This is a genomic window from Methylobacterium isbiliense (assembly GCF_022179325.1).
Lineage (GTDB): Bacteria > Pseudomonadota > Alphaproteobacteria > Rhizobiales > Beijerinckiaceae > Methylobacterium > Methylobacterium isbiliense.
Genome location: NZ_BPQQ01000067.1, coordinates 54,220 through 141,787 on the forward strand (window position 1 = coordinate 54,220; position 87,568 = coordinate 141,787).

General features: G+C 71.5%; 72 protein-coding genes. 38 read left to right on the forward strand and 34 right to left on the reverse strand.

Features of this window, described 5'->3' with window-relative positions:
- Positions 1-13: 13 nt before the first annotated feature.
- From MFF61_RS25265 to MFF61_RS25285, 5 genes are all read left to right on the forward strand, one after another.
- A complete protein-coding gene (locus MFF61_RS25265) occupies positions 14-250 on the forward strand; it encodes a DUF6894 family protein (RefSeq protein WP_238240408.1) in 237 nt (78 codons plus the stop codon).
- A gap of 219 nt (positions 251-469) precedes the next feature.
- Positions 470-1,891 carry an adenylate/guanylate cyclase domain-containing protein gene (locus tag MFF61_RS25270; RefSeq protein ID WP_238240409.1) on the forward strand — a complete coding sequence of 474 codons (1,422 nt, stop codon included), beginning with the start codon at positions 470-472 and terminating at the stop codon, positions 1,889-1,891.
- A gap of 436 nt (positions 1,892-2,327) precedes the next feature.
- Entirely contained in the window at positions 2,328-3,614 is a 1,287-nt protein-coding gene (oxlT, locus tag MFF61_RS25275) for an oxalate/formate MFS antiporter (RefSeq protein WP_283206036.1), read from the forward strand.
- 137 nt (positions 3,615-3,751) lie between these two features.
- Positions 3,752-5,518 (forward strand): oxalyl-CoA decarboxylase, encoded by a 1,767-nt coding sequence (gene oxc / locus MFF61_RS25280; protein WP_238240410.1) that lies wholly within the window; start codon positions 3,752-3,754, stop codon positions 5,516-5,518.
- Between the two features lie 227 nt (positions 5,519-5,745).
- Positions 5,746-6,459, forward strand: a complete 714-nt coding sequence (locus MFF61_RS25285) for an alpha/beta hydrolase (RefSeq protein WP_238240505.1) — start codon at positions 5,746-5,748, stop codon at positions 6,457-6,459.
- A gap of 330 nt (positions 6,460-6,789) precedes the next feature.
- On the opposite strand, the gene frc is transcribed toward MFF61_RS25285, so the two are convergent.
- On the reverse strand, positions 6,790-8,040 hold the full coding sequence (gene frc / locus MFF61_RS25290; RefSeq protein WP_238240411.1) for a formyl-CoA transferase: 1,251 nt from the start codon (positions 8,038-8,040) through the stop codon (positions 6,790-6,792).
- Positions 8,041-8,142: 102 nt separating this feature from the next.
- The gene (locus MFF61_RS25295; protein WP_238240506.1) at positions 8,143-8,577 is read right to left on the reverse strand and encodes a PAS domain-containing protein; all 435 of its coding nucleotides are present in this window, start codon (positions 8,575-8,577) and stop codon (positions 8,143-8,145) included.
- A 419-nt stretch (positions 8,578-8,996) separates the two neighbouring features.
- Here MFF61_RS25295 and MFF61_RS25300 point away from each other — a divergent pair, with 419 nt between their 5' ends.
- Positions 8,997-9,683 carry a GntR family transcriptional regulator gene (locus MFF61_RS25300; protein ID WP_238240413.1) on the forward strand — a complete coding sequence of 229 codons (687 nt, stop codon included), beginning with the start codon at positions 8,997-8,999 and terminating at the stop codon, positions 9,681-9,683.
- A 16-nt stretch (positions 9,684-9,699) separates the two neighbouring features.
- Here MFF61_RS25300 and MFF61_RS25305 read toward each other — a convergent pair whose 3' ends face one another.
- The 4 genes from MFF61_RS25305 to MFF61_RS25320 form a co-directional block, all read right to left on the reverse strand.
- Positions 9,700-10,182 (reverse strand): hypothetical protein, encoded by a 483-nt coding sequence (locus tag MFF61_RS25305; protein WP_238240416.1) that lies wholly within the window; start codon positions 10,180-10,182, stop codon positions 9,700-9,702.
- A gap of 202 nt (positions 10,183-10,384) precedes the next feature.
- Positions 10,385-13,942 carry a hypothetical protein gene (locus MFF61_RS25310; protein ID WP_238240419.1) on the reverse strand — a complete coding sequence of 1,186 codons (3,558 nt, stop codon included), beginning with the start codon at positions 13,940-13,942 and terminating at the stop codon, positions 10,385-10,387.
- A gap of 204 nt (positions 13,943-14,146) precedes the next feature.
- Positions 14,147-14,764, reverse strand: coding sequence for a TetR/AcrR family transcriptional regulator (locus MFF61_RS25315; protein WP_238240420.1), 618 nt, complete (start codon positions 14,762-14,764; stop codon positions 14,147-14,149).
- A 122-nt stretch (positions 14,765-14,886) separates the two neighbouring features.
- The gene (locus tag MFF61_RS25320; RefSeq protein ID WP_238240421.1) at positions 14,887-15,084 is read right to left on the reverse strand and encodes a hypothetical protein; all 198 of its coding nucleotides are present in this window, start codon (positions 15,082-15,084) and stop codon (positions 14,887-14,889) included.
- Between the two features lie 240 nt (positions 15,085-15,324).
- Between MFF61_RS25320 and MFF61_RS25325 the strand changes: the two genes are divergently transcribed.
- On the forward strand, positions 15,325-15,897 hold the full coding sequence (locus MFF61_RS25325) for a glutathione peroxidase (protein WP_238240422.1): 573 nt from the start codon (positions 15,325-15,327) through the stop codon (positions 15,895-15,897).
- A gap of 9 nt (positions 15,898-15,906) precedes the next feature.
- Here MFF61_RS25325 and MFF61_RS25330 read toward each other — a convergent pair whose 3' ends face one another.
- From MFF61_RS25330 to MFF61_RS25350, 5 genes are all read right to left on the reverse strand, one after another.
- Positions 15,907-16,542: a TetR/AcrR family transcriptional regulator gene (locus MFF61_RS25330; protein WP_238240423.1), complete on the reverse strand. Its 636-nt coding sequence runs from the start codon at positions 16,540-16,542 to the stop codon at positions 15,907-15,909.
- Positions 16,543-16,637: 95 nt separating this feature from the next.
- On the reverse strand, positions 16,638-18,020 hold the full coding sequence (locus MFF61_RS25335) for a cytochrome P450 (protein WP_238240425.1): 1,383 nt from the start codon (positions 18,018-18,020) through the stop codon (positions 16,638-16,640).
- Between the two features lie 19 nt (positions 18,021-18,039).
- On the reverse strand, positions 18,040-19,260 hold the full coding sequence (locus MFF61_RS25340) for a phosphopentomutase (RefSeq protein ID WP_238240426.1): 1,221 nt from the start codon (positions 19,258-19,260) through the stop codon (positions 18,040-18,042).
- Positions 19,257-20,882: an ABC transporter ATP-binding protein gene (locus MFF61_RS25345; protein WP_238240507.1), complete on the reverse strand. Its 1,626-nt coding sequence runs from the start codon at positions 20,880-20,882 to the stop codon at positions 19,257-19,259. The genes MFF61_RS25340 and MFF61_RS25345 overlap by 4 nt, the downstream gene beginning before the upstream one ends.
- Before the next feature lie 117 nt (positions 20,883-20,999).
- Entirely contained in the window at positions 21,000-21,464 is a 465-nt protein-coding gene (locus MFF61_RS25350) for a MarR family winged helix-turn-helix transcriptional regulator (RefSeq protein ID WP_238240427.1), read from the reverse strand.
- A 227-nt stretch (positions 21,465-21,691) separates the two neighbouring features.
- On the opposite strand from MFF61_RS25350, the gene MFF61_RS25355 reads away from it, so the two are divergent.
- Both MFF61_RS25355 and MFF61_RS25360 read left to right on the forward strand, forming a co-directional pair.
- A complete protein-coding gene (locus MFF61_RS25355; protein ID WP_238240428.1) occupies positions 21,692-21,976 on the forward strand; it encodes a hypothetical protein in 285 nt (94 codons plus the stop codon).
- A gap of 64 nt (positions 21,977-22,040) precedes the next feature.
- Entirely contained in the window at positions 22,041-22,553 is a 513-nt protein-coding gene (locus MFF61_RS25360; RefSeq protein ID WP_238240429.1) for a ComEA family DNA-binding protein, read from the forward strand.
- An 83-nt stretch (positions 22,554-22,636) separates the two neighbouring features.
- Here MFF61_RS25360 and MFF61_RS25365 read toward each other — a convergent pair whose 3' ends face one another.
- Complete coding sequence (locus tag MFF61_RS25365; protein ID WP_238240430.1) at positions 22,637-23,452, reverse strand: universal stress protein; 816 nt, start codon at positions 23,450-23,452, stop codon at positions 22,637-22,639.
- Positions 23,453-23,611: 159 nt separating this feature from the next.
- Between MFF61_RS25365 and MFF61_RS25370 the strand changes: the two genes are divergently transcribed.
- The 3 genes from MFF61_RS25370 to MFF61_RS25380 are packed head-to-tail and all read left to right on the forward strand — an operon-like array spanning position 23,612 to position 28,084.
- A complete protein-coding gene (locus tag MFF61_RS25370) occupies positions 23,612-25,900 on the forward strand; it encodes an ATP-binding protein (RefSeq protein ID WP_238240432.1) in 2,289 nt (762 codons plus the stop codon).
- 1 nt (position 25,901) lies between these two features.
- Positions 25,902-26,363 (forward strand): response regulator, encoded by a 462-nt coding sequence (locus tag MFF61_RS25375; RefSeq protein ID WP_238240434.1) that lies wholly within the window; start codon positions 25,902-25,904, stop codon positions 26,361-26,363.
- On the forward strand, positions 26,345-28,084 hold the full coding sequence (locus tag MFF61_RS25380) for a hybrid sensor histidine kinase/response regulator (protein WP_238240509.1): 1,740 nt from the start codon (positions 26,345-26,347) through the stop codon (positions 28,082-28,084). The genes MFF61_RS25375 and MFF61_RS25380 overlap by 19 nt, the downstream gene beginning before the upstream one ends.
- A gap of 66 nt (positions 28,085-28,150) precedes the next feature.
- Here the strand turns inward: MFF61_RS25380 and MFF61_RS25385 are convergent, their stop codons facing one another.
- Positions 28,151-29,392, reverse strand: a complete 1,242-nt coding sequence (locus MFF61_RS25385; RefSeq protein ID WP_238240436.1) for an FAD-dependent monooxygenase — start codon at positions 29,390-29,392, stop codon at positions 28,151-28,153.
- 592 nt (positions 29,393-29,984) lie between these two features.
- Between MFF61_RS25385 and MFF61_RS25390 the strand changes: the two genes are divergently transcribed.
- Positions 29,985-31,313 (forward strand): GNAT family N-acetyltransferase, encoded by a 1,329-nt coding sequence (locus MFF61_RS25390; protein WP_238240437.1) that lies wholly within the window; start codon positions 29,985-29,987, stop codon positions 31,311-31,313.
- The gene (locus MFF61_RS25395; protein WP_238240438.1) at positions 31,252-32,493 is read left to right on the forward strand and encodes an ATP-grasp domain-containing protein; all 1,242 of its coding nucleotides are present in this window, start codon (positions 31,252-31,254) and stop codon (positions 32,491-32,493) included. Before MFF61_RS25390 ends, MFF61_RS25395 begins: the two co-directional genes overlap by 62 nt.
- A 32-nt stretch (positions 32,494-32,525) precedes the next feature.
- Here MFF61_RS25395 and MFF61_RS25400 read toward each other — a convergent pair whose 3' ends face one another.
- A complete protein-coding gene (locus MFF61_RS25400) occupies positions 32,526-33,956 on the reverse strand; it encodes an aminotransferase-like domain-containing protein (protein ID WP_238240439.1) in 1,431 nt (476 codons plus the stop codon).
- 351 nt (positions 33,957-34,307) lie between these two features.
- Here MFF61_RS25400 and MFF61_RS25405 point away from each other — a divergent pair, with 351 nt between their 5' ends.
- The 11 genes from MFF61_RS25405 (at position 34,308) to paoC (ending at position 45,529) form a co-directional block, all read left to right on the forward strand.
- Positions 34,308-34,790: an MSMEG_0572/Sll0783 family nitrogen starvation response protein gene (locus tag MFF61_RS25405; protein ID WP_238240440.1), complete on the forward strand. Its 483-nt coding sequence runs from the start codon at positions 34,308-34,310 to the stop codon at positions 34,788-34,790.
- A 195-nt stretch (positions 34,791-34,985) separates the two neighbouring features.
- Positions 34,986-36,062, forward strand: a complete 1,077-nt coding sequence (locus tag MFF61_RS25410) for a Nit6803 family nitrilase (protein ID WP_238240441.1) — start codon at positions 34,986-34,988, stop codon at positions 36,060-36,062.
- Complete coding sequence (locus MFF61_RS25415) at positions 36,016-37,119, forward strand: MSMEG_0568 family radical SAM protein (RefSeq protein WP_238240512.1); 1,104 nt, start codon at positions 36,016-36,018, stop codon at positions 37,117-37,119. The genes MFF61_RS25410 and MFF61_RS25415 overlap by 47 nt, the downstream gene beginning before the upstream one ends.
- On the forward strand, positions 37,116-37,661 hold the full coding sequence (locus tag MFF61_RS25420; protein ID WP_238240442.1) for an MSMEG_0567/Sll0786 family nitrogen starvation N-acetyltransferase: 546 nt from the start codon (positions 37,116-37,118) through the stop codon (positions 37,659-37,661). The genes MFF61_RS25415 and MFF61_RS25420 overlap by 4 nt, the downstream gene beginning before the upstream one ends.
- A complete protein-coding gene (locus MFF61_RS25425) occupies positions 37,661-38,653 on the forward strand; it encodes a sll0787 family AIR synthase-like protein (protein WP_238240445.1) in 993 nt (330 codons plus the stop codon). Before MFF61_RS25420 ends, MFF61_RS25425 begins: the two co-directional genes overlap by 1 nt.
- Positions 38,650-39,825, forward strand: coding sequence for an MSMEG_0565 family glycosyltransferase (locus tag MFF61_RS25430; protein ID WP_238240447.1), 1,176 nt, complete (start codon positions 38,650-38,652; stop codon positions 39,823-39,825). The genes MFF61_RS25425 and MFF61_RS25430 overlap by 4 nt, the downstream gene beginning before the upstream one ends.
- Entirely contained in the window at positions 39,818-40,099 is a 282-nt protein-coding gene (locus tag MFF61_RS25435) for an MSMEG_0570 family nitrogen starvation response protein (protein WP_238240448.1), read from the forward strand. The genes MFF61_RS25430 and MFF61_RS25435 overlap by 8 nt, the downstream gene beginning before the upstream one ends.
- 31 nt (positions 40,100-40,130) lie before the next feature.
- The gene (locus MFF61_RS25440; protein WP_238240449.1) at positions 40,131-41,399 is read left to right on the forward strand and encodes an MSMEG_0569 family flavin-dependent oxidoreductase; all 1,269 of its coding nucleotides are present in this window, start codon (positions 40,131-40,133) and stop codon (positions 41,397-41,399) included.
- Positions 41,400-41,763: 364 nt separating this feature from the next.
- A complete protein-coding gene (paoA, locus tag MFF61_RS25445) occupies positions 41,764-42,357 on the forward strand; it encodes an aldehyde dehydrogenase iron-sulfur subunit PaoA (RefSeq protein WP_238240450.1) in 594 nt (197 codons plus the stop codon).
- Positions 42,354-43,304 carry an FAD binding domain-containing protein gene (locus tag MFF61_RS25450; protein ID WP_238240451.1) on the forward strand — a complete coding sequence of 317 codons (951 nt, stop codon included), beginning with the start codon at positions 42,354-42,356 and terminating at the stop codon, positions 43,302-43,304. The genes paoA and MFF61_RS25450 overlap by 4 nt, the downstream gene beginning before the upstream one ends.
- A gap of 5 nt (positions 43,305-43,309) precedes the next feature.
- Positions 43,310-45,529, forward strand: a complete 2,220-nt coding sequence (paoC, locus tag MFF61_RS25455; RefSeq protein ID WP_238240514.1) for an aldehyde oxidoreductase molybdenum-binding subunit PaoC — start codon at positions 43,310-43,312, stop codon at positions 45,527-45,529.
- A gap of 124 nt (positions 45,530-45,653) precedes the next feature.
- On the opposite strand, the gene MFF61_RS25460 is transcribed toward paoC, so the two are convergent.
- The 3 genes from MFF61_RS25460 to MFF61_RS25470 are packed head-to-tail and all read right to left on the reverse strand — an operon-like array spanning position 45,654 to position 48,719.
- On the reverse strand, positions 45,654-45,962 hold the full coding sequence (locus tag MFF61_RS25460) for an AtuA-related protein (RefSeq protein WP_238240517.1): 309 nt from the start codon (positions 45,960-45,962) through the stop codon (positions 45,654-45,656).
- Between the two features lie 8 nt (positions 45,963-45,970).
- Positions 45,971-47,311 carry an acyclic terpene utilization AtuA family protein gene (locus MFF61_RS25465; protein WP_238240452.1) on the reverse strand — a complete coding sequence of 447 codons (1,341 nt, stop codon included), beginning with the start codon at positions 47,309-47,311 and terminating at the stop codon, positions 45,971-45,973.
- Positions 47,312-47,357: 46 nt separating this feature from the next.
- Positions 47,358-48,719, reverse strand: coding sequence for a CitMHS family transporter (locus MFF61_RS25470; protein ID WP_238240453.1), 1,362 nt, complete (start codon positions 48,717-48,719; stop codon positions 47,358-47,360).
- Positions 48,720-48,816: 97 nt separating this feature from the next.
- Here MFF61_RS25470 and MFF61_RS25475 point away from each other — a divergent pair, with 97 nt between their 5' ends.
- From MFF61_RS25475 to MFF61_RS25495, 5 genes are all read left to right on the forward strand, one after another.
- Positions 48,817-49,728, forward strand: a complete 912-nt coding sequence (locus MFF61_RS25475; protein WP_238240520.1) for a LysR family transcriptional regulator — start codon at positions 48,817-48,819, stop codon at positions 49,726-49,728.
- A 121-nt stretch (positions 49,729-49,849) separates the two neighbouring features.
- Positions 49,850-49,990, forward strand: a complete 141-nt coding sequence (locus MFF61_RS25480; RefSeq protein ID WP_238240455.1) for a hypothetical protein — start codon at positions 49,850-49,852, stop codon at positions 49,988-49,990.
- 157 nt (positions 49,991-50,147) lie between these two features.
- The gene (locus MFF61_RS25485; protein ID WP_238240457.1) at positions 50,148-51,455 is read left to right on the forward strand and encodes a tetratricopeptide repeat protein; all 1,308 of its coding nucleotides are present in this window, start codon (positions 50,148-50,150) and stop codon (positions 51,453-51,455) included.
- A gap of 296 nt (positions 51,456-51,751) precedes the next feature.
- Positions 51,752-54,694, forward strand: a complete 2,943-nt coding sequence (locus MFF61_RS25490) for a 5'-nucleotidase C-terminal domain-containing protein (RefSeq protein ID WP_238240458.1) — start codon at positions 51,752-51,754, stop codon at positions 54,692-54,694.
- A gap of 98 nt (positions 54,695-54,792) precedes the next feature.
- Positions 54,793-59,724 carry a choice-of-anchor I family protein gene (locus MFF61_RS25495; RefSeq protein ID WP_238240459.1) on the forward strand — a complete coding sequence of 1,644 codons (4,932 nt, stop codon included), beginning with the start codon at positions 54,793-54,795 and terminating at the stop codon, positions 59,722-59,724.
- Positions 59,725-59,866: 142 nt separating this feature from the next.
- Here the strand turns inward: MFF61_RS25495 and MFF61_RS25500 are convergent, their stop codons facing one another.
- Both MFF61_RS25500 and MFF61_RS25505 read right to left on the reverse strand, forming a co-directional pair.
- Positions 59,867-60,193 (reverse strand): hypothetical protein, encoded by a 327-nt coding sequence (locus MFF61_RS25500; protein WP_238240460.1) that lies wholly within the window; start codon positions 60,191-60,193, stop codon positions 59,867-59,869.
- Positions 60,194-60,320: 127 nt separating this feature from the next.
- On the reverse strand, positions 60,321-60,569 hold the full coding sequence (locus tag MFF61_RS25505; protein WP_238240461.1) for a PilZ domain-containing protein: 249 nt from the start codon (positions 60,567-60,569) through the stop codon (positions 60,321-60,323).
- A 502-nt stretch (positions 60,570-61,071) separates the two neighbouring features.
- On the opposite strand from MFF61_RS25505, the gene MFF61_RS25510 reads away from it, so the two are divergent.
- The 3 genes from MFF61_RS25510 (at position 61,072) to MFF61_RS25520 (ending at position 63,888) form a co-directional block, all read left to right on the forward strand.
- A complete protein-coding gene (locus MFF61_RS25510) occupies positions 61,072-61,614 on the forward strand; it encodes a DUF1643 domain-containing protein (RefSeq protein ID WP_238240462.1) in 543 nt (180 codons plus the stop codon).
- A 277-nt stretch (positions 61,615-61,891) separates the two neighbouring features.
- A complete protein-coding gene (locus MFF61_RS25515) occupies positions 61,892-63,142 on the forward strand; it encodes an efflux RND transporter periplasmic adaptor subunit (protein WP_238240463.1) in 1,251 nt (416 codons plus the stop codon).
- A 98-nt stretch (positions 63,143-63,240) separates the two neighbouring features.
- Complete coding sequence (locus MFF61_RS25520) at positions 63,241-63,888, forward strand: TenA family protein (protein ID WP_238240465.1); 648 nt, start codon at positions 63,241-63,243, stop codon at positions 63,886-63,888.
- Between the two features lie 14 nt (positions 63,889-63,902).
- Here MFF61_RS25520 and MFF61_RS25525 read toward each other — a convergent pair whose 3' ends face one another.
- The 11 genes from MFF61_RS25525 to MFF61_RS25575 form a co-directional block, all read right to left on the reverse strand.
- Complete coding sequence (locus MFF61_RS25525; RefSeq protein ID WP_238240466.1) at positions 63,903-64,673, reverse strand: SDR family NAD(P)-dependent oxidoreductase; 771 nt, start codon at positions 64,671-64,673, stop codon at positions 63,903-63,905.
- Entirely contained in the window at positions 64,670-65,725 is a 1,056-nt protein-coding gene (locus MFF61_RS25530; RefSeq protein WP_238240467.1) for a glycerol dehydrogenase, read from the reverse strand. The genes MFF61_RS25525 and MFF61_RS25530 overlap by 4 nt, the downstream gene beginning before the upstream one ends.
- A 17-nt stretch (positions 65,726-65,742) precedes the next feature.
- Complete coding sequence (locus tag MFF61_RS25535) at positions 65,743-66,570, reverse strand: carbohydrate ABC transporter permease (protein ID WP_238240468.1); 828 nt, start codon at positions 66,568-66,570, stop codon at positions 65,743-65,745.
- Complete coding sequence (locus MFF61_RS25540; protein WP_238240469.1) at positions 66,567-67,436, reverse strand: carbohydrate ABC transporter permease; 870 nt, start codon at positions 67,434-67,436, stop codon at positions 66,567-66,569. The genes MFF61_RS25535 and MFF61_RS25540 overlap by 4 nt, the downstream gene beginning before the upstream one ends.
- Before the next feature lie 12 nt (positions 67,437-67,448).
- Complete coding sequence (locus tag MFF61_RS25545; protein ID WP_238240471.1) at positions 67,449-68,777, reverse strand: ABC transporter substrate-binding protein; 1,329 nt, start codon at positions 68,775-68,777, stop codon at positions 67,449-67,451.
- Positions 68,778-68,874: 97 nt separating this feature from the next.
- On the reverse strand, positions 68,875-69,954 hold the full coding sequence (locus MFF61_RS25550) for an ABC transporter ATP-binding protein (RefSeq protein WP_238240472.1): 1,080 nt from the start codon (positions 69,952-69,954) through the stop codon (positions 68,875-68,877).
- A 3-nt stretch (positions 69,955-69,957) separates the two neighbouring features.
- A complete protein-coding gene (locus MFF61_RS25555; RefSeq protein ID WP_238240473.1) occupies positions 69,958-71,475 on the reverse strand; it encodes a xylulokinase in 1,518 nt (505 codons plus the stop codon).
- Positions 71,476-71,502: 27 nt separating this feature from the next.
- Positions 71,503-72,951 (reverse strand): FAD-binding oxidoreductase, encoded by a 1,449-nt coding sequence (locus MFF61_RS25560; protein WP_238240474.1) that lies wholly within the window; start codon positions 72,949-72,951, stop codon positions 71,503-71,505.
- A 121-nt stretch (positions 72,952-73,072) separates the two neighbouring features.
- Entirely contained in the window at positions 73,073-74,065 is a 993-nt protein-coding gene (locus MFF61_RS25565) for a LacI family DNA-binding transcriptional regulator (protein WP_238240475.1), read from the reverse strand.
- Positions 74,066-74,196: 131 nt separating this feature from the next.
- Positions 74,197-77,391 (reverse strand): efflux RND transporter permease subunit, encoded by a 3,195-nt coding sequence (locus MFF61_RS25570; RefSeq protein WP_238240476.1) that lies wholly within the window; start codon positions 77,389-77,391, stop codon positions 74,197-74,199.
- A 195-nt stretch (positions 77,392-77,586) separates the two neighbouring features.
- Positions 77,587-78,843, reverse strand: coding sequence for an efflux RND transporter periplasmic adaptor subunit (locus MFF61_RS25575; protein ID WP_238240479.1), 1,257 nt, complete (start codon positions 78,841-78,843; stop codon positions 77,587-77,589).
- 88 nt (positions 78,844-78,931) lie between these two features.
- Here MFF61_RS25575 and MFF61_RS25580 point away from each other — a divergent pair, with 88 nt between their 5' ends.
- The gene (locus tag MFF61_RS25580) at positions 78,932-79,597 is read left to right on the forward strand and encodes a TetR/AcrR family transcriptional regulator (RefSeq protein ID WP_238240481.1); all 666 of its coding nucleotides are present in this window, start codon (positions 78,932-78,934) and stop codon (positions 79,595-79,597) included.
- A 35-nt stretch (positions 79,598-79,632) separates the two neighbouring features.
- On the opposite strand, the gene MFF61_RS34140 is transcribed toward MFF61_RS25580, so the two are convergent.
- Positions 79,633-79,842 (reverse strand): hypothetical protein, encoded by a 210-nt coding sequence (locus MFF61_RS34140; protein ID WP_435404783.1) that lies wholly within the window; start codon positions 79,840-79,842, stop codon positions 79,633-79,635.
- A 192-nt stretch (positions 79,843-80,034) separates the two neighbouring features.
- Between MFF61_RS34140 and MFF61_RS25590 the strand changes: the two genes are divergently transcribed.
- The gene (locus tag MFF61_RS25590; protein WP_238240483.1) at positions 80,035-80,580 is read left to right on the forward strand and encodes an NUDIX hydrolase; all 546 of its coding nucleotides are present in this window, start codon (positions 80,035-80,037) and stop codon (positions 80,578-80,580) included.
- A gap of 25 nt (positions 80,581-80,605) precedes the next feature.
- Here MFF61_RS25590 and MFF61_RS25595 read toward each other — a convergent pair whose 3' ends face one another.
- Positions 80,606-81,016 (reverse strand): hypothetical protein, encoded by a 411-nt coding sequence (locus tag MFF61_RS25595; protein ID WP_238240485.1) that lies wholly within the window; start codon positions 81,014-81,016, stop codon positions 80,606-80,608.
- Positions 81,017-81,292: 276 nt separating this feature from the next.
- Here MFF61_RS25595 and MFF61_RS25600 point away from each other — a divergent pair, with 276 nt between their 5' ends.
- The 3 genes from MFF61_RS25600 (at position 81,293) to MFF61_RS25610 (ending at position 85,306) form a co-directional block, all read left to right on the forward strand.
- On the forward strand, positions 81,293-81,913 hold the full coding sequence (locus tag MFF61_RS25600; RefSeq protein WP_238240488.1) for a pyridoxamine 5'-phosphate oxidase family protein: 621 nt from the start codon (positions 81,293-81,295) through the stop codon (positions 81,911-81,913).
- Positions 81,914-82,038: 125 nt separating this feature from the next.
- Positions 82,039-82,221, forward strand: coding sequence for a hypothetical protein (locus MFF61_RS25605; RefSeq protein ID WP_238240490.1), 183 nt, complete (start codon positions 82,039-82,041; stop codon positions 82,219-82,221).
- A gap of 244 nt (positions 82,222-82,465) precedes the next feature.
- On the forward strand, positions 82,466-85,306 hold the full coding sequence (locus tag MFF61_RS25610) for a cation-translocating P-type ATPase (RefSeq protein WP_238240492.1): 2,841 nt from the start codon (positions 82,466-82,468) through the stop codon (positions 85,304-85,306).
- A 27-nt stretch (positions 85,307-85,333) separates the two neighbouring features.
- Here the strand turns inward: MFF61_RS25610 and MFF61_RS25615 are convergent, their stop codons facing one another.
- The gene (locus tag MFF61_RS25615) at positions 85,334-86,509 is read right to left on the reverse strand and encodes an ABC transporter permease (RefSeq protein WP_238240494.1); all 1,176 of its coding nucleotides are present in this window, start codon (positions 86,507-86,509) and stop codon (positions 85,334-85,336) included.
- Between the two features lies 1 nt (position 86,510).
- On the reverse strand, positions 86,511-87,568 hold a 1,058-nt coding region (locus MFF61_RS25620; protein ID WP_238240496.1), incomplete at its 5' end, for an ABC transporter permease.

An 87,568-nucleotide genomic window follows, 5' to 3' on the forward strand; every position in this document is an offset into this window, starting at 1 on the left:
AGCGGATCGCGTCATGACCCACTTGTATTTCCACTGCGGTCGCACCGGCGAGTTGCTCCTCGACTATCGCGGAGCCGATGTGACCGATCTCGCCGAAGCCCGCGACCGGGCGATGGCGGTGGCCCGCGAGGTGATGGAGAGCGCCTACGGCCACGAGGATTTCTCGGACTGGTTCGTCTGCGTCGGCGACGAGGAGGACGAGGAGGTGCTGCGCATCCCCTTCGTCTCGGCCCTGCCGACCCTGCACTGACCGGCGCCCCCGATCGGCCCGGGGACTTGGTGTGCACCGGCCGGACCGGTGCCCGGTCCGGCGCAGGCCGCTGAGCCGAACCCCTCACCCGCACCGGCGCTGCCCTGGACGATCGGGCCGCGGCGCGCCACCTCTCCCGGCGGGGCAGGATCCCCGTTGCGGATGCCATCGCCCCGTGCAGGTCGCGCCGCGACGTCGGACCTGCAGAGCGGGCCAAGCATGACCGCACACTTCTCCTTCGCCCGGCTCGCCGCCGGGTTCGGCGCCCTGCGGGCGGTCGATGTCGCGGGCCGGGTGCGGCGCGTCCTGCGCGAGCAGGAGGAGGCGGGGCTCGTCTTCGCCTTCCGGGCGCGGCTGATCGCCACCGTGGTGGTCTCGCTCTGGCTGCTCTCCCTCGTCCCCTTCCCGCGCGACCTCTACTACCTCGCCTTCGTCCTGCTGTTCTTCGGCCTGGGCTACGTACCCTACCGGTTGCGCCGCCATCGCCGGGCCCTGGCGATCAAGCTCGGCTTCATCCTGCTCGACGCCGCGCTGGTCACGCTCGTCGTGGTGCTGCCGCCGCCCGCCGGCATCGGGGTGGACTGGCCGATCCAGACGCGGATCCGCGCCACCGAGTACCTCTACCTGCTGCTGCTGCTGGCGGAGGCGAGCCTGACCTATTCCCCGCTGATGGTGCTCTGGACGGGCGCCTCGATCATGGGGGCGTGGTCCATCGCCGTGACCACGATCTACGCGCTGCCCGACACGCTGCGCTACCGCGACGTGGTCGCGCGCCACGGCGGTCCGCTCCCGGACGCGCTCTCGCTGCAGACGATCTACGATCCGCGCTACGTCGGCCTGACGCAGCTGTGGACCCAGATGATCCTCACCGCGCTCTTCACCGGCCTCCTCGCCTGCGCGGTGTTCCGCGCCCGCACGACGCTGCTGTCGCGGGTGCGCGGCGAGGTGGTCCGCGCGGACCTCGCCCGCTACGTCTCGCCGGACGTCGCCGACGCGCTCGCGGCCCGCGCCCATTCGAGCTTCGGCGCGCCGCGCGAGCGGGTGGTGGCCGTCCTGTTCGCCGATCTCGTCGGCTTCACGGGCCTCGCCGAGCGGCTGCGTCCTGAGGCCGTGCTGGCGCTTCTGAAGACCTTTCGCGAGCGCAGCTGCGCCGTGGTGTTCGAGCATGGCGGCACCCTCGACAAGTTCCTCGGCGACGGCTTCATGGCCACGTTCGGCTGCCTCACCGACGAGCCCGGCGCTCCGCGCGCGGCCCTCGCCTGCGCCCTCGACCTCCAGGCCGGGATGGCGCGCTGGAATGCCGAGCGGCAGGCGGCGGGAGAGCCGCTGGTCGCTCTCTCGATCGGCCTGCATTGCGGCACGGTCGTCGTCGGCACCATCGGGGCGCAGCAGCGCGTCGAATTCACGGTGGTGGGCGACGTGGTCAACGTGGCGAGCCGGCTGCAGCAGGCGACCCGCGAGCTTGGCGGCGCCATCGTCGCCTCCGCCTCCTGCCTGGCCGCCGCCGAGCGCTCGGGCCAGCCGGCCCACGACTTCGGGGAGAGCCGCGAACTGACGCTGCGCGGCCGCAGCCAGCCGATTCGCGTGCGGGTCTGGTCGGGCGATCGGGCGGCCGGATATCAGCGGCCATCCGACGTGTGACATCGGCACTCCGGAGCGGGCCCGCCGCCCGGCCGCTGCCTTCATCCCGCCGCCCTGCGCGACACGGCGTCCCGGCCCGCATTGACAAACCGGGGTGCCTGGGGGCACACTCGCATCTGGTATACAGTCGACCTAAGACGAAGCCACGGCGACGGGCGCCATGAGGGTGCCGACGCCGCGGGTCTCCGGAGCGGGTGAAGCCGGCCGGGATCCCGACAATCCGACAAAACAAGAATCGAAGGGGGGACGCTCATGCCACGACCAGACAGGCATTCGCCGGCCTGAGAGCGGCTAAGAGGCCAGTCCTCGACACAATCGATCAAGAAGCGGCCCGGGCCGAGCCCGGAGCCGACGCGGGAGCCTGCGCGCCGCTTGGTGCGGCGCGCCCGCCGATCATCGCCCGAACGGGCGACCACCAAGGTGAGGAAACCGACCCATGACCTCCGTTGCCGCATCGCGCGCGCAAGCCACTCCCATCGCCGGGCGATGGCTCCAGCTCACCCTCGGGGTGGTCTGCATGGTGGCCGCCGCCAACATCCAGTACGCCTGGACCCTGTTCGTCCCCGAGATCCAGAAGACCTTCGGCTGGGACCGCGCCGCCATCCAGGTCGCCTTCACCATCTTCGTCGTCACCCAGACCTGGCTCACCCCCATCGAGGGCCACTTCATCGACCGCTACGGCCCCAGCCGCGTCGTCATGGCCGGCGGCCTCTTCACCGGGCTGGCCTGGGTCATCAACTCCTACGCCACGTCGCTCACCGGCTACTACCTCGGCGCGGTGGTCGGCGGCATCGGCGTGGGCTGCGTCTACGCCACCTGCATCGCCAACGCGCTCAAGTGGTTTCCCGACCGGCGCGGCCTCGCCGTGGGCCTGACCGCGGGCGGCTACGGGGCCGGCTCGGCGCTCACCATCCTGCCGATCGCCTCGATGATCGCCGACGGCGGCTTCCAGAAGGCCTTCTTCGTCTTCGGCCTGATCCAGGGCGCGCTGATCATCCTGGCCTCGATCGGGCTGCGCTCGCCGGCCAAGGGCGAGATCACCTTCTCGTCGAAGGTGCTGCAGTCGCGCCGCGACTACACGCTGCCGGAGGCGCTGCGCACCAAGGTCTTCTGGGTGATGCTGGTGATGTTCACCTGCACGGTGACCGGCGGCCTGATGGCGGTGGCGCAGCTGGGCGTGATCGCGCAGGATCTGGGGGTGAAGAACTTCCAGGTGAACCTGTACTTCTTCGCCATGGCGGCACTGCCCTTCGCGCTGATGCTGGACCGGATCATGAACGGGATCTCGCGGCCGCTGTTCGGCTGGGTGTCGGACCGGATCGGGCGCGAGAAGACGATGTTCATCGCCTTCTCGATGGAGGGGATCGGCATCGTGGCGCTGGGCTACTTCGGCTCCAATCCGTGGGCGTTCGTGATCCTGAGCGGGATCGTGTTCCTGGCCTGGGGCGAGGTGTACTCGCTGTTCAGCGCGACGGCGGCGGACACGTTCGGCTCGGCGCATATCGGCAAGATCTACGGCGTGCTCTACTGCGCCAAGGGCGTCGCGGCGCTGCTGGTTCCGTTCGGCAACATCCTGATGCAGGCGACGGGCACCTGGGCGACCGTGCTGTACACGGTGGCGATCATGGACCTGATCGCCGCGACGCTGGCGATCACGGTGCTGCGGCCGATGCTGATCCGCCACCACGCCGCCAACGGCACCGTCCCGGCCAACGCCCACTGAGGCTGGCACCATGCGGGGACCCGATGCCGGGTCCCCGTCGTCCCATCTCCCGCTGAGGCTCCGGCGCACCGACGCGCAGAACGGGCGGGTTCACCCCGGTCCCGAGCCGCAGCCATCAAGAAACCAGGAGCCATCCGATGGAAACAATCGTCAAGACGCAGCCCGAACCCGCCACCGACAACAGCCACGCGTCGGCCGCGCCCGCCGCGGAGCGCGACCTGACCGACGGCTTCCACCTCGTCATCGATGCGCTCAAGCTCAACGGCATCGACACCATCTACGGTGTGCCGGGCATTCCGATCACCGATCTCGGCCGCCTCGCCCAGGCCGAAGGCATGCGCGTGGTCTCGTTCCGGCACGAGCAGAACGCCGGCAACGCCGCGGCGATCGCCGGCTTCCTGACCAAGAAGCCCGGCATCTGCCTCACCGTGTCGGCGCCCGGCTTCCTCAACGGGCTGACCGCGCTCGCCAACGCCACCACCAACTGCTTCCCGATGATCCTGATCTCGGGCTCGTCCGAGCGCGAGATCGTCGACCTGCAGCAGGGCGACTACGAGGAGATGGACCAGCTCGCCATCGCCAAGCCCCTCTGCAAGGCCGCCTTCCGGGTGCTGCATGCGGCCGATATCGGCATCGGCGTGGCGCGCGCGATCCGCGCCGCCGTCTCGGGCCGTCCGGGCGGCGTCTACCTCGACCTGCCGGCCAAGCTGTTCTCGCAGGTGATGGATGCCGAGGCCGGTGCCAAGTCGCTCGTCAAGGTGATCGATCCGGCGCCCGCGCAGATCCCGGCCCCGGACGCCGTCCGCCGTGCCCTCGACGTGCTCAAGAGCGCCAAGCGGCCGCTGATCATCCTCGGCAAGGGCGCGGCCTACGCGCAGGCCGACGAGGCCGTGCGCGCGCTCGTCGAGACGAGCGGCATCCCGTACGTGCCGATGAGCATGGCCAAGGGCCTCTTGCCCGACACGCACCCGCAATCGGCCGGCGCGGCGCGCTCGATGGTGCTCAAGGACGCCGACGTCGTCCTGCTGCTCGGCGCGCGCCTCAACTGGCTCCTGTCGCACGGCAAGGGCAAGACCTGGGGCGCGCCCGGCTCGAAGAAGTTCATCCAGGTCGACATCGAGCCGCGCGAGATGGATTCGAACGTCGAGATCGTGGCGCCCCTCGTGGGCGACATCGGCTCCTGCGTCACCGCGCTCCTCGGCGGCATGCGCGGCGACTGGCCGGCCCCGCCGGCCGAGTGGACCGGCGCCATCGCCAAGAAGAAGGAGGAGAACCTCTCCAAGATGGCCTCGAAGCTCGGCAAGAACGCCGCGCCGATGGACTTCCACGGCGCGCTCGGGGCGCTGCGCACCATCATCAAGGAGCGGCCGGACGCCATCCTGGTCAACGAGGGCGCCAACACCCTCGACCTCGCCCGCTCGGTGATCGACATGTACCAGCCGCGCAAGCGGCTCGATGTCGGCACCTGGGGGGTGATGGGCATCGGCATGGGCTTCGCCATTGCGGCCGCGGTCGAGACCGGCAAGCCGGTGCTGGCGGTCGAGGGCGACAGCGCCTTCGGCTTCTCCGGCATGGAGGTGGAGACGATCTGCCGCTACAACCTCCCGGTCTGCATCGTCATCTTCAACAACAACGGCATCTATCGCGGCACCGACACCGACCCGACCGGCCGGGATCCCGGCACCACCGTGTTCGTGAAGGATTCGCGCTACGACCGGATGATGGAGGCGTTCGGCGGCGTCGGCGTCCACGTGACGACGCCCGACGAACTCTCCCGCGCCGTCAACGAGGCGATGGATTCGGGCCGGCCGACCCTCATCAACGCGGTGATCGACCCGCAGGCGGGCACCGAGAGCGGCAACATCGGCAGCCTCAACCCGCAGAGCGGGATCCGCAAGAAGTAAGCCTCCCTGCGCCCGGCCCCGCGGCCGGGCGCTCCGGAGCCTCGTCCGACGAAGCGGATGCCGGTTCGTCGACGACAATACCGGATACTCCAAGATCCTGAGCAGGCTCCGCCGGTCCTCGCGCCCGGCGGAGCTTCGCCATGCCCGCCCGCGCGGCGGGCGCCCCTTCCCTTGCCTGCGGAGACGCTGACGTGACCACCGCCGTCGCCCCCGAACCGGACGAGGCCGTGCTCGATCCGGGTCTCGTCGGCTGCCTCGCCTTCGCGCACCGGCTGCCGACGCGCGAGCCTCTGCCGCCGGGCCGGCACGCGCTGGGCCTGTTCGCCGAGCGCGACGCCGTGCTGCACGTGCCGCCCGGCCTCGACGCCCGCCGCCCGACACCCCTCGTGGTCCTGTTCCACGGCGGGGGCGGCAGCGCCGAGAAGATCCTGCCGATGCTGGCAGGCCATGCCGACGCGCAGCGCTTCCTGCTGCTCGCGCCGCAATCGCTGTTCCCGACCTGGGACCTCGTCATCGCGGGGCACGGCCCCGACCGCGAGCGGCTCGACGCGGCGCTCGCCGCGGTGGCGAGCCGCTTCCTCATCGATCCGGCGCGTCTCGCCTTCGCGGGCCATTCGGACGGCGGCAGCTACGCGCTCTCGCTCGGGCTCACCAACGGCCATCTCGCGAGCCATCTGATCGTCTCGTCGGCGGGCTTCCTGGCGGTGCAGCGGCAGACCGGCGCACCGCGCATCTTCCTGTCGCATGGGACGCGGGATGCGCAGATCCCGATCGACCGCAGCGCCCGCACCCACGCCCGCCTGCTGGACCAGGCGGGCTACGACCTCACCTACGTCGAGTACGACGGTCCGCACGCCTACGATCCGGCAGTGGTGGCTCGGGCCGTGGCGTTCTTCCTCGCCGATCACGGCGCGGCCGAGCCGGCGCTGCCGCAGGGCTGATCCCGTCTCCGCTTGATCGAAGCGGAGACGGGATCAGCACGCCCGCGCGGTGGAGCCCAAGGCTCCACACGGCTGAGCGAAGCCCACATCCGACATCCCGGAGGGATCAAGCGGATGGGGTATGAGCCGACGCGCGCCGGGCTGGAGCGAGCGGCAGTCCGGCGTCGCCCGTAACGCTCCGCGGAATCCCGATCCCCCCGCACGTCCCGGCCTCCGCGAGGGGCTTCCTGCCCTGCCCGATCGCCTCCGGCGCAAGACCCGGACACAAAAGAAGAACGGCGCGTCTTGCGACGCGCCGTTCCTGTCGTCAGCGGTGTGCGGCGGGGCCGATCAGACTGCGCGCTCCTGGTGCAGCATCTCGATCTGCTGCTCGGAATAGCCGAGGCCGCGCAGCACCTCGTCGGTGTGCTCGCCGAGCAGCGGCGAGGGCTTCACGTCGACGGTCAGGTCCGAGAACTTGATCGGGCTGCCCACCGTCAGGTACTTGCCGAGCTGCGGGTGCGGCACCTCGACGATCGAGCCGCTGGCGCGCAGCGACTTGTCCTCGGCGATCTCCTTCATCGACAGCACCGGCGCACAGGGGATGTCGAACTTGCGCAGGATGTCGACCGCCTCGTACTTGGTCTTGTCGGCGAGCCAGCCCTCGATGAAGGCGAAGATCTCGAAGATCTTGTCCTGGCGGGCACGCGGGGTGTTGTAGGCCGGATCCTCGATCCACTCGGGCTTGCCGAGAGCCTTGCAGATCGGCGCCCAGGCATGGCCCTGGATGGTGAAGTAGATGTAGGCGTTGGGATCGGTCTCCCAGCCCTTGCACTTAAGCACCCAGCCCGGCTGGCCGCCGCCGCCCGCGTTGCCGCCGCGCGGCACCACGTCCGAGAACTCGCCGTGCGGGTACTGCGGGTACTCCTCGAGGTAGCCCAGCGCATCGAGGCGCTGCTGGTCGCGCAGCTTCACGCGGCAGAGGTTGAGCACCGCGTCCTGCATCGACACGGCGACCTTCTGGCCCTTGCCGGTCTTGTTGCGGGCATGGAGCGCCGTGAGGATGCCGATGGCGAGGTGCATGCCGGTGTTGGAGTCACCCAGCGCCGCGCCGCTCACGGTGGGGGGACCGTCCCAGAAGCCGGTGGTCGAGGCCGCGCCGCCCGCGCACTGCGCCACGTTCTCGTAGACCTTCAGGTCCTCGTAGTGATGGCCCTCGCTGAAGCCCTTCACGGAGGCCACGATCATGCCGGGGTTCAGCTCGTTGATGCGCGCCCAGGAGAAGCCCATGCGGTCGAGCGCGCCGGGGCCGAAATTCTCGACGAGAACGTCCGACTCCTTGATCAGCTTCTCGAGCACTTCCTTGCCCTGCGGGGTCTTGGTGTCGAGCGTCAGGGAGCGCTTGTTGCTGTTCAGCATCGTGAAGTAGAGCGCGTCCGCCTCGTCGATGTGGCGCAGCTGGGAGCGCGTGACGTCGCCGGCGCCGGGGCGCTCGACCTTGATCACGTCGGCGCCGAACCAGGCGAGGAGCTGCGTGCAGGCCGGGCCGGCCTGGACGTGCGTGAAGTCGATGATCTTGATGCCTTCCAGCGGCTTGCTCATCTTGGTGTGCTCCCTAAACGATCTACGGGCAATGTCGTCCGTCCCGGATCTTGTGGTCGATCCGGTGCGTGAGCTCCGATCTGGAGACTTCACATACTCCGGCTAGTCACGGGGGTGACCGGCCTCGAGTTCGCTCAAGCGCTTACGCAGGGCCCTCTCTTCGGCCCAGCGGCTGGTCTCGTCGCGGATGACTGCGACGATCCCGGTGACCTCGTCGTCGGCTCCGTGCAGGAGCCCGACCGTGAAGGAGATGGACAGGGTGTGTCCGTCCTTGTGCAGGGCCGGCACCCGCAGCAGCGCGCTGCCGTACTTGGTGACGCCGGTGCGCATCGTGTTGGCGTAGCCGTCCCAGTGCCGCTGGCGCTGGCGTTCCGGCGTGATCAGGTCGAGGGAGCGCCCGAGGGCCTCCTCCCGCGAGTAGCCGAAGATCCGCTCGGCAGCCGGATTCCAGACCACGATCGCACCCTTCGGGTCCGAGACTACGACCGCGTCGCCTGTCGCATTGACCAGTTGCTCGAAGTTCCAGGCAAATCCCATCACGCTCGTCCGCTCACACGCCTCAGCAGAAGTCCGTCGTTCTTCGGGCTCTCTCACGTTGAGAGCACAAGTCCGAGACCGACGTCTCGCTGCTCGCTGGCGATGTGCTGGTTGTGATCAGGGATCATGGAATTCCATCCTCCCGGCACCGCGACAGGGCCTTGCTTCAGGACCGCCTTGGGCGGTCTCGCCGATAAATCGGCTTGTTCTTGTGGCATGTGGTATGCCAGATTATGGAGGGTGTCAAGCGGAGGATTGGCATCCGGCGACGAGCGGATGGCCCGCAGCGACCGGGGCAGGGGCGGCGGGGCGGCGGGCGAGCCGCCCGGGTGCAGCCCAGCTGTCGGGATCGTCGGGCCTGCGCTGGTCGCCAGGACGCCCAAAAGGACGCCAGAGCCTTCAAGCCGGGTGGAAGCAAGATGAACGAGCCGTTCACCGTCACGCCGATCGTCCCGGCCGCCAACCTGCGGACGCTGGTCTACGAATCCCTGAAGGCCGCCATCAGCCAGATGGACATCTACGGCTCACGCCAGGAGATCCGCCTCGACGAGCGGCGCCTGTCGCGGGATCTCGGCGTGAGCCGCACGCCCGTGCGGGAGGCCTTCACGGTGCTCGAACAGGAGGGGTTCGTGCGCTCGGAGGCCCGGCGCGGGGTGTTCGTGGTGCGCAAGACCAAGCGGGAGATCGTCGGGATGATCCACGCCTGGGCGGCGCTGGAGAGCATGGCAGCCCGCCTCGCCTGCGCGCGCGCCAGCGACGCGCAACTGACCGCGCTCAAGACCATGTTCCCGCAATTCTACGACGGCACGCCCGCGGAGCACATCGACGAGTACTCCGACGCCAACATCCGGTTCCACCAGACCATCATCGCGCTCGGCCAGTGCGAGATCTTCGAGGGGCTGTCCAGCAACCTGATGATCCACGTGCGCGGCATCCGCAACGCCGCCCTCCGGAACGAGGGGCGGGCGGAGCGGTCAAGCCGCGAGCATGTCGGGATCATCCGGGCGCTCGAAGCGCGCGACGGCCCGCTGGCCGAGCAGCTCGTGCGCGAGCACGGGCTCGGCCTCGCGGCGCATGTGGACCGTTTCGGCGACTACCTCTCGTGAGGGAGCCGCCCGAAACCTACTCCTCGTCGGAATAGTCGCGGGAGCGCCGCCGGTCGCCGTAATCCCGCGGCGGACGGTCGTAATCGCGCGCCCGAGGATCGTAGCCGCGCGGCGCCGGATCGTAGTCGCGCCCGCGCGGCGCGGGCTCGTACTCGCGCCGGCGGTATCCGGTGTCGTAGTCGCGATCGCGGCGGTAGCCCGGCTCGTCGTCGCGGCGATATCCGCCACCGCCGCCCTGGCGCCGGTCGGCGAGGCGGGGTGCGTACCAGCAGCGCTTCTTCTGTCCCGGCACCGGGTCGCCGGCGAAGCTCTGGTTGTTGCAGGGAATTACCCCGCCCTGCGGGAAGGGCCGCCCGACGGTCCGGCCCGGCACGCCGTAATAGACGTTGGTCGGGTGGGGCATGCGGCAGACGCCCCCCTCCTCGGCGCAGGGCACGAGGTTCTGAAGGTCGAGCTGCGCCCGCGCGGCGACGGGGACCAGCCACGCAGACCCGAACACGGCAGCCGCCAATGCGGCGATTCCACAACGCACGATCCTCTCCCTCCGCACCGCTTCGTCACGCCTGGATAGCGTCACCGCAAAGCCCGCGTCCAATCGTCGGACGTAGAATTCCGTCGTGCGCGAGGCAACGGCCCGGCCGCCCGGATTCGGGCAGGCCCGATCACCTGCGCCGATCGTGCGCGGACCTGTGGCCGTTCGGTCACTGGCTCGTCTCGGCCGGCTCGCTCGCGCGGGCGCGCGCGGCCTCCTCCTCGGCCTTGCGCCGGGCCTCGAGGCGGGCCGCCTCGGCCTGCGCTGCGGCTTCGGCGCGCGCGATCTCGGCCTGGCGGCGGGCCTCCTCCTCGGCGCGCTGGCGCTGCAGGCGCGCCCACTCGGCCTCGGCGGCGGCGCGGAACCGGTCCATCTCCAGGCGGCTCTGACGCCGGGCCCGCTCGTTGCGGTCGGCCTCGAACGTCTCGATCTTGTCGAGCTCGCGCTGGAGCACCACGGCGGCGAGCACGGTGGTGAGCGGCGTCACGTCGAGGTCGCGCGCCGGGCGCGCGAGCGGGCCGGCGAGGGAGAGGCCGAGGGTCGGCGGCGGGGCGGTCCAGGCCCGCGGCGTCTCCTCGGCCGTGAAGGTGCCGCGGGCATCGAGCCGCAGCGTGCGCAGGTCCACCTGGACGAGGCCGTTCCAGGCGGAAGGGCCGGAGTCGAGGCCGAAGGTGCCGGTGCGCAGCACGCCCCCGACGAGGGCGGCCGGGACCGTCAGGGGGCCGGGGCTGCGCAGGGGACCGCGGCCGAATTCCTCGGCGACCACCTGTTCGACACGGCCAGAGCGCAGCGGGTCCTCCTCCGCGAGCAGCCGGTTGAGCGCACGCAGCACCGCCGCCGGATCGACCTCGCGCAGCGTGAGGTCGGCGAGCGCGATCTCGCCGCTGCCCGCGAGGTTGCCCACCAGGGCCGCCACGCTGTCGCCGGAGGCGCCGACGCGCAGGCGTCCCGAGAGACGCCCGCGCACCGCGTCTCCCCCGGTGAGGACGGGCAGGGCGAGATTCGCGAAGGTGCCCTCGGCCGAGACGGTGGCTTGGCCGCCCTGGCGGGCCAGGGTGGCGGTGCCGGCAAGCGTCCCGCCCGCGAGCGCGGCCGAAAAGCGGCGCAGGATCAGGCCTTCGCGGCCGAGTTCGAGGCCGAACCGGCCGGCTTCCGCCACGAGCCCGCGCCCGAGATCGATCTGCCGGGCCTCGATGTCGACGCTGCCGCGCAGCGCGATCTCGGGCGGAGGCCCGAGGCGTCCCGAAGGCCACGGCGCCGACCCGCCTGTCGCGGCGTCGAGCACCAGCGCGGAGGCGAGCCAGGGCAGGGAGAGCCGGTCGAACCGGGCCCGGCCCGCCACCGTGCCTTCCCCGGAGCGCAGGATGGCCGGAAACGACAGGGCGGCCTCGACGGCGCTGCCCGCGAGCGTTCCGGCGACCGCGAGGCGCGGCACCGTCTCCTGCGGCCCGACCTCGCGGCCGATGCCCAGCGTGAGGCGGGCCGGCACCGCCGCCGCCGGGAGCGCGTTGCGGCCGAGGAAGCCGGCCAGCGGGCGCAGATCCTGGGTCTCCACCGCGACCTCGCCGTCCCGCGGCAGCCCCTCGCCCGCCGCGAGCGCCAGGGGCCGGGTGGTGACGAGGCGCGCCCCCGCCAGATCGCCCGCCAGGGTCAGGGCGAGCGGGGCGCCGGCCTCGGAGCCGCGCTTCCCACTCACGCGCATCTGGGCCGGCTGCGCCAGGGCCGCGTCGTCCGGCCGGCCGAGCCAGAGGCCGGAGCGCACCCCGTCGAGACGGGCCTCCAGGCTGTCGATCCGCCCGGACGCGGTGACGAGGGAGAGGCCGAGCCGCCCGCCCGCGGCGCTGCCCCGCGCGTGGCTGCGCAGGCGCCCGGCCTCGACGGCGCCGGGATCGCGCTCCAGGGTCACGTCGAGGGAGAGCGGCCCCTCGCGCAGGAAGCTCGGCAGCAGCCGCGCCTCGGCGAGGGCCGCCTGCTCCAGGAGGTCGAGGAGCGGCCCGGCCGCCGGGGCCGTCACCCGGCCGGCGATGCGGCCGGAGCCGTCCGCCGCGATGCGCCCCGCGAGGCTCGCCTGCATGCCCGCAAGGCCGCGCACGTCGAGGCTGTCGATCCGCAGTGCCGCTCCCTCCGATTGCAGGCTCGCGGCAATCTCGCCCGTGCGCGGCCCGGTCGGGCCGTAGCGCAGGTCGCGCGCCCGCAGGACGAGGCCGACATCGTGGTCGTGCAGCGTGTCGAACACGCCGCGCAGGGGCGGCAGCTCCGCGATGTCGAGGCCGTCTGCAGCCACCTGGGCGTCCAGACGGGGGCGGGGCGCCTCGGGGCCGGCCGGGGTGTAGCGGGCGCTGCCCGACACCCGCGCCTCCCCGAGCGCGGCCCGGGCGTTGTGCAGCGACAAAACCGGCAGCGCCGCGGTCACGTCCGCCTCGGCCTCGAAGGGGCGGCCGTCGAGGAGGCGCAGCAGCGGGCTGCCGTAGCCGAAGCGGTCGAGGAGCCGCGCGAACCGGTCGGAGGCGGGCGCCTTGACGGCGAGATGGCCCGCGAAGCTGCCGGGGCCCGTGAAGTCGCCCGCGAGGGACAGGCGGGTGGCCCCGGGCGCGGTCGCCTCGACGCGGCGCAGGCTCAGCGCGCCGGAGGGCCGCAAGGTCGCCGATACGGCGATGTCGGACCACTCGCCGAGCGCGAAGGCGGCGCTCTCCACCGCCACGTCGAGGGCGACGGTGCCGGGCAGGGCGGGGCCGGCGGCCTCGAAGCCGCGGGCGAGGAGCGCCTGACCGGCCGGCCCGGCAAGGAAGGCGTCGAGGTCGAGGCGGCGCGCATCGAGGGTCAGCGCCGTGCGGAAGCCCGGCAGGTCGATGCTGCCCCGGCCGGAGAGCCGGAGCGGCGCGCCGCCGCCATCGATCTCCAGTGCGACCGTGTCGAAGGTGGCGAGCCGGCCGCGGGCCTTGAACGCCCCCTGGACCGAGAAGGGCAGCACGGCGCCGGCGCCTTGCGCCGGGGGGCCGACCACCAGCCGGGCGGTGCCGACCGCCTCCGGCATCAGGCCCCGGGCGGCATCGCCCGCGAGGGTGAGACGGGCGTCGATGTCGAGGCGCGGGACGGTGTCGCCGCCGGCCGTGACCTTGACGGGCAGCGCACCCTCGGCGGTGGGCGCGCCGGTGACGAGCCGGAACGGCATCGCGCCAGTGGTGCCCTCGACCCGCCAAGGTCCGGCAAGGCGCGGCGCGGCGAGCCGGACGTTCTCGGCCGTGAACTGGTCGGTGCGCCCGGTCGCCGGGACGGTGGTGGTGAAGAGGAACTGCGACACGCGCAGATCCTCGACCGCGAGGTCGCGGCCTTCGAGGGCGGCGGCGAACCCGGCCGGGAGCGTGGGCAGACCGGCCTCGGTGGCCGGCATCTTCACCTCGGCCCGGCCGATGCGGGTCTCGGTGAAGCGGATCTCGCCCGAGAGGAGGGGGGTGAGGGCGATCTCGGCCTTGACGAAGCGGGCGTCGAGCGAGGGCCTGTCGGGGCGGGCCTCGGCCAGCGTGAGGTGATCGACGCGCAGACGCGGGGAGGGGAGGAGCCGGATCTCGAGGCGGCCGTCGCTGCGGGCCTCGACCCCGAGGGAGCGGCTGAGCGCCGCGTCGACGGTCGCGCGGCGCGCCTCCCAGTCGATCAGGGGCGGGGCGACCAGCGCGGCGGCGAGGACGAGGATGACGAGGCCCGCCAGAGCGGTCAGGATGTCGCGCACCAGTCACACTCTTCCCGGCTCGCCCCGGGACGGGGCGTCGATCCCAGCACGGGCCGGCCGCCTGCCGGCCGTACCGTCTTGCCAGGGTTAGCATATCGCCGGTGGCGCCGAGTCCAAATCCGCGTGTGCCGCCACCGAACGCCCTGCGCGATGCCGGAATGCCACGCGGGCGCGAAGGTCGGTGCAAAAGGGTCAGCGCAAGGCTCAGCCGGCGCGCAGGCCGCCGAGCAGGAAGTCGATCATGCCGTCGATGGGGGGGGCGACGTCGCCCGGGCAGCGGACGATCAGCACGGGATGGCAGTAGCGCAGGATCGCGGTCTGGATGCAGCCCGCCGCGTGGGCCGGGTCGGCGACCCGGAACTCGCCCGCCGCCTTGCCCTCGGCGATCACCCGTGCCAGCACGGCGGTGATGCGCTCCACGTGGTGGCTGCAGACCTCCCAGCTCTCGGTCATGCCGGCCTCCACCATCTCGTGGATGCGCGGATGGGCGGTGATGCGCTCGATGCTGTCGCGGTGGAGCGCCAGGATGATCTCGCGCATGCGCTCCGAGGCGGAGAGCCCCGGGCGGTCGGCCACGCGGGAGATCAGGGTCTCGACCTCGCCGATCAGCCGCTCGACCACCGCCTCGTTGATGGATTTCTTGGAGTCGAAGAAACGGTAGACGTTCGCCGGGCTCATCCCGAGTGTCTTGGCGATGTCGGCGACGGTGGTCTTCTGGTAGCCGATCTCGCGGAAGAACCGCTCGGCGGTCGCCAGGATGCGGCAACGCGTCGGCGACGAGGAAACCTCGTCCTGCGTGAGGGATGGCGGCCCGGCGGTCATCCCCTCAGCCTATAGGGCGGATCGGCCAATCCGCGATAGCGCCGCGCGCTTGGCACGACGCCGTCAGGCCGCCGATTCGGGAGGAGGGATGCCCCTGGGTCACACCCCATCGGCCGCCTCCGTCAGGAGCCGAACTGAGAGCCGAGCTGTTCCAGATATTCGGCGAGGTCGAGCCCGCCCACGCGTGTCCCGTAATCGAAGCGCATGCCGGGGCGGATCGCGACGCTCTCGCGGCGGGTCGTCAGCGTGAACGGCTTGGTGCAGATCCAGCTTCCGTCGCGGCGGTGCTCGAAATAGTCCAGGATCTCGTGACGGCCCATCGTGTCCTCCGGAGTGTTGGAGGATTAACGTGGCTGTTGCCGAGAAGTTCATGCGGCGGTGCACCAATCCGGCCTTCCGTTGAGCTTGGCCGTTGCTTGCCAGCCAAACGTTCTCGTGAGGAGGTGTCCGGCGGCTTGCCGGCGGCGCGGCGGCGCGCGATCAAGGCCGACACGGCGTGCGGTCCGGCCGACCGGCCGTTCGCGGTGGATCGCCGCGATGGATCCCTTGGAGTGTCACCAATGCTGCTCGTCCGCCGGGATGCGCTCGCCCTGATCGGCAGCCTCATGGTGCTGCCGGCGCGGGCCACGACGGGTCCGCTGAGTTCCGCCACGGCCGCGGCCTTCGGCTTCGACCAGGCGGACGGGACCCGGCTCAACCTCGCAGCCTACGCGGGCAAGCCGCTTTTCGTGGTCAACACCGCCACGGCCTGCGGCTACGCTCCGCAATTCGCCGGCCTGCAGCAGGTCTGGACGCGCTTCGGCGACCGCGGCCTCACGGTCATCGCGGTGCCGTCCAGCGATTTCGGGCGTCAGGAGCCGCTCGACGGGCGGGCCATCGTGGAGGCGGTGCGCACGCAGCACGGCGTCACCTTCCCGGTGGTCGCCAAGACCGCGGTGAACGGGCCGAACGCGCACCCGTTCTACCGCTGGGCCGCCGCGGAGCGCCCGGCCGAGAAACCGACCTGGAACTTCCACAAGTATCTCGTCGGCCGCGACGGCCACATCGCCGCGACCTTCCCGTCCGCGGTCGAGCCCACCGACCCGCGGATCATCACCGCGATCGCCCGCGCGCTGGAGCCGCAGGCGGGCTGACCCGCCGGCTCAGGTCCTGCGGGCGGTGGCCCCGTGCACGAGCGCGAGCACGCCCGCGCGCAGCAGGTCGTACTTGCTCGGAAGCCCGGGGCCGGAGGGCAGGCGGCCCGCCGCGGCGAGCGTGGCGAGGCCGTGCGAGAGCGCCCAGACCTCCAGGGCGATGAAGCGCGGGTCGACCCCCGAGAACCCGTCCGGGAAGGTGGTGCGCAGGGCCTCGACGAGGAGCGAGAAGGCGTCCTGCTCGCGCGGGCGGGGCGGCTGATCGGCGCCGTCCGGCACGGGCGGGCGGGCCTCGAAGATCGCCGCGTAGTAGCCCGGCTCCTCCTCCGCGAAGGCGAGATAGGCCTCGCCCATGCGGGTGAAGCGCTCCAGCGGCGTGCCGGGGCCGCGCAGCGCCCGGCCGAGGCGCGCGGCGAGTTCGGCGAAGCCGCGCTCGGCCACCTCCTCCAGCAGCGCCTCGCGCCCGCGAAAGTGCCGGTAGAGCGCCGCCGGGGAGACGCCGACGAGGCGGGCGGCATCGACCAGCGTGAAGCCGCCGAGGCCGCGCTCGGCGATGAACCGGCGCGCCGCCTCGATCAGCGCCTCCTTGAGGTTGCCGTGGTGGTAGCTGCTTCGGTCGGAAGGCCGGCTGCGCCAGGGTCGCACCGTCGACGGTCTCCACGGGCTGAAGGGATAGGTTGCGCTCGATGAGCCCGGCTCCATACCGCATGTTGCCGGGCCGGAGACAAGATCGCGAGGAGTCAGCGGCGGCTGAGGCGGAAGGCCGGGTCGTGGTCGGGCCGCACCGTCACGGTGGCGACCGGCATCACCGGCCGGTCGCCGACGAGGACGAGCCGGTAGTCGCGGGCGAGGCGGGCGAGCACCAGGGTCGCCTCGGCCAGGGCGAGCTGCGCCCCGATGCAGCTCTGCGGCCCGGCCCCGAAGGGCAGGTAGACGTGGCGGTCGGGTTCCTGCCCCTCGCGCAGGAACCGCCCGGGCAGGAAGGCCTCGGGCCGCTCCCACCAGCGCGGGTTGCGGTGCATCACCCAGGTCGGGATCATCACGGTGGCGCCGGCCGGGATCGCGGCGCCGCAGACCTCGCTCGCCCGCACGGCCCGGCGCGCGATCATGTAGGCCGGCGGATAGAGCCGCAGCGTCTCCTGCACCACCGCCCGTGCGAGGCGCAGGACCGGCAGGGCCGCCGCCGCGCCGGCCTCGCCCAGGTCGAGGCCATCCGCCTCGTCGGCCAGCGCATCCTGCACGGCGGGCGCCCGCGCGAGCAGGGTCGCGGCCCAGAACAGCGTCGAGGCGGTGGTCTCGTGGCCCGCGACGATCATGGTGCCGACCTCGTCGGCCAGGAGCCCGTCCGGCGCCTCGCCATGCGCCGCGCTCAGGAGGTCGAACAGGTCGCGGGGGGCGCCCTCCGCCCCTTGCGCGCGCCGCGCCGCCACCACGGCGCGCACGAGGGCGAGCCAGCGGCGGCGGAACAGCGCCCGGCGCGGCCCGGCCGGCGTCGGCCAGCCGGGCGGCAGCAGGAAGTCCGCCACGGTCGGCCGGCCCAGGGTGCCAAGATAGCCCGACACCATCGCGCGGATGGCCACCTCGAACGGGCCGGCTTCGAGGGAGAACATCGAGGTGGCGGCGATGTCGAGGCTCAGGCGCTGCATCTCGGCATGCAGGTCGACCGGCTCGCCGAGCCCGGCATCGAGGCGCCGGCAGGCGGCCTCCGCGGCCCGGGCGATGTGCGGGGCCATCAGCGGCAGGTTGCGGGGCGTGAAGGCCGGGGCGAGCACGCGGCGCTGGCGTCGCCACGGCTCGCCCTCCGCCAGGACGAGGCCGCGGCCGGCGATCGGCCCGAGCACCCGCCGGGCGGCGGGCAGCCGCGCGAAGCTCTCGGCCCCGCCGATCAGCACCTGGCGCACCGCCTCCGGCCCGTTCAGCAGCACCACCCGCCCGCCGCCCGGCAGGCGCAGGCTCACGGCCGGCTCGCTGAGACAGGCGCGCGGGAAGGCGTCGAGGGTGTTGCGCCGGAAGGCGCGCAGCAGGCGCAGCCAGTCGACCCGCTCCGCGAGCGGGGGCATCGGCGGCACGTAGGGCCCGACCTCGCCCGATGCCGTCATCACGCCCGCCGCCATGTCCGCCATTCCCGTTCCGAAGCCAGGTTCAGAGCCACGAGCGCCCACGCTCCCCGGACGGGAGCCCGAGATGAGCTGCAAGCGTCGCGCCGACATCCGCGAAGGTCTCGCACCGGCCGATCGGCCCCGGCCGCACCTGCGGGCCGAGGCTCACGACCGGCACCTGCTCGCGGGTGTGGTCGGTGCCCGCGAAGGTCGGATCGTTGCCGTGGTCGGCGGTGATGACGCACAGATCCCCCGGCCCGAGCCGCGCGCGGATCTCGGGGATGCGGGCGTCGAAGCGTTCGAGCGCCGCCGCGTAGCCCGGCACGTCGCGGCGATGACCGTACTCGGTGTCGAAATCGACGAGGTTCACGAAGACGAGCCCGCCCTCGCCGAGGTCGCGGAAGGCGGCGAGCGCGGCGTCCAGGCAGGCGTCGTTGCCGGCGGCCTTCACGGCGCGCCCGGTGCCGCGATGCGCGAAGATGTCGGCGATCTTGCCGACGCTGACCACCGGCCGGCCGGCCGCCGCTGCTCGGTCGAGCAGGCTCGGGGCGGGGGGCGGCGTCGCGTAGTCGCGCCGGTTGGCGGTGCGCGCGAAGCCCCGCGCCGGGTCGCCCAGGAAGGGCCGGGCGATGACCCGGCCGATGCGGTAGGGATCGCACAGGCGCCGCGCCACCGCGCAGAGGGCGTAGAGCCGGTCCAGGCCGAAGGCCTCCTCGTGGGCGGCGATCTGGAAGACGCTGTCGACGGAGGTGTAGCAGATCGGCTTCCCGGAGCGGACGTGCTCGGCCCCGAGTTCCTCGATGATCGCGGTGCCGGCGGCGTGCCGGTCGCCGAGGAGGCCGGGCAGGCGGCCCTCGGCGATCAGCGCCTGCGTCAGGGCGGGCGGGAAGCTCGGCTCGGTCGCCGGGAAGCGTCCCCAGTCGAAATCGACCGGCACGCCCGCGATCTCCCAATGGCCCGACACCGTGTCCTTGCCGCGCGCGGTCTCGACCGCGTGGCCGTAGGCGCCGAGGACCGGGCCGGCCGGCGCGAGGCCGGGAGGCACCCGCCCCGTCGCCTCCCCGGCCGAAAGCCCGATCCCGAGCGCGGCGAGGTGGGGCAGGCGCAGCGGCCCCGAGCGCAGGCCGGCCCGGTCACCGTCGCGGCGGGCGCAGGCCTCGGCGATGTGACCGAGCGTGTCGGCACCGCCATCGCCGTAGGCGGCCGCGTCCGGCGCGCCGCCGATGCCGACGGAATCGAGCACGATCAGCAGGGCGCGGGTCACTCGCGCACCGCGCCGGCGGGAGCGGCCGCGAGATCGAAGGCGGCCGCGAACAGGGCGCGGGTGTAGGCGGTCCGGGGCGCCGTGAACAGGGTCTCGGCCTCGCCCTCCTCCACCACCTGCCCGTTCTGCATCACCATCACCCGGTTCGCCAGCGCCCGCACCACCTTGAGGTCGTGGCTGATGAACAGGTAGCCGAGGCCGCGCCGGCGCTGAAGCTCGCGCAGCAGGGCGACGATCTGGGCCTGCACCGACATGTCGAGGGCCGAGGTCGGCTCGTCGAGGACGACGAAGCGCGGGTCGAGGGCCATCGCCCGGGCGATGGCGATGCGCTGGCGCTGGCCGCCGGAGAATTCATGCGGGTAGCGGTCCATCGCCTCCGGATCGAGGCCGACATCGGCCAGCGCCCGCGCCACCACGGCGCGGCGCTCCGCCGGAGTGCGGGCGTTCCTCTGGACCAGCAGGCCCTCCTCGACGATCTCGGCCACCGACATGCGCGGCGAGAGCGAGCCGTAGGGATCCTGGAACACCACCTGCATCTCGCGGCGCAGCGGACGCATGGCCGCGGCCGAGAGGCCGTCGAGGCGGCGCCCCAGATAGACGATCGGCCCCTCCGACGCGGTGAGGCGCAGGAGCGCGAGGCCGAGCGTGGTCTTGCCCGAGCCGGATTCACCCACCACGCCGACGGTCTCGCCGGCCCGCACCCGCACCGAGACCCCGTCGACGGCCTTCAGGTGGCCGACCGTGCGCCGCAGGAAGCCCTGCCTGATCGGGAACCAGACCCGCACCGGGCCGGCCTCCACCAGCGTCTCTGCGCCGGCCGGCACCGGGTTGCCGCGGCCCTTCGGCTCGGCGGCGAGCAGGCGCCGGGTGTAGTCGTGCTGCGGGTCGGCGAAGATATCGGCGACCGGGCCGGATTCGACGATCCGCCCCTGCCACATCACGCAGACCCGGTCGGCCACGCGCCGCACCACCCCGAGATCGTGGGTGATGAACAGCATGGCCATGCCGAGCCGGGCCTTGAGGTCGGCGAGCAGGGCCAGGATCTGCGCCTGCACGGTGACGTCGAGCGCCGTGGTCGGCTCGTCGGCGATCAGGAGGTCGGGCTCGCAGGCGAGCGCCATCGCGATCATCACCCGCTGGCGCTGCCCGCCCGACAGTTCGTGCGGGTAGGCCGTCAGGCGCCGCTCGGCATCGCGGATGCCGACCAGGGTGAGCAGGTCGAGCGTGCGGGCGCGCGCCTCCCGCTCCCCCATCCCGCGGTGCAGCCGCAGCACCTCGCCGATCTGGTCGGCGATGCGGTGGAGCGGGTTGAGCGAGGTCATCGGCTCCTGGAAGACCATCGTGATGTCGGCGCCGCGCACGCGCCGCATCGCGGCCTCGCCGAGGCTCAGGAGGTCGCGGCCGCGAAACAGGATGCGTCCGCCCGGGTGGTGGGCCGCGCCATCGAGGAGGCGCAGCACCGAGAGCGCGGTGACGGACTTGCCCGAGCCCGATTCCCCCACCAGGGCCAGGGTCTCGCCCGGCTTGATTGCGAACGAGACGCGGTCGACCGCGCGGGTCTCGCGTCCGCCCTGCCGGAAGGCGACGGAGAGGTCTTCGACGGAGAGGAGCGCGGGAGTCATCGCCACAGGGTAACGCGGAAACGCTGAGCGTCGAGGCCGGCCCCAGCAGGCCGGACGACGGCGGCACCCTGCGCTACTCCGCGCCCGAATGCCAGCGGCGGGCGGCCGCCGCTCCCGCTACGCCCGCGTCTCCGCTGGCCGGTCCAGGCCTCGCAGCAGCGGCGTGATCCGCTGCAGCTCCTCCTTCAAGGCCTGGATCGGCTCCTCGCGCCCGCCGAGTGCGCAGACGATCTGCTCCCGCGCCGCTCCGATCCGCTCACGCAGGCCATGGCCGGCCTCCGTCAGTTCCAGCCGCAGCTGACGCTCGTTGGCCGGATCACGCCTGCGTCGCACGTAGCCGCCAGCCTCCAGCCGCTTGAGCAGCGGGGTCAGCGTCCCCGCGTCGAGCTGGAGACGCTGCCCGATCTCCTTGAGGTTCACGCCGTCCCGCTCCCACAGCACCAGAAGCACCAGATATTGCGGATAGGTGAGGCCGAACGGCTCCAGCAGCGGCTTGTAGGCCGCCGCGAAGGCATGAGCGGCCGCGTAGACGGCGAAGCAGACCTGGTTGTCGAGCCGCAATGCGCCGTCGGTCCCGTTCATGTGATGCTCGCCTCGTGGTTGCAGCCGGACCTGTGCGGTCCACCCTGTCGGTCGCACAAAAACAATTAGCGTGCAAGCTATCGGGTCGCCCTCACGCACGGGTTGGGCAGGGAAGCCTCCGTTCGGCGAAGGGCTCGGCCAAACGGCCTAGCCCGCCAAGATGGATTGAGCGCTAACCATTCGTGCTCTATTGCTTCCGCCACCAACGAACAAGCCGGGGGGCAGCCATGATCCGCACGCGTTCCATCACCGATCCCGGCCGCCGCTCGCAGACGGTCTCCGTGGGCCTTCTCGTCACCGTAGGCGGACTGGCCGCGTTGCTGGCCGGCCTCACCCTCGCTCCCGATCAGGCCATCTCCTCACCGGCACCCTCGGCCGGCATGAACCGGGCCGAGAGCCGAGCTCCCGCTTCGACCCCGGCGTCCGCGCCCGCAGCGGCCTCGCAGCGCACGAGCGGTGACGAGCCGCGCCGTGCGGTCCGGGTCGTCTATTCCGGCCCGATCACCCGCTGAGGAACGGGTTCGGCGGGGTCGGCCCCGGTTCACCGCCCTGAGCCGGCCCAAGGTGGAGGGGATCATGCTGAAGCTGGTATTCGCCTTGCGGCTGTTGGCCCTGATGGTGTTCGCGGCCGGTACGGGGCTGGTGGTGCTGACCCTCGGCCAGCTGGAACTGGCCGAAGCCTTCTCGACCTCGCCGTCCCTGCCCGCCACCAAGTCCACGCGCGCCGCCGCGCCGGCGGCGGACACGCGGCCCGTCACAAGCCCGACGGCGTCGAGTCCGGCCCGCGACCTGCAGGCTCCGGCGGCCGACGTCGCCGCCAGCCTTCCTGCCGAAGCAGCAAGTCCGCCGGCACCTCCGGCCGTAACCGCCGCATTCCTCGCGCCGGAGGCGGCGTCGCCACAGACCGGCGGAGTGGATCTGAACACCGCTTCGCTGGCGGAACTGAACGCGCTACGCGGCGCCGGCGCGATCGGGCGGGCCATCATCCGGGGCCGGCCGTACCGGTCGATCGACGAACTCATGAGCCGGCGCATCCTGAGCCGGGCGCGCTTCGAGCAGGTCAAGGGGCGGGTCAGCGTGCGCCTCTAGCCCGCGGGCCACCGCCGAGATCGGCCCGGCGACGACACGCCTGACGCTCCGGATCACGGCCGCGTCCCGCCTGCCGGCCGGCATCAATGACTCATCAGACAGCAGAGCGGGGCGCGCTGTAGAAGGGAGCGGGTCACCCCGCCGAATGCCCACTCGCGCAGCCGGCCGCGCCCGTAGGCCCCCAGCACGACGAGATCGACGCCCTCGCGGTGGGCGAGGCTCAGCAGCGGCTCGCTCTCGTCCTGCCCTCTCGCCCCGTGCAGGAGACGAACCCTCGCCCTGGCGCCGTGGCGCGCGAGATGTTCGGCGACGTCCGCGCCGCCCTCGTCGGCGGCATCCGGCCCGACCGTCGCCACCAGGACGGTCGCCGCCGACCGGCAGAGCGGAAGCGCCGCACTCACGGCGCGCCGGGCCTCGGGCGTGTCCTTCCAGGCGACGAGGATCCGCTCGGCCGCCAGCCGCGCGATGCCGGGCGGCGCGATGAGGACCGGGCGCCCGGCCTCCATCAGCACGCGGTCGGGCGGGACGCTGAGCAGGCCGCCGCCATCGGCCGGACCACGGCGCCCGACGACCACGAGGTCCGCGCCGCGGGCCTGCCGGATGAGGTGCTCCGCCGCGCTAGCGAGCGCCTGACGCCAGACCGTCGGCCGAAGCGGGCCGGCCTCGCGCGCGATCAGGGCCCGGATGCCGGCGAGGTCGGCGCCGAGCCGCTCCTCCTCGGCCGAGCGGATGTCGTCCTCGTGCTGCAACGCGGCGTGCATGCTGGGCACCGGCATCGGCCGGGCGGCGGCGGCCGTGAGGGTCGCGCCGAAGCGCCGCGCGAGAGCGCCCGCGAGCTGCACGCGATCGGCCGTGCCGGGGCCGTCATCCACCGAGACCAGGATGTTCGCGAAGTCCATGGCGGATCTCGGGTCCGGCCAGGCCCCGCGGCACGCAAGGGCAGGCCGTCGGGACGAGCGTCCGCCGGAACCATAGCGTGAATCCGTCCGGGTCGCTTCGGCGGCGGTGTCGCGCTATGGTCCGCGCCGACCAGAGCGGGGTGGCGAGAGCGAGGTGGAATGTCCGGGTTGGATTCGAGCGCACGGTCGCTGGCGGCGGCACACCTGACGGCCTGCGACCGGGAGCCGATCCATATCCTGGGCACCCTGCAGCCGCATGGCTTCCTCCTCGCCCTCGACGGGCCGGAACTGCGCGTGGTGCAGGCGAGCGCGAACGTCCCCGACCTCCCCGGCCGCCCGGCCGCCGAGATTCACGGCATGCCGCTGCGCCGTGCCGTCCCGGAGGTCTTCGACGCCGTCGCGGCCTACCGCGCGGCTGAGCCGGAGGGTGCGGGCGCCAGCCATCTCGGCAGTGTAACGCTCGACACGGTCGAGGGACTTCGATCCTACGATCTGGCGGCGCACCCGTCCGCCGGCCTCCTCGTGCTCGAATGCGAGGAGATCGCCAGCGAGGCCGCCTCGGCCCGGAGCCTCGACGCACTCTACCCGCGCCTGAGCGCCTTCGTGGAAGGGCTGCACGCAGCCGCCAGCGTGCCGGACCTCTGCGCCCTCCTGGCCCGGGACATCCGCCACATCACCGGCTTCGACCGGGCGCTCGTCTACCGGTTCGACCGGGACTGGCACGGCACCGTGGTGGCCGAGGACGGCAACGGCGTGCTGCCGTCCTACCTCGACCTGCGCTTCCCCGCCTCCGACATCCCGGCCCAGGCGCGCGAACTCTACCGGCGCAACCGGCTGCGCATCATCCCGGATGCCGGCTACGCCCCCGTGCCGATCCGGCCGACACTCACCCCCGCGACGGGCCAGCCGCTCGATCTCAGCCAGTCGATCCTGCGCAGCGTCTCGCCCGTGCATGTCGAGTACATGCGCAACATGGGCACGCAGGCCTCGATGTCGGTCTCGATCCTGGTGGACGGGGCGCTCTGGGGCCTGATCTCCTGCCACAACAAGGCGCCGCGGCGCGTCCCCCTGCAGGCGCGCAACGCCTGCGACTTCCTGACCCGGATCTTCGCCCTGCAGCTCGCGGCCATGGAGGGCCGGGCGGCGGCCGAGCAGCGCATCCGGCTCGGCGCAATCCAGGCGCGCCTGCTCGGGTACATGGCCGAGGAGGAGCAGTTCATCGACGGCCTGCTGCACCACCCGGAGGACGTCCTGGCGCTCGCCGATGCCGCCGGGGCCGCCGTGGTGACGGCCGAGCGCTGCGAGCTGCTCGGCCGCACCCCGTCCGCCGACGAGGTGCGGGGCCTCCACGCGTGGCTGTCGCGGCATCGGTCCAAGGACCGGGTCTTCGTCACCGACGCCCTCGGCGAGGCCTATCCGCCCGCCGCCGCCTTCGCCGACCGCGCCAGCGGCGTGCTGGCCATCTCGATCTCGCAGAAATACCCGAGCTACGTGCTCTGGTTCCGGCCCGAGGTCGTGCAGACCGTGAGGTGGGGCGGCAATCCGAACAAGGCGGCGACCCCGGACCCGGCCGCGGGCGGCGACCGGCTGCATCCGCGCAAGTCGTTCGAGATCTGGAAGGAGACGGTGCAGGGCCGTGCGCTGCCCTGGTCCGAGGCCGAGATCGGCGCCGCCAAGGATCTGCGCGCGGCGGTCCTCGGCATCGTGCTGCGCCGCGCCGAGGAACTCGCGGCGCTCAGCGAGGAGCTGCAGCGCTCGAATAAGGAGCTGGAGGCGTTCTCCTACTCGGTGAGCCACGACCTCCGGGCGCCGTTCCGCCACATCGTCGGCTATTCGGAGCTGCTGCGCTCACGCGAGACCGACCGCCTGACCGACAAGGGACGGCACTACGTCGACACCATCGCCGAGGCGGCCTTGTCCGCCGGCCGGCTCGTCGACAACCTGCTCGCCTTCTCGCAGATGGGCCGGAACTCGCTCAACCGGGTCACCGGCGACATGACCCTGCTGGTCGAGGAGGTGCGCCGCAAGATGATGCGGGACCTGCCGCCCGAGCGCGTCATCCGCTGGCAGATCGGCCCGCTCGGCCGGGTCTATGCCGACCCGGTCATGCTGCGGCTGGCGATCGAGAACCTGCTCTCGAACGCCGTCAAGTACACGCGCGACAAGTCCGAGGCCATGATCGAGGTGGGACGGGCGCCGGACCGCGACGGGGAGGCCGCGTTCTTCGTGCGCGACAACGGAGTGGGCTTCGACATGTCCTATGTCGGCAAGCTGTTCGGCGTCTTCCAGCGCCTGCACCGGGTCGAGGAGTTCGAGGGCACCGGGATCGGGCTCGCCAACGTCCGTCGCATCGTCGAGCGCCACGGCGGCCGCACCTGGGCCGAAGGCAGCCTCGGGGCCGGCGCGACCTTCCATTTCACGCTGCCGCTGCGCGAAGGAGGGCGCTGACATGGCCGACCTGAAGCCGATCCTCCTCGTCGAGGACAACCCGAACGACATCGAACTGACGCTGGCCGCGCTGGAGCAGAGCCAGCTCGCGAACGAGATCGTGATCTGCCGCGACGGCGCCGAGGCGCTCGACTACCTGTTTCGGCGCGGTAGCTACGACCGCAGCGACGTGCTCGACCCGGCCGTGGTGCTGCTCGACCTCAAGCTGCCGAAGGTCGACGGGCTCGAAGTGCTCGCCGCGGCGAAGCGAGATCCGCGGACCCGGGCCATTCCGGTCGTGATGCTGACCTCCTCGCGCGAGGAGACCGATCTCGTCCGCTCGTACGAACTCGGGGTGAACGCCTTCGTGGTGAAGCCGGTCGGGTTCAAGGAGTTCTTCGCGGCCATCCAGGACCTGGGAGTGTTCTGGGCCGTGCTGAACGAACCGCCGCCGCACAGGGGAGGCTGGCCATCGAACAGCTGACGGACGGCTCTCCCGACGACGCGGCCGCGCCGCTGCGCATCCTGCTGCTCGAAGACAGCGACCTCGATGCGGAACTCCTCGCGGCCGTCCTCGACGATGCGGGCTCCCCCTACCGCCTCGAACGGGTGATGACCCGCGAGGCCTTCGCCGCCGCGGCGGGCGAGCGCCGCCACGACCTGATCCTGGCCGATTACGTCCTGCCGACCTTCGACGGCCTGAGCGCGCTCGCGCACGCCCGCGCCCATTGCCCCGAGGTCCCGTTCGTCTTCGTTTCGGGTACGCTCGGCGAGGAGGTCGCGGTCGAGGCGCTCAAGAACGGGGCGACCGACTACGTCACCAAGCAGCGCCTCGACCGGCTGCCGCGGGTCATCGTCCGGGCGCGCGCCGAGGCCCGGGCCCATGCCGAGCGGCGGTTCATGGAACAGGCCCTGCGGCAGCTGAACGACACGCTCGAAGCGCGGGTCGCGGAGCGCACCCGGGAGCTCTTCGAGGCCAATGCGGCGCTGCAACAACAGATCGTCGAGCGCGAGCGCGTCGAGGAGGCTCTGCGGCAGGCCCAGCGCCTGGAGGCCGTCGGGCAACTCACCAGCGGCGTGGCCCACGACTTCAACAACCTGCTCACCGTCATCGCCGGCAATATCGAGTTCCTCGAACGGGCGGTCTCGGACGAGCGGTCCCGGCGCCGGCTCGACACGATGCGCGGCGCCACCGAGCGCGGCGCCCGGCTGACCGCGCAATTGCTGGCCTTCTCCCGCCGGCAGCGGCTGGAGCCGGTGCCCGTCCAGCTGAACCGGACGGTCGCCTCGATGCGCGACCTGCTGCAGAGCTCCATCGGCGGTGCGGTCCGCATCGAGATGACGCTGCAGCCGGACCTGTGGCCCGCCCTCGTGGACGCCACGCAGATCGAGCTCATCATCCTCAACCTCGCGATCAACGCCCGGGACGCGATGGCGGTCGGCGGCTGCCTGACCATCGAGACCGCGAATGTGCGCCTCACCGACCGCCCGGCGCGGGCCGAGGAGCCGCTGCCGGGCGACTACGCCATGGTGGCGGTGAGCGACACCGGCACCGGCATCCTGCCGGACGTGCTGAAGCGCGTGTTCGAGCCGTTCTTCACCACGAAGGAGATCGGCAAGGGCTCTGGGCTGGGGCTCGCGCAGGTCTACGGCTTCGCCAAGCAGTCGGGCGGCGGGATCCGCATCGACACCGAGGTCGGCGAGGGCACCACGGTGCGGGTCTACCTGCCGCGGGTCGCCGCCGAGCTTCCCACCTGGGAGCCCAGGCGCAGCGAGGCCGATTGCCCCTCCGTCCGCCAGCCGGGCGACAGGCCGGTACTCCTCGTCGTCGACGATGACGGCGCCGTCCGGGAGATCACCGTCACCAAGCTCGCCGAGGCGGATTACGAGGTGCGCGAGGTGGGCTCCGGTCTCGCGGCCATCCACACCCTGGAACACGACCCCTGTTTCGACCTCGTGATCGTCGACTTCGCGATGCCCGGCATGAACGGCGTGGACGTCGCCGCCGAGATCGGGCGGCGCTGGCCGTCCATCCCGGTGATGTTCGTGACCGGGTACGCCGACCAGAGCGCTCTCACCCGGGAGGGCATCGGTGAGGATCGCATCGTGCAGAAGCCGTTCCTGGATGGCGAACTCGAACGCAAGGTCGCGCTGACTCTCGCGACGTGGTCCGCGACGGGCCTGAGGCTGGTGTCGAGCCGGTGAGCCGCCGGCTGTCCGGGAGGGCAGGGGAGGAGCGCCGCGCGACGCCGGTCGGCAGGGCCGACGGCGTCAGCGGCGGGGCGGTTCCGGGATGTGCCCAGCGATGCCGCGAGGGGCGCGCGATCGGACATCGCGTCTCACGCCCCCGGTCGTAACGGAGCGCATGAACGCGAGGCCGTTCAGTTTCGTGTAGATCGTCCGCAACGACAGATAGGCCGTCACGGGCATGTGCCGCAGCAGGCGGGAGCGCCGGGCGAGCAGGAGCGTGAAGAAGGTCGGCGCATCGTAGCGGATGGTGCGGGGCAGGTTCTCGAACCACGCCGCGCTCAGGCGCGCGTCGCGTTGCACGCGCGCCAGCGCGCGCCGACGTCGCATACCGAAGGTCTCCAGGGCGGCCGGAAGGGTGTCGTGCTCGCTCAAGGCCGCGGCGAGTGCGATCGCGTCGTCGATGGCGAGGCGCGTCCCCGAACCGATCGTGAAATGCGTCGTGTGCGCGGCATCGCCGATCAGAACGAGCCTGTCGGCATGCCAGGATCGGTTGGACAGCGTGCGGAAGCTCATCCAGGGAAGGGTCTCGCTGCGGTCTTCGCGGCTGACCAGCCCGTGCCCGCCGAGATGCGTGGCGAAGATGGCTTCCAGCGCCCGCATCTGATCCTGCGCGGGCATCGCCCCGAAGCCGAGACCGCTCCATGTCTCCGGCGCACATTCCACGATGAACGTGCTCATGCCGTCCTTGAAGGAATAGGCGTGACACCAGATCCAGCCGGCCTTCGTGCGAACGAAGCCGAAGGTGAAGGATGGGAACGGTCGGGTCGTGGCCAGCCAGACGTACCGGTTGCGGCCGGCCTCGATCCGCGGCCGGAACCGATCCGCGCGGTGCCGGCGCAACCGACTGGCGACGCCGTCCGCAGCCACGATCAGGTCGGCATCGGAGACCTGCCCGATCGTGCTGACCTCGCTCTCGAATCGGATCTCCACCCCCAGCGCGAGCGCGCGCTCGGTCAGGATCTCCAGCAACCGCCGACGACAGATGCCGTAGCCGCCGCCGGCGTGATGAAGCGGCGTCGAGCCCTCGACGTCGACCGTCTGCCCGGACCAGCGGATCGCCTGATCCGCGATCGCCTGCGCGCTCTCCGGATCGTTGGCGCGCAGGCTGGCGAGGAGATCGTCCCAGAAGACGACGCCCCAGCCATGTGTCCTTCCGACGGGATTGCGTTCGTGGACGACGATCTCGTGATGGGGATTGCGCCGCTTCATCACGATCGCGAAGTACAATCCGGCGGGTCCCCCGCCGACACACGCGATCCGCATCGAGACTCTCCGTTCCGTCCGACGTCGCTACGTCATCGCGCCGGGCGATCCTGCCGTGCCGGCCGCATGCCGATGACGGGCGGCGAGAGTGTGGAGGGAAGCGACCACAATCGCAGCTTGAATTCCGGAGTGTGGCCGTACCCACAAGGAGCATTGTCCTACCTGATCGATCGGTCGCGGGCTGTGCGCCGGGGTCGGGCCTTGGATCGGGGCCTCTCATCGGGCCTCGCCCGAGGGGTGCCACGGCACGTGGCCAGCACGATTACGTCTCTTCAAGCCGGTCAGGGCCGGGCGACCCGCGCGAACGTGTGAATCGGCCGATCGGGAGCCGCGTATGGTGCGGCCCGCCGCATACCCCCTTTGAACGCTACTGCGTATGACTTACCCCTTTAGAGGTTTTTGTTTTTGTCGCCTGTTCAATATGATTGATTTTCAATACGGTTGAAGAGTCTGGATCTGCGTATTCTGATGATGCAAATAGACGCTAAATCTTAGCAGTACACTGCCGTTCTTAGGCGGCGGTGGCTCAGCGGACGGGCGCCGGCAACCAGAGACACCGCACGGGCTGAGGAATGCAAGGGAGGTGCCCTGAATGTCCGGCGCTCATCGATACACCTTCCGCAGTGACGCCGGTGCCGGGGTCACACGCCGGATCGCGGCTGATGCTGATGTCGCTCGTATCGTCTTGCCCGCGGCAACCTCGACTGGCGGCAGCGATCTCGCGACGCCGGAAGTATTCGGCGAGATCGCCGATGCGGGGCGGTTTCGTGCGGTGTCGTTGCAGTGGCGCATGCTGGTCTCGCGCTGTGCCGAACCCAACCCCTTCATGGAACCCGCCGTCGCCGAGGCCACGGCGGTCGCCACCGGCATGACGCCGCACGTCCTGCTCGCCTGGAAGCGGGCAGGCGCCGGCGCGCCGGAACTCGTCGGCGCATGGCTCCTCGCCGAGAACCGACCCTCGTCGCGACTGCCGGTGCGTGTGCTCGCGTGCCCGATCAACGCGCTCACCTTTCTCGGCACGCCGGTTCTCGATCGCACCTGCATGGTCGAGGCGCTGGCCGCGATGCTCGACCTCGTCGCGGCCAGCGCCCACCTCCCGAAGGTGCTGTGCGCGAGCGACATCGCCGCCGACGGCATCGTTTTGCCGGCGCTGCGGCAAGCGCTCGCCCGGCTCGGCACCCGGCCGGTCGAGATCGAGCGCCGCGCGCGGGCCAAGCTCGACCTGTCGGCCGAGCCTTCGGCGGCCGTCGATCCGGCCATCTCGCGCAAGCATCGGTCCGAACTGCGCCGGCGGCGCAGGAAGCTGATGGAGCACGGCACCCTCGCGCATGTCAGTCATCGGACACCGGCGGAGGTCGGTGCGGCCCTGCAGGAATTCCTCCGGCTGGAAGCGACCGGATGGAAGGGACAGAGCAGCCAGGGCGGGCGGGCCGTCCTCAAGGCCGCGCCGCTCGCCGCCTTCGCCACGCGGATGATCGAAGGCCTGGCCGGGGACGGCTGCGCCGGAATCGACGCCCTCCGTCTCGATGGGCGGCCGATCGCCATGAACGTGTGGCTGCGATCGGGAAGCGGCGTGTTCGGTTGGAAGATGGCGTACGACGAGGCGTACCGGCGCTGGTCGCCCGGAACGCTTCTGCTCGACGATCTGGTCCAATCTTTCGCGCAGGACGCGACCATCCGGTTCATCGATTCCTGCAATCGCACCGACGCGACGTCGCTGGCGCACAGCTGGAGCGGGCGACAGATCGTGGTCGACCTCATCATCGACGTCCGGCGCGGCGGGTCGTGGCACGGCCGGTGGGTCGCCGCGACGGAGTACGCCTATCGGCAGGCCAAGACCTATGGACGCGAGATCTATCATGCTGCCCGACGGCGTCGCAGGCCAGTTCGCACCGCAAACGCTGCCGGCCACGGAGACTGAGCCGCCGCCGGATCGTCCCCAGGACACATCGGCCCGCCTTCACCGCGACGAACACGCCACGCATCAGGTCGCGCAGAGCGACGGCCCCCCCACGGCCTCGCGCAGCCGCACGCTGACACGCGCCCTGATCCTGGCCGAGGGGTTTCGTCTTCAATACAGAGTTCTGCGCTGCGCCGTCGAGTGTTTCGATGAGGTGTTCGTGCTCGGCGCAGCCGGCGCCGACCAGTTGAGATACTCGCGCTTCTGCAAACGATACATCCGGTCGGATCGCAGCTTCGCGGACATGCAGCCCGACGACGTGTGCAGGATCGACCGGTTGTGCCACCGACTGCAGATCGACATGGTGCTCCCGAGCTGCGGTGAGACCACGCGCTTCCTCTCGCTCTACGGCGATCGTCTCGGCGTCGCCTGCTATCCCGTGCCCTCGTGCGAGACGTTCGACATCCTCAACAGCAAGTTGAATTTCGCCAGGGCCTGCACCGCACTCGGTGTGCCGGTTCCGCGAACGCACGTCTTCGACACGGCCGAGGCCTTGCGATGCGCAACGGCATCCGGCGGTCTGTCGTTTCCTCTTGTCCTGAAGCCGGACAACATGTGGGGAAGCTTCGGTGTCCGTCGCGTCGATACTCCGGATCACCTTCCAGAACGGATCGATTACGCCCCGATCATCTGCCAGGAGTACATACCTGGCCGGGACATCAGTGCTTTCTACATCTGCAAGGCGGGCCGGGTCGTCAACAGCTTCGTGTATTCTCGCAGTAATGCGAAATTGGTCTGCCTGCAGGTCGAGCATCTCGACGAATATGCCCAGACCATCGTGGGACATTTCCGGTACGATGGCACGATCGGCTTCGATGCGCGGCGGGACCCCGACGGCCGGATCGCGTTCATCGAGTGCAATCCGCGGTTCTGGTACCGCATGGACGTCGCGATGATCGCCGGATTGAACTTCGTGACGCTCGGCTGCGAGATGCGGCAGGACCGCCACGTCGGTGATCTCGGCCGTGTCGAGCTGCGCTCGCCCCGGCGATTGTGCCGCAACATCCTGACGCCGTGGCGCCTGAATGCCGTCGAGCGGGCCTATCTCGGCTACCTCACCCGTGATCCGATCATCAACGCCTGGGCCGGCCTGCGCAGCGCCCTGGGTGCGAACCGCATCGTCAGCGGGCAGCAATTGTAGCCGGCCGCCGACGCGACGGTCCCCTGGCGGGCTCAGATATAGGTCGAGGCCAGCGCCGGCGACCCTTCGAGGGCGTGGGCCAGGATCTCCAGGCCGTGGGAGATCTGCGCCCGGGTCGATGGACCGCCCAGACACAGGCGCACGGCTTCGGGCGGCGTGCCGGCCACGCAGAACGGGTCGCTCGCCACGACGCCGAGGCCCGCCGCGCGCCCCTGGCTGGCGAAGGCCGAGCGGGTCCACCCCTCCGGCAGCCGGATCCAGGCGTGGAAGCCGTGCGGGTCGGCGACATAGGTGCCGGCGGGCAGCAGCGACGCCGCGAGACGCTGGCGCGCGGCCGATTCCGCGCGCACGAACTGCACGATGGCCTCCGCCGTGCCGTCCGTGATCCAGCGGGTCGCGAGCGCGGTCGCGATCGGCGAGGCCATCACGGTCATCGCCCGCAAGGCCCCTGCGAGCGGCAGCGCGGCGCGGGCGGAGGGGGCGACCAGGAAGGCCAGCCGCAGGCCGGCGCCCAGGGACTTCGCCAATCCGGCGACGTAGTAGGTGATCTCCGGGGCCAGCGTCGCGAAGCTCGGGGGCGGGGCCGGGCAGATCTGCGCGTAGGCGTCGTCCTCGATGATGGCGACGGCGTAGCGCCGCGCCACCGCGACGATCGCCTCCCGGCGCGACCGCGGAATCGTCGCGGTCGTGGGGTTCTGCAGCAGCGGATTGAGGTAGATCGCCTTCGGGGCGATCCGGGTGCAGGCGGCCGCGAAGGCGTCCGGGTCGACGCCGTGCTGGTCCATCGGCAGGTCGACCAGCCGCAGGCCGAGATGGGCGGCAAGCGCCCGGATCCCCGGATAGGTGATCCGTTCGGCGCAGACGACGTCGCCCGGGCGCGCCACCTGCCCGAGCACGCCGAACAGGGCGCTGTGGGCGCCCGGGCAGATCAGCAGCCGCTCGCGCTGGCTCGCGACGCCGCGGCCCGCGAGCCAGCGCGTGGCGGCGTCCCGGTCCTCCTCGGTTCCCCCGAAACCCTGGTAGCGCAGCAGATTGGCAAGGCTGCCCGAGAGTTCGGCGAAGGACGCCTGCATGCGCGCCTGCAGCGCCGGCTGATCGGGCTCCGGCGGCAGGTTCATGGTGAAGTCGACCGGCCCGGGACGGGGCGCCTCCGCCGGGCGGGCCGAGCGGGCGGGATCGACCACGAAGGTGCCCTGGCCGACGCGGCCCTCGATCAGCCCGCGCTTCTGCGCCTCGACATAGCCCCTCGACACGGTGGTGAAGTTGAGGGCCAGCACCTCGGCGAGCGCGCGCTGGGTCGGCAGGCGCGTGCCGGGGGACAGACGGCCCGTCCGGATGTCCTCGGCGAGCGCGTCCACGATGGCGAGGTACCGGGGCCTACCCCAGCGTTTCAGGTCCGGTGCCCACGCCTCCGCTGCGCCCTTCGCGATCTTGTCCTGCCCCGCTCGCCCGGCTCCGGCCATCCGTCCGCCATCCGTTCCACCATCATCCGACCAATAGCAGATTGTATGGCTGGCGAAAGGCAGCGCGCCCGTTCACCCGACGCATGGCGATCCGAGCAATGCCATCAGGCTGGCTCCCTCGCCTGGGCGGCTCGTGCTTAGGGAAGGGGCAGCAGATGCGTCAACAATGGGCGCTTCGGGGGTCATTACGTGCGAATGACGGCGCACATTGATCGGAGGATTGTATGCATCCATGAGAAGGCGATTGATGGCAGATCGAATCCGATCATGGTGGCACGTCGCTTGCCATGATGAGGGCGTGACCGCCCGCCGTCCAGGGCAGGCCGGTTCACCTCATGGAGGAGCGACACCATGCCCGCCGTCACCAAGGAAGCGCACAAGAAGGGCGACTTCTTCGTCGATTACGAGGAGAAGGTGTTCGAGGACGTGAAGGCCGAGCCGGGCCAGAAGGCGCTCGTCACCTTCCACACGGTCGCCTTCGAGGGCTCGATCGGCTTCGTCAACCTGCTCCAGGCCACGCGGCTCCAGCGCAAGGGCTTCGAGACCTCGGTGCTCCTCTACGGCCCCGGCGTGACGCTCGGCGTGCAGCGCGGCTTCCCGACGCTCGGCGACGAGGCCTTCCCGGGCCACCAGAACTTCAACAACCAGCTCACCAAGTTCATCAGCGAGGGCGGCAAGGTCTATGCCTGCCGTTTCGCGCTCCAGGCTCTCTACGGACACGGCGAGCCCTCGCTGATCGAGGGCATCCGCCCGATCAGCCCGCTCGACGTGCTCGACTGCGTGCTCCTGCACAAGCGCGACAACGCGGTGATCATCGACACCTGGACGGTCTGACACCGCGTCCTGCCGGACGCGGGACCGCACGCCCGCGCGGCGGAGCCGCGGCTCCGCACGCTTCGGCGAAGCCGATCCCCGCATCGCCGGCAGCCGGTCCGAGATCGTCCGAGCCGGCGGCGCGGCCCGCCGTCCTGTGTGCCTGCCGGGCGGCCGCCGGGAGCGCGGCCGCCGCCACCGCCGGAGCATCGTTCCATGCCTGAGAACCGGATCGTGCGGGCTGCCGCCGTTCAGATCGCGCCGGATGTCGAGCGGCCGGACGGCACCCTGGAGCGGGTGCTCAACGCCATCGACGAGGCGGCCGCCAAGGGCGCCCGCTTCATGGTCTTTCCGGAGACCTTCGTCCCCTACTACCCCTACTTCTCCTTCGTGTTGCCCCCGGCGCTGCAGGGGGCCGAGCACCTCAAGCTCTACGAGCGCGCCCCGACGGTACCGGGGCCGGTGACCCAGGCCGTCGCGGCCGCCGCCCGCCGGCACGGCGCGGTGATCGTGCTCGGGATCAACGAGCGCGACCACGGCTCGCTCTACAACACGCAGCTGATCTTCGATGCCGACGGCGCGCTCAAGCTCAAGCGCCGCAAGATCACGCCGACCTATCACGAGCGCATGATCTGGGGGCAGGGCGACGGGGCCGGGCTCGCGGTGGTCGAGACGGCGGTCGGCCGCGTCGGCGCGCTCGCCTGCTGGGAGCATTACAACCCGCTCGCCCGCTACGCCCTGATGGCGGCCCACGAGGAGATCCACGCGGCCCAGTTCCCCGGCTCCCTCGTCGGGCAGATCTTCGCCGACCAGATGGAGGTGACGATCCGTCACCACGCGCTGGAGGCGGCCTGCTTCGTGGTCAACGCCACCGGCTGGCTCAGCGACGAGCAGGTCGTGGCCGTCTGCCCCGACGAGCGCCTGCGCGGTGCCTGCCGGGGCGGCAATTGCACCGCCATCGTCACCCCCGAGGGCAAGCACCTCGTCGACCCGCTCACGAGCGGCGAGGGGATCCTGATCGCCGACATGGACCTCGCGCTGGTGACGAAGCGCAAGCGCATGATGGACGCGGTGGGCCACTACGCCCGGCCCGAGCTCCTCAGCCTCCTTCACGACGACCGTCCGGCCCCGACCGTGCATCGGCCGACCCGTCCGCAGAGCGAAACCCGGAGCCTCGACCATGAGCAGCACCCCGTGTCCGACGAGCCTGCCCGCGAGTCCGCCGATCGCGGAGGGCCTGATCGGGATGCCGACGGAACGGCTGATCAACGCCTTGCAATCCTACGGCGTTAGGCTCGCCGACACGCGCGCCGGGGCGCCGAGCCGCCGGGGCGGGGCCGGCCCCTCCGACCACAAGGCGATGACCATCGCCGGGCGCACCGTGATGGTGCCGGTGCACACCGAGACCGCCTTCGACTCGCCCTTCCTGATCCGGCGGCCGGACGCGGACGGGGTCTCGGAGATCGAGCACGAGGGCGTCGTCATCGGGCGCGCCACCTTCCCGGGCAAGCCGCGCTTCTACGCCCTCTCGACCTTCGACGGCGTGCCCTACTCCCAGATCGCGGTGCTGCACGGGCGGGACGTGCTGGCCACCACGGTGCTGCAGACCTGCATCCGCTACGCCAGCCGCACCAAGACCTGCCAGTTCTGCTCCATCGGCCAGTCGCTCGCGGCCGGCCGCACCATCGCCCACAAGACGCCGGAGCAGCTCGCCGAGGTCGCCCGCGCCGCGGTGCTGCTCGACGGCGTCAAGCACATGGTGATGACCACCGGCACGCCGAACGCGACCGACCGGGGCGCGGCCGTGCTGTGCGAGAGCGCCTTCGCCGTCAAGGCGGCCGTCGATCTGCCGATCCAGGCCCAGTGCGAGCCGCCCGACGACGACCGCTGGTTCGCCAGGATGAAGGCCTCGGGCATCGATGCGCTCGGCATGCACCTGGAGGCGGTGACGCCGGAGGTGCGCGCCCGGATCATGCCCGGCAAGGCGAGCGTGCCGCTGGAGCGCTATCACGACGCCTTCGCGGCGGCCGTGCCGGTGTTCGGGCGCGGTCAGGTCTCGACGTACATCCTGGCCGGCCTCGGCGACACGCCCGAGGCGATTCTGGCCATGGCCGAGCGCCTGATCGGGATCGGCGTCTATCCCTTCGTCGTGCCCTTCGTGCCGATCTCCGGCACGCCGCTTGAGAGCCATCCGGCGCCGCGCCCCGACTTCATGCACGCGATCCTGCAGCCGCTCGCGGCCATGCTGGTGCGCGCGGGCCTGCAATCCACCGACATCAAGGCCGGGTGCGGGCGCTGCGGCGCCTGCTCGGCGCTCTCCACCTACGAGCGCGCGGGGGCGGCGGCATGATCCTCGACCCCGTGCCGCCTTACTGGCCGAGCTACTTCCGGGTGAAGTTCGCGACTGCCCCCTGGGAGCGGCGCGCCTGCGCGGCCCTGCGCCGCCAAGTCTTCTGCACGGAACAGGGCATCTTCTCCGGCGACGACCGCGACGCGGTCGACGCGCAGGCGATCCCGATCTGCGCCCTCTCGACCCTGGGCGGGCAGCCCGATGCGGTCGTCGGCACGGTGCGCATCCACGAGGTGACGGAGCGTCCCGGCGAATGGTGGGGCTCGCGCCTCGCCGTCGCCCCGGCCTTCCGCCGGACCGCCGCGCTCGGCGTCGGCCTGATCCAGGTCGCGGTCTCCTCGGCCCATGCCCGGGGCTGCACCCGCTTCCTGGCGCATGTGCAGGAGCGCAACGTCGCGCTGTTTCGCTCCCTGCACTGGACGAGCCTCGACGAGGTCACGCTGCACGGGCGCCCGCATCACCTGATGCAGGCCGATCTCGCCGCCTATCCGCCGATGCACGATCCCGAGCACGGGCTCGTGAAGCTGCGCCGGGCGGCCTGATGACGGCCGACAGCCTGCAGGATCTCGCCCGCCGGATCCGCGACGCCCGCGGCGTCGCCCACAAGCGCGACATCGACGCCGTGATGCGGCGGCTCGGCCTGGGTGGCCGCACCGCCGCGGTCCCGGTCGGCGACGATTGCGCCGCCATCCCGGACGGCGACGGGCACCTGCTCTTCGCCATCGAGGGCTTCCTCGAAGGGTTCGTCGCCGCCGATCCGTACTTCGCTGGCTATTGCGGGGTCATGGTCAACCTCAGCGACGTGGCCGCCATGGGCGGACGACCGCTCGCCGTGGTCGACGCCCTGTGGAGCCGGGATGCGGCGGCGGCCGATGCGGTCCTGGCCGGCCTCTGCGACGCCGCCGCGCTCTACGGCGTGCCCGTCGTCGGCGGGCACACCAACACGCGCGCGGAGACGGGCAACCTCGCGGTGGCCGTGCTCGGCCGGGCCGGCCGGCGGCTCCTCACCAGCTTCGACGCGGCGCCCGGCGACGTCCTCATCGCGGCCATCGACCTGCGCGGCCGGTTCCGCGAGCCGAATCCCTATTGGGACGCCTCGACGGGCGCGCCGGCCGAGCGCCTGCGCGGCGACCTCGCGGTGCTCGCGGGCCTGGCCGAAGACGGTCTCTGCGCGGCGGCCAAGGACATCAGCATGGCGGGCGCCGTCGGGACCGCGCTGATGCTGCTGGAATGCTCGGGCGTCGGCGGCGTCGTCGATCCGCAGGCGATCCCGCGGCCGCCGGACGTTCCGCTCGCGCGCTGGCTCACGGCTTTCCCGAGCTTCGGCTTCCTCCTGAGCGTCCGCCCCGAGGCCGTGCCGGCCGTCCTCGCCCGCTTCGCCGCGCGGGACGTCGCGGCGGCCGCGATCGGCCGCATCGACGCGAGCCGTCTCGCCCGGGTGCGGGACACCCGGGGCGAAGAGGCCGTGGTCTGGGACTTCAGGGCCGAGGCGCTGATCGGCTGCGGCCGGGACGGCCCGGGGGGCGCCTCATGAGGTCCCTGCGGATCGCCATCCTCACCCATTCCACCAATCCGCGCGGCGGCGTCGCGCACAGCCTCGCCCTCGCCGAGGCTTTGTGCGCGCTCGGGCACGAGGCGGTGGTCCACGCGCCGGATCCGACCGGGCGCGGCTTCTTCCGCCGTTCGGCCTGCCCGACCGTGTCGGTCGCCGCGGCGCCGGTCGCCGGCCCGACCGTCGATCTCGTGCGCGCCCGCATCACCGACTACCTGCGGCACTTCGCGACGCCCGCCGCCTGCGACTTCGACGTGTTTCACGCCCATGACGGGATCGGCGGCAATGCGCTCGCGACGCTGAAGCATCGCCGGCTGATCCCGGGCTTCGTGCGCACGGTCCATCACCTCGACACCTTCGCCGACCCGCAGCTCGCCGAGTGGCAGGACCGCGCGATCGGCGAGGCCACGCGCCTGCTCTGCGTCAGCCGCCTCTGGGCCGAGCGGATCGGCAGCGAGTTCGGCCGGGCGCCGGCCGTCGTCGGCAACGGGGTGGACCTGTCGATCTACCGGGACGAGCCGACCGGGGCGGATGCGGCTTTGCGGACGCGCTGGGGCCTCGGCCCGGGGCCTGTCGTCCTCAGCGTGGGCGGCTTCGAGGAGCGCAAGAACTCCGCGACGATCATCGAGGGCTTCGCGCGGCTGCGGGCCCGCCACCCGCACGCGCAGCTCGTCGTGGCGGGCGGCGCCTCCCTCCTCGATCATGCCTCTTATCGCGCCCGCTCCCGCGCGGCACTGGCCGCCAACGGGCTTCCGATCGGCCGCGGCGAGGCGGTGATCGAGACCGGGCCGGTCGCCCAGGACGAGATGCCGGCCCTCTACCGGCTGGCGGACGTGCTCGCCTTTCCCTCGTGGAAGGAGGGCTTCGGCCTGTGCGTGCTGGAGGCCATGGCCTGCGGCACGCCGGCCGTCGTCTCCCGCCTGCCGCCCTTCACCGAGTATCTGCGGCCCGGCGACGCCCTGTTCGTCGACCCCGCCGACCCGGACGCGCTGGCGGATGCCTTGGCGGCGGCGCTCGCCCCCGACGCGCGGGCCGGTCTGCGGGCGGCGGGTTTCGCCCGGGCCGCCGCGCATACCTGGCGCGCCTGCGCCGAGCGCCACCTCGCGGCCTACGCGGCCTGCGCCCGCCTCGAACAGGAGCCGACCCGTGCCTGAGATGCGCTTCCACATCCGCTGGCCCGACGGCCGGCGCGAGGCCTGCTACTCGCCCTCCCTCGTCGTGCAGGATTTCCTCGCCCCGGGCGACAGCTACGCCCTCGACGATTTCGTCGACAGGACCCGGACCGCCCTCACCATCGCGAGCGAGCGGGTGCGCGAGAAGTACGGCTTCGCCTGTTCCTCGGCGATGGCGCAGCTCGCCCGGATCGAAGCCGCCGCAGAGCAGCAGCAGCCGGCCGGCCGGGTCACGGTCGAGACCTTCGAGTTCTGAGCCCGCACGCCGTCACGCAGGAGGGCAAGCCATGACGCTCCCGATCCGTCACGCTCCCGTCGCCATCGTGGGCGGCGGTCAAGCCGGCCTCTCCGTCAGCTACCATCTCAAGCAGCGCGGGATCGGTCATCTCGTCTTCGAGAAGCACCGGGCCGTGCATGCCTGGGCGACGCAGCGCTGGGACACGTTCTGCCTCGTCACCCCCAACTGGCAATGCGACCTGCCGGGTCACCCCTATGACGGGCCGGACCCGGACGGCTTCATGCGCAAGGACGAGATCATCGCCTACCTGAAGGGCTTCGTGGCCAAGGTGCAGCCGCCGATCCGCGAGGGCGTCGCGGTCCGGCGCGTCGAGCGGCGCGCGGACGGCGTGTTCTCGGTCCAGACCTCGGAGGGCGACTACACCGCGAACGAGGTCGTGGTCGCCTCGGGCGGCTATCACACGCCGATCATCCCCCGCATGGCCGAGAAGCTGCCCGGATCGATCGTGCAGCTCCACTCCAACCAGTACCGCAATCCGGCCCAGCTGCCTCCGGGCGAGGTGCTGGTGGTCGGCTCCGGCCAGTCGGGCGCGCAGATCGCCGAGGACCTGCACCTCGCGGGCCGCAAGGTCCATCTCGCGGTGGGCGACGCGCCCCGCTGCGCCCGCTTCTACCGCGGCCGCGACGTCGTCACGTGGCTCGCCGACATGGGCTACTACGAGATGACGGTCGACGACCATCCGCTGCGCGACGGCGTCCGAGACAACACCAACCACTACGTGACGGGCCGCGACGGCGGGCGCGACATCGACCTGCGCCGCTTCGCCCGCGAAGGCATGAGGCTCTACGGTGCCCTGGAGGATGTCGCGGAGGGCAGCCTGCGCTTCCGCGACAACCTGAAGGCCTCGCTCGACCAAGCCGACCGGACCTACAACGGCATCAACGCCGCGATCGACAAGCACATCGCCGAGAAGGGCATCGATGTACCGGTCCAGGCGCCCTACACGCCGGTCTGGGAGCCCGGCGCGCCGGTCACCAGCCTCGACCTCGCCGGCTCCGGCATCACCGCCATCCTCTGGTGCATCGGGTTCCGGCCGGATTTCGGCTGGCTCGACGCCTCGGTCTTCAACGGCGCGGGCCGCCCCAAGCACAGGCGCGGCGTCACCCGCGAGGAGGGGGTCTATTTCGTCGGGCTGCCGTGGCTGCACACCTGGGGATCCGGCCGGTTCGGCGCGGTCGGCCGCGATGCCGAATACATCGTCGAGGTGATCCAGCGACGACTCGGCGCGGACCGGCTCGCGCTCAGGGTTGCGGGCTGAGCGGAGCGGGGTGAGGAGCCGACGCGCCGGCCGGTGCCGGACCGGCGCGACCGATGCGGCTTCGCGAGCCGCGAGAGCCGCCCCCGCCCGCGACGGCAAAATTCTGCGCGCGATCGGGCTGGGGACGCTGAGCGCCGGCCCGGCTCATCCGCTCCGATTGATAAGCCTGCCTCATGACCTCATGCGCGCGTGAGGCCCTGGCCGTTGCGACCCTCCGCCGTACCTTGGACCCTATCCAGGGTGTCCGTGTTCTATCCGGGTCTGCCGCGGTGATGGCCGGCCACGCCTCGTGGCCTCGCGTCCGGCAGGTTCGGAGACCGCGATGCGACGACCCGGAGACCACGCACTCAACCGGAGAGACCTGATGGTGGGAGCATCCGCCACGGCAGCCCTGGCCGCCGTCCCCTCGGCCGCAGGCGCCCAGCCGGCCCGGACCGGCGAGCCGGTGCTGGCGAAGGTGGCGTTCACGATGAACGGCCAGCGGCGCGAACTCGAACTCGACACCCGCACCAGCCTGCTCGACGCGGCGCGCGAGCACCTGCACCTGACCGGCTCCAAGAAAGGCTGCGACCACGGCCAGTGCGGCGCCTGCACCATGATCGTCGACGGGCGGCGCATCAACGCCTGCCTGACGCTGGCGATCATGCACCAGGGCGCCGAGATCACGACGATCGAGGGCCTCGGCCAGCCCGACAGCCTGCACCCGATGCAGGCCGCCTTCGTGAAGCACGACGGCTACCAGTGCGGCTACTGCACGCCGGGCCAGATCTGCTCCGGGGTGGCTATGCTCGACGAGATCAAGGCCGGCATCCCGAGCCACGTCACCGCCGACCTCACCGCACCCGTCGCCGTGACGGAGGCCGAGATCCGCGAGCGCATGAGCGGCAACATCTGCCGCTGCGGCGCCTATTCCAACATCGTCGAGGCGATGACCGAAGTTGCCGGGAGGCGTGCATGAGGTCCTTCACCTACGAGCGACCCGGCACGCCGGCCGAGGCCGCCGCGGCGGTGGCCCGCACGCCGGAGGCGAAGTTCATCGCCGGCGGCACCAACCTGCTCGACCTGATGAAGCTGCAGATCGAGACCCCGGCCCATCTCGTCGACGTGAACGGGCTGAAGCTCGACACGATCGAGCCGACGCCGGAGGGCGGCCTGCGCGTCGGCGCGCTGGTGCGCAACACGGACCTCGCCGCCGATCCGCGGGTGCGCAAGGACTACGCCGTGCTGAGCCGGGCGCTGCTCGCGGGGGCCTCGGGCCAGTTGCGCAATCGGGCGACGACGGCCGGCAACCTCCTGCAGCGCACCCGCTGCCCGTACTTCTACGACACGGCCCAACCCTGCAACAAGCGCCGGCCCGGCTCGGGCTGCGCGGCGCTCGACGGCATCAGCCGGACGCTCGCCGTGATCGGGTCGAGCGAGGCCTGCATCGCCACCCATCCGGGCGACATGGCGGTGGCCATGCGCGTCCTCGACGCCACCGTCGAGACCATCGACGCGAAGGGCGCCGCCCGCAGCATCCCGATCGCCGAGTTCCACCGCCTGCCGGGCGACCGGCCCGAGGTGGACACGACCCTCCAGGCCGGCGAACTCATCACCGCGGTGACGCTGCCCAAGCCCGTGGCCGGCACGCACATCTACCGCAAGGTCCGCGACCGCGCCTCCTACGCCTACGCCCTCGTCTCCGTGGCGGCGATCCTCGGCAAGGACGGCAGCGGCCGCGTGGCCTTCGGCGGCGTGGCGCACAAGCCCTGGCGCGTCGAGGCGGCCGAGGCCGACCTGCCGCGGGGCGCCAAGGCGGTGACCGACACGGTCTTCGCCGACGCCAAGCCGACCCACCACAACGCCTACAAGCTGAAGCTGGCCGAGCGGACCCTCGGCGCGGCGCTCACCCAAGCGAGGGCCTGATGCCCATGAAGTTCGACACCCCCGCGGGCCAGAACCCCATCGACCAGCTCAAGGTCGTCGGCCGGCCTACCGACCGCATCGACGGCAAGTACAAGACCACCGGCACGGCGCCCTACGCCTACGAGCGCCACGACGTCGCGCCGAACCCGGCCTACGGCTACGTGCTCGGCGCCGGCATCGCCAAGGGGCGCGTGCGCGCGATCCACGTCGAGGAGGCCCGACGCGCGCCCGGATTCCTGACCGTCGTGACGACGCTCGACACCCCGAGGCTCGAACGCGGCAAGATGAACGCCGCCTACCTGTTCGGTGGGGACGAGATCCAGCACTACCATCAGGCGATCGCCGTGGTGGTGGCCGAGACCTTTGAGCAGGCCCGGGCGGCCGCCTACCTCATCAAGGTCGACTACGCCCCCGAGGCGGGCCGGTTCGACCTCGCCGCCGAGGCGAAGGTCGCCCAGCCGGTCCCGGGCGACAGCGGCGAGGGCAGCGGCGGCGACGGCGTGGAGCGGGTCGGCGACTTCGAGGCGGCGTTCGCGCAGGCGCCGATCACGCTCGACCAGACCTACACGACTGCCGACGAGAGCCACGCCATGATGGAGCCGCACGCGACGATCGCGGCCTGGGAGGGCGACAGGGTCACGCTCTGGACCTCGAACCAGATGATCGCCTGGGGGCATGGCAGCATGGCCAAGATCCTGGGGATCCCGAAGGAGAACGTCCGGCTCGACTCGCCCTATGTCGGGGGCGGCTTCGGCGGCAAGCTGTTCGTGCGGGCCGACGCGGTGCTGGCGGCGCTCGCCGCCCGGGCGGCCGGACGGCCGGTCAAGGTGGCGCTGACCCGCCCGCTGATCGCCAACAACACCACGCACCGGCCCGCCACCATCCAGCGCGTGCGCATCGGCGCGACGCCGGACGGGCGCATCACGGCCATCGCCCACGAGAGCACCTCCGGCAACCTGCCCGACGGGGATCCGGAGACGGCGGTGAACCAGACCAAGCTGCTCTACGCGGGCGCCAACCGCCTGACCGCGATGAAGCTCGCCCATCTCGACCTGCCCGAGGGCAACGCCATGCGCGCCCCCGGCGAGGCCCCGGGCCTGATGGTGCTCGAAGTCGCCATGGACGAGATGGCGGAGAAGCTCGGGCTCGATCCGGTGGAGTTCCGCATCCGCAACGACACGCAGGTCGACCCGAACAAGCCGGGGCGGCGCTTCTCGCACCGCGACCTCGTGGGTTGCCTCCGGCTCGGCGCCGAGCGCTTCGGCTGGGCCAAACGCAACCCGAAGCCGGGGCAGGTGCGCGACGGGCAGTGGCTCGTCGGGCACGGGATGGCGGCGGCCTTCCGCAACAACCTCGTGGTGAAGTCGGGTGCGCGCGTGCGCCTGGGCCGCGACGGCGTCGTCACGGTCGAGACCGACATGACCGATATCGGCACCGGCAGCTACACCATCATCGCCCAGACCGCGGCGGAGATGATGGGCGTGCCGCTGGAACGCGTCGTGGCGCGGCTCGGCGATTCGCGCTTTCCGGTCTCGGCCGGGTCGGGCGGGCAGTTCGGCGGCAATTCGTCGACGGCGGGGGTCTATGCCGCCTGCGTGCGCCTGCGCGAGGCGGTGGCGCAGCGGCTCGGCTTCAACGCGAACGACGCGCAGTTCGTGGACGGGCAGGTCCGCTCGGGCAACCGGACCGTGCCGCTTGCCCAGGCGGCGTCGGACGGCGAACTCGTGGCCGAGGATGCCATCGAGTTCGGCAAGCTCTCGCAGGAGCAGCAGCAATCGACCTTCGGCGCCCACTTCGTCGAGGTCGGCGTCGATGCCGACACGGCCGAGGTGCGGGTGCGGCGCATGCTGGCGGTCTGCGCGGCCGGCCGCATCCTCAACCCGAAATCGGCCCGCAGCCAAGTCATCGGCGGGATGACCATGGGCACCGGGGCCGCGCTGATGGAGGAACTCGCCGTCGACACGAAGCGCGGCTTCTTCGTCAACCACGACCTCGCCGGCTACGAGGTGCCGGTCCATGCCGACATCCCGCACCAGGAGGTGATCTTCCTCGACGAGGCCGACCCGATGTCCTCGCCGATGAAGGCCAAGGGCGTGGGCGAACTCGGCATCTGCGGCGTCGGGGCGGCGGTGGCCAACGCGGTCTACAACGCCACCGGCATCCGCGTGCGCGACTATCCGATCACCCTCGACAAGCTCCTCGACCGCATGCCCGAGGCGGCCTGAGCGCCGCAAGACGGGGAGGGGCGGGCGTCGTCGCCCGTCTCCGCCCTGGCGCGGGGCGCATGCGGAGTCAGCGGCACGCGCCTCAGGACGCAAGCGTGAGACGGGCCGCGATGCACGCGGCCAGTCAGTCGTCCGGAAGGTCCAGGTCCAGAAGGGCGGAGGCCAGGCACTTGCCATGGGCATCGAGCGCGAGGGATCGCGTGACGCCGCCCCCGAGCGCGCCGTGCAGCACGAAGTTCAGGGCGCCGAGGCCGGGCAGCACGTAGCGCACCACGTCGCCGCGGACGAGATCGGCGAAATGCGCCTTCACCCTGTCCGCCGTGAGGTGCCGCTCCAGTCGGGGGTAGTCGCCTGCCTCGTAGGCGATGACGGCGATGTTCGAGATGTCGCCCTTGTCGCCGGTGCGGGCATGGGCGATCGCCCGAAGGGGGATCGGCATCGTCAGCTCTCCACGATCTGGACGGCGGGCCGCGCGAGATGCTCAGGCAGCAGCAGCGAGCGGATGCCGACGATCTCGCGGGCGCTCTTCGTCGCGCCGCCGCCGCCCGCCGGACCGTTGAGATACAGCGACTCCACCTCGTTGCCGATCGCCACGGCGTCGGCGAGGCGGTCGGTGCGCCCGACCACCCGCACCCGGACCTCCCGCGGCTCCGGCGCTCCCGCCGAGAGCGAGGGACCGAGGATCGCGTCGACGCCGATCAGCTCGAAGCGCGTCTCCCGGCACGGGATCCCGGTCAGCCGCAGGCGCTCCGCGACGATGTCGAGGGCGAGCCGCCCGCGGGCGACCGCACCCGGCCCCGCGTAGGAGATCTGCCCTTCGCCGACGCAGCTGTCGCGATAGCCCACCGACACCTTGAGCGTGCCCGTCCGCGGCCGTCCGTCGCCGCCCTCGATCCGGACCCGGTCCGGCCCGGCCTCCGTCACCCTGACGCCCGAGAAGTCGGCGACCACATCCGGCTGCAGGTAGCGCGCCGGGTCGTGCACCTCGTAGAGGAGCTGCTCCTTGCAGGTCGCCGGGGTCACCCGGCCGCCGGAGCCCGGCACCTTGGTGATGACCGCCGTTCCGTCCTCGGTCACCTCCGCGAGCGGGAAGCCGAGCCGCGCGAGGTCGGGAACATCCTTGTAGCCGGGATCGGCGAAGTAGCCGCCGGTGATCTGCCCGGCGCATTCGAGCAGGTGACCGATCACCGTGCCGCGGCCGAGCCGCGTCCAGTCCTGCAGCGACCAGCCGAACGCATGGATGAGCGGCGCGAGGAACATCGCCGGATCGGCGGCGCGGCCGGTGACCACCACGTCGGCGCCCCGCTCGAGGGCCTGGGCGATCGGGCCGGCGCCCAGATAGGCGTTGGCCGAGATCAGCCGGTCGCCGAGGGAGGCGACGGTCTCGTGCGTCTCGTCGAGGGGATAGTGGCCCGCCCGGACGACATCGAGCACGTCGTCGCCGGTGACGGCCGCGACCTTCAGCCCCCGCAGCCCCAGGCTCCGCGCGATCTCCGCCACCGCCTCGGCGGCGGCGAGCGGGTTGGCCGCCCCCATGTTGGTGATCACCCGGATGCCCCTGGCCCGGCAGGGCGCCAGGACGGCCCGCATGCGGGCGGCGAGCAGCGGGTCGAACCCTTGCGCCGGGTCCCGCATCCGCGCCTGCTGCGCCAGCGCGATGGTGCGCTCGGCGAGGCACTCGAAGACGAGGTAATCCAGGTCGCCCGTCTCGGCCAGTTCGACGGCCGGCTCGATCCGGTCTCCCGCGAAGCCGGCCCCGGCGCCGATCCTGATGCTCCTCACGGCGTCGCTCCTCCGCTGCGCCTCGGCATGGTTCGACCGGCCGCCGTCATCCCAGCACCCCGGTCGCGAAGGCGACCGCCGTCATCACCAGCGTGGTCCCGAAGGCCCACGGGAAGATGAAGCGCTGGTGGTCTCCCAGGTTCACCCCGCACAGGCCGATCAGGATGAAGGTCGAGGCGGTGAGCGGGCTGAGCGGGAAGCCGGTGGTCATCTGCCCGAGGATCGCGCCGCGGCCGACCAGCACGGGATCGACGCCGAGGCTCGCCGCGCTCTGCGCCAGCACCGGCAGCACGCCGAAGTAATAGGCGTCGGGCGTGAACACGAGGCTGAGGGGCATGCTCGTCACCGCCACGATGACCGGCAGGTAGCCGGCGAGACTCGGCGGGATCACCGACACGGCGGCGGCGGCCATCGCGTCGATCATCTTCGTGCCGGTGAGCACGCCGGTGAAGATGCCGGCAGCGAAGATCATGGTGGAGACCGTGACGACGCTGGCCGCATGGGCGACGAGGTGCTTCTGCTGCTGCTCCCAGCTCGGATAGTTGACGGGCAGCGCGACCGCGAAGGCGAGGATGAAGAGGACGGGAAGGGGCAGCCACGTCATCAGCAGGGCCACGACCAGCACCACGGTCAGGACGGCGTTGAACCAGAACAGCCAGGGGCGCTCCAGGGCGACCTTGCCCTCGGCCGCCGGAACGAGGTCGTCGCCATCCTGCGGGAGATCCGCCACGGGGTTGCTGGCGGCCGAGAGGGATGCCGGTTGCGGCGCTGCGGTCCCGCCCGGGCGTCCCGCGAGGCCGAGACGGGTGCGCTCGCGCCGCCCGAGGATGTAGGCCACGACCAGCACCCAGACGATGCCGACCGCCATCGCCGGGACGACGGGATTGAACAGCGCCGAGGCATCCGCCTTCAGCGCCGCCATCGCCCGGACGGTCGGGCCGCCCCAGGGAATGATGTTCATCACGCCGGCGCCGAGCGCGACGATGCCGGAGAGGACCAGCCGGTTCATGCCCAGCCGCTGGTAGAGCGGCAGCATCGCCGAGACGGTGATGAGGAACGTGGTGGCGCCGTCCCCGTCCAGCGCCACCGCCATGGTGAGCACCGCGGTCGCCAGGGCGACCTTGATCGGGTCGCCTTTGACCAGGCGCAGCAGGCGCCGGATCATCGGATCGAACAGGCCGACATCGAGCATCAGCCCGAAATACAAAACGGCGAAGATGATCATCACGCCGACCGGCGCGACCCGGCCGATGCCGTCGAGCATCATCTTGCCGAGGCCCGGACCGGCCCCGGCGAGCAGGCCGGCGATCGCCGGGATGAGGATGAGTGCGACCAGCACCGACAGGCGCTTGGTCATGATCGCGTAGAGAAACGCCGCGATCGTCGCGAAGCCCAGGACAGCCAGCACAGTTTCCTCCCGGCGCCCGCTGTTCTGCGAAGCAGGCTGCTCGGAAGCGAAAACTCATGCATGACGACAGCGCATTCAACCTATAAATTCATGCGTGATGCGCATCAATTTCACGCCCCAGCAACTCTCGGCCTTCCTGCACTTGGCGGCGACCGGCAGCTTCAGCGAGGCGGCGCAGCGGCAGGGCGTGTCGCAGCCCGCGCTCAGCCGCACGATCCAGCAGATGGAGGCGATGGTCGGCGGGCGCCTCTTCGATCGCACCACCCGCAAGGTCGCCCTCACGCCGATCGGGCACGAACTGCACCGCATCGCGGAACGGCTGACCGCCGAGTTCGACAGCGCCGCCAGCGAGCTGGCGCGCGTGGTCGCGGGGCGGAGCGGCCGGGTCACGGTGGCCGCCCTGCCGTCGATCGCCGCCGTGCTGCTGCCGCCCGCCATCGCGCACTTTCGCGAGGGACATCCGGACGTCGCGGTGACCATCCTGGACGGCCTCTCAGAATCCGTTCTGGAGGCCGTGGCCCAGGGGCGGGCCGATCTCGGGCTGACGATCCGGCCGAGCCCGCACGCCACGCTGACCTACCGGTCGCTCCTGGCCGACGAATTCGGCCTGGTCTGCCGCGCCGACGACGACTTGGCCGGGGAGGGGCCGCTGCCGTGGTCGGTCTTCCGGAACCGGCCCTTCATCGCCATGGCGTCCACCAGCAGCGTCCGGCAGATGACGGATGCGGCCTTCCTGCAGGCAGGTCTCGCCATTCCCCCGCTCTTCGGCTGCGCGTTTCTGGGGACGACCGGAAACCTCGTGGCGGCGGGTCTGGGCATCACCGCCCTGCCGCGCCTGACCCTGCCTCTCCTCGGGCCGTGCGGCCTCGTCTGGCGCCGGCTGGAGCAGCCGGTGATGCGACGGCAGATGGGCATCGTCACCCGGACGGGACGAACCCTCGCGCCGGCTGCGCTCGCGCTTCATGCCGCCTTAGTGCTGCAAGGCCGGCGGTTCGAGCAGCGGTGGTGATCGTCCGGCCATGCCGCGGCGCGTTCTGCCCCGGCGCCGACCGGAGGCCCATGCCGAAATCCTCGGCAGCCGCGTCGCGATGGGGTATTGCGCAGAACCTCGGAAGCCGCCGGAGCCTAGGATGCTTATCGAGAGCGGGAAGCTGCTCGCCCTGTACGGCCATTGCCGCGGCGCGACCGTCCAGCGTCCGAAGGCCGGCCGGATCGGCTGGCATGCGCTCGCCCGCAACGCGGCATGGAACCGCAACGATGACACGGCCTGACAGAGCACGCTTCCTGTTGCGCAAGTCCGCGGACCGCATTCCGGCCGTATCGCGCCTGATCGACGCCTGCGCGCGACATCTGCTGGCCGGATTCGGGAAACCGTCCGGAGCGCATGCCGAGACAGGCGGGCCGACGGATGAGCGGAGCGGCGAGGCGTTGCTGAGCCATGCCCGATCGCTCGCCGCGACGGCGCGTCACGACGATCTGCGTGCCTATGCGGCGCAGATGGTGAAGGTAGCGGACGATCTCTTCCTCTTGGTCCGCCTCGCCATCGTGCTGCGCGAGGCCGGCCTGTTCGAGGAGGCCGACCGCACCTGCCAGCACATCCTGCGGGCCGATCCCGACTATGCCTTCGCCCACTACGAACTCGGCGTCTCGCTCGCGGCGCAGAGGCGCCATGCGGAAGCCCTGGCCTCCTTCGCACGGATCCTGACGCGGCTGCCGCAGGACGAGCGCGCCCATCTCCAGGTGGCGCGCATGCAGACGGCGACCGGACGCCACGCCGAGGCCGAGGCGACCCTGGAGCGGCTGCGAGGATTCGCGCCCGCGCACGAGGACCTGCCCTGGCTTGCGGAGTTCAACCGCTATCTCGCATCCTTCCCGCTCGAAGCGATCCGTGCGCAGGCCACCGCCTACGCGCAGAGCCCGCACTACATCTGGGAGGAGGACATCGTCCGCCGGATCGTGCAGGCGCTCGAGGGCCGACGCGGCTTCTCCCTGGTACGCCTCGGGGACGGGGAGGGGGCGTTCCTGCGGATCTCGGATGAGGACGAGGTCCGCTTTGCTCACCTCTACCGGCGCAACCGGCAGGATCGGGCCCGGGTGTGGTTCGACGGCGAGATCGATCTCGACGCATCGGGCTTCACCCGGACCGCCGCCGGCCTCGTGGACGTGATCCGCAATGCGGACGTGGTCGGGCTGCCCCCGGTATCCTGGATCGAGCACGAGTACCGCATCGTCAGCCCGATCAGCCTGTCCTGCCTCGTCAACGTGGTCCGGGCGATGCCGGCCCTCGATACCGGGCAGGGTCTGTGCACGCAGCTGATCCACCGCTCCCTGCACCACAACGGGCAGTTGGCTGCGCTCCTGCGCGGGCGGGCGCGGATCGGGCTGATCGCCTGCCATCCGGATGCGCCCGACCTGCTGGCGCGCGGCTTCGGGATCGGCGAGGTGGTGTTCCACCGGATTCCGGGCGAGAAGCTCAACGCGGCGCTGCTCGGCCCGGCGGCAGTGGCGGGACGGCACTACCCGGATCGGTTCACGGCCCTCATGCAGGACCTGTCGCAGCCGCTGGCCGGGGAGCTGTTCCTGGTCGCCGGAGGGCTGCTGGGCAAGATCTACTGCGACCGCATCAAGCGCAGCGGCGGCGTGGCCATCGACATCGGCTCGCTCATCGATGCGTGGCTCGGGGCACCGACCCGCCCCGGCTTCTTCACGCCCCAGGACAGGCTCGGCCCAGCGTGAGACCGACGGGCGCGGCCGATCACCCGAACGGTCGGCGAATCCCTCCTCGGCAGCGGACGGCAGGGAACGTCGGCCTCAGCGAAGGCTGACATCGGCGGCGGGCGGACCGGCGCCGCGCGCGCCGCCTCGTGCGGTGCGGCCGCTCCTGCCCGGCTTTACGGGCGGCGTGCGGCCGAGCTTCATCGCTCTGTCATGCGGTCTGGTTACGCGTCCGACACACGGGAGAAACGCGATTACCCGGCCGGAGTACCGGCCGCGGTCGCGGCGCCCTCCCGGGCATCGCGACGGGAACCGGCATGGCCAACTACACGCTCCAGCTCCTGCACATGTCGGACGGCGAGGGCTCGACCCTCACGCCCCAGACCGCCCCGATCATGGGCGCTCTGATCGACCGGTTCGACAATCAGTACGCCAACACGCTGGTGCTGGCGGGCGGCGACAACTTCATCCCCGGGCCGTTCCTCACGGCGGGCGCCGATCCGGCGCTCAACGCCGTCGTCGGCACGACCGCGCTCGGGCGTCCCGATATCGCGATCTACAATGCCTTCGGGATCAGGGCCTCGGCCATCGGCAACCACGAATTCGATCTCGGCTCGCAGACCTTCGCGGACGCGATCACGCCGGCCGGCACCTGGCAGGGCGCGCAGTTCCCCTACCTCTCGGCCAACCTCGACTTCTCGGCCGATGCCGCCCTGCGCGGACGCGTCACGGCCGGCGGGCAGCAGGCCTCGGCGATCCCCGGCCGCATCGCGCCCTCGACGATCGTGACGATCAACGGCGAGCGCATCGGCATCGTCGGCGCCACCACCCAGGTGCTGGAGCGCATCTCCTCGCCCACCGGCACCGAGGTCAACGGCTTCCCCAAGATCGGCGAGGCGGGCGACAATCTGACCGAGCGCGACGACATGGCCCTGCTGGCCAGCCAGCTGCAGCCGGTCATCGACGGCCTCATCGCCCAGGGCGTCAACAAGGTCGTCCTCGACAGCCACCTGCAGCTGCTGTCGAACGAGCAGGCCCTCGCGCCGCTCCTGCGCGGCGTCGACATCATCCTGGCGGCCGGCTCGCACACGCGGCTGGGCGACGCCACCGACCGGCCGGCGGCCTTCCCGGGCCACGATGCCACCTATGCGGGTCCCTACCCGATCCAGACCGCCGGTGCGGACGGCGCCCCGACCCTGATCGTCGCCACCGACAGCGAGTCGACCTATCTCGGCCGACTCGTGATCGATTTCGACGAGGCCGGACGCATCGTCCCGGGCAGCCTCAACCCGGCGGTCAGCGGTACCTACGCGTCGACCCAGGCGAACCTGCAGGCCGCCTACGGCAGCGATATCGGCCAGGCCTTCGCGACGGGCTCGATCGGCGCGCGGGTGCAGCAGATCACCGGCGCCGTCGATTCGGTGATCCGCGCCAAGGAAAGCAACGTCTACGGCTTCACCGACGTCTATCTCGAGGGCGACCGCGCCTTCGGACGCAGCCAGGAGACCAACCTCGGCAACCTCTCGGCCGATGCCAATGCGGCCGTGGCGGCGCGCGCCCTGCCCAACCAGCCCTTCCTGGTGTCGCTGAAGAACGGCGGCGGCATCCGCGCCTCGATCGGCGCGGTGGATGCCGGCGGCGGCAACGACCCGAATGCCGGCGCCAAGCTGCCGCCGCTCGCCAACCCGGCTGCCGGCAAGCCCGAGGGCGGCGTCTCGCAGCTCGACACCGAGAACGCTCTGCGCTTCGACAACAAGCTGATGGTGTTCGACACCACGCCGCAGGGGCTGCTCAACATCCTCAACTACGGGGCCGGCCTCGCGCCCGGCAACGGAGGCTATCCGCAGATCGGCGGCGTCAAGTTCTCGTACGATCCCTCCCTGCCGGCCGGATCGCGTGTGCGCAGCGTCTCGCTCACCGACGAGGCCGGCACGGTGATCGCCCGGGTGGTGGAGAATGGCCAGGTTGTGGCCGGCGCGCCCGCGACGATCAGCGTGGTGTCGCTCAACTTCACGGCCAATGGCGGTGACGGCTACCCGACGAAGCAGAACGGCGACAACTTCCGCTACCTGCTGGCGGACGGCACCCTCTCGGCGCCGGTGAACGAAGCGCTCGACTTCACGGCGCCCGCCAACGTGCCGGCGAACGTGGTGGGCGAGCTGTCCGCCTTCGCGCAGTACCTGCGCAACCGCTATCCCACCGCGGACCGCTCCTACGCGACGCCCGACACGCCCGCGAGCGAGGACCTGCGCATCCAGAACCTCGCGGCGCGCGCCGACACGGTGTTCAACTCGGGCCGCTTCGGCACGGGCGGCAACGACAGCCTCACGGGCACGGCCGGGTCAGACGAGGTGTTCGGCTACGACGGCAACGACAGCCTGTTCGGCGCGGCCGGCAACGACGTGCTTCAGGGCGGGGCCGGCGTGGATCAGGTGTTCGGCCAGGACGGCGACGACACGGTGCGGGGCGGCGAGGGCGTCGACTTCGTCTCCGGCGGCTTCGGGGCCGACAGCGTGCTGGGCGAGGCCGGCAACGACTTCGTGTTCGGCGACGACGACGACGACTTCGCCGACGGCGGCGCCGGCAACGACACCGTGCGGGGCGGCAGCGGCTCCGACCGCGTGTTCGGCTCGGCCGGCAACGATCAGGTCTTCGGCGAGGGCGGCAACGACTTCGTCGGCACCGGCGAGGGCGACGACTTCGGCTCGGGCGGCTTCGGCAACGACGAGGTGCACGGGGAACTCGGCAACGACCTTCTGTTCGGCGACGATGGCGACGACGGGGTCTATGGCGGGGAGGGCAACGACCGGGTCTACGGCGGCACGGGCCGGGATCTGGTGAGCGGGGATGCGGGCAACGACCAGCTGTTCGGCGAGCAGGACGCGGACGTGCTGCTGGGCGGGGCGGGCGACGACTACCTGTCGGGGGGCTCGGGCGACGACCAGCTGTTCGGGGGCGCGGGGGCGGACCTGCTGTTTGGCAACGCGGGCGACGACGCGCTGTCGGGCGGTCTGGGTTCGGACGTGTTCGCGCTGGGACGCGGGGACGGCACGGACGTGATCCGGGACTTCGTGACGGGTGGGGCGGAGCGGGACGTGATCGCCTTCAACGGGGGGGCGTTCGCGTCGTTTGCGGCGGTGCAGGCGGCGCTGCGTCAGGATGGGGCGGATGCGGTGCTCGCCTACGGGGCGGGGGACACGGTCCGCCTGCAGAACGTGCAGGCCGCAAGCCTCTCCGCCGCCAACTTCACCTTCGCCTGAACCCGGCTCGTCCGGACACCTGAATCTGACGCCCGCGGCGATGCCGCGGGCTCTCTGTCTCCCGCGCGGCGGGTTCCTCCTCGGATCGGATGCTCTCGATGACCACGACTCCCCACGTCCTGGCCAATGGTGATTTCGCGCAGAACTGGAGCAATGCCGGCCTGATCACCGCCGACGACAATTGGTCGGGGGTCGCCAGCATCGTCGGCTATCGCGGGGACGACGTCACCGCGCTCGTCGGCGCCGATCCGCAGACGCTCACCGGCGATGGCACGATCACGCTCGACGTCAACGCCAACCAGACCAGCCCCAACACCTTCACGACCGGCGGCGTGGCCGAGTTCGCGCTGGCTAACCCGAGCGTGGCGCTCTCGGGCTCCGGCACCGCGGATGCCCCGAGCCTCGTCCTCTATCTCGACTCGCGCGGACGCTCGAACGTCACCGTCTCCTACACCCTGCGCGACCTCGAGGACGGGGGCGACAACGCCGTGCAGGCGGTGGCGCTGCAGTACCGCCTCGGTGACAGCGGCGCCTGGACCAACGTGCCGGCCGCCTTCGTGGCCGATGCCACCGCCGGGCCGAACGCGGCCGGCCCCGACACGCGCGTCCAGGCGGTGCTGCCGGCCGCCGCGAACAACCAGGCCAACCTGCAGGTGCGGGTGATCACCTCGAACGCCACCGGCAACGACGAATGGGTCGGCGTCGACGACATCGGCGTCACCAGCAGCGCCGGGACGGCCCCCGCGCCGACGGCCCCGACCCTGCTCGCCCCCGCCGCCTCCCTCGCCGGGTCCGCGACGGCACCGGTCGGCACCGGGAGCCTCACGCTCACGCGCCTCGGTGCGATCCCCGCCACCGGCACCAACAACGCGGATGGCGGCGCCGAGGTCGTGACCTTCGATCGCGCCACTGGCCGGCTCTTCACCCTGAACGCCCGGGACGGGCGCATCGATGTGACCCGGATCGGCGCGGACGGTTCGCTGACAAGCGTCGGCGGCATCGCCCTGACCGCGCTGCCGGGCTACGGCGGCGCCAACACGGTGGCGGTCCGCAACGGCGTCGTCGCGGTGGGCTACCAGAACGCCGACCCGCGCCAGAACGGCGGCGTGGCCTTCTTCGACGCGACGAGCCTCGCCTCCCTGCGCGCGCCGGTCACGGTCGGCAACCTGCCCGACCAGCTCAGCTTCAACGCCGATGGCACCAAGATCCTGGTCGCCAACGAAGGCGAGCGCGCCACCGTGGGCGGCACCGCGGTCAACCCCAACGGCTCGGTCTCGCTGATCGACCTCTCGGGCGGCGTCGCCGCCGCCACGGTGGCGACCTTCGATTTCGGGACGCTGGCCGGCCAGGAGGCGGCCCTGCGCGCCGCGGGCGTGCGGCTGCCGCCCGGCGCCAACGCCATCGCCGACATCGAGCCGGAATACACCACGATCAGCGGTACCACCGCCTACGTGACGCTGCAGGAGGCCAACGCCGTCGCGGTGTTCGACATCGCCGGCACCGCGCCGGTGCTGCGCGCCATCAAGCCGCTCGGCACGATCGACTTCTCGCTACCGGGCAACGAGCTCGACGCCTCGGACGACGGCCCCGCGACCCCGGCCGCGATCCGCCTGCGCAACGAGCCGGTCTCCGGCCTGCCGATGCCGGACGCCATCGCCTCCTTCACGGCGGCGGACGGCCGGGTCTACTTCGTCACCGCCAACGAGGGCGACGCGCGCAGCGACGACAGCGACGTGGCGCGCCTCTCCTCCCGCACCCTCGACCCGACCGCCTTCCCGAATCGGACCACGCTGCAGCAGGCTGCCGAACTCGGGCGCCTCAACGTCTCGACCATCGACGGCGACAGCGACGGGGACGGCGACCTCGACCGCATCGTGACCTTCGGCGGGCGCGGCATCTCGATCTTCCGCCAGGAGGCGGACGGCACCATCACCAAGGTGCGCGAGACCGGCGGCGAGTTCGAGAAGATCATCGCCCGGGACTTCCCGGCGCTCTTCAACCAGAACCAGGGCAACGGCCAGGTCGACGACCGCTCGGACGACAAGGGGCCGGAGCCCGAGGGCGTCACGATCGGCACGGTGGCCGGGCGCACCTACGCCTTCGTCGGCCTGGAGCGGGTCGGCGGCGTGATGGTCTATGACGTGACGGTGCCGGCCGAGGCCCGCTTCGTCACCTACCAGCCCTCCGCGAGCGGGCGCACCGACGCGGCCCCCGAGGTGCTGACCTTCATCTCCGCCGCCGACAGCCCGACCGGCCAAGCGCTCGTCGTCTCGGCCAACGAGGTCGGCAACACCACGACCGTCTATCAGGCCGCCCCGGTGCTCACGGCCATCCCGCTGATCCAGGGCTCGGGCGCGGCCTCGGCGCTGGCCGGGCAGACGGTCACGACCTCCGGCATCGTCACCGCGGTGGCGAGCAACGGCTTCTACCTCCAGGACCCGACCGGCGACCGCAACGCCGCGACCTCGGACGGCCTGTTCGTGTTCACGGGCAGCCGCCCTTCGGTCACGGCCGGCGATGCCGTGCTGGTCGGCGGGCAGGTGCAGGAATTCGTGCCCACGGGCGCCGCGCGCGGCTCGTTCTCGGTGACGCAGATCGGGGCGAATCCGAGCGTGAGCGTGGTCTCGCGCGGCAACGCGCTGCCGGCGGCGGTGCGCATCGGCGGCGCGGGCAACCTGCAGCTGCCGACCGAGGATCTGGCGGCCGGCTCCGCCTTCTGGGAATCGCTGGAGGGCATGCGCGCCACCGTCACGGCGCCGCTCGCCACCGGCCCGACCAACTCCTTCGGCGAGATCTTCGCGGTCGCGGCCGGCGGCGCGGGCGCGACCGGGCTCAACCCCGGCGGCAACCTGCTGATCCGCGGCGGCAACCCGGTGCTGGGCTTCACCAACAGCGTCGGCGGCGACTTCAATCCCGAGCGCATCCGCCTCGACCCGGGCCTCGGCGTCACCCTGCCGACCATCGACACCGGCACGCGCTTCAACGACGTCACGGGCGTCGTCAACTACAGCTTCGGCAATTACGAGGTGCTGGCGACCGACCCCGTCACCATCGCGACGCCGAGCCCGCGGGTGAAGACCGGCGGCACGCTCACGGGCGACGCCGAGAACCTGCTCGTCGCGAGCTACAACGCCGAGAACCTCGACCCCACGGACGGCCCGGCGCGCTTCGCCACCATCGCCTCCGAGGTGCTGGGCCGGCTGAACGCGCCCGACGTCATCGCGCTGCAGGAGATCCAGGACAACGACGGGCCGGGCAACACCGCCTCCACCGTCACCTCGGCCTCGCAGACGCTGCAGCGCATCGTCGACGCGGTGGCGGCGGCCGGCGGCCCGTCCTACGCCTTCATCGACAACACCTACATCGGCGACGACACCAACGGCGGCGAGCCGGGCGGCAACATCCGCACCGCCTTCCTGTATCGCACCGACCGGGTGAGCCTCGTCCCGAACTCCGCCCGCACCATCGCGGCGGACGGCAGCCCGATCACCTCGGGCTCCTACACCGACCAGCAGACCAACCCGAACAACCCCTTCTTCGGCTCGCGCCCGCCGCTCGCGGCCGACTTCGTCTTCAACGACCAGACCGTGACGGTGGTGAGCAACCACTTCACCTCGAAGGGCGGCAGCGGCGCCCTGTTCGGCTCCGAGCAGCCGCCCTTCGACGCCGGGCAGGTCGCGCGCGCCGCGCAGGCCCAGGCGGTTAACAGCTTCGTGGACGGGCTCCTCGCCGCGAACGCGCAGGCCCGGGTGGTCGTCGCCGGCGACCTCAACGATTTCGGCTTCGAGGAGCCGCTGGCGGTGCTCAAGGGCGAGGCCACGCTCACCGGCTACACCCAGGCCGGGACCGGCGCGACCCTGACCCGCGGCGGCACCGCCGTGCTCAGCGACCTGCAGGACACGCTGCCCGAGAACCAGCGCTACGACTACGTGTTCGAGGGCAACGCCCAGACCCTCGACCACCTGCTCGTCACGGCCTCGCTCGGGGGCGCCGCGCAGTTCGAGGCGGTGCACATCAACGCCGACTTCGCCGACCAGACCAGCGACCACGACCCGCTCCTGGCACGGTTCCGCATTCCGGCGGTCCCCCGCACGCTGGTGGGCACCGCCGGTCCCGACACGCTGACCGGCGGCGCCGGGAACGACACGATCCAGGGCGCGGCCGGCAACGACGTGCTTCAGGGCGGGGCCGGCGTGGATCAGGTGTTCGGCCAGGACGGCGACGACACGGTGCGGGGCGGCGAGGGCGTCGACTTCGTCTCCGGCGGCTTCGGGGCCGACAGCGTGCTGGGCGAGGCCGGCAACGACTTCGTGTTCGGCGACGACGACGACGACTTCGCCGACGGCGGCGCCGGCAATGACACCGTGCGGGGCGGCAGCGGCTCCGACCGCGTGTTCGGCTCGGCCGGCAACGATCAGGTCTTCGGCGAAGGCGGCAACGACTTCGTCGGCACCGGCGAGGGCGACGACTTCGGCTCGGGCGGCTTCGGCAACGACGAGGTGCACGGGGAACTCGGCAACGACCTTCTGTTCGGCGACGACGGCGACGACGGGGTCTATGGCGGGGAGGGCAACGACCGGGTCTACGGCGGCACGGGCCGGGATCTGGTGAGCGGGGATGCGGGCAACGACCAGCTGTTCGGCGAGCAGGACGCGGACGTGCTGCTGGGCGGGGCGGGCGACGACTACCTGTCGGGGGGCTCGGGCGACGACCAGCTGTTCGGGGGCGCGGGGGCGGACCTGCTGTTCGGGAACGCGGGCGACGACGCGCTGTCGGGCGGTCTGGGCTCGGACCGGTTCGCGCTGGGACGCGGGGACGGCACGGACGTGATCCGGGACTTCGTGACGGGAGGCGCGGAGCGGGACGTGATCGCCTTCAACGGGGGGGCGTTCGCGTCGTTTGCGGCGGTGCAGGCGGCGCTGCGTCAGGATGGGGCGGACGCGGTGCTCGCCTACGGGGCGGGGGACACGGTCCGCCTGCAGAACGTGCAGGCCGCAAGCCTCTCCGCCGACAACTTCACCTTCGCCTGACGCTTGCACGCAGAACGGCTCGCCACGGCGTTTCGTGGCGGGACCGTCGCCGCACCGGAGACCGGCCGCCCGATCGTGGGGGCGGCCGGTGCCGCGGTCGGCGCGTGGCGTGGGCGCGCCTCGGTACGGCCACGCGAACCCGTCAATCGCACGCTTGCACGTAGCGGCCCTTGCGTGGGCTGAAGAGCATGTCGCAATCGCCGTGACCGGCATACGAGCTCATGAAGTAACCGCCGGTCGGATACCCCCAGCCGGCGTGGTGGTAGCCTCCGTGCCCATGCACGCCGCCGTGCCCCCACCCGCCGTGGTGGCCGCCGGGATGAGGTTCGCCGACCGCGATCCCGCGGCCGCCCCCGACGCCGCGGCCGCCATGGCCGCCGCGGGCTTCGGCACCGCCCATGCCCGCCGTCATGCCCGCCGTCATGGCCGCGAGCGCGAGGCTCGCCATCATCATCTTGGTTGTGGTCACGATGTGTCTCCTTGGTTGAGACACGGATCGTGCGCGTCGCGCCGCCTCGCGACCGTGATGGGCATCACACACGCGCGCGCACGCCTCGTCGGTGTGCCGCCGGATCGGCGCGTGCGGCCCGCCGGCGTCAGGACACGAACATTACGCCCATCTCGCCCGGGCGCTGCCAGACCACGCGACAGCAGATCTTTGCACCGTCGGCCCCATAGGTGAGCGTCAGATCCTCGACGATGTCGGGCGCTGCCGGCACCAGCAGCCTCGCGCCGCCCGCAGAGATGTCGCGCAGAATACAGTCGAACTCCGCCTGGGTGCCATGCACCAGGACGCGAGCATTCTCCGCCAACAACAACCGTGCGTCGAGTCGACGTTCCTGCATTCGGGATCACTCCCACTTCTGTGGTGACTCGGTACCCGAACAAGAACTCCGCAGTCCAGATTCCGTCAGGTGATCATTGGATCAGCGTGAACAGAGTCTGCCCGCAGACATGCGAAAGTCGGAGTGCTGTCCGACCGGCGGTTCGATCTGACCGTGGACCCCCGGGCCTCCCGCGGCATCGGCCCCCAAGCCGGACGATGCCGTGGCGTGGCGAAAGATGATCGGGAGCCGTCGTGCGGGAGCAAGGCCATGCGCAGCACGCCAGGGCCGTTCGCGCGGGCAACCTTTGCCGCGCGCAACAATTATCAAGGGCCGCGCATCTGTGCCGGATCTACGGCCGGGTGTACGATCAGTCATGAATATGAACCAGATGAACCCGCACAGCCTTTGGAACTGGTCGCAGATCGCAGCGCTGACCTTGCTCGCGCTCGGACTGGCCGTCGCCGAGGCTCTGTAACGCCGCTTGACGGCGGAGCCAGCGCCTTCTTCGGGGAGGCCGGCCTTGTCGCGCGAGATCCGCGCCTCCGCACTCTTCAGCGCCTGCGGTCAGTTCCGCCATCGCCTCGACCGCTCGTGGTCGGACGAGCCCCGCGCGCTCGTCTGCGGCTGCAACCCGAGCATGGCCGGCACCGCGCGCAACGACCCGACGGTCTGCCGCCTCCGCGCCCTGCTGCGCGACCGGCCCGGCCTCGGCGGCTTCACGCTCGTCAATGCGGAGGAGCGGATCGCCACCGATCCGGCCGACCTCGCGCGCTGGCTCGCCGGGCTCCACCTGCCCGCCCTGCAGGCGCAGCGTCGCGCCAACCTCGCGCGCATCCGCGCCCTCGCGGCGGAGGCGGCCCTCTGCATCGTGGCCTGGGGCAACCTCGTGCCGCCCGGACCGCCCGCGGACCGCGTTGCCGCGGCGTTGTCGCTCGACGGACGTCGCCCGCTCTACGCGTTCGGGTTTGTGGGGGACGGCGCGCCGATCCATCCGCTCGCCCGCGGCCGCTCGCGCGTGCCGCTCGGCGCGCCGCTGGTGGAATGGCGGGTCGGGGAGGGATAACGCCCGGCCGGCGCAGCGTGAGCGCCCCGTCGCTCTCCCCGGGCAAGGGGGCAGGCGGCACCCTCGGCCCTCGGCCACAGGCGGGTGCGCGGCGAACCTGTGGCGCGCGGCCGGGTGGGCCGCATCCGCGCGGTCGCGCCCGCATGACGGTTGGCCATCACTTTGCAGACATGGTCCGTCGTCTATAGATTCGCCGGGCCGCAGCTTCGTCATCTAAGCGCGAAGGTTGAGGGCTCTCTATGCCGGGGGACGGACTGCGCGCTGCCGCTGTGCCACCATGGATCTGACCGACCGCGACCTCAAACCCATCGGGCTGACGGCCAGAGTTCAGCTCTGCGTCGTTCTGGCGGTCGTCGGCCTCGGCTTGGCTGTTCTGTGGTACGGCCGTTCCGGCCGCGTGGAGCCCGGGGTCGTGGTCACGACCAGGCCGGTCTCAGGGTCGCCCCGCCAAGGTGTCCCCCTCACCGAGGCGCAGCTCACGACCTTGTCGACCGAGACGGTCGTGCAGCGGCAGTTCTACGAAGAGATCGCCACGGAGGGCAGGATCAGCGTCGACGAGTACCGGGCCACGCCGGTCTTCTCGCCCTATCCCGGCCGCGTCGTCCAGATCTTCGGCCGCACCGGCGAGCGCGTCGAGCAGGGCCAGCGCCTGTTCTCGATCCAGGCAAACGAGATGGTCCAGGCCCAGAACGACTACCTCGCGGCCCTCAACGTCCTCAACAAGAGCCGCTCGCAGTTCAATTTCGCCACCTCGGCCGAGAAGCGTCAGCGCGACCTCTACGAGACGCGGGCCACCACGCTGCGCGAGCTGCAGAGCGCCCAGAACGACCTGACGAGCGCGACGAACGACCTCAGGACCGCCGAGGTCGGGCTGGAGGCGGTGCGCAACCGGCTGCGCATCCTCGGCCTCTCCGACGCGGACATGACCGCGCTGCAGCAGAAGGGGGCGATCAACCCCGAGACAATGATCAACGCGCCGCTGAGCGGCACGATCATCCAGCGCAGGATCGGCCCCGGCCAGTACGTCACCACCGGCGGCTCGGATCCGTCCTACGTCATCGGCGATCTCTCGAAGGTCTGGCTCGTGGCGCCGCTGCGCGAGCCGGACAGCACCAAGATCACCCTCGGCGAACTGGTGCGTTTCCGCGTCCTCGCCTTCCCGGACCGGATCTTCGAGGCGCGGGTGAACTTCATCGGCTCCTCGGTCGATCCCACGACACGCCGCATCAATGTGCGGGCGGAGGTCGACAACGCGCAGCGCCTGCTCAAGCCCGAGATGTACGCGAGCGTGCGCATCGTCACCGAGCGCGACGATGCCTTTCTCTCGGTGCCGCGCGCGGCGGTGATCTACGAGGGCGACCGGGCGAGCGTCTGGGTGCTCGGCGAGGGCAACGCGGTCGAGAGCCGCCGGATCAGGCCCGGCATCGTGAGCGGGGGCAACGTCGAGGTGCTCGATGGGCTCAAGGAGGGCGAGCGGGTGATCGCGAAGGGCGCCCTCTTCGTCGAGCGCATGACCGCTACGGAGTGAGGCCACCGCGATCGGCATTGAGCCTGCGGGGCGCGCGGGTAATCTCGGCGGGCGGGGGGCTTGCGCTCCTCCACCATGCCCAGGGATACGATCGCGCTGTGTTCTCCCCCGACGCTTGGCGGCGCAACACGCCGCTCTACGAGGCCACCCGCACCCTGCCGTTCAACCGCGAACTCGCGGACGGCACGCTGCCGATGCCGGCGTTCCGCCACTACATCGTCCAGGACGCGCACTACCTCGTGGGCTTCGCCCAGGCGCTGGCGCTCGCCGCCGCCAAGTCGGACCGTCCCGACCACGTCGTCCAGTTCGCCACGGCGGCGGTCGTGGCGATCGAGGTGGAGCGGACCTTGCACACCGACTACTTCACCCGCTTCGGCCTTTCGGCCGCGGAGGTCGCCGCCACCGCGCCGACGCCGGTGACGCATCACTACGTCTGCTTCCTGCTCGCGAGCGGGTTCCGCGAGCCGCTCGCGGTGCACCTCGCCGCCCTGCTGCCGTGCTTCTGGATCTACCGCGAGATCGGGCGCGACATTCACGGGCGCGCCGGCTCCGACAATCCCTACAGGGCCTGGATCGACACCTATGCGGGAGAGGACTTCTCGCGCGCCGTAGACGCGATGATCGCGGTCAGGAGCGAGGCGGGGGCGAAGGAGCGGGACGCGATGCACGCGGCCTTCGCGCGTGCGGCGCAGCTCGAGTGGATGTTCTGGGATTCGGCCTACCGCGAGGCCACCTGGCCGGTGTGAGCGAACGGCAGCGGTCAGTCCCAGACGAACTCGCGCCGGCCCCCATCGAGGTTGATCATGGCCCCGTTGATGAAGGCGGCTTGGCGCGAGCACAGGAAGGCGACCAGGGCCGCCACCTCCTCCGGCTTGCAGAAGCGGCCGATCGGGTTCTGCGCGGTGATCCGTTCCCGCATGTCGGCCGAGAAGGTCTGGATCAGGTCCGTCTCGACGTAGCCCGGAGCCACGCAGTTGCAGGTCAGGCCCGCGCGCCCGACCTCCTTGGCCACGACGCGGGTGAAGCCGGCGATGCCGGCCTTCGCGGCCGTGTAGTTGGCGTTGCCCGGCCGGCCGCCGCCCGCGACGTTCATCGACGAGGTGTTGACGATGCGCCCGAACCCGGCGGCGCGCATCAGCGGGATGGCGGCGCGGGTGCACAGGAAGGTGCCGTGCATGTGGATGCGCACCATCCGGTCCCAATGGTCGAGGCTCATCGCCTCGACCGCATGGCCGACCAGCGTGCCGGCCACGCCGGCATTGTTGACCAGGATGTCGAGACGGCCCTCGCGTGCCGCGACCGCCTCCAGCATTGCCGCCACGGCCGCCTCGTCGGTGACGTCGCAGCCGAGGCTCCAGGCCGGATGGCCGGCCTCCGCCAGCCGTGCGGCGGCCTCGGCCGCCGCCTCCGCGTCGCGATCCGAGACGACGATCCGGCAGCCTTCCGCGGCCAGTGCCTCGGCTTCCGCGAGGCCGATGCCGCGGGCCGCACCGGTGAGCAGGGCCACCCGCCCGTCGAGGTCGAGGTTCACAGCCCCGTCTCCACCGTGCGGATCGCGGCCGCGAGGCTCTCCGGCGTGGCCGGGCGCGCGAGGTGGCGCATGTGCGGCGCGGCGAGCGTCGGGCCGGTGATCGCCGCGATGTCCGCCGGCGTCGGCTCCGGAAGGCCGAGATCCGCGAGCCGCACGGGCAGGCCGCAAGCGCGGCAGAAGGCTGCGATCTCGGCGGCCGATGCGGTGTCCGATCCCTCGTGCGCGATCTGGACCAGGGTGCCGTAGGCGACGAGTTCCCCGTGCAGGGCGCCGGCGAGCCGCGGATGGGCCGTGAGCCCGCGGGTCAGCGAATGGGCGAGGGACAGGCCGCCCGATTCGAAGCCGAGGCCCGAGAGCAGCACGGCGGCCTCCACCACCGCCTCCAGGGCCGCGTCGGGCGCGCCCCGCTCCGTGCAGGCGAGGGCCGCCTCGCCGTCGCGGCGGATCGTGGCGTAGCAGGCATCCGCAAGCGCGAGCGCGGCGAGCGGCGTCGTGCCGCCGAAGAAGTTGCGCCCGCCCGCCGCCGCGCAGGCCCGCGCCTCGAAGGTCTTGGAGAGCGCGTCGCCGATCCCGGCCGCCAGCAGCCGCCGGGGCGCCCGGGCGATGATGGCGGTGTCAACCAGCACCACGTCCGGGTTGTGGGGCAGCATCAGCACCTCGCGGATGCGGTGGTCCTCGTCGTAGACGACGATGAGCCGGCTCGTCGGCGCGTCGTTCGAGGCGACGGTCGGGACGACGACGATCGGCCGCCCCAGCGCCCGGGCGACGCCCTTGCCGGCGTCGATCGCCTTGCCGCCCCCCATGGCGACGACGAGCCCGGCGCCGGCCTCGCGGGCGAGCCCGGCGAGGCGGTCGATCTCCGCCAGAGTAATCTCTCCGGCAAAGCGCGCCACCGGGGCCTCCGCGAGGGGCGATCCCTCGCGCTCCAGGGCGACGGGATCGGCGACCACGAAGGGCGCGCGCCCGAACTCTTCGACCAGGCCGGGGAGTTGCGCGAGCGCGCCGGGGCCCTGGATGTATTGGCGCGGGGCGCCGAGGATCCGCATCGACATGGTCGGCCTTTGCATTGTCAGCCTTTCATGGCCCCGGCCGCGAGGCCCTGGATGAAGAAGCGCGACAGGAGGGTGAACATCAGGAAGAGCGGCGCGGCGATCAGCGTCGCGCCGGCCATCACCTCGCCCCAGCGCAGTTCGAACGAGCCGATCATCGAGGCGAGCCCGACCGGAAGGGTCTTCTGCGTGTCCGACGAGATCATCACGAGCGCGTAGGCGTAGTCGGTCCAGGAGAGCAGGAACGAGAACACCGCGACCGTCACGATGCCGGGGGCGGAGAGCGGCAGCACCACGCGCAGGAAGCTGCCGAGCCGCGTGCAGCCGTCCACCATCGCGGCCTCTTCCAGTTCGAACGGCATCGCCTTGAAGAAGCCCCAGAGAAGCCAGACCCCGAGCGGCAGGGTCAGCGTGCAATGCGCGATGACGAGCGACCACAAGCTGTCGGCGAGCCCGAGGCTGACGAAGATCCCGTAGAGCGGGATGGCGAGCAGCATCGGCGGGAACATGTAGGCGTAGAGCATCGAGCCGATGATCAGCATCTTGAACGGCATCGCGAAGCGCGTGACCGCGTAGGCGATCACGATCGAGACCACGAGGGTGATCGCCACCACGGCGAGCGCGACCAGCACCGAGTTCCGGAACTGCTGCGGGTAATCCGTCACTTCCAGGAGCTGGCGGTAGCTGTCGAGCGACAGGGAGTGCGGCACGAGGCTCGGGCGCGCGAACAGCCCCTGCGGCTCGCGCAGGCTCGACAGGATCATCCAGTAGATCGGGAAGAACGACCACGCGGCGATGGCAAGCGCGGCGAGCCCGATGCCGATGCGCTGGGGGGCGGAGCGCCTCACCGCTTCTCCTCCAGGGGAAACAGGCGGAAATAGACTGCGACGAGGGCGGTCAGGATCAGGAACGAGACGGTGGCGACCGCGGCACCCCCGCCGACGTCGAACAGCGAGAACGCCTTCTTGTAGGCGAGGATCGGCAGGTGCTCGGTGGCGCCGAGAGGGCCGCCCCGGGTCAGCAGCCAGACGATGTCGAACTTGTTGAACATCCAGATCGCCCGCAGGAGGATCACCACGGTCAGCACCGGCTTGAGCTGCGGCAGCGTGATGTGGATGAAGCGCGCCACCGGCCCGGCCCCGTCGACCCGCGCCGCCTCGTAGAGCGCGGGCGGGATCGTCTGCAGCCCGGCGAGCACGCAGATCGTCACGAACGGCGTCCACAGCCAGACGGAGGCGAGCACGACCGAGAACATCGCGGTCGCGGGCTGCTCGAACCACGGGATCGTGCCGAAGCCGAGGTCGCGCGCCAGCACGGTGACGAGGCCGAACGAGCCGTCCGCCATCCACTGGAAGGTGAGCGCGACGACGACGGTGGGCAGCAGGTAGGGGAGGGTGGCGAGCCCCCGCACCAGCGGCCGGCCGAGGAAGGGCTGGTTCAGCACCATCGCGAAGGCGATGCCGATCACCACCTGCAGCACGATGGACAGGAGCGCGTAGGTGAGCCCGTTGCCGATGGCACGCCAGAATTCCGGGTCCGCCACCACGCGCGCGTAGTTGCCGAGCCCGACGAAGCGGGGCTCGGCGATGAAGGACGAGGCTTGGTGGAGGGAGAGCCAGAGCGCGTTCGCGACCGGGCCGCCGACGAACAAAGCCGTCAGCCCGAGCCCGGCCGCGAAGAAGGCCCAGATCACCCAGTCGTGGCGCGAGCGCATGCGGACCGGCGCTCAGGCCGCGATGACGCGGTTCATCTTGGCCACCGCCTCGGCCACGCAGGCCTCGGATGGCATGTTCTTGAGAACCTTGTTCTGCAGCATCTCTGGGAAGACGAAGGATTCGAACACCTTGGCGGGCCGCAGGTCCGGCACCGGCCCCTCCGTGTCGATCGACCGGATGGTGATGGCCGGGTCGTCGAGGAAGCCCTGCATGGTCTTCACCGCCTCGGCGTGCTTCTCGATCAGCGGGTGCGCGCGCCAGCGCGCGTCGTCGTAGATGTCGAGGCGCGGCGGCTGGAAGTGCAGCGGGGCCGAGTGCAGGAAGTTGATGTAGTGCGCGTCCGAGAACCATTCGAGGAAGCGCACCGCCTCCTCGGCCATCGCCGTCTTGCCGACGACCCAGCCGTCGTAGCCGTGGTTGACCGCGGCCGCCTTCCCGGCGCTGTCGGGGTAGGGCATCATCCCGTACTTGTCGGCGAGTTGCGGCGCACGCTGCTCCAGCACCTCGATCAGCCGGCCCGCATAGGGGGCGTGGGCCGCCTGTCCGGCCGAAAACGCCGCCGTGATCGTGCCGAAGGTCGCCTGCGTCATGCCGGGCGGCATGGTCTTGGCGAGATCGCCGAAGAAGTCGAGGTAGGCCGCGGTCCTGCGGCGGTTCTCGTCGCTCGCGAAGGTGTTGGTCCAGTCCTTGTCGAACAGCGAGACGCCCTCGGCCCACAGGTAGCCGAGGCTCATCCAGTTGGTGGCGTCGTTGCTGCCGATCGGCGTCGCCATGCCGAAGCGCTGGCTGCCGCCGTCGGTCGAGGCCAGCCTGCGGCTGTTCTCCAGCAGCTGCGCCCAGGTCTTCGGCCGCTCCAGCTTGGCTTGGTCGTACAGGTCCTTGCGGTAGAACAGCCAGCAGAGATTGTAGTCGTACATGTACCAGTAGTGCTGGCCGTTCACCGGGAAGAGGATGCGCTTGCCCCACTTGTGCTTGTTGACGAGGTCGGTGATCGGGGTGAGCTGGCCCTCGTTGGCGAGCGTCAGCACGTGCGCGACGAAGATCAGTGTGGAGATGTCGTAGGGGCGCCCGCCGCGGATCGCCGCGACCGTGCGGGTGTAGGCGTCGCCCGACGGCACCGTGTCGATGACGACGCGGACGCCCTTCTCCTTCTCGTACTGCGCCGCCGCGACCCGCAGCGCGCGCACCGAATCGACCGCCGGCTCGGCGTTGAGGAAGCGGATCTCGCGGGTCTGCGCGCGCAGGGCCGGCATGGGGAAGGCCGCGGAGGCGGCGGTCGCGGCACCGGCCACGATCACGGACCGGCGCGTCGGTGATCCACCCTTCGGTTCGTTCGTCATCGGGGTCTCCTCCAGGGGTTTTTCGGCTGTCGCCTCTTCTCCGCCGGGGGCGGGCGGGCTGTCGGGTATCGCGGCATCCGCCCTGCCGCACGGGGTTTCAGATTACGGCGAGCGCCTCGCCGGCGCGGTCGAACAGGTGCAGGCGCCCGGGCGGGGCGGCGAGCCGGACCGTCTCGCCGGCCCTCACCGCGTCGTCGCGGCCCGTCACCGCCCGCATGGGCTGGCCGGCATCGAGGACGAGCACGCTCTCGTTGCCCATGCGCTCGACATGGACGACCCGGGCCGGAAAACCCTCCGCCGACAGGGCGAGGTGCTCGGGCCGGATCCCGATCACCGCCTTCTCGCCGGGCGAGAGCCGGGCGCCGCCGCCCGCCGCCGGCAGCGGCAGCGGCAGGGCGAGGGAGCCCGACCGGAACACCATCCCGCCGTTCTCGGCCGCGACTTCGCCCTCCGCGAAGTTCATCTCCGGCGAGCCGATGAAGCCCGCGACGAAGCGGTTGGCCGGGCGGTCGTAGACGGCGAGCGGCGCGCCGACCTGCTGCACCACCCCGTCCTTCATCACGCAGATCCGGTCGCCGAGCGTCATCGCCTCGACTTGATCGTGGGTGACGTAGATCATCGCGGTGCCGACCTCCCGGTGGAGGCGGGCGATCTCGTCGCGCATGTGGACGCGCATCTTGGCGTCGAGGTTCGAGAGCGGCTCGTCGAACAGGAAGACGTCCGGCTCGCGCACCAGCGCCCGGCCGAGGGCCACGCGCTGCATCTGCCCGCCCGAGAGCTGCCGCGGCTTGCGCGCGAGCAGCGGCTCGATGCGCAGGATCGCGGCGGCGCGGGCCACGCGGTCGGCGATCTCGGCCTTGCCTGCCCCGCGCATGCGCAACCCGAAGGCGAGATTGTCGTAGACCGTCTTGTGCGGGTAGAGCGCGTAGTTCTGAAACACCATCGCGACGTTGCGGTCGCGCGGTTCGAGCCGGGTGACGTCGCGCGCGCCGATGCGGATCGTCCCGGAACTCGCCTCCTCCAGCCCGGCGATCATCCGGAGCGTCGTGGACTTGCCGCAGCCCGAGGGGCCGACCAGCACCATGAACTCGCCCTCCGCCACCGTGAGGTCGACGGAGCGCACCACGACGAGGTCGCCGAAGGCCTTCGTGACGCCGCTGAGGCCGACCGAGGCCATGGCTCACCCTCCCGCGAGTTCGGCGTGGATGCGGTGGTTCAGGGGCGCCAGCGCCGCCTGGATGTCGCGGTAGAGGGCAAAGCCCCGCTCGTAGACGGCCACCCGGCCGGGATCCGGCTCGTGGGTGGCGACGACCCGGATCGCCGCCTCCGCCGCGGCCTCGTCGGCGAAGACCCCGATGCCGACCCCGGCGAGCAGCGCCGCCCCGAAGCTCGCATCGGCCACCGCCGGCAGTTCGACGCGTACGCCCAGCACGTCCGCGAGGATCTGGCGCCAGAGCGGGCTCCTCGCGCCGCCGCCGGTGAGCCGCGCCACCTCGAAGCCGAGGCCCCGCGCGCGCAGCACCTCCAGGCAGTCGCGCAGCGAGTAGGAGATGCCCTCGTAGAGGGCGCGCACGAAGTGGCCGGGCCCGTGGTTGAAGCCGATGCCGACGAAATCCGCCCGCAGCAGCGGGTCCCAGTGCGGGCTGCGCTCGCCGTTGAGGTAGGGGTGGAAGAACAATCCCTCGGCCCCGGTCGGCGTCGCGGCGGCGAGCCGCTCCATTGCGTCGAAGGCGGCGGTGCCGTCCTCGCCCTCGCGGCGGAAGAAGGTGTCGCGCAGCCACTTGTGGGCCGAGGCGCAGGAATTCGTCGCCGTGATCACGTACCAGTGGTCCGGAATCACATGATAGTAGTTGATCAGGTCGGGTTCCGGCACCGCCCGGGGGGAGAGCACGCTCACCGTCGCGGCGGTGGCGAGCTTTGCGACGCCGAGCCCGGGGCGCATCATCCCGGCCCCGTAGGTCTCGACCGCCGTGTCGGAAGTGCCGCAAATCACCGGCGTGCCGGCGACGAGCCCGGTCGCCCGGGCGGCGGCCGCGGTGACGCCGCCGACCTGCGCGCGGGGCTGGACGATCGGCGGCAGGGTCTCCATCGGCCAGCCGATCAGCCCGCACAATTCCTCCGACCACGTCACGGTCCGCGCGTCGAGCATCAGGGTGCCGAGCGCGTCGATCGTGTCGGTCTCGAAGCCCCCGGTGAAGCGCGACCGCAGCCAGTCCTTGGCGAGGTACATCCGGCGGACGCGCGCGAAGGCCTCGGGCTCGTTCTCGCGCAGCCACAGCATCTGCGGCAGCGTCCAGGTCGGGTTGGCCCGGTTGTAGCCGATCTCCAGGATGCGCCGGTCCGCGCGCCCGCGGAGGGATGCGGTCTCGGCGCGGGCGCGCTGGTCGTTCCACAGGATCGCCGGGCGGATCACCCGGCCGTCCGCATCCTCCAGCACCTGCGTGTGGGCGCCGGCGGAGAAGGACAACGCCGCGACGCGCGAGGCGTCGCCGCCCGCGGCGACGAGCGCCCGCGGCACGGCGTCGATGGCCGCGCGCCACCATGCGTGCGGGTCCTGCTCGCTCCAGCCCGGCTTCGGCGCCGCCGTGGCGACCGGGTGCGAGGCCTCGCCCGCGAGCGTGCCGTCCGGGGCGATCAGGCTGGCCTTGAGCGAACCCGCGCCGAGATCGATGCCGAGGAGCAGGGGCGCGCCGGTCACGGCCGCCTCCGGGAAAGCGGGCGCGCCTCAGCCACGGCGTACCTCGATCGCGCCCGGCGCGGGCCGCAGGCCGAGCTTGCCCGGGTTGAGGCGGTTGTCGGGGTCGAGGGCGTCCTTGATCGCCTGCAGGACGTCGAGCCCGGTGCCGAGTTCGCGGCGAAGATACGGGTTGCGGAAGAGCCCGGCCCCGTGGTGGTGGGCGAGCGTGCCGCCCTCCTCGAGCGTGATGCCCTCGATGGCGTCCCAGAGCCGCGCATGGAGCGCGAGGCCCTCTGCGTCGGGCATCGGCGGCAGCCGGATCGTCATGTACTGGCAGGAGCCGTCCGCGTAGGCGTGCGACCAGTGCGCCCCGAAATGCATGCCCGGGCAGATGGCGAGCGCCGCCTCCCGTGCCCGCGCGTAGAGGGCCGGCAGGGCCGACCAGGGCGCGCAGACCTCGATCGTGTCCATGAAGTAGCCCGCCTCCTGCCACTTGGCGGAGTAGGACAGGTAACGGTTCTCCTGCCAATGGCGGTAGGGGGCGTCGCCGGTCTCCACCGCGCCCTCCTCGGCCGCGAGGCTGAGCGCCGCGTCGCGCTCGGCCGCCGCCAGCGCCGCCGTCCCGGAGAACATCAGGATGCCCATCACGGGATGCCCGTCGAACTCCGCGAGCCCGGCCGCGCGCTCCCGGCTCTCGACCGGGTCGTAGAGGCGCAGCACCAGGGGGCGGATCTCCGCCTGCATGATCCGCCGCGCCGCATTCCAGGCCGCCTCCAGACCCGGGAAGGCCAGGACGTGCCCGGTCTCGACCTCGGGGCGGCGCCAGATGCGCAGCGTCAGTTCGGTGATGATGCCGAGCGTGCCCTCCGACCCGACGAAGAGGTCGATGAGCGAGGGACCGACCGAGCGGCGCGGCACCGGGCGCACCACGAGCGGGCGCCCGTCCGGCAGCACCGCCTTGAGCCCCACCACGATGTCCTCGATCTTGCCGTAGCGCGAACTCGCCTGCCCGCCGCCCCGGCAGGCGGCCCAGCCGCCCACCGTCGAGATGTGGATCGATTGCGGCAGGTGGCCCGAGGTCCAGCCCCGCGCGTTGAGGGCGGCCTCGAAGGCGCCGCCGTTCATGCCGGCCTCGACCGTCGCGAGCCCGTTCACCTCGTCGAGGGAAATCAGGCGGTCGAGGCGGGTGAGGTCGAGCATCACCTCGCCGCCGAGCGGCGTCGTGCCGCCGAGCACGCCGGAGCCGAGGCCGAACGGAATGATGCGGTGGCCGTCCCGGGCGGCAAGCCGCACCACCTCGGCGACCTCCTCCGCGCTCGCCGGCCGCACCACCGCGCGCGGCACCGTGCCGGGCAGGCCGCCCGACCGCGCCTTGAAGATGCCGAAGGGCAGGCGGTCGCGGGCGTAGCGCACCAGGGTGTCGCGGTCGGTCGCGACGTGTCCGTCGCCGACGAGGGCGCGCACGGCCTCCAGCGTGGCCGGATCGGCGGCCGTCATTGCGGACGGCTCCCGGCTGTCGCACCGCGCGTCATGCCACCCTCCCTGCTCTGGCGTCGATCGCCCGCGTCGAGCGCTTGAACAATCGTTTGTCCAACGCTACGCCCCGGCCCAGCGTCTGTCAATCGGCGGGTGGGGCGGTCGAGGCCCGCACCACGAGGTCGTCGGGGGGCAGCACGATGGTGCCGCCCGACGCCTCGCCGCGGATCAGGCCGATCAGCATCTCGGCCGCCTTCTCGCCCATCTCCTGCGTGGGCGTGCGCACGGTCGTCAGCGCCGGGTAGACCATGCTGGCCACCGGCGCGTCGTGCAGCGCCACGACCGACATCCCGCGCGGGACCGCGATGCCGGCGGCGTGCAGCACCCCGAGCGCTCCGGTCGCCGAGATGAGGGAGGCCGCGAACACGGCGGTCGGCTGCGGCTCCCCCGAAGCCAGGAGGCGCTGCATCGCCGCCGCCCCGCCCTCGACCGAGTAGCCGGCCGGCTCGACCGGCGCGCTCTGGGGATCGAGCCCGGCCTCGGCCAGGGCCGCCCGGAAGCCGGCGAGCCGGCCCTGGCCGTTGTAGCCTTCGAGGCGCCCGGCGAGGTGCGCGATCCGCCGGTGGCCGAGGCCGACGAGATGCCCGACCGCCATGCGGGCCGCGCGCTCGTTGTCGAGGACGACCGCGTTCGCGGCGCCCGCCGCCTGCCGGTTCATCAGAACGAACGGCACCCCCGTCCCGCGCAGTTCCACCAGAAGATCGCGGTCCGAATCCAGGCTCGCGACCAAGAGGCCGTCGACGCGGTGGGTTTCCGCGAGGCGCCGGTAGGCCCCGCCGATCCGCTGCCCCGAATCCCGGTGGGCGATCAAAAGCGAATAGGCGAGTCGTCCGGCCGCGAGTTCGGCGCCGCGGATGGCGGAGGAGAACACCGGGTTGTCGAGCTGGGGCACCACGATGCCGAGCGTCGCCGTGCGCGAGGTGCGCAACCCGCGCGCGAGGGCGTTCGGCTGGTAGTCGAGCGCCTTGGCCGCCTCCAGGATCCGCGTCCGCGTCTCGCTCGACACGCGCTGCTGGAGATTGCCCGTCAGGACCCGTGAGACGGTCGACACGTCGACGCCGGCGAGTTGTGCCACATCCCGCAGTCCCGACTTCCGCCTTCGCATCGCGCGAGACCCCCCGCCCCATCGGGGGCAGCCTAGCGCGATTTGATCGTGCGGGCGCCGTCACGCGAGGAGGGTCCGCCCGTCACCGGCGTGGAGATGGTTCAGGCGGGTTCGGCGACGTGGTCGTGATGACCGGTCGGTGCGCCCTCGCCGTGCCGCTTGAGCGGCCGGTTCCCGGTCAGGCCGCGCAGCAGCACGTAGAACACCGGCGTCAGGAACAGCCCGAAGGCGGTGACGCCGATCATGCCGGAGAACACGGCGACGCCCATGGCGCTGCGCATCTCCGATCCGGCCCCGGTCGCGGTGACGAGCGGCAGCACGCCCATGATGAAGGCCATCGACGTCATCAGGATCGGGCGCAGCCGCAGCCGGCTCGCCTCGATGGCGGCCTGCAGCGGCGAGCGTCCGGCGAATTCCAGCTCGCGGGCGAATTCCACGATCAGGATGGCGTTCTTGGCCGAGAGGCCGACGAGGACGATCAGGCCGATCTGCGTGAAGACGTTGTTGTCGCCCGCCGACAGCCAGACGCCGAACATCGCCGCGAGCAGGCCCATCGGCACGATCAGCAGGATCGCCAGCGGCAGCGCGAGGCTCTCGTACTGCGCGGCCAGCACGAGGAAGACGAGGATCAGCGCGAGCGGAAACACCCACACGCCGGAATTGCCGGCGATGAACTCCTGGTAGGTCAGGTCGGTCCATTCGAAGGCGAACCCGCGCGGCAGGGTCTCGGCCGCGATGCGCGCCGCCGCGGCCTGCGCCTGCCCCGACGAGTAGCCGGGGGCCGCGCCCGCATTGATGTCCGCGGACAGGAAGCCGTTGTAGCGCATGGCCCGCTCCGGGCCGGCGGTCTGGCGCACGCGCAGCAGGGCCGAGAGCGGCACCATCTCGCCCGAGCCGGCCCGCACCTTCAGGAGCCCGATGTCGTCCTGGCGGGCGCGGAACGGCGCGTCGGCCTGGACGCGGACCGAGTAGGTGCGGCCGAACCGGTTGAAGTCGTTGACGTAGAGCGAGCCGAGATAGATCTGCAGCGTCTCGAACACGTCCGTCACTGGGATGCGGAGCTGGCGCGCCTTGGTCCGGTCGATGTCGGCGAAGAGCTGCGGCACGTTCATCTGGAAGCTGGAGAAGAGGCCGGCGAGCTCCGGCGCCTGCGCGGCCCTGGCCAGGAAGGCCTTGGTGGCCTCGTTCAGCGCCTCGTAGCCGAGGCCGGCCCGGTCCTCGATCTGCAGCTTGAACCCGCCGATCGTGCCCAGGCCGTTGACGGGCGGGGGCGGGAACATCGCGATGAAGGCCTCCGGGATGGCGGCGTACTTCCGGTTGAGCGACTGCGCGATCGCCGCCCCGTTCAGCGCAGGGTCCTTGCGCTCCGCGAAGGGCTTGAGGGTCGAGAACACGATCCCCGAATTGGAGCTGTTGGTGAAGCCGTTGATGGACAGGCCCGGGAAGGCGACGGCGCTCTCGACGCCGGGCTCCTTGAGGGCGATCTCGCTCATGCGGCGGATCACCTCCTCGGTCCGGTCGAGGGTCGCGCCGTCGGGCAGCTGCGCGAAGCCGACGAGGTACTGCTTGTCCTGGCCCGGCACGAAGCCGCCGGGGATCCGCTGGAACAGCAGCACGGTCACGCCGACGAGCCCGAGGTAGAGCAGCATCATCGCGCCCTTGCGCGAGACGACGGCACCGACGCCGCGCCCGTATCCGCCGGAGGCCCGCCCGAAGGCCCGGTTGAAGCGGCGGAAGAACCAGCCGAGGAGCGTGTCGAGGACCCGGGTCAGGCGGTCCTTCGGCGCGTGGTGGTCCTTCAGGAGCAGCGCCGAGAGAGCAGGGGACAGGGTCAGGGAGTTGATCGCCGAGATGACCGTCGAGATCGCGATGGTCAGGGCGAACTGCTTGTAGAACTGGCCCGTCAGGCCGCTGATGAAGGCGAGCGGCACGAAGACGGCGACGAGGACCAGGGCGATGGCGATGATCGGTCCCGAGACCTCGCGCATCGCCTGGTAGCTGGCCTCCCGCGGGGAGAGCCCGCTCTCGATGTTGCGCTCGACGTTCTCGACCACCACGATGGCGTCGTCGACGACGATGCCGATGGCGAGCACCAGGCCGAACAGGCTGAGCGCGTTGATCGAGAAGCCGAAGACGTGCATCACCGCGAAGGTGCCGACGATGGAGACCGGCACCGCGAGTAGCGGGATGATCGAGGCCCGCCACGTCTGCAGGAACAGGATCACCACCAGGACGACGAGGGCGACCGCCTCCAGGAGCGTGTGGATGACCGCCTCGATCGAGGCGCGCACGAACTGCGTCGGGTCGTAGACGATCTGGTAGTCGATGCCCTCCGGCATGGTCTTCTTGATCTCGGCCATGGTCCGGCGGACCTCGTCCGAGATCTGGATCGCGTTCGAGCCCGGCGATTGCGAGATCGGGATCGCCACTGCCGACTTGTTGTCGAGGAGCGAGCGCAGGGCGTAGTCGGAGGCGCCGAGTTCGATCCGTGCGAGGTCGCGCAGCCGCGTGATCTCTCCGTCCGCGCCCGTCTTGACGACGATGTCGCCGAACTGCTCCTCGCTGGTCAGGCGGCCCTCCGCGTTGAGGGACAGCTGCAGGTCGAGGCCGGGCACGGCCGGCGACGCGCCGATGACGCCGGCCGCCGCCTCCACGTTCTGCGCCTGGATCTCCCGCACCACGTCGCTCGCGGACAGGCCGTGCTCGGCGACCTTCTGCGGATCGAGCCAGATCCGCATCGCATAGTCGCCGGAGCCGAAGAGCTGCACCTGACCGACGCCGTCGAGACGGGCCAGGCGGTCCTTGATGTTCAGCACCGCGTAGTTGCGCAGATAGGTCATGTCGTAGCGGCCGTTCGGCGACACGAGATGCACCACCATGGTCAGGTCGGGCGACGACTTCACCGTGACGATGCCGAGCTGGCGCACGATCGCCGGCAGGCGCGGCTCGGCCTGCGAGACGCGGTTCTGGACGAGCTGCTGGGCCTTGTCGGGATCGGTGCCGAGCCGGAAGGTGACGGTCAGCGTCATGATGCCGTCCGTCGTGGCTTGGCTCGACATGTAGAGCATGCCCTCGACGCCGTTGATCTGCTCCTCGATCGGCGTCGCGACGGTCTCGACGATGACCTTGGGGTTCGCGCCCGGGAAGGTCGCGCGGACCACCACCGAGGGCGGCACGACGTCCGGGTACTCGGAGATCGGCATCGCGAACAGCGAGAGCAGGCCGCCGCTGAAGATGAGCACCGAGATCACGCCCGCGAAGATCGGGCGGTCGATGAAGAACTTGGAGAAATTCATGCCGCCCTCCGGGGGCGAGAGGAAGTCACGGGCAGGAGCTGCCGCGCACGAGTCGGATCAAGGTGATTCACGGGATCCCCTCTGCCACACGGGAGAGGGGAACGGTGATTGACTGTCGAACTCTTGCTTAGATCCAAGCAGAGATTTCGATGTGTTGGATCTTGCGGACGTCTAGCGAGGCGCGCCGGCCCGCCCTCACCGTTGCGCCAGCTTCCCCGTCCCCGGCTCCTGCATCGGCCGTGCCCCCATCGCGACCGGCGACGGGCTGACGAGGCTGCCCGGGCGCACCCGCTGCAAGCCGTTGACGACGATGCGCTCCCCGCCCGACAGGCCGGAGGTCACCACCCGCAGGCCGTCGACGGCCCGCCCGAGCGTCACGGCGCGGAACTCGGCGCGGCTGTCCGCGCCCACCACGAGGACGAACTTCTTGTCCTGATCGGTACCGACGGCCCGCTCGTCGACGAGCAGGAGCCGCTCCGGGGCCGCCTGCCCGAGCCGCATGCGCGCGAACTGTCCGGGGATGAGGCGCCCGTCGCCATTGGCGAAGGAGGCGCGGACCCGGACCGTGCCGCTGCGCGCATCGACCTTGTTGTCGATGAACTGCAGCCGGCCCTGGGAGCGGACCCCGTCGGCCGTGACCATCTCGACCGGGATGCGATCGAGCTTGCCGCGCCCGCCGGACGGACCGGCGATCGACGCGAGCGCCTTCAGGATCACGGTCTCGTCGGCGTCGAAACTCGCGTAGACGGGGTCGATCGAGACGAGCGTCGTCAGCACGGGCGCGCCCGCCCCGGTGGCTACGAGATTGCCGGGCGTGATCTCGCGACGGCCGACGCGTCCGCCCACGGCGGCCCGGACCTCGGTGTAGCCCAGGTTCAGGCGTGCCGCCGCCAGCGTCGCCTTCGCCGCCTCCAGGCTCGCCTTGGCCTCCTTGAACGCGTTGGCCCGGACGTCGAGGTCGCGTGCCGTGACGATGCGCTGGTCCGACAGCCGCTGCCCGCGTTCGAGATCGCTCGACGTCAGGGCGAGCCGGGCCTCGGCCCCGGCGACCTGCGCCTCCAGGCGCTGGACCTCGGCCGCGTAGGGCGCCGGGTCGATGGTCACCAGGAGGTCGCCGGCCTTGACCAGTTCACCCTCGGTGAAATGCGTGGCCTGGATCGCGCCGCCGACGCGCGCCCGCACGTCGATGCGGTCGACCGCCTCCAGGCGCCCCGAAAATTCGTCCCAGAGCACCACGTCGCGCGGCTCGACGGTGGCCGCCGCCACGGGAACCGCCGGCTCCGCTGGCGCCGTCGCGGCGACGGCCGACGCGCCGGAGAGCATCGTGGTCGAGACGACGTGGTAGGATGCGCCCGCCAGGATCGCGACCGCGAGGCCGGCGCCGATGCGGCGCCGGACCCGGACGCCGGGATGGGAGGTGTCACGCTCAAGAATCACGAACGGCTCCGACATCTGTATAGGTTGCTACACATGTCGGCATGGACGCCGGGCGTCAAGAGACTTATCTACCACTCGATACAAAAGTTGGAGCCAGCGGACAATGGTGATGGGGCGGCCCCGGTCCTTCGATACGGACAAGGCCCTCGACGAGGCGATGGAGGTGTTCTGGCGCCACGGCTACGACGGCGCGAGCCTCGCCATGCTCACGAAGGCGATGGGCATCAAGCCGCCGAGCCTCTACGCGGCCTTCGGCAGCAAGGAGGGCCTGCTCAAGGCCGCGCTCGACCGCTACGCGCAGAAGCGCTCGGCGCACATGCGCTACGTTCTGGCCGGCCCCACCGCCCGCGATGTGGCGGAGCGGTTCCTCAGCAGCATCGCCGAGAGCCACACCGATCCGGCCAATCCCCCCGGCTGCCTGCTGGTCCAGGGCGGGCTCGCCTGCGGGGCCGGGTCGGAGAACATTCCCTTCGAACTGGCGGCGCGCCGCGCCCAGACCGAGACGGAGCTGCGGGAGCGGTTCGTGCAAGCCAAGCAGGACGGGGACTTGGCCGCGGACGCCGATCCGGCGGCGCTGGCCCGCTTCCTCTCGACCGTGGCCTCGGGCATGGGGGTCCTGGCGTCGTCCGGCGCCGATCGCGACGCTCTGCGCGAGGTGGCGCGGGTGTCGCTGAGCGCCTTCACGACCTGCCACGCATCCGTCAGCGGCCGTCCCTACGATGAGCGGCGCGCGCCGGCCCCGATCGTGTCGCCGAGGGAGAGCTCGTAGCAGCCAAGCCCGACGAGCCGCCCTGCCACCGCCGCTCAGGCCTCCGGCGCCACGCTGCCCTCGTGGGGACAGCCGAGCACGCAGGAGACGTAGCCCCGCAGCGCGATATCGGCGGCGCGGGCCGCGTCCGCGACGCCTGCGACCTCGACGCCCTGTCGCGCCGCGCTGCCCGCAGAAGCCCGATCGCCCCGGGCGGCCTCTTCCTGCCCGGTGCGCCCGCCGGACCGCCGATGATGCGCGTTCACATGGCGTCTCTGGGCGACCTGGGTTTCGCCCGGTTCATGCAGGAGGCGGGGCTCGGCTGAAGCGTCGGCGCGACGCCGGCCACCATCGCGTCATCCGCGACGGCACGAGGACTGCTATCCTGCCGGGGCAGGGGGCAGGACGCATCGGCGCCTGGACGGACCGTCGGCAGGTCATCAAGCGAGAGAGGCAGCGTGAGCAACGCGAAGGCATGGTCAGTGCAAGGGTCGGAGCGCCCGCTCGAGAGCCGCTGGATCAGCGTGCGCGCGGACGATTGCGTCACCCCGTCGGGCGCCACGGTGTCGCCGTTCTACGTCCTGGAATCTCCCGACTTCGTCAGCGTGCTCGGTCTCGACACCGAGGACAGGGTTATTCTGGTGCGTCAGTACCGCCATGGTTTCGGGGGCCTGTGCCTCGAACTGCCCGGCGGATTGGTGGATCCGGGCGAGACCGACCTGATCGCGGTGGCAGCCCGGGAGCTGCAGGAGGAGACCGGCTACGCGGGCGGCGACCTCACCCACGTGGCGACGCTGAGCATCGACCCGTCGCGCTATGCCAACCGCCAGCATCTGGTGCTTGCGCGCCATCTCATCGGCGGGCCGCCCAACCCCGACGCGTCGGAGGACATCGAGGTCGTGCGGGTTTCGCGCGAGGAGGCGCGAGACCTTGCCCTCTCCGGCGGCATCGCGAATGCCGCCCATGTCGGGCTGCTGCTGATCGGCCTGTCCCGGGTGTCCTGACCCTATCGTCCGCGGACGCGCTTGGTCAGGGTTGGGTGCCCTTCTGAACGAACGGGTCGTCCGCGCCCGCCGCGCCGCGCGGTCCCGCCTCGGCCTGGCTGCCGCGATCCCGCTCGTGACCCGGGGCGCTCCCGATCGGGACCGTCCCGTCCTGACGGCGGTCGCTGCCGTCCACGCGCACCGTGTTGCTGGCCATCCCGTGCTCGATGTCGGCGCCCTGGGTCGCCATGCTGCGCTCCAGCCCCGGCTGGCTCACCGCTCCGCCCTTCGCTCCGCCGAGATAGCCCGAGCGCTCGGTCTCGCGCGCGGGCGGCGCAGGAGCCGGCGGCCTTGCCGGAACGACCGACCATGCGTCCTCCGGGACGCGCCGGAGAATGTAGAACGCGAGGAGCCCGGGCAGCCCGCAGGCAAGAATCAGGAAAAGAATGAAGCCCATCGCCGCCACTCCTGATCGGTACGTCCCCACCTCGACGACAAACGATCGAGAGCGAAAACCCGTTCCGAACGTTCAAGCGAGACGAGATGACCAGCAAGGCTGCGAGTGTAGCAATGAAGCCGTAGCGCCAATACGCGCGATGAGCGCGCCGGATCGCGGCCGGAGGCGCCTGCTGCCGGCCGTCCCGGAACCGCAGCCTATCTCCGGCCCCGGCCGGCATTCCGATGACCCGCGTCGGAGGCTAAGCAGGAGCGGGACACGAGGGGGATTCGAGCGATGGCGGCCGTCCGGACGGTAGCGGAGCTGGAGCGCATCTACGGCGCATTCGGAGCGGTGGGCGAGGCCTCGACCGCGAAGGTCGCCGACCACATCACGCCGCACTACCGGCGCTTCATCGAGGCCGCGCCGTTCCTGGCCCTGGCCACGTCCGGACCCGAAGGCCTGGATTGCTCGCCGCGCGGCGACGTCCCGGGCTTAGTGCGCATCGCCGATCCCCGGACCCTGCTGCTGCCCGACCGGCGCGGCAACAACCGGATCGACAGCCTGCGCAACGTCGTGCGGGATCCGCGCGTCGGGCTGATGTTCCTCATCCCGGGGATCGGCAACGCCATGCGGGTGAACGGCCGGGCGGTCATCGAGGACGATCCGGCGCTGTGCGACAGCTTCGCGGTGGAGGGCAAGGCGCCGCGCACCGTGATGGTGATCGCGGTCGCGGAGGTCTACTTCCAGTGTGCCCGTGCGCTGATTCGCTCCGGCCTGTGGCAATCCGACCGTCACGTCGACCCCAAGACCTTGCCGACCCCCGGGCTGATCCTGGCCGAGATGAGCCGCGGTCGCGTCGGCGGAGAGGCTTACGACAGCGCCTGGGCCGACCGCGCGCGACAGACGATGTGGTGACGGCGAACCGGCAACGCTCCATCCAGCGGTCGGTGCACGCGCCGCCGTGCCGTTCCGCCTCGCATCCTGGCATGATCGGCGCCGGCCCTTAGATCCGGAGGGCAGATGATGGATCGGAGACGCCGATGTTCGTCGAGGGCGGCTGGAAACCAGCCTGGGAGCCACCACCCCGCGAGCCCCGGCTGACGAAGGGCCAGGAGCGGGTGATCCTGTGGCTCATCGTCGTGAACGTGCTGCTCCTGTTCGTCGCGCCGATCGGCGGCGCGACCATCATCCACGCCGTCCTGGCGATGCTGGGGCGCGGCTAGGATCCGGAGCCGATCCGCCGGTGGCATCGCTGCAACGAATCGCATCCACCGCGACGACGGTTCGGAGAGGATGCGGCGACGCGGCCGGGCGCCAGGACCGGCGGCGGTTGCCGGCCGGGGAGATCGGCCGCACTCTGATCGACCCGGCCGCCTGTGCGGGCGGCGGCCCGCGGGCCGGACGGGGCGTTGCGCGCCCCGACGGTCCGAGCCGGGCGACTCCCCAGCGCGGCCGGTGGGCAAAGCCATGAGAGACACTCCCTCGGCGGAGGTGCGGGGCGCCCGGGCCGCGCAGCCGCCGGCCGACCCGTTTCGTCTCGGCTCCGACGCGGTGCTGGCCGCCCTGCACGTCGAGGCGGGAGCGGGGTTGAGCGCGCGCGCTGCTGAGGCCCGCCTGCAGCGATGGGGCCGGAACGAACTGCGTGCCGCCGAGCCCGTGCCGGCGTGGCGCAAGGTCCTCGCGCAGTTCACCGACATCCTCGTCGTCCTGCTCCTCGTGGCAGCCGCCGTCTCGGCCGGGCTGTGGCTCTACGAGCGGGAGGCCGGCCTTCCCTACGAGGCGTTGGCGATCCTCGCCATCGTGATCCTCAACGCCGCGATGGGCTACGTTCAGGAGGCCCGCGCCGACAGGGCCGTCGCGGCCCTGCGCCGGATGTCGGCCGCACAGGCGCGGGTCGTGCGCGACGGGACCGTCCAGGCGATTCCGGCGGCGGACCTCGTGCCGGGCGATATCATCCGCCTGGAGGAGGGCGATACGATCCCGGCCGATGCACGGCTGATCGAGACGAGCCTGCTGCAGACGATGGAAGCCGCCCTGACGGGCGAGAGCCTGCCGGTGTTGAAGGACGTCGCGCCTGTCGGCGGCGCGGCGGAACTCGGCAACCGCAGCAACATGGTGTTCACCGGCACGGCGGTGGCGAGCGGCCGCGGCGTGGCGGTCGTGACCGCGACAGGGATGCGGACCGAACTCGGACGCATCGCCGGGATCCTGCGGGAGACGCCGGACGAGAGCACGCCGCTGCAGGTCGAACTCGATCGCGTCGGCAGGCGCCTCGGGCTCGTGGTCGCCGGCATCGCCGTCGTGCTGATCGCCACCATCGTGGCGGTCGAGCCCGTCCGCGACGTCCATGCCTTCCTGGGCGTGCTCATCCTGGGCGTGGCCCTGGCGGTGGCGGCGGTGCCCGAAGGCCTGCCGGCCATCGTCACCGCGGCGCTCTCGCTCGGCGTCCAGCGCATGGCCCGGCGCAAGGCGATCGTGCGCCATCTCGCGGCGGTGGAGACCCTCGGCTCGGCCGACGTGATAGCCTCCGACAAGACCGGCACGCTGACCTGCAACGAGATGACCGTGCGCGTCGTCGCGACGGCGAGCGGGCGCACGGAGCTGGGCGGCAGCGGCTACGCTCCGGTCGGGCCGCTCTCCCACGCCGGCGCTCCGCTGGCTGAGGCCCTGCAAGCCGAGGTGCGGCAGGCGCTCCTCGCCGGCGAGCTGGCCAACAACGCCGTCCTGCAGGAGCGCGACGGGCGCTGGGTCGTCGAGGGCGACCCGACCGAAGGGGCGCTCATCACTGCGGCGCGCAAGGCGGGATTGGAGGCCGGGCCGGTCGCGCAGCGCTTCGTGCGCCTCGCCGAGATCCCGTTCTCGTCCGAGCGCAGGCTGATGAGCACGGTGCACGGCGAGGCCGATCCCGACGCGCCGCTCCTCGTCGCCGCGAAGGGCGCCCCGGACGTGGTGCTCGCCCGCTGCGCGCAGGAATTCGTCGGCGGGCTTTGCCGCGCGCTGACGCCCGAGCGGCGCAGCGCGATCACGGCCGTGACCGAAGCCCTGGCGGGGGAGGGGCTGCGCAGCCTCGGGGTGGCCTTCCGGCCGCTCGCCCGATCCAGCCTCGGCGGCGCAAGGCCGGACGGGTCCGTCGAGCAGGATCTCGTCTTCCTCGGCCTGATCGGCATGACCGACCCGCCGCGCGCCGAGGCGCGCGAGGCGGTCGCACAGGCGCGGGCGGCGGGCATCCGCCCGATCATGATCACGGGCGACCATCCGGGCACCGCCGCGGCGATCGCCGCCGAACTCGGCATCGCCACCGAGGCCCGCGCGCTCACGGGGGCGGAGCTCGACACGCTGTCCCGGGAGGCGCTCGAGGAGACCGTGCGCACCGTCTCGGTCTACGCTCGCGTCGCGCCCGAGCACAAGCTGCGGATCGTCCAGGCGCTCCAGCGCAACGGCCTGACCGTGGCCATGACGGGCGACGGCGTGAACGATGCGCCCGCCCTGAAGGCGGCCGATATCGGCGTCGCCATGGGCCTGACCGGGACGGATGTGTCGCGGGAGGCGGCCGACATCGTGCTCGCCGACGACAACTTCGCTACCATCGTGGCGGCGGTCGAGGAGGGGCGGGCGATCTTCGCGAACATCCGCAAGTTCCTCTACTACCTCCTCTCCTCGAACATCGGCGAAGTCGCCACCATGGTTCTCGGGGTGCTGCTGGCCGGAGCGCTCGGGTTGACCGCCTCGGGCAGCGGCGAGGTCGTGCTGCCGCTGCAGGCGACGCAGATCCTCTGGATCAATTTCGTCACAGACGGCGCGCCGGCCCTGGCGCTCGGGATCGATCCGGCCGATCCCGCGGTGATGCGGCACCCGCCGCGGCCGCGCCGCGAAGGCGTGCTGACGCGCCGGATGTGGGAGGGCATCGCCTTCGTGGGCCTCGTGACCGCCTGCGGCAGCCTGTTCGTGCTCGATGCCTGCCTGCCCGGCGGCTTCATCGCCGGGGAGGGCACGCTGCCCTATGCGCAGACGATGACCTTTACGACCCTCGTCCTGTTCCAGCTCTTCAACGTGTTCAATGTCCGCTCCGACGACCGAAGCGCGGTCGAGGGTCTGTTTGGCAACCCCTGGCTCTGGGCCGCGATCGTCCTGTCGCTGCTGCTGCAGGCCGCCGTGGTCCATCTCCCCGTCCTGCAGCGGGCCTTCTCCACCGTGAGCCTGAGCGCGGGCGACTGGGCCTTCTGCACGGCCGTCGCCAGCTCCGTGCTCGTCCTCGGCGAAGTCAGAAAGTGGCTGATCCGTGCATCGCGAGGGGCGAGGCTGACGTAACGGGCCACAGGAACCGCGTGCCCGCGATCAATCCCCGAAGATCACCCGGCGGAAGCGCGCGAGCGCGACGGCGAAGTAGACGCTGCCCAGCGCCGCGAGGGCGAGCAGTTGCGGCCAGACGATGGGCAGCCCCGCACCGCGGTAGAGCACGGCCTGCGCGAGGGCGACGAAGTGCGGCGTCGGGCTGACGATCTGCACCACGACCTGCAGCCAGGCCGGCATGCTCTCCATCGGCGTGCTACTGCCGGAGAGGAGCTGCATCAGCAGCAGCACCGGGATCACCAGCAGGCCGAACTGCCCCATCGAGGTGGCGATGGTGCCGAGCAGGATGCCGAGGGCCGCGACCGCCAGGGCGTAGAGACCCGCCCCGAACAGGAACAGGGCGATCGAGCCGGCGATCGGCACCGCGAGCAGCCACTCGACGACGAGGACCAGCGAGAATCCGGCCCCCACCAGGATCACGAGCCCGTTGGCGATGACCTTGGCGAGCATGATCTCGACGGGCACCAGCGGCATCACCAGCAGGTGCTCCACCGTGCCCTGCTCGCGTTCGCGGATCAGCGCGGCCCCGGTGAGGATCACCGTGAGGAGCGTGATGTTGTTGATCACCTGCATCACGGAGGTGAACCAGCTCGTTTGCAGGTTCGGGTTGAACTTGGCGCGGGTCACCACCTGCACCGGGGCCGCGTCGGTGAGATCGCTGCGCGCGGCGAAGCGCGCGACCTCCTGGGCGATGATGGTCTGGATGTAGACCGAGCCGTTGCCGGCCTGGGTCATGGCCGTGGCGTCCACGTCGAGCTGCACCGAGGTCGGCCGGCCCGACAGCACGTCCCTCTGCAGGCGCGGGGGCAGGTCGACCACGAAGACGAGCCGGCCGGTATCCATGGCGGGATCGACCTCGGCGGGCGCGAGGGGCACGACCTCCTTGACCAGCGGCGGGTTGAAGGCGCTGACGATCTGCCGCGAGAGGTCGGAGCGGTCCTCGTCCACCACGCCGATGGTCAGGTTGCGCACCTCGGTCGAGGCGCCGGAGGCGACCGTATAGACGGCGATCGTGAAGGCGTAGACGAGCAGGCACAGCATGACCGGGTCCGCCCGGATGCTGCGCAGTTCCTTGACGATGAGGCGACGGACGTTCGCCGCGTGCGCCCGGATTCCGCGCGGCGCGGGCGCGGTCGATCGGGCCCGGGCGGCATCCGTCACCTCACGCCTCCTGCTTGCGCAGGAGCGCTTGCGACAGGACCAGGAACAGGAGCGCGAAACCCGCCAGTACCGCGATGTTGAGCCCCAGTGTCATGAAGGGCAGGCCCTTGGTGAAGGTGCCGGCCGTGACCGGCTGGTACCAGGCCGGCGGCAGCGAGAGCCCGATCAGCCGTGCGCTGCCCGAGAGTGAGGAGACCGGCACCAGCAGCCCGGAAAAATTGACGGCCGGGACGATCGACAGGAGCGCGGTGGCGAACACCGCCGCCACCTGGCTCTTCATGAAGGTCGAGATGAACTGGCCGAATCCGGTGGTGGCCGCGACGTAGAACAGCGTGCCGAGGACGAGGGCCGTCATCGAGCCCTTCACGGGGACGTCGAACACGACGAGCGCGACCAGCACGAGCAGCGCGAAGCTGATCATGGCGATCAGGATGTAGGGCAGCTGCTTGCCGACCAGGAACTCGAACTTGGTGACCGGCGTCGAGCGGAAGTTGGCGATCGATCCGGTCTCCTTCTCGCGCACCACCGCGATGGCCGACATGATGGCGGGGATCAGGATCAGCAACAGCATCATGACGCTCGGCACCATGGCGTTGACGCTGCGAAAGGCCTGGTTGTAGCGGAAGCGCGTCTCCACGCTCACGCTCCGGCCGGACGAGGCGGCGCCCGTGCGCGCGATGGCGAGCTGCTCGGCATACTGGGACGCCAGGCCGGTGACGTAGCCCCGGCTGGTCTCGGCCCGGAACGGCATCGCGCCGTCGAGCCAGACGGCGACCTCCGGACCCCGGCCGGCCAGGAGATCGCGGCCGAAGCGGGGAGGAATCTCCAGGGCGATCTGCACGCTGCCGCTGCGGAGGCGCTGATCGAGGTCCGGCGCGGAGCGGATGGGGGGCTCCTCGCTGAAATACCGCGAACTCGTGAAGGCCTCGACGAGCTGCCGGCTCTCCGGGGTGTTGTCCTGGTCGAAGGCCGAGAAGCGCAGGTTCTCGACGTCGAACGAGATGCCGTAGCCGAAAGCGATCATCAGCAGGATGGGACCGATGAACGCGAAGGCGATGC

What these genes read in the sequence shown, in the direction of transcription:
- MFF61_RS25370 (WP_238240432.1), top strand. Translation starts at nt 23,612, where the DNA reads ATGTCCGGGTTGGATTCGAGCGCACGGTCGCTGGCGGCGGCACACCTG.
- MFF61_RS25345 (WP_238240507.1), bottom strand. Translation starts at nt 20,882, where the DNA reads ATGACTCCCGCGCTCCTCTCCGTCGAAGACCTCTCCGTCGCCTTCCGG.
- MFF61_RS25530 (WP_238240467.1), bottom strand. Translation starts at nt 65,725, where the DNA reads ATGTCGATGCGGATCCTCGGCGCCCCGCGCCAATACATCCAGGGCCCC.
- MFF61_RS25265 (WP_238240408.1), top strand. Translation starts at nt 14, where the DNA reads ATGACCCACTTGTATTTCCACTGCGGTCGCACCGGCGAGTTGCTCCTC.
- MFF61_RS25550 (WP_238240472.1), bottom strand. Translation starts at nt 69,954, where the DNA reads ATGGCCTCGGTCGGCCTCAGCGGCGTCACGAAGGCCTTCGGCGACCTC.
- MFF61_RS25545 (WP_238240471.1), bottom strand. Translation starts at nt 68,777, where the DNA reads ATGACGAACGAACCGAAGGGTGGATCACCGACGCGCCGGTCCGTGATC.
- MFF61_RS25610 (WP_238240492.1), top strand. Translation starts at nt 82,466, where the DNA reads ATGAGAGACACTCCCTCGGCGGAGGTGCGGGGCGCCCGGGCCGCGCAG.
- MFF61_RS25295 (WP_238240506.1), bottom strand. Translation starts at nt 8,577, where the DNA reads ATGGGATTTGCCTGGAACTTCGAGCAACTGGTCAATGCGACAGGCGAC.
- MFF61_RS25300 (WP_238240413.1), top strand. Translation starts at nt 8,997, where the DNA reads ATGAACGAGCCGTTCACCGTCACGCCGATCGTCCCGGCCGCCAACCTG.
- MFF61_RS25365 (WP_238240430.1), bottom strand. Translation starts at nt 23,452, where the DNA reads ATGGACTTCGCGAACATCCTGGTCTCGGTGGATGACGGCCCCGGCACG.
- MFF61_RS25515 (WP_238240463.1), top strand. Translation starts at nt 61,892, where the DNA reads ATGGATCTGACCGACCGCGACCTCAAACCCATCGGGCTGACGGCCAGA.
- frc (WP_238240411.1), bottom strand. Translation starts at nt 8,040, where the DNA reads ATGAGCAAGCCGCTGGAAGGCATCAAGATCATCGACTTCACGCACGTC.
- MFF61_RS25440 (WP_238240449.1), top strand. Translation starts at nt 40,131, where the DNA reads ATGACGCTCCCGATCCGTCACGCTCCCGTCGCCATCGTGGGCGGCGGT.
- oxlT (WP_283206036.1), top strand. Translation starts at nt 2,328, where the DNA reads ATGACCTCCGTTGCCGCATCGCGCGCGCAAGCCACTCCCATCGCCGGG.
- MFF61_RS25385 (WP_238240436.1), bottom strand. Translation starts at nt 29,392, where the DNA reads ATGCGGATCGCGTGTGTCGGCGGGGGACCCGCCGGATTGTACTTCGCG.
- MFF61_RS25600 (WP_238240488.1), top strand. Translation starts at nt 81,293, where the DNA reads ATGGCGGCCGTCCGGACGGTAGCGGAGCTGGAGCGCATCTACGGCGCA.
- MFF61_RS25595 (WP_238240485.1), bottom strand. Translation starts at nt 81,016, where the DNA reads ATGGGCTTCATTCTTTTCCTGATTCTTGCCTGCGGGCTGCCCGGGCTC.
- MFF61_RS25410 (WP_238240441.1), top strand. Translation starts at nt 34,986, where the DNA reads ATGCCTGAGAACCGGATCGTGCGGGCTGCCGCCGTTCAGATCGCGCCG.
- MFF61_RS25605 (WP_238240490.1), top strand. Translation starts at nt 82,039, where the DNA reads ATGTTCGTCGAGGGCGGCTGGAAACCAGCCTGGGAGCCACCACCCCGC.
- MFF61_RS25355 (WP_238240428.1), top strand. Translation starts at nt 21,692, where the DNA reads ATGATCCGCACGCGTTCCATCACCGATCCCGGCCGCCGCTCGCAGACG.
- MFF61_RS25315 (WP_238240420.1), bottom strand. Translation starts at nt 14,764, where the DNA reads ATGACCGCCGGGCCGCCATCCCTCACGCAGGACGAGGTTTCCTCGTCG.
- MFF61_RS25430 (WP_238240447.1), top strand. Translation starts at nt 38,650, where the DNA reads ATGAGGTCCCTGCGGATCGCCATCCTCACCCATTCCACCAATCCGCGC.
- MFF61_RS25560 (WP_238240474.1), bottom strand. Translation starts at nt 72,951, where the DNA reads ATGACGGCCGCCGATCCGGCCACGCTGGAGGCCGTGCGCGCCCTCGTC.
- MFF61_RS25415 (WP_238240512.1), top strand. Translation starts at nt 36,016, where the DNA reads ATGCCGACGGAACGGCTGATCAACGCCTTGCAATCCTACGGCGTTAGG.
- MFF61_RS25495 (WP_238240459.1), top strand. Translation starts at nt 54,793, where the DNA reads ATGACCACGACTCCCCACGTCCTGGCCAATGGTGATTTCGCGCAGAAC.
- MFF61_RS25505 (WP_238240461.1), bottom strand. Translation starts at nt 60,569, where the DNA reads ATGCAGGAACGTCGACTCGACGCACGGTTGTTGTTGGCGGAGAATGCT.
- MFF61_RS25405 (WP_238240440.1), top strand. Translation starts at nt 34,308, where the DNA reads ATGCCCGCCGTCACCAAGGAAGCGCACAAGAAGGGCGACTTCTTCGTC.
- MFF61_RS25335 (WP_238240425.1), bottom strand. Translation starts at nt 18,020, where the DNA reads ATGGCGGACATGGCGGCGGGCGTGATGACGGCATCGGGCGAGGTCGGG.
- MFF61_RS25320 (WP_238240421.1), bottom strand. Translation starts at nt 15,084, where the DNA reads ATGGGCCGTCACGAGATCCTGGACTATTTCGAGCACCGCCGCGACGGA.
- MFF61_RS25425 (WP_238240445.1), top strand. Translation starts at nt 37,661, where the DNA reads ATGACGGCCGACAGCCTGCAGGATCTCGCCCGCCGGATCCGCGACGCC.
- MFF61_RS25570 (WP_238240476.1), bottom strand. Translation starts at nt 77,391, where the DNA reads ATGAATTTCTCCAAGTTCTTCATCGACCGCCCGATCTTCGCGGGCGTG.
- oxc (WP_238240410.1), top strand. Translation starts at nt 3,752, where the DNA reads ATGGAAACAATCGTCAAGACGCAGCCCGAACCCGCCACCGACAACAGC.
- MFF61_RS25395 (WP_238240438.1), top strand. Translation starts at nt 31,252, where the DNA reads ATGCTGCCCGACGGCGTCGCAGGCCAGTTCGCACCGCAAACGCTGCCG.
- MFF61_RS25400 (WP_238240439.1), bottom strand. Translation starts at nt 33,956, where the DNA reads ATGGCCGGAGCCGGGCGAGCGGGGCAGGACAAGATCGCGAAGGGCGCA.
- paoA (WP_238240450.1), top strand. Translation starts at nt 41,764, where the DNA reads ATGGTGGGAGCATCCGCCACGGCAGCCCTGGCCGCCGTCCCCTCGGCC.
- MFF61_RS25490 (WP_238240458.1), top strand. Translation starts at nt 51,752, where the DNA reads ATGGCCAACTACACGCTCCAGCTCCTGCACATGTCGGACGGCGAGGGC.
- MFF61_RS25480 (WP_238240455.1), top strand. Translation starts at nt 49,850, where the DNA reads ATGCTTATCGAGAGCGGGAAGCTGCTCGCCCTGTACGGCCATTGCCGC.
- MFF61_RS25390 (WP_238240437.1), top strand. Translation starts at nt 29,985, where the DNA reads ATGTCCGGCGCTCATCGATACACCTTCCGCAGTGACGCCGGTGCCGGG.
- MFF61_RS25420 (WP_238240442.1), top strand. Translation starts at nt 37,116, where the DNA reads ATGATCCTCGACCCCGTGCCGCCTTACTGGCCGAGCTACTTCCGGGTG.
- paoC (WP_238240514.1), top strand. Translation starts at nt 43,310, where the DNA reads ATGAAGTTCGACACCCCCGCGGGCCAGAACCCCATCGACCAGCTCAAG.
- MFF61_RS25580 (WP_238240481.1), top strand. Translation starts at nt 78,932, where the DNA reads ATGGTGATGGGGCGGCCCCGGTCCTTCGATACGGACAAGGCCCTCGAC.
- MFF61_RS25450 (WP_238240451.1), top strand. Translation starts at nt 42,354, where the DNA reads ATGAGGTCCTTCACCTACGAGCGACCCGGCACGCCGGCCGAGGCCGCC.
- MFF61_RS25270 (WP_238240409.1), top strand. Translation starts at nt 470, where the DNA reads ATGACCGCACACTTCTCCTTCGCCCGGCTCGCCGCCGGGTTCGGCGCC.
- MFF61_RS25360 (WP_238240429.1), top strand. Translation starts at nt 22,041, where the DNA reads ATGCTGAAGCTGGTATTCGCCTTGCGGCTGTTGGCCCTGATGGTGTTC.
- MFF61_RS25350 (WP_238240427.1), bottom strand. Translation starts at nt 21,464, where the DNA reads ATGAACGGGACCGACGGCGCATTGCGGCTCGACAACCAGGTCTGCTTC.
- MFF61_RS25575 (WP_238240479.1), bottom strand. Translation starts at nt 78,843, where the DNA reads ATGTCGGAGCCGTTCGTGATTCTTGAGCGTGACACCTCCCATCCCGGC.
- MFF61_RS25375 (WP_238240434.1), top strand. Translation starts at nt 25,902, where the DNA reads ATGGCCGACCTGAAGCCGATCCTCCTCGTCGAGGACAACCCGAACGAC.
- MFF61_RS25475 (WP_238240520.1), top strand. Translation starts at nt 48,817, where the DNA reads ATGCGCATCAATTTCACGCCCCAGCAACTCTCGGCCTTCCTGCACTTG.
- MFF61_RS25325 (WP_238240422.1), top strand. Translation starts at nt 15,325, where the DNA reads ATGCTGCTCGTCCGCCGGGATGCGCTCGCCCTGATCGGCAGCCTCATG.
- MFF61_RS25540 (WP_238240469.1), bottom strand. Translation starts at nt 67,436, where the DNA reads ATGCGCTCGCGCCACGACTGGGTGATCTGGGCCTTCTTCGCGGCCGGG.